This window comes from Klebsiella sp. CN_Kp113 (assembly GCF_040064585.1).
In the GTDB taxonomy this organism is placed as follows: Bacteria; Pseudomonadota; Gammaproteobacteria; order Enterobacterales; family Enterobacteriaceae; genus Klebsiella; species Klebsiella michiganensis.
This window is the reverse complement of record NZ_JBEAID010000017.1, coordinates 1-115,343: the sequence shown is the minus strand read 5'-3', so window position 1 is coordinate 115,343 and position 115,343 is coordinate 1. Positions and strand designations below refer to the sequence as shown.

Genomic DNA, 115,343 nt, shown 5'->3' with positions numbered 1-115,343 from the left:
TCGCCACCAGCATGCCGCTGAACACCGTGGTACCGATAATCCGCCGGCTCTGCGCCCCGGCGCCGGTGGCGAGCATCATCGGCACAATCCCGATGATAAAAGAGACCGCCGTCATCATTACCGCGCGGAAGCGGCGGGTCGCCCCTTCGCGGGCGGCATCGACGATCGACATCCCCTCTTCGCGCTTCGCCCGGGCAAACTCGACGATCAAAATCGCGTTTTTCGCCGCCAGCGCGATCAGCAGCACCAGGCCTATCTGCACGTACACATCGTTGGCGTAACCGGCCCACCATAGCCACAGCAGGGACCCACCGATAGCGAACAGCACCGACAGCATCACGCTCGCCGGCAGCGTCCAGCTCTCATACTGGGCGACGAGGAACAGCCACGCCATCGCTACCGCCGCCAGCACAATCCACACCGCCTGGTTACCGGTCTGCTGCTCCTGCCAGGAGATGCCGCTCCAGGCGTAATCATAACCGTGCGGCAGGTTCGCTTGTAAAATCTGCTCCATCACCGCCATTGCCGTCCGGCTGCTGACGCCTTCGGCCGCCGACCCGCTCACCGATACCGACGGGAACTGGTTATACTGCTGAATAAACGGCGCGCCCACCGTCGGCGTAATCGTCACCAGATTACTCAGGCGAACCCGCTCGCCGCTGTCGCTGCGCACGTACAGCTCGCTTATCTGCTCTGCCCGCTCGCGCCACTGCATCTCGTTTTGCATCACCACGTGGTAGACACGATTGTTGATGCTGAAATCGCCGGCGCGGGTGCCGCCAAACGCGGTTTGCAGGCTGCTGAAAATCCTCGCCACCGGTACGTTCAGCCGGGCCGCCTGGTCGCGGTCGACGGTGAGCGTCAGCTGCGGCACGTTGCTGCTCCAGGTGGTAAATACCCGGCTCAGCTGCGGGTACTGATTAGCCGTCCGCAGCACCTGATGCGTCACCTGCTCCAGCTCCGCCGGCGATTGTCCGGCCTGGGCCAGAATGCGTAAATTAAACCCGGAAGCGTTGCCCAGCCCCGGCAGCGTCGGCGGCGCAAAAGTCATGATCGTCGCCTCCGGTAGCCCCATCAGCTGGCCCTGCACCTTTTCCATCACCGCCTCCAGCGGCGGCCGCTGGTGCCAGTCCTTCAGCATCACCGAGATAAATCCGCCGTTTGAAGCGCTGGTACCGTTGAGAATATTAAAACCGGAGACCTGAATCACATCCTCAACCGCCGGATTCAACAACAGCAGCTCGCGCGCCTGGGCCATCACCGCTTCGGTACGCTCCAGCGAGGCGGCTTCAGGCAGTTGCACGCTGGCAAAGAAGTAGCCCTGATCTTCCTGCGGCAGAAAACCCTTTGGCATGGTGATAAAGCTAAACACCACCACCCCGGCCGCCGCCATCGTCGCCGCCAGCGCCAGCCAGGGGCGACGATTCATCCTCCCGACCAGACGCCCGTAACCATCGCGCACCGTATCCAGACCGCGGTTAAAACCGCGCCAGATGGCGGCTGGCTGCTGCGGCCGCGGACGCAGCAGCAGCGCGCACAGCGCGGGCGTCAGGGTCAGCGCCACCACGCTCGACAGCGTCACCGCCGTCGATAAGGTCACCGCAAACTGGCGATACAGCTCGCCGACGATCCCCGGCAGCATCGCTACCGGCACAAACACCGCCAGCAGCACCAGAGTTGTGGCGATCACCGGCCCGGCGATTTGCCGCAGCGCCTCGGCGGTCGCGGCGCCGCGATCCAGCCCCTCCGCCATTTTCGTTTCCACGCTCTCCACCACCACGATGGCGTCATCCACCACCATGGTCAGGGCGAGAATAATCGCGAACAGGCTCAGGGTATTGGCGCTGTAGCCCAGCGCATAAAGCACGGCAAAGGTGCCGATAAGCGACACCGGGATCGCCAGCGCGACAATCAGCGTCGCCCGCCAGCTCTGGAGGAACAGCGAAACCACCACCACCACCGCCATAAGGGTCAGCGCCAGAGACACGCCTATCTCTTTGATCGTCGCCGCCACAAAGCGGGTGGTATCAAACTTCACTTCCCAGGTGAGATCCGCCGGGAAACGCGCGTGCAGCCGGGTCAGCTCAGCGCGCACCGCGGTGGCGACCTGCAGGGCGTTGGCGGTGGGCGTCGGATAGATACCGAGATAGGCGGAATCTTTGCCGTTGAGCTGCGCGCCGGAGCTGTAGCTGCGCGCGCCCAGCTCAATGGTCGCCACATCAGACAGGCGTACCAGCTGGCCGCGTTCGCCGCTGCGAACCACAATTTGCCCGAAGCCGGCGGCGTCGCTGAGTCGCCCGATACCGTTGATGGTCAGCGTCTGCTGCTGGCCGTTAAATACCGGCGGCGTCCCCACCTGCCCCGCCGCGCCCTGTACGTTCTGCTCGCGCAGCGCCTGGGCAATATCGTCGGTTGTGATATTCAGCGCGTTCATGCGGTCGGGGCGCAGCCAGATGCGCATGCTGTAGTCGCGCGCGCCGAACATCTGCACTTCCCCGACGCCGGGTAGACGCGCCAGCGCCTCGCGCACCTGAGTGCTGGCGTAGTTGCTGACAAACAGCGGCGATAGCGTGCCGAGCGGCGAATAGAGACTCACGCCCATCAGCAGGTTCGTCGCCCGCTTACGCACCTGCACGCCGTTCTGCTGCACGTCGGCAGGCAGCTGCGCCACCGCCTGCGACACGCGGTTCTGCACGTCGATCGCGGCTAAATCGGCATCGGTCCCGGCGGCAAAAGTCAGGCTCAGGCTGTAGGTCCCCTCATCGGAACTGGTGGACTCCATATAGAGCATATGATCGACGCCGTTGAGCTGGGTCTCCAGCGGCGCGGCAATGGCTTCCGCCACGTCCGCCGCGCTGGCGCCCGGCCAGCTGGCGCTAACGTTGATGACCGGCGGCGTAATCTGCGGATACTGCTCGACCGGGATCAGCTTCAGCGAGACCGCGCCGACAAAGGTCATCAGCAGCGCAATCACCATCGCAAAGCGCGGGCGACGGATAAAAAATGTGAGCATCGCCTCTCCCTTATTCACTCAGCAGCTGAACGGCCGCGCCGTCACGCAGGCGCTGAGCGCCTTCCGTCACTACGCGCACCCCCGCTTTCAGACCATCGGCCACCACGAAGCTCTGGCCATGCTGACCGGCGGGCGCTAAACGGCGCATCGTCACGGTGTTATCCGCCGTCAGTACCCAGCAGTAAAAGCCCAGCGCATCCTGCTGTAGCGCAGAGGCCGGGATCATCGGGCTCTCCTTAAGCTGCTGCGGCCGGAAGAAAACCGTGACGTTGCCGCCCGGCAGCAGACGGTGCTGCGGGTTGGCAAACTCAGCGCGCAGCGCCACGCTGGCGGTGCGGCTATCAATACGGTTATCGACGGAGGTCAGGGCGCCGTCTTCACGCCGCCCATCGACATCCACCTGCGCCAGCCACGCCTGCTTCAGCGCGGCGATATCCGTGTGCTGTCCCGCTTTCGCGAAAAAGGCGGTTTCATCCAGCGAGAACGCCACGCGAATGGGATCAAGCTGGACCACATCGACCAGCACGCCGCTGGCGGGATTCACCAGCCCGCCGACGTGAAAAGGACTATGGCCGACGCGCCCGGTGACCGGCGAGGTAATGCGGGTATAGCCGAGCGTAATCTGCTGGGCGGCAATGCGCGCCCGGGCCTGCTCGACGGCGGCGGCGGAGACATCGCGCTGCATCTGAGCGGTGTCTACGTCGTTGCGGCTGATTGCGTGGTTATTTTTCAGCTGCTGGTAGCGGCTCAGCTGCTGCTGGGCCTGGCGTAGCGAAGCCTGCACGCTTTTCAGTTCAGCCTGGGCCAGCGCCAGTGCGGCTTTCGGCTGGGCGTCATCCAGCGTAAACAGCGGATCGCCCTGGTTGACGTACTGCCCATCCTGGAAGTGGCGCTGCACAATCTTTCCTTCGGTGCGGGCGCGAATATCGACGGAGTGAATGGCCTCGACGCGGCCGGAGATTTGCCGTTCACCGGCATGCGGCGCGTGTTCCACGGTGGCGACGCGCACCGGAACGGCCGGCGCGGCGGCGGCGGCGAGCGCGTAGCCTGCCAGGCCCCAGGCCAGCAGGGCGGAGCGGATAATCTTGTTCATGGGGAATTCCTTACGACGATGCGGCGTCCCTCCCCCCTCAGGAGAAGGGACGCCGGGCGGGTCAGACACGCTATGCGGCTTTGCGGAAACGACGGGTCAGGCGCTTCTCAACTTCCACCACCAGGAACATCGCGATACCGATGACCAGCGTGATGAACCAGTAGCGCAGCGGCAGCCCTTCGGTGCCAAACATCGTCTGCATCACCGGTACGTAGATGATGACCAGCTGCATCAGCAGCAGCACGCCGCTCACCAGCCAGATGCCTTTGTTGCGCAGCAGTCCCATGTTCAGCGAGAAGCTGTCGCTGCTGCGGCAGTTAATCATGTAGACCCACTGTGCGGTGACCAGCATCTGCAGCAGGACGGTGCGGATAAACTCCGGACTGTGGCCGCGCGGCGCCAGCCAGGCTTCAAGCATAAAGGCGGCGACGGCGATCATGGTGCCGACGAAAGCGACGCGCCAGACGGCGAAGGCGTCCATAACGTGCTGGCCGGTTTTACGCGGCGGCCGGTTCATGGCGTTGCGCTCGGCGGCTTCAAACGCGAGGCCGAAGGAGAGCGTCGCGGAGGTGGCCATGTTCATCCACAGAATCAGCACCGGCGTCAGCGGAATGATGTTCCCCGCCAGCAGGGCGATGATAATCAGCAGCCCCTGCGCCAGGTTGGTCGGCATGATGAACAGAATGGTCTTCTTCAGGTTGTCGTAGACCCGACGCCCCTCTTTGACCGAACTGGCGATGGTGGCAAAGTTGTCGTCGGTCAGGACCATGTCGGCGGCCTCTTTGGTCACCTCGGTGCCTTTAATCCCCATGGCGATCCCGACGTCGGCCTGGCGCAGCGCCGGGGCGTCGTTGACGCCGTCGCCGGTCATGCCAACCACTTCGCCGTTATCCTGCAGCGCTTTCACCAGGCGCAGCTTGTGCTCCGGGCTGGTACGGGCAAAGATATCGTACTCAACGGCGGCTTTCGCCAGCTCGGCGTCGTCCATGTGCTCCAGCTGATAGCCGGTCATCGCCTGGCTGCTGTTGGTGATCCCCAGCATCTGGCCAATGCTCATCGCCGTCTGCGGGTGGTCGCCGGTAATCATCTTCACGCGGATCCCCGCGTTCTGGCAGGCGTGGATAGCGTCAATCGCTTCCGGACGCGGCGGGTCCATCATTCCGGCAATGCCGAGGAAGACCAGTCCTTCGCGCAGATCGTCGTGGGTCAGCGTGGTGCTGCCGACGTTCGCCGGTTTGTAGGCGGCGGCGACCATACGCAGGCCCTGGCGGGCAAAGCGCGCCATCTCCTCTTCCCAGTACTGCGGCTCGAACGGCACCGCCCCCTGCTTGCTCAACTGATGGCGGCACAGGGCAAAAATCACGTCCGGCGCGCCGGTAATCAGCACCTGCTCGACGTCGCCCATTTTCTGGTGGGTCGCCATGTACTTGTACTGCGAGTCGAACGGGATTTTCGCGACCAGGCGGGCATCGACGGGCGCAAGCTGCGCTTTCGCCGCCAGTACCTTCAGCGCCCCTTCGGTCGGCCCGCCGGTAATGCCCCACAGGCCGCGCTCGTCCTGAATCATCTGGCTGTCGTTACACAGGTCGATGGTGCGCAGATAGGTTTCCAGCACGCTGCCCGGTTTAATCTGCACCGGCTCGTTGCTGCCTTCCAGACAGATGTTACCCTGAGGCTCGTAGCTGTCGCCTTCGACGCGGTAGCAGCAGTCGGCGGTGATGATCGCTTTGACGGTCATCTCGTTCATCGTCAGGGTACCGGTTTTATCCGAGCACACCACGGTCATGGCGCCCAGAGTTTCCACCGTCGGCAGCTTGCGGATAATCGCCCGCTGACGCGCCATCGCCTGTACGCCCAGAGAGAGAATAATCGAGATAATCGCCGGTAAGCCTTCCGGCACGGCGGCCACCGCCAGGCTAATCAGGGAGAGCAGCAGCTCGCCGAGAGGAATGTCGCGCAGCGCGAGGCTGAAGACGAACAGCGCGGCCATCATCGCCAGGATGATAACGAAAATCGCTTTACCGAGCTTATCCATCTGCACCAGCAGCGGCGTGCGGTGCTTCTCGATGCCCGCCATCATCTGGTTGATGTGGCCGAGTTCGGTCTCCTGACCGGTTGCGGTCACCACGCCAACGCCGCCGCCGGCGCTGATGGTGGTGCCGGAGAAGAGCATATTGGTACGGTCGCCCAGCGGCAGTTCGCCTTCCAGCGCGTCGGTGGTTTTATCCACCACCGTCGACTCGCCGGTCAGAATCGCCTCTTCGACCCGCAGATTATGGCTCTCAATCAGGCGCATATCGGCAGGTACGCGGTCACCCGCGCGCAGTATCACGATATCGCCCGGCACCAGGTCGCGGGTCGGGATGGTTTCATGCTTGCCGCTGCGCTGCACGCGCGCGTCGCTGGAGAGCATATTGCGGATGCCCTGCAGCGATTTTTCGGCGTTGCTCTCCTGGATATGGCCGATCAGGGCGTTGATCACCGTGACGCCAAGGATGACGAGCGTATCGACCCAGTGGCCCATGACCGCGGTGAGCGCGGCGGCGGCCAGCAGGACAAAAATCAGGACGTCGTTAAAATGGGCAAGGAAGCGCAGCCAGGCCGGCTTGCCTTTTTTCTCCGGCAAGGCGTTGGGGCCGAAGGTCTTCAAACGCTCGGCGGCCTCGGCGGCGCTGAGGCCGTCGACGTGGCTTTTTTTCTGCGCCAGCACCGCATCAACCGTCTGCTGATATGCGCGGCGTGGCGCGACATCCCCTGAGGGGGTGGTATTATTAGTTTTGATCGTTTTGGTCAAAATATATCTCCCTTAAAATTCCGTGAGGCGGAAAGCCTGGAATCATTCCGGGCCAATGAGAAAAATTTCAAACAGGCGGGAGATAATTTGAGCTTGCGCAATATTTACTCTCTCGCCAATACAAAATTTATGGTAAGTTAATTCTATAAAACAACTATTGCAGAATATTAATAAACCAAAACTAAACGAGGTCTACTATGTTTGGAATCTATCGCGGACGCCGTCTGGTGCTGTACATCCTGCTGGCCATTATTATCGCTACACTGGTGGGATATAGCACCTATACTTTTGTAAAAGCGCTGGCTTAATAATGACGTTAATTTACATTGCAATGTAATTAACTTAATCACAAATATTACTAAAATAATTAACATAAAAAGAAAGCGGATGTTTAAATATAATACTTAATGCGTATTTTAATAACGTACGAAACCATATTGCATTGATTCTCTTTTTACCGGACAATATGTTTTTAACTGATGATTAACAAATAATGAAACATCCGCTAGAAACGCTCATGAGCGCCGCCGGCATTCTCCTGCTGGCTTTACTCTCCTGCCTGCTGCTGCCGGCGCCCTCGCTGGGCCTGACGCTGGCGCAGAAGCTGGTGGCGACCTTCCATCTGATGGATCTCAACCAGCTTTATACCCTGATCTTTTGCCTGTGGTTTTTAGCGCTGGGCGCCATCGAGTATCTGCTGCTGCGCTGGGTCTGGCGTCGCTGGTTTTCCCTTGAGCGCTAAGCCGGTCAGGTCGCGCATGCCGTTGACCTGGCCTTCTCACCAGGCGGCGTCATCGGGGCCGGTAAATTATCGCTTCACGCGTTTTCGCAATAGCCGCAGCGCAGTTAAGGGTAAGAGCCGCTGGCCGAAGAAGCCTGCGGTTTTCACAGACCCCTGACTATGAGGTGCACGTGCTTCAGGCTTCCCTGAGTCACCAGGTCAGTGCCTACAAAGAGAGATTCAGGATGGGCTCTGCAAGCAGAGTCCACGTAGCCGGTCTCTGCTTTGATCGGAATATACCCGTCATACTTTCAAGTTTTTAGGGTATAAATAGCTAAAGCGCCTGCGCAAGCCGCTTTATTTGTACTCATACCCGCCACCTACTTTAACGAACCCCGAATGATCGGATCACAACTAATCGCTACATTACAGATGGTGTGTGAATCTTCCGAAACGATTAAATCATAACCTTTTAATACCATATTTCGGTAAGGTAACTCTACCGTAGTAAGCTTAGGATAGACTCTCTGCGAAATAATACTCTGGTTATCAAAACCGATCACCGAAACGTCCTGGGGAATAGAAAACCCCAGCCGTTGCAAAGAAAAGTATACTTCCAGCGCAATTTCGTCACGACCGCAAAAGATGACATTAACGCCACGCTGAATAGCGCCAAGAATATCATTATCTAATACTGTGAAATCATAATCATAGCTAACCGGAACAACAAAATAATCATCAGCAGAAAACGCAATGTGATTATCATTAAGCGCCTTTATATATCCCTGTTTGCGCTTAACCGCGGCGTGATAACTTTCATCAAAATTAATAAAAAGGCTGCGGGTAAACCATGGGCGATGAAAGACCAGATTAGCAATATTATACAATCCTTGCTCGTTATCAGCCTGCACGCTAGAATAATTACCGCGCGCACAATGACAGTTAACAAACACGGTCTTGACCTCATCAAATATTGACTGATACTCAATTTCACAAGGATCAAGCGAAAGGTAAATAAGACCTGATATTCGTTTCTCTCTAAGAAAATTAAGGTCCAGTTCGGTGGGAGAGGAATCTTCAACATGGATAAAAATTAACTGATAGTTGGTTTCCTTAGCTTTTTCACTGATCGAACCCAGCATTTCACTACCATAGCTACTTCTTCCCATATTTAATGAGATAACGCCAATAACCGGTAGCCGGGATTTTTTCATGTCCCTTGCCGCCGCATTGGGGACATAGTGCAGCTCTTTGGCCTTGGCCAAAATCTTCTCTCTGGTTTTGGCTTGAACTTTTTCAGGGTTATTAAGCGCTCTTGATACGGTGACGTGTGAAATACCCAATGCCAACGCTATATCTTTGATTGTGACCATTTCCATCTACCCTCTCAATCAATAACGTGTGTCGTTAAATAAATCAGACATGGGTCACAACTATTCTCAAAAATACCAACCCGCACCTTTCTCTCCGATATTTGTCCAATCATCAACGGGGTCCTTATCTGCTTGCCACCGCTCAGCAGCAATCGGTGAGCCTTGAAGAGTACCGCGATCCTAATATTACTATACTCTTTAAGATGTTCGTTTTCCACTACGGAGATATCGGAACAATTGTTATCGGGGTACCAGATACGGCAAAATCTAGTACCTGAATGCTTAAGCAAAAAATCATTAACAATCTACTATCCGATCTTTTTCACGAGATAGCTTATCAGTGGGTAATTTATTGCTAACGATCATCTCCCTGAAATATTCATTATCAATAAAATAGCGTTTAAATACAAAACTGGCTATCAAAAAGAAAATGGCAGGAATAAATGTTACCGCCATCGATAGCCCCAGCAATGTTTCCATAGATAATTTAGCTCCCGCTTCATATCCAATCCAGGTCAGGGTATAGCCCGTAATAGGGCCAGAAATACTCATTCCCAGCTTTTGGCTAAACGAGATAAAGCCAATCGATAAGCCTGAGGTATTCACCCCAGTTTTAATTTCACCATAAAAACCCACCTCAGCGATAGAGGCCCATAAAATAGGCGAGTTAATCTCCGAGACGGCGCAACACAGGAAATAGAAGAGGATTGCCAAATATAAATCACCGATACCGACGATAAAATACATGGCAACGGCCATTAACGCGGACAAATAAAGAGACCAGCGGAATACGGCCAGCTTATTATAGCGATCCGTTAACCATTTAGATATCAACGCACCAGCGATACCGCCGGCAGACCACATCCCCATGAAGATACCGATTTCCCATCCACCTGCGGCTTTTGCAAATTCAGTGCCATAAATGAAGGCAATGTTACCACGCGTGGCGAAAGCAATCAGTAGCAGGACCATAGTAATACAGAGAATCAACCATTGGTCATTTTTCATTAATGATAGAATTTGCTTCTTCGTTGAAACATTGTTGGGACTATTAATTTCAACCCGCTCTTTAACATAAAAAGCACAAAACATAAGAACAATGATGCTGGCAATCCCTAAGACCAAAAAGGCCAGGGCATAGGCATTTCCAGCCTCGGCAGCGCCTTTAGAAGTCACATAGTATGGTACAAAGGTGGTCACAATAATGGTGGCGGCTTTCGCCATCGGGAAACGAAACGTATTCGCCTTCAGGCGTTCAGCAGGGTCGTTGGTCATTACCCCGACAAGAGAAATATAGGGGATCGCAATCATGGTAAACATAATGCTATTTAAAATATATGCCCCTGTTGTCCACCCCAGCCTGGCACTGTAACTTTCACCAACCACGGTGAACAACATAAAGAGGGAAATACCAAAGGGAATTGAACAGATAGCGATCCAGTGACGATAGCGGCCCCAGCGAGTTTTCACCTTACCTGACAACCACCCCATCACAGGATCGGTAATGGCATCGATCAAACGCACGGCGAGGAGTACCCATCCCGCATCAATCGGCGTTAGCCCTACCACGCTGATCATAAAAGTATAAATAAGGAGAGAGGCGGAAATAATTGAAACACTTAAGGCCATATCTCCGGAGCCGTATGCCACGTGCTCACGCACGGACATCCGTTCTTGGCTTGTGGTATTCATTTTTCAATCCTCCAGGCTTTACCAGCTTGTATGTAAGGTTTCGATTCGTATGTTTTTTTCGCGAAGAGTATTCACTTTTAATTGCTTACAGTGTGATAGTTTATAACTGCGTTTCGTTGCGCAGATTTCACCATCATTGATAAACAGCTCGACAATTCCCGCATCAAAAATAATCTCGAGATTTTTTATCTCTGCTGCGCGAGCCCGGTATTGCGCTTCACTCACGACGGTTTCTTCTATGCTCACATAGCCATCGCGGTATGAAATCGCCAGCCATTCCCCCTTATCTCCGGCCAATATGAGGTCTTCGTTCGGCTGTAAACCCTGCTCTAAGCGGATCCTTAATGATTTTCCCTTGTTGATACGATGGTCCTCACCGGCTTTCAATTTGACGTCACAATATTCGTCAACGTATTTTTCAAGTTCGTTAACGGGGCGCATAGCGACTTTATTGTTGGCGTTAATGAAGATTTCTTTTGGAATAGACATTTCACCGTTATATGATGATTTAATTGGCTTTTTCATTGCCCAATTAAATAGCCATGCAATACCAACCTGGCGCTGGCCGTCCTTGAACGTTTGTAATGCATAATACTCCGTCGCGAAGTCCAGCACTTGCATCTCGCTTTCCGCAGTGAAAACGCCGTTGTCAAATGTGCCAATAATGGCGTACAGAAGATTGTGACGCTTTGTCTCTGGCTCCTGGTAACCGACAATACCGATAGTCAGTACCCATTTAGCGCCCAGCTGGAAAAAATCCGGACATTCAACGCAACGGCCTTTATTTTCAGCAAAATATCCCGGCGCCGTATACAGGACATTTTCAAACGCCCATTCCTCACTGTCCCGTGAGACAAATTGAAGCACGGACGGGTTCCCGTCATAAACGGAGCCGAGGATCATTCGATAGCACTGCGTTTCGCTATCAAACCAAACTTTAGGATCGCGAATATCACAGCCGACTAATTCTATTTTTTTCTCCAGAATAGTCTGGATATGCGTTGCTTTAATACCATAGCGATCAATTGCGGCCTTCTTCTGTACTTCAATATAATCCTTATAGAGATCGTAGGCCGGGAGACGTTCCGTATAGAAAATTTCCGCCTCGCCTTCGTTATTGATAAAGGTCGTACCGGAGAAAGCCCCACCGGTTGCCCCCAGAGAAGCCAGGGGATGTTCGGGATGGTTAAATACCGGCAAATGCGTCCAGGAAATCAAATCGTTACTGATGGCATGCCCCCAGTGCATCGGGCCCCACTCGGTACTGTTTGGATTGAACTGGTAGAACATATGATAAGTGTCATCTATCTTACACAAACCATTTGGATCATTCATCCATGCCTGAAAAGGTGAAAAATGCAGTTGAGGTCTGAATGTTTCTTGCGTATACCACTCTTTCAGCTTTGATTTTGGGTAGCATTGCAGACCGGTGCCATTATCAATAAGGTAAATAACGCCTTGATGATAGACGTTAGTTTTATCATAGTAATAAAAAAGGGATATCTCTGCCCTGTCTTCATCATAGCTTAAGGTTAACTCCCCCTTTTGATGGTGGGTATAATGATAATAATTAAAAAAACCAGCCCCTTCCTGGATTTTATATAGCAGTTGATTATCACTTTTAATAACTAATAGAGGTAGCGGTTCATTATTTTTCTTTTGGCGCAGCCAAAATTCAATCGTGATGCCTTCAGCAGAGGGTATTGAGAAACTTTTCATATTGATGACCTGTAGGTAAGCTCGGCCAGTTCAGCCACTGGCCGATACGAATTAATAAATTACTTCACCTTGCGTGCGATAAATTGCGCGTGCTTCTTATTGCCGGCTTCTTTTTCTCGGGTGGCTTTTAATTTGGCTTCGATTTCAATTTGTCGGGTTTTCATAAATTCTTCGAAGCGCCATTTAGCCGTGTCCTTCTGCATTTGCTGCTCTGCGGTCAATTCGCACGTTGATTTACCAATACCCCGACGTTCAATATCGCCAGGGGTCGTAGGAATACGTTCATCTAAAGGCTGGATAGTGACAGCGCCTGGCTTTTTTTGATACCAGTAAGCCGTAGAGGCCCAGTCATCACAAAGATGGTTGGCGTGACCATGCTCAATTGTTACGCGAATGCGTTTCTTGAAATGTACAGGATCGGTAATATGAAATTTATAGCTTGTCTGGAAGCCGGGAACGATGCTTTCGTGTAATGCTGTTCCATTATATAAACCCGCGTTATCCTGCATCCCCCAGGCGTGATTAAAGTAATCTTCCGTGCCGGTACCGTGTATACTCGGCGGCCATGTATCATCATCGACAAATATCATGTCGTCACCCTCCCCCCACCAGCTTCCCTGGAAATGAGCGACCGATAAATTACAGCCGACATAATGCCCCTCGCCTTCAACATTAAGCACTTCATAGTTCCCTTCAGCGCTCAAAGTTGAGATATTGACTTCCGGGCTATTGGTTTGCAGCTCGGGTCCCCAGCCATTGCATGGGTTAGCGCGCTTCCAGTTAGCATGAAAATACGCGATATCATCCTTGTGTTCTTCAGCATACATTTCATAATCGATGTAAAAATACTGCCCATAGGGAATATCATTCTGATTTTCAATTTCGATGACGGCGCGCGTGTTAAACGGCATTGGAAAGAAACAGTTCAGTGCCGCGCTGCCGCCAAACTTATAGCGTTCTTCAGGCTTGGTAGAAATATTAATCGGGAGGGTATTAATATTACCGGGCATGGAGTGACCAATACAGAAAAAGTCCCCCAGGGGCACAACCACACTCGGTTCTTCAGCATTGTCCCAGTACATTTTAATTAGCACTTTGCGGTAATAATGGGGATCGGCCACTTCCCAACACACGCCCAACGCATTGTGAATTTCATTGACTGGCGCAATCCATTGGCCCATTTTGGGATCAATAACACTCGCCCCCAGCACGCGGCGACAAAATTGCGTCATCCAGATATGGGTGATACAGCCAGCCCCTTGAATATCTGCTAGCGTTACGCTTTCCCCGGGACCAATTAGCCAATAATCCTGATTCTTACCGCTTTGATCCCAGCTTGAAAGACGCCCCGTTTTTGCATCCCGAACCGTTGCCAGACTTTGTAAAAAACCACCATATTGTTGAGCCATGATACCCTCCGATTGTCAGTTTAATTTAAATGTACACGTGTACATTTGCGTTGGTTTGAATGTTAGTGACTAAACTCAGGCATAAATGTGATTAAAATCTCGTTTGACCGACGTTAAGGCAGTAAATTAAAGAGATGTGATCGATAACACAAAATGTACACGTGTACAATCCATAAAAAAGGCATTGAGGTCAGAAAAAAAACCGTATAAATAGACAAATAAAACATATAGTTAACTAGAAAACCACAATGAAAATGCTTAGATTTTATTGGGAGATAAGGCTAATTGCGTCAGGCCCCTGAGGACCTGACTTTTGCGATGATGTGTTATTCAAAAGAATGTCTTCTTAAGGGCTAACTGTTATGCTGTTTGTGCCGGGATAATAACGTTTCCATTCATGTCCTTACCATCGGAACCCAGGAAGATGTAAGTGGCGCCAGCAGACGGTAGAAACTCCTCATACAATGCAGTTTGAAAAACTCTCGAATTGCGCGAGGAAGAATCAAGGACAATCTTAACACTGATATTATCGCTGTAGGCAAGGTGGTTAGAAGAGAGAAGCGTATTGTCACTATCATCAGTAACGAGTATCGCTACGGGATCGGCTCCCGCGGGCCTAATGTTCGAGACATCCGAAAAAGTTATACTAAACATATTTGAAGTGATGCTGTTATTATTACCACTAATGTGAACGATTCCCATCAGGTCATCATAGATAGTACCTCCGACATCTGCACTGGCCGTTTCTGTATCAACACGAATGAACATGTTTGAAGATACTAGGTTTTCATCACATGGACTCAGCATTACAATCGTTCCCGGCCAGCTCCCTTGAAACTTATTAGCCGAAATATTGGTGTGATGAGTATTCAGGAGTACTATTTGAGGGTTCCAGAAAAACGTGTTGCCGGTAATCTGATGACGGTCTCCATTTTCAATAGAAATTGAATAGCCGCCAGGAGAGTTGCCAAAGAAGTTATTGGTTATTTTCGCAACAATGGAGCTGGATGTCATTGTAATACAATTAGCACATTCACCGATAAAATTATTAGTGATTGAAATAGAGTCAGCATTTCTGACCACCATAGCCTCCTCAAGAAGGCTGAACCCCATGCCTTCAATCCGTAATGAATCGCTATCGCTCGCGATATCGATCCCTTTTGTACCGCTTGTATTGTAGGGATTCGTGGCAACCACCAGACCGATACAAAAATCACGCAGCTCAACGCCTGATATTCGCCCAGTGGTAGCAAAATCATCTCGTTCAATTTTGATTGCCGTCAGAGTTGAACTGGTATCCAGCTCAATAAAGCTGGCTCCAGGGGCTGTTTCAAGCCATCCACTGCTATCTGTATCCGGAGCATCCCGACTTGCCTGGCTCATCCATCCATGGCCCGCCCCTTGTATTACCAGGTAGTTAATGGTGATAACAAAAGTGGTTTGTAACCGATAACGCCCTGCTGGAATAAAAATAGTTGCGCCAGGACGCAAACCTTTATCATCCTGATTTGTCTGTTGCTGTAATATAATGTCATCCTGGATCTCAGACATTATTTTTCCAATATCTTCATAAGGCGAAGTATTGCTGGGGGAAGCAAAGGTAGTGACATCATAAGACTTAATATACGATGTCTGGGAATTATAATCAGTCATAATATTGCACACCTATAAATAGTTAAACATTATTTGCCAGTACGTTGAAAATGAAAATATCACGACTTTCACTCAGTGATGCAAATGAAATTTAATCATTAATATAAATGATTAATTAATATTAAAGAATGATAATTAACATTAGAAATAAAAGATAAGTGAGTTGTCATCAATAGACAACAATTTCTTCAATAAGATAACCAGCTTAAGTACGACATTGTTCCACGCCGTCCTGAAGAACCGGGCGATTATTCGTACCGTTAACCCCTCATATTTCAGACTGTAAGGGCGTTATCTGCGCTCTTTAAACGCGTCATATCGAAATGCCAGCAGCGGTTGCTGAATTCTGTCTCTCTCGGCCTGACGACGTGAGCCTGGTAAAAAAGCGTCCGCCGGTCTTCCCCCGGCGGACGCTTTTCAGTGCGCGCGGCTGTGATTTTCTTTACGGTAGGCACCCGGCGGCTGATTAAACGTGCGGGTGAAGATGCGGGTAAAGGTTTGCTGCGAGTCAAAACCGTATTTCAGGCAAATATCGTAGACCCGCTGATCGGTATCGCGCAGATCGCGGGCCGCCAGCAGCAGCTTACGCTCGCGGATATAGCGCCCAAGACTCTCCCCTTTATACTGTAAAAACAGTCGTTGCAAATGCCACTTCGAATAACCGGCGTGGCGCGCAATATCGTCAATACGTAGCGGCTGATGCAAATTATCATCAATCCACTCGACGATAGTATCAATGACCTGAGCGGAAATAGTCATATGTCCTCTCTCCTCCTGAACCACTCTCATCGTTAGCGCCACCAGGCGTTAAATGATTGCGTTTTATCAGCGACCCAAACCGGCTCACCCAACATTGGCGTCAGCAGTCGCCACGGTCGCCCTGTGCTGGCCTCCGCCAGCCTTTTATACGGATCGTCCCATGTGTGTTTTGCCAGCACGAAGCGCCCGGCGTGACCCGGCAGCACCGCGCGTGCATGAACATCGTCAGCGGCTTGCGCCGTCTCTTCCGGCATCATGTGGATGTACTTCCAGTCCTGGTCATACTGACCGTTTTCCATGATCGCCAAATCCACTTCGCCAAACTGTTCGCCGATGGCTTTAAAGTGCGGGCCGTAGCCGCTGTCGCCGCTGTAGTAAATTTTCTGCTGCGGGGTAACGAACATAAAGCTGGCCCACAGGGTCTGGTTGCGCTTGAGGCCGCGGCCGGAAAAGTGGCGCGCGGGCAGGACGTGTACCGTCAGTTCATCGCTCACCTGCAGCGACTGATTCCAGTCCGCCTCGCTGATGATCGCGCTCTCCATTCCCCAGTAGCGCAGGTGCGACCCCACGCCCAGCGGCGTCACCACGCGCTTGACCTTCGGCATCAGAGCTTTGATGGTGGCGTAATCGAGGTGGTCGTAATGATCGTGCGAGATAATCAGCAGGTCGATATCCGGCATGCCCTCAGCGTGCCACGGGTAATCCCCGGCAAAGGCCTTATTAATAAACGAAAACGGTGCGGCATAGTTGCTAAATACGGGATCGATCAGGATGCGTTTGCCCGCCAGCTGCAGGTACCAGGAGGAGTGACCGAGCCAGACCATCACGTCCTGCCCTGACGGCAGGCTGGCCAGATCGGTGTTCACCAGCGGCAGCGGCTGGGCCGGTCTGGCATTTTCACGTTTGGCGACCAGAAACTCCCACCACACGGCCAGCATATTTTTTTGCCCGGTAAAGCCAGGCGTCGGAAGCTGATTGTGAAACTGACCGTCGTGATAGTGCGGCGACTGCTCCACCAGGCTGAGCTGCGCGCCCTGCGGCGCCTGACCAAATCCGGCATTTAACACAAACGGCAAAGTTGTTGCTGACGCTAATAACATGATGGCGACCACGCTGAAAGTGACACGGTTCATATCCTGACCTGGCGAAATCCCCCTTCCTGGAGGTTTTTGTTATAAGGCTTGATTATGAGTGAGTAAGCACTCATTATTAGGAAGAAGCTGAAAGTCGTCAAGACGATTTTCAAATTTTGACAGACAGCGTTGCAGCGCCCATGCCGGGCGTGCTTAGATCGTGGTTTTATTATGAGTGAGGTAAAGTGTAGTGGCTCGTCCTAAGAGTGAAGATAAAAAGCAAGCGTTACTGGAGGCAGCAACCGCCGCCTTTGCCCAATCGGGAATCGCCGCCTCAACCTCCGCCATCGCCCGCAGCGCCGGGGTTGCCGAGGGTACGCTGTTTCGCTACTTTGCCACCAAGGACGATTTGCTCAACGAGCTTTATCTGACCATAAAAGCAGACCTGGTTCAGACAATGATAGCGGGTCTCAACCCGAACGAGACCCGGCCAAAAGAGAACACGCGCAATATCTGGAATAGCTATATCGGCTGGGGCGTGCGTAACCCCATGGAGCATAAAGCGATTCGCCGGATGGCGCTGAGTGAACGGATCACCGACGAAACCCGCAACCGCGTCCAGGAGATGTTTCCCGAGCTCAATGAACTGTGCCAGCGCTCAATCAAACCCGTTTTTCAATCCGACGAGTACCGTACCTTCGGCGATGCGTTGTTTCTTTCGCTGGCCGAAACCACCATTGAATACGCCAGCCACGAGCCGGAGCGCGCCGTCCGTTTTGTCGAGCTGGGCTTTGAAGCCATGTGGCAGGCCCTTGCCGAGGACAATAGCTGATGGATCACCGCTCGCTGCATGACAACGCGCATCGTATCGCGCTGGAGCTCCCCTTTACCGAGCACTGCTGGCCGTTTGGCCCGGAGTACGATGTGTTTAAAGTCGGCGGGAAGATTTTTATGCTCACCGCGACGGTACGCGGCCGCGCGCTGGTCAACCTGAAGTGCGATCCGCAAAAATCGCTGCTTCATCAGGCCATTTACCGCAGCATCGAGCCCGGCTATCACATGAACAAAAAGCACTGGATCACCGTGGTTCCCGGCGAGGACATCAGCGTCGAGTTACTAGCGGAGCTGATCGATGATTCGTGGAATCTGATCGTCGATAAACTCAGCAAAAAAGAGCAGCAGCGCCTACGTCCGGGGTGATTTTCAGCGCTGCGCGATAAGTGTTATCGCATTTTTGCCCCTTATCATTTGCCCGCCATCGCTGTACTCTTCCTTCACGAAACGCACCCGCAAGGGGTTGTAAACAGTGAGGAAGAGTATGGATATCGTATCGGTTGCCTTAAAGCGCTACTCCACCAAGGCATTTGACGCCACCAAAAAGCTAACTGCCGAGCAGGCGGAAAACCTGAAAACGCTGCTGCAGTACAGCCCGTCAAGCACCAACTCCCAGCCGTGGCACTTTATCGTTGCCAGCAGCGATGAAGGCAAAGCGCGCGTTGCCAAAGCGGCGAGCGGCACCTACGTGTTTAACGAACGTAAAATTCTCGATGCCTCCCACGTGGTGGTGTTCTGCGCCAAAACCGCAATGGACGACGCCTGGCTTGAGCGCGTGGTGAACCAGGAAGAGGCCGATGGCCGCTTCGCAAACGCCGACGCCAAAGCCGCGAACCATAAAGGCCGCACCTTCTTTGCCGATATGCACCGCAAAGAGCTGCACGACGACGATCAGTGGATGGCGAAGCAGGTTTATCTCAACGTCGGCAACTTCCTGCTGGGCGTGGCGGCAATGGGCCTGGACGCAGTGCCGATTGAAGGCGTCGATTTCGCGATTCTCGATGCCGAATTCGACCTGAAAGCCCAGGGCTACACCAGCCTGGTGGTGGTGCCGGTCGGCCATCATAGCGTCGAAGACTTCAACGCTACGCTGCCGAAATCACGCCTGCCGCAGTCGACGACCATTACCGAGATTTAATTCTCTGCTTTTCTTTTACGTCAGGATGATCCCCGGATTGCGGCTGTCGCCTTATCCGGGCTACAAAATTACACACTGTGGGAACCCGTAGCCCGGGTAAGGCGCGTCAAGCGCCGCCCCCGGGGATAGCCCGCAGTATTTTGCAGCCAGGATACCTCCACGTGCCAGATGCGCTCCGCATAGCGGCCAATGACCGCCAGGCGTTGAGCGTACGCTGAATAATGCGCTGCTCTTTTCGGGTCACGTTCATAAGCATTCCGTTAGTGTGTGTGCAGCCACGCCAGCGCCCGCTCGCCCGTTTCATCCATCGGCAAATAGACCAGCAGGCGCGAACCGTTGCGCGGGGCCGAGTACCAGTACATCTGCTGCAGGCTGAAGCGTCCGAGCTGCGGATGGTTAAAGTGTTTCACCTGATTCTCCACCCCGCGCACCTCATAGCGCTGATGCCAGAGCGCCTCGAACTCCGCCGACGCGGCGAAAAAGCGCGCCAGCTTATTCTCCCACAGCGGATCGCCGCGGTGCTCCGCCATCGCCGCGCGGAAATAGGAGACAAACGTCGCCAGCACGTCGCGATTCTCGATGCGGCTGCGCCAGGTTTCATTGGTCAGATACAGATAAATGCAGTTGCGATCCTCTTCCGGAATGGTGGCGAAATCGATGCCCATCAGGCGGCAGAAGCTGTCGTTCCAGGCCACAATATCAAAGCTCGGCTTCTGAATACTGGCGGGCTGCGGCATCAGGCTATCGAGCATCCGCCGGGTGCCCGGGCTGATGCCTTCGCATACCGTGACCTGCGCGGCTTCCGGCGGCGTCAGTCCGGCCAGGACAAACAGATGTCGGGTCTCCAGCGGGCTGCACTGCAGCGCGTTCGCCACCGACACCAGCACGGCCTCGGACGGATTCACTTCCCGCCCCTGCTCAAGCCAGGTGTACCAGGTGACTCCGACCTCCGCCAGCATCGCCACCTCTTCCCGCCGCAGGCCCGGCGTGCGCCGCCGGCCGACGCGAGGTAACCCCAGGCGCTGCGGATCGAGGCTCTCACGCCGGGCGCGCAGAAACGCCCCCAGCTGTTTACGGCCGTCATCGGGCGCGGCGATCGTCGATTCACGTTGCGGCATGGTCGTCATAAAACCTCCAGCATGGTAGTGCCAATACCAGTATAAGCAGGAACTGGTACCCGTTTAATTTATCGGTGATGCTACGGCCATCCGCTGAATGACGCAATGGAGAGATCCGATGAATTCGTCTGCTGTTTCACCCGGCCGCGCCGGTTTATTCCTTCTGTTGACCGGCCAGATGCTGCCGCTGATCGACACCTCGATCGCCAACGTCGCGCTGGACTCCATCACCCAGTCGCTGAACGCCAGCGCCACCCAGCTGGAGCTGATCGTCGCGCTGTACGGCGTCGCCTTTGCCGTTTGCCTGGCGATGGGCAGCAAGCTTGGCGATAACTATGGCCGCCGCCGTCTGTTTATGTGGGGCGTGGCGATTTTTGGCGTCGCCTCCCTGCTGTGCGGGATGGCGAACTCCATCTCCACGCTGCTGGCGGCGCGCGCGGTCCAGGGCGCCGGCGCGGCCCTGATCGTGCCGCAGATTCTCGCTACGCTGCATATCACCCTCAAAGGCACCGCCCACGCCCGGGCCATCAGCCTCTACGGCGGCATTGGCGGAATCGCCTTTATCGTCGGTCAGATGGGCGGCGGCTGGCTGGTCTCGGCGGATATCGCCGGTTTAGGCTGGCGAAATGCCTTCTTTATTAACGTGCCGATCTGCCTGCTGGTGCTGGCCTTTAGCCCGCGATACGTTCCGGAGACCCGGCGCGAAGCGCATTCGCGCATCGACTGGCAGGGCACCTTCAGCCTTGCGCTAATCCTCTGCTGCCTGCTGTTTCCGATGGCGCTGGGGCCGGAGCTGCACTGGCCGTGGACGCTGCAGCTGATGTTAGCTGCGGTGCTGCCGCTGCTGGTCTGGATGCGGGCCAGCGCGCTGAGCAAACAGCAGCGCGGCGAGCAGCCGCTATTGCCGCCTCGCCTGCTGAAGCTCACCAGCATTCGCTTTGGCATGGCCATCGCCCTGCTCTTTTTCAGCGCCTGGTCCGGGTTTATGTTCTGCATGGCGCTGACCATGCAGGCCGGTCTGGGGATGGCGCCGTGGCAGTCCGGCAACAGCTTTATCGCGCTCGGCGTGGCCTACTTCATCTCCGCGCTGTACGCGCCGAAGCTGATTGCCCGCTACAGCATGGGGCGCATTTTGCTGACCGGCCTGTCGGTGCAGATTGTCGGCCTGCTGCTGCTGAGCGCGACCTTTTATCGCCTTGGTATCCACACCACCACCCTGGCGCTGGTCCCCTCCACGGCGCTTATCGGCTACGGGCAGGCGCTGATCGTCAACAGCTTTTACCGTATCGGGATGCGCGATATCAGCGCCTGCGACGCCGGGGCCGGGAGCGCGATTCTCAGCACTCTGCAGCAGGCGACGCTGGGCCTGGGCCCGGCAATTCTCGGGTCGCTATTCTTAACCCTTGCCCAGCGCAGCGGCGGCGACTATCCGCGGGCACTGATCGATTTCCTGGCGGTGGAAGTGGTGATGATGCTGGTACTGGGCGCCATCGCGCTGTGGCTACGCCATCACCTTAACGTCCGTCCGGCGGTAGCGACCCCATAATTCACAACGGCGTAACCTGCGATTTGCATAATAGACATCCAGCGGTCATGATAACCGCTGGATGTAAAGGAGACGTTATGCAGGAATTCATATCGCAAATCGCCGCATTAGGCATCAAAATTACCCCCACCACCTCACTCATTATTATCTTCGGCATTATTTTTCTGACGGCGATTGTCGTTCATCTTATTCTGCACAAAGTGGTGCTGCGCACCTTCGAAAAGCGGGCGCAGGCCAGCAGCCACCTGTGGCTGCAAATTATTACCCAGAACAAACTGTTTCATCGTCTGGCCTTTACCCTGCAGGGGATTATCGTCAACGTGCAGGCGGTGTTGTGGCTGCAAAAAGGCAGCGAGGCCGCGGAAATACTCACCACCTGCGCGCAGCTGTGGGTGATGATCTACGCGATGCTGTCCTTCTTTTCGCTGCTGGATGTGGTGTTCAATTTATCGCAGAAATTCGCCACCGCTTCTCAGCTGCCGCTTAAAGGGATATTTCAGGGTATTAAGCTGGTCTGCGCGATTATTGTCGGCATTCTGGTTATCTCCTTACTGATTGGCCAGTCGCCGGCGATTCTGATTAGCGGACTCGGCGCGATGGCCGCGGTACTGATGCTGGTATTCAAAGATCCTATTCTTGGCCTGGTGGCGGGAATTCAGCTCTCCGCCAACGATATGCTCAAGCTCGGCGACTGGCTGGAGATGCCAAAATATGGCGCCGACGGCGCGGTGATTGACATCGGCCTGACCACGGTGAAGGTGCGCAACTGGGATAACACCATCACCACCATTCCAACCTGGTCGCTGGTTTCCGACTCGTTTAAAAACTGGAGCGGTATGTCGGCATCCGGCGGTCGCCGCATTAAGCGCAGCCTGAATATCGATACCACCAGCATTCATTTTCTTGATGAACAGGAGCAGCAGCGCTTAATTCAGGCCAGACTGCTGAAGCCGTATATGGATTCACGTCATCAGGAAATCAGCCTGTGGAACCAGCAGAACGCCGCCGATCAATCGATATTGAATCAGCGCAGGATGACCAATATCGGCACCTTCCGCGCCTATTTGCAGGAGTATTTGCGTAATCATCCGCGCATCCGCAAAGATATGACGCTGATGGTGCGCCAGCTGGCGCCGGACGCCAGCGGCCTGCCGATTGAGATTTACTGCTTCACCAACACCGTGGTGTGGGCGGAATATGAAAGCATTCAGGCGGATATATTCGATCACGTTTATGCCGTGGTTGACGAATTCGGCCTGCGGATCCATCAGTCCCCTACCGGTAACGACATTCGTTCGCTGGCGGGCGCGGTGTCTCAGTAATATCCTCAGGCACTGGCGCGGGAAATAACGCGCCAGTCCATCATCACCCGCTCGACCGCGGCGTCGGGATTGTCGATTCTTTTCATCAGCAGCGTGACCGCCGTACGGCCAATCTCGCGCGAAGGCTGTTCCACGGTGGTCAGCTGCGGCGATACCACTTCAGCCAGTTCGGTGCCATCAAAACCGACCACCGCAATATCTTCCGGCACCCGCATTCCGGCCTGAGCGATAGCCCGCAGCGCGCCCGCCGCCAGCGAATCAGAGACGGCAAACACCGCGTCCGGCTGCTCTTCCTGCGCCAGCAGCGTCTCCATCGCCTGTTTACCGGCCGCGGCGCTCAGATCGCTGGCGTAGATCACCTGTTGATACGCCAGTTCGCGAACGTGCAGAACGCTTTTATAGCCGCGCTCGCGCAGGCGCGAGTAGCGATAGCTGAGATCGTGGTTGATTAAAGCAATGCGTTTACGCCCGCCGTCAACCAGCCGGGAAACGGCGCCCTGCGCCGCGTCGACGTCGTTGATGCCGACGCAGGAGATGCTGCCGTTATCGGCATATTCCGCGCACTGAACCCAGGGCGCGTCGCCGATCATGGTGGTGAGTTCCGGCAGGCTGGAGAGCGCGTTCATGGTGATGATGCCGTCGACCATTTTGCCGGAGAGCAGCTGCAGCCCCGAGGTTGAACGGGCTAAATCCGAACCTGAATTACACAGCAGGATCCGGTAGCCGTTCTTTTCCGCCTCTTCTTCAATGCCCTTGACCACTTCGGCGCAAAAGGGGTTGGCGATATTAGAGACCATCACCAGAATCATATTGCTGCGGGCCGTTCGCAGCTGGCGGGCCAGCAGATTCGGCTGGTAGTTACTCTCTTTGATCGCCTGCAGCACACGTTCGCGATTCTTCGCTTTAACGGTATCGCTGTTATTCAATACCCGCGATACCGTCGCCACCGAGACGCCCGCCAGGCGAGCGATTTTCTGAATTGACATAGAGGCTGCACTTCCCGCATAGACGTTATATTTCGCAGGCTATCATAAATGAGCCCCGCCTGCGCCGTCAGCAGGTTTTGCGATAATCGACGGGATTGATTAGCACGCTAAGGTCGCTATCATGATAGCGCCGGCGTTGTTTCGCGAGAGATGAAACGTACGCCGGCCGTTGAACATCATCGGCATATAACTGGGGTATCTCTTGAACACAATAAAAAATATTCATATCGCGGCGGCAGTGATCGCCGACGGCCAAGGACGCTGTCTTTTAGTGCGCAAACGAGGGACTGAGTACTTTATGCAGCCCGGTGGAAAGCCTGAAATCGGGGAAGCCCCGGAAGCGGCGCTGATCCGCGAGCTCGAAGAGGAGCTCAACTTCATCGTCTCACCTGAAGAACTGGTCCCGTTAGGCCGCTTCACCGATACGGCGGCAAACGAGCCGGGCCATACGGTCTCGGCGGATATCTTTCAGATAGCCACCAACAGAGCGAGCTTTACACCGACGGCAGAAATAGAAGAAGTTATCTGGTATACGCCGGGCCAGGATCGGCATATTAAGCTTGCTCCTCTTACCGAGAATCACCTGCTTCCTCTGCTGAAAGGGGCGTAAGCGCCCGGGGCGCATCGAAAGTATTGGCTCATTTGTCTGCACATTCACGCTGCCATCGTCCCAGTGGCGCTACGGCGGCCTGCAGGCAGAGCCCGTTCAGGCTGCAGCGCCCCGTCTCTCCGAGAAGCATTTGTCCGCTTCTTCCGGTTAAGATTTAGCACATCCTTCTGATTCGCTCCTTTTCAAGCGCCGACGCGTTTTAGTTCTTAAAAACGCCCTGTTTTGTACGCCAGATCATATTTCGCCAGACAGTTCTTTCCCCCATAATCCAAAATATCGCAACTTTCCCTTACAAAAAACAGGTGATTACAGAATAAACACCACAAAATAAAACAAAACAAAAACACAAAATTAACAAACAGCGATGAGATAGCATTTTTTTTGACTTATTGTGCTGTTTTTTTTTAACCAATTCTCCCCCATTCAGCGAGAAAATTCCTGGTCACCATGGATAATTCTTAAAGGGCTATCGACATAAAATTCTGCCCCTTAAGATTTTTCTTATTCAGAATAGTAGGTTAGTATCAATCCAGTCAATTTCAGCCCTTAAGAATTTACACATTTTTCATCTATATAACTCTCCAGAAATTAAAGTTGTCACATTTATTAACTAGCCATAATATAGCCACATCATTGAACGATAGGGTAATACAATATAGGGAAATAAATCGACATATGGCTCCGCAGAAATATGAGAAGGTATACTGCATAAGCTGTCAGTATCAATGCGAAATCTATCCACGACCTACGATAAAATCGATTAACTGCATTGAAACCCGCTATTGCGTATGGCCCGATAAAAACATCTATTTAAAAAATGGTGTGCATTGTTTTTTAATTAACAAGCACTACAACTTCTCTAATTCCGGCTTTATATTTGTTGATTTTTCTCGCTACAACATCAGATTATTCACCAATGATAAATGGATTGAATATTTGATCAAAACAGGGTTGCGGATAGTGTTGATTGCCGACAGGTTAGCGCAGCCGCTGGCGCTGTTCTGGAAACACCGCTGTCAGCAGATAGTTTCGATTATCAACACCAGCGATACCCGAGACGAGATTGAAAAGAAAATACAGCTTTCGTTTCTCGGTCAAAGAGATGGTCGAGGTTACCGCCAAAAACTCAGCGACCAGGAAGTGCTGGTTCTCGATCTTTTACTCGCAGAAAAGTCGGTTAAGCAAATAGCCAACGAATTGCAGATGGCAGAAAAAAGGATCTACGCAATCAAGCTCAGCTTGCAGAATAAGATGGGAGGCAGAGGGAAGTTAAACATTATTCTATCTGGATAAAGTCATTATCAGTATTTGTAGCAATAACTCCATAAATGGAACTAACTTAATTATTCTCAGGAAATTTAAAATGAAAAAAATCGTATTAGCGGGTGTTGTGGCTGCGGCTCTTATCTCTTCCAACGCAATGGCTGACGTGACCACTTCCGCCACTGCAAGCTGGGATGCAAGCGCAACTAAAGACACCACCAGCGCGCTGGTTGTCACTCCGCTGAAATCCCTGAACTTCCAGTACGCTGAAGGGATTGAAGCGTTTAACGCCCAGAAAGGCGCTTTTGACATCACCATCCAGGGCCAGTCTGGCGCGACCGACTTCACGCTGACCTCTCAGATCGTCAGCAACACCCTGAGCCGTACCACTGATGCCTCTACTCTGGCGGTCGGTGTGAGCTGGAACGGCAACGCGCTGAACAAAACCACCCCGGTAACGATGATTGATACCGCCAACAACATCTCCGCGGGTCTGGATGCGCTGGCTGTCGCTACCGCCTTCGCAGGCGCCGATCGCGTCAGCACTCAGGGTTCCTTCGATTTCACTGTCGACTCCGCGACTTCTGACGGCAGCACCGCAGCTGAGTTCAAAGATTTAACCGACGGTTACTGGAGCGGCGACGTTCGCGTTCAGTTCAACGCGGTCTGGACTATCTAATCAGGTGTAGCCAACACCTGTCCGGTATGACAAGGAGGCTTCGGCCTCCTTATAAGGATGCGCCATGAAACTGAATCCATTATTACTCTCTCTCTTCTTATTCACCGTGACGCCCTCCTCCCATGCAATTAATGTCGGAGACGTCACCTCAATAATGGGGCCGGATGCCTCGACTCTGGCAAAAGAAATCATTAATACCACCGATACGGCGCGTTACGTTAGCGTCAGCGTGGAGCGTATTTCATCGCCTATGGCCGGCGGCACGGTTATCCCGATGGCGAGCAGATCGGAATTATTATCAACGCCAGCCAGCCTGATATTACCCGGAAATGCCAAAGAGAACTTTCGCTTTTTTTACAAAGGACCTCAGGACAACCAGGAACGTTATTACCGCATATCCTGGACCGATGAGCCGGTGACCGAGTTCGAAGCCAGTAAAAAGAAAAAACAGGGTGAGGCAACGACCTCTGCCATTATTGGTACCATTCTGGTGGTCGCGCCGCGTGAAGAAAGATTTGACTATCGTCGCGATAATGACACGGTGACCAATACCGGCAACGCTTCATTCCGCGTTATCTCCTACGGGCCCTGTCGTGATAAAGCGAAGGATGAGGGTCAAGGCTGCCGTGAACGCTATTATGTCATGCCTGGTGTCAGCGTAAAAATAAAGCATACCGATCTCACCAACAAAAAAACGCGAATTGGAATATGGCACGGTGAGCAATATATAAATGTAAACTGAGTAACATTATGGATAATCTTGGTTATGTCAAAGGGACGTTGTTCGCTGGGTTATTGCTTACGGTAAACCAGGGTTGGGCAGCTAATGCTACAGCGCCAGTTAAAGTCAGTAACTATGTTATTCCTTCGGTATTTGCTAACGCGTTATATCAGGGCATGTCGGTCCCTGTTTTTATTCGTTATGAAGGCGATAATAGTACCCAACGCAGCCAGCAAAAAATCGCTGATGCCATCCTTACCATCAAGGATAATGAGTTTCGCCTGAACCAGATCACCCTCAGCGATCTCCCTGAGCGAACTGAACTATCGCCGCAAATAAAATCGCTGATTAACGAGATGCAGGACAAAAGCATCGGCGACGGTCAGCGCGTTTATATCAACAAAGACGCCTCGCTATCACTCGATACGCGTTCATTTTATCTTGAATTAACGGTTAACCGGGAGGCCATGCAGGCCGCTATTTTGCCGCGTACCAACGTACTTGGAGAATCCACTGCGCAGGACCTCTCCAGCGTACTGAATTACTCCATGGGAAGCTATTACAACAAATATGAGAATACCGATAGCGCAAGTAGCTACCTGACGCTGGACAATACCTGGTCGCTGCGCGAGCACCATCTGAACTTCAACGGTTCTCTGTACGGTATTGGTACCAGCAACCAGCAGAGCAAACTGTATCGCTCGATGTACGAACGTGACTATCAGGGGCGCCGCCTGGCGATGGGGATGGTGGATACCTGGAATCTGCAATCGATCGCCAGCATGAGCGCCCTGAACTCCAGCCGCATTTACGGCATCAGCTATGGCAATAAAAGCAGTTCACAAACGCAAGATAACACGCTTGCTCTGGTGCCCGTAACGGTGTTCCTGCCGGCCGCCGGTGAAGTGCACGTTTACCGTGACGGTAAACTGCTCAGCATTCAAAACTTCTCCATGGGCAGCTACGAACTGGATACGTCGCGCCTGCCGTTTGGCATCTACAACGTTGATATACAGGTGGTCGTTAACGGGCGCGTGGTCAGCAGCCGGACGGCGAACATCAATAAAACGTTCGCCCGAAAATCGAGCGTCACCGGCGATCTCTCATGGCAAACCTTCGCGGGCAGCCTCGAATACAACAAGATGGACTATCGCCACAACTACAACATCAATTATGGCACACGGAATACGTGGATTGCCGGGGTCGCCGCTGCAACCAGCCAACCCTGGCTTTCCGGCGTGAATCTGAAAACCACGCTCTACGGTTTTGACAATAACGGCGTCAATGAAACGGAAGCGAACGTTATTTTCAACAACTCGTTCAGCTTTAACCAGCAGGGGCTGCTCGCTACCGACGGCAGCTGGCAGAGTACCTCCACCTTCAATATGAGTTTACCGGATGGGTACGGCAGCCTGTGGGGGTCGCGCCAGTATGGTTCTATCGGTAACGCGCTGCCCATGCAGCAGAACAACTACTTTACCGTAGGCGCTAACGCTAACCTGCGCAAAATAGCGCCGTTCCTCGGTACGCTGAGCGTCAGCCGAACCAATAATAAATATACCGGAAGCACCTATACCAACGTCGATTACGATCAATCGCTGTTAGCCAATCGCTATGCGACGATTTCTCTGCGCGCCGGTATTCAGAATTATCAGTACAACAACCACGAAAATCTGCGCGATAAGTACGTCAATATTGATATCTCTATCCCCTTCTCTACCTGGCTTAGCACCGGGGTGTCCAGCCAGAACGGAAACATGCTGGCGAACGCCACGCTGCGCAAAAGCTTCGACAACAGCGCCATTACCCAGGTGGGGGCATCGGTTTCGAAACAAATTAAACAGAATAAAAATGACGATAGCAGCTATCGCGCCGACGATTACGCAACCAATGGTTACGTCAGCTATGACACCAAATATAACGCCGGCACCGTCTCCGTCAGCCGCTCATCGCAGCACAGCTCAAACTACAGCCTGAGCTCGCAGGGCAGCGTGGCCTGGACGCAAAAAAATATCTATGCCGGAAAAGGTACCCAAACCGCAGGCCTGGTGGTCAACACCAATTTCAGCGGCAAGGGCCGGATGATGGCGCAGATCAACGGTCAAAGCTATCCCCTCACCGGCAAAAGCAACTTCATCAGCCTTCCGCCTTACGCGGAATATAAGGTGGAGCTGATGAACGACAAAAACTCAGAAGACAGCGTCGACATCGTGACCGACCGCCGCAGCAAAGTCGTGCTCTATCCGGGCAACGTCAGCGTGATTAATCCGGAAGTCAAACAGCTGGTCACCGTATTTGGCCGGGTGAAAGACCGTCGCGGCGGTTACTACGCCAACGCCGATATTCATAACCACATTGGTAAAACCCGAACCGACGAACTCGGTGAGTTCGCCATGGACGTCGATAAGCGTTATCCAGTGATTACCCTGGTGGATAAATTCGGCGGCATTTGCGAAGTGGATCTGGATCTGAATGAAGCGAAAGGCGCCGTATGGGTCGGGGAGATTCCTTGTGAGATCCAACAACAAACGGCATCAGTGACTGGAGATGTTAAGAATGTCTATTAAACCCCAGAGCATCATGCTGCTGGCCGGCTGGCTGCTGGCTGCGCCGGCTATGGCGCTCACCCCCAGTAACAGCGGAAGCGGCAGCAACTCCTATATGTTTATCGACAATGATGTTGATGACGAATATTTCATCACCACCAGCTCCCTCGACCCGCGCTTCACCGGAGCCAACGTCTGGACAAAATATCCGACTAACCAGCGTAGCCTGGGATATATAACCTACATCGGCTGGGCTTACGCCAACCGCTACTTCGACCTGTGGATCGAGAATTCGCCCATTAACCAGCCGTTTCTCAGGATCCGCTGCATGTCTACGGGCTCAAGCTGCCCGGCCTCTGGCTATATTTCTCCCGATGTCATCGATAAAGACGGCTACTATCACGCGATGTCCGGCAACACCGTAGCAAACGGTTATTACGGTGCCGGAGCGCTGAGCCAGTCGGCCTATGAGTATTTTCGCGATCGGCCGGTGGGGACCATCGATTCTTTGCAGCTTAATCTTTGCTACATGAATTCCAATACCGATTATGACTTTGCCTCCGGCGTTCGCTGTAAAGATCTCCCCAGCGGGGGAACATGGCGCTACTACACGTTCAACCTCGAAAAGGTCTCGCATCTGAAGTTAAACAGTACCGGTGCTATGGCTGAAGTGTGGATTGCCAGCGACGGTACGCCAAGCGTTAACCTCGGCTCTGAATTATGCCAGATGGGCGAGGCCGGAAGCGGTTCGTCGAGAGCTTCGGGAATCATCTGTAAAATGGTGTCTTACAATTTACAGGAGACCAAAGTACTCACCTCCAGCCTTGATATCCGGATGCTCATTGATACGGCAATGTTGGGATTCTCTCCTTCCGCATCGGAAGTAAGGTTCAGCGGTGATGGGGCAACCTGGTACAACTACAGTAGCACTACCGTCGACTATAACCAGGTTTTCACACCGTCAGGTAACTACGTCTACGTGTTCCTGTCCAACGCCTTTTTCCAAAAAGTCCTCAAGGCGGGAACGGATTTAACCAACAAGGATTCTCTGTTTACCTTCTATTTTGATAACGCCGTCACCACACAATCGGGTTATTATCAGTTCACGCCATCAACATTAATTAACCTCATCCCGCGGGAATACGGCATCAGCATTGTCGCCAGCGACGGACGTTCGCATCCACAAGCATCCGGCAAGATCGGTAGCGAAGAGCCCATCACCTTTGAGTATAAAGTCACCACCTCCGCATCGCGTCAGGCCGATAGCATCACCGCCCAGGTCATCGGCGACTCCATCAACATGTATGGTCTGCCGTACTGCCTGTTTACCTCAGCGGACGAGACGCTAAAAGTGCCCGTCCCGGCCTACCTCGAATGGACGTCCGCTACCGGTAAAGCGGTAAAAGTCCGCAACAGCTGCGGCGAAGATCCTGTCGATATGACCAATGCCGCCTGGGTTCAGACGGCCTGGAACGCCAACGTTAACGATGGTTTCTTTTTTACCACCACGCTGAAACTGCTGTTTCCGATGGATGACCCGCATTCACAGTTCACCACCAATGGCCATGACTGGATGGGTGTCGTCAACGCTACCGGAGATGTGAAAGTGACCGCCACCTGGATTGGCGTCGATCGGGGGGTATGATGAAAAAAATCCTTGTCATCGGATTATGCGGGCTGTGGGTGCCGCCCGCGTCTGCGGTGTACTTTGACTCTATTATCTATGATATGGATGCCAGTAAAGATTTTATCTCCCGGCCAATAGTCAATGATACAAAAAACAACAATTTGTATACCATATCGGCTTATAAAATCTCCCGACCGGGCAGCGGAGATGAAAGACCCGTTCCAGGCCAGGATAAAGATCTGGTCTGGTCGCCGCTGAAGTTCACGGTACAGGCGAATGGCCAGGAATATTTTAAACTCTATTATCGCGGGCCTAAAGATGCCGTTGAGAGATATTATCGGGTAATTTTTAAGGAAACCCCGGTTACGATTTTCCCCTGGCGTCAGGACCAGAAACAAATGGATGTCGTTCCCTCAGTGTCTATGAGCACCATACTCATCGTGCGCCCGCGTAAAACGCAGTTCAAGTATGAGATAAACGAAGAAACAGGCACTATTAAAAATACCGGTAACACCTTTTTTAGAGTTGTTATCCAGAAAGGATGCAATGGTGATGATGAAAGTTCGACGCAATTTTACATGCTGCCAGGGGAAAGCTGGAAAGATCCTAAGGCTCAATACGGTAATAAAAAATTTATTGTCGCACTGGGTAAATACCATCGCTTAGGAAGCAGCTGCTTTACCGATGCCTCTGACTAATCACTGCCGATCCAGAGCGGGTATGTTATGCCTGAAGCGCAGCTCGCGCAGGCGATTGAGTCCGCCGAACTTCTTGCATAAAGAGTATTGAAAGCGGTAGACGCTGCGGGTATCGCACGCCATGATGCGGGCGATATCCTGGCTGGAATGCCCGTCCGCCAGCAGGCGCAGCGTCTTCATTTCATGCTCCGTCAGCGACGGTGTGCGCCGGCAGCGAAGATTTCGCCCCAGCATGATGCGTTTTATTTTCTTGATTAAGCTGCTTAAGCTATCGTTGACTTCCACCACCGACCATAATAATCCGGAGCGCAGCATCCAAAAATTAGCCATGGGCAGCATGCTCTTATCCGCGAGTAAAATAACTTTCAGCCCGGTCTCCTGCAGTTTTTCAGCCCACTCCTCATGCAGAAAATACAAAATATTGTCGAGGGAGAAATCCACCACCACCATTCCTTCAGGCAAAAAACAGGTAATTTCACGAAAAACCAAATCATTCACCGCTCGCTTAAAAAAATAGTTTTTATCTGGCCATACAGAAAACTTCCTCTCTCCGCAAAGGGATCGCTCCATTTTATCTTCCGCTTCAATAGGGCAGTTTAAACCACACGCCATACATTTAATCTCATGGTTACCTGCCGGCATTACGCTTACCTCTTGAGTGGCTAAAAAATATTTTCAAAAAGATACATATGGAATATCAAACATACTATAAACAAAAATTCTTGCCGCTATTACATTTACTATAACCATAGAAAACAAAAGACTAATTTATACTTCCAGACCTTCGGAAAAATAGCGTTAACACCTTTTATTAAATATTTTAATAGAACCCTCATATAATTTAACTATATCATATATAGCAAAACATCGCTGCCCTGATTCCCTTACTCGAAGCGAGCATACAATTTTGTGACTTAATTTATCATCACGCGATGCATAATATTCGCCGGCAATCGTCATTCTCTGGCTCCGGTGGGCAGTAGCCCACTCGCCGCCGCCGGAAATGCTTCCGCCAGCCAGTCGATAAATACGCGCAGTCGATATTGCCGCTGATAAGGTCCGAGGGGCTGTCAGCAACCACCAGACTACGTTGATGGCGGGCTGGCGCAGAACTAAAAAATGCCGCCTGAAGACCCTTGGATTCATGGGTCTTCAGGTGCTACCGTATAGACATAATTAGCCGTTTTGTTCTGTAGCCGAATGATCGGTATACCTGTTCTAATAATTATGGATGATGATATCAATGAAACTAAAAATAGCGTTTATCGCGCTCGGCTGTTCGCTTGCCGCCCTTTCCGGCTGTACCTCCTCAAAATCGTCCCCGGAACGCCACGCTTACTATTTTGTCTCACATCGCAGCGATTTCGTCGGCGGTAACTTCGTTAGTAACCGTCAGGAAAACTACCGCTTAAATCTGCCGAACTTTACCGACATCTATGCCCGCGGCCAGCAGGACAGAAAGTCGGGGATGAGCGAAAGCGACGCTCGCCGTACCGCCGACGCAATCAGGCAGCAGGTGGCAGAGGGCACAAAAACCCAGCACGCATTTACCGGCAACGTCAGCGATAAATGGGACAACGAAATGGAAAATAAAGACGCCGTGCTGTTCGGTAATGAACTGGCCGGAACGTATCTCGACGGCTATTTTGGCGTGAAATAACCCAGCGGGTGCGCGAAATGCGCACCGCGCCTTCGGCTTATCTTTCCACCTTCACCCAGCGCTGCTGCTGATGGCTTTTCACTATCGCCGCAATGATGTACATCACGTCCGCCCCCTCGTAGAACGAGGCGAAACGCCGTGACGATGCCGGCGGCATCTCACCGGCGCGCACCGCCTGATAAAAGCTCAGCATCATATTTTTAAACGCATCGGGCCAGCCTTCATTATGCCCGCCGGGGAAGTGGGCGCTGGCGGCGGCCTCGCCGAGCATCAGGCTCGGATCGTCGCTCAGCAGCTGGTTTGGCCCCTGGCGATGGCCAATCCACAGCCGCTGTGGCATTTCCTGATCCCAGGCCAGCGAACAGCGGCTGCCGCCGATCTCCACCGTCAGGCCGTTTTTTCTCCCGGCGCTGACCTGCGAAACGATAAAGCTCCCTTTGCTGCCATCGTCGAAGCGAAACAGGACCGACCCCAAATCTTCGGTATCGACGGGCCGCGCTTCATACGCGATATCATCGCGATGCTGGCTGAACGTCGCGTCGCCGGCCACGGGCGCCTGGCGCGTCGGCCAGACGATGGAGAGGTCCGCCATCACCTCCACAATGCGTCGGCCGGTCATAAACTGCACCGTATCGCACCAGTGGGAACCAATGTCGGCCATCGCCCGCGAGGCCCCGCCCTGCGCCGAATCCACCCGCCAGTTATAGTCGGTCTCCAGCAGCATCCAGTCCTGCAAATAGCTGCCGTGCACCGCAAACAGCCTCCCGACATCGCCGTTGCGCATCATCGCCGCCGCCTGCTGCACCATGGCAAACTGGCGATAAACAAAGCTGACGCCATGAATCACCCCGGCGCTTTCCGCCAGCGCTACCAGCTCACGGGCCTCCTCCGCGGTCATGCAGAGCGGCTTTTCCGAAAAGACGTGCAGTCCGGCGGAGAGGATCTGTCGGTTAATCCGCGCATGCAGATGGTTCGGCGTACAGTTATGCACCACCTGTAGCCCGGGATGCGCCAGCAGCGCCTCAACGCTACCGTAGGCGTGCGCCACGTTGAGCTGGCGCGCCTTCTGCTGCGCCATCTCCAGCGAACCGTCGCACAGCGCCACCACCTCGATGTCGCCCACCCGGCGCAGCGCTTCCAGATGCGCCGGCCCGATAAATCCGGAGCCAATAATGCCGACCTGAATCATTATTCCCCCTCCTTGCCTGCGGCGAAATCGTCAAACGCCCGCCCGGAGACCGGGATGATATGGCGGCGGATAAACTCGCTGCCTTCGCGCGCGCCGACCTCCGCGTCCTTCAGGCAGCACTCCCACTCCAGCACCGCCCAGCCGTCAAAATCATACTCGGTGAGCTTGCTGAAAATCGTTTTGAAATCGATCTGCCCATCGCCCAGCGAACGAAAACGCCCCGCCCGCTGCTGCCAGTTCTGATAGCCGCCGTAGACCCCGCTGCGCCCGTCGCGGCGGAATTCGGCATCTTTGACGTGAAAGGCTTTGATTCGCGAATGATAGATATCGATATACGCCAGGTAGTCCATCTGCTGAAGATGAAGGTGGCTGGGGTCATAGAGCATATTGCAGCGCGGATGGTTATCGACCCGCTGCAGGAAACGCTCGAAGGTCACGCCGTCATGCAGATCTTCGCCGGGATGGATTTCGTAGCAGACATCCACGCCCTGTTCGTCAAAAACGTCCAGCAGCGGTCGCCAGCGCCGGGCCAGTTCATCAAAGGCCTCATCGAGAAGCGGCTGATTATGCGGCGGCCACGGATAAAAATAAGGCCACGCCAGCGCCCCGGAAAAGGTGGCATGCGCCTTCAGCCCCAGACGCGCCGAGGCCACCGCCGCCTGGCGTACTTTTTCTACCGCCCACTGCTGGCGCGCCTGCGGGTTACCGCGCAGCGCTGCGGGCGCAAACGCGTCAAAGGCCGTATCATAAGCCGGATGAACGGCCACCAGCTGCCCCTCAAGATGGGTGGACAGCTCGCCGATCGCCAGGCCCTGTTCCGCCAGGATGCCGCTCACCTCATCGCAGTAGGTCTGGCTCGCGGCGGCGCGTTCAACGTCGAAAATCGCCGGATGGTTACAGGGGATCTGCAGTGCCTGATAGCCCAAACCGGCGGCCCACTGCGCCAGGCCCTCCAGGGTATTAAACGGCGCCTGCGCGCCGATAAACTGCGCCAGGAAAATGCCCGGTCCTTTGATTGTTTTCATACCACCTCCTGAAAAATTAACGCTGCTCTTTCTCGTTGTACTGGAAAGAGAAAAGGAAAATCAGCGCGATAACCGCAGCGGCCACCGCCGGGATCCACCAGAAGGTCACCCACGCCTGCGGTACGCTCTGGCCTGCCACCAGATGGTTGTACAGCGCGCCGGAGATCTGCGACCCCAGCAGCATGCCGATACCGTAGGTGAACATCACGATCATGCTTTGCGCCTGGCCCTTCACTTTTTCACCGGCCACGCGGTCGGTATAGATAAAGCCGACAACAAAGAAAAAGTCATAGCACACGCCGTGCAGCAGGATGCCGAGATAGAGCAGGAAGCGCCCCTCTTCGCTGACCCCCAGCGCAAAGAAGGCGTAGCGCACAAACCACGCCGCCATGCCGATCAGCAGCATGTATTTCACCCCGAGGCGGCGGAACAGCAGCGGGATCACCAGCATAAAGAAAATTTCTGACATCTGACCGAACGACATCGCGGTGCTGACGTCCGCGATGCCGGCATCCGCCAGATAAGAGGCGGTATAGGCGTAGTAGGTCCCCAGCGGAATCGAAATCAGCGTCGCGCAGAGGGAGAAAATCAGGAAGTGGCGCGTTTTAAGCAGCGCGAAAGCGTCGGCGCACAGCAGATCGCGAAACTGGACCGGCGTCCCTTTCGCCGGCGCCGGCGTGTGCGGTAGCGTCAGGCTATAAACGGCCAACGCCGCCGAGCAGAGCGCCGCCAGGGTAAAAATGCCGGTGGTATCGGAGATACCGGTGACGCCGATGAAGATACCGGCGATAATCCAGCCGATGGTGCCGAAGACGCGCACCACCGGAAAGGTTTTATCGACGTTCGCCAGGCTGTGGAAAGCGATGTTGTTGGTCAGCGCCAGCGTCGGCATATAGCACAGGGTGTAGCCGAACAGCAGGCCAATCAGCAGCGCGCCGTTTTGCGCCACCAGCGCCTGCGGGACAAACCACAAAATAACCGCTCCGGCCAGATGCATCACCGCCATCACCTTCTGCGAAGCGAAAAAGCGATCGACCAGCATTCCCAGCACAAATGGCGAGAGAATAGAGGCAATCGGCCCGGCGGAGAAAGCATCGCCGATCAGCAGCGACATCTCATAGCGGGTCATCACCAGCCCCAGCGTCACCGACCAGCTACCCCAGATAAAGAACTGCATAAACATCATTAACGACAGCCGCGGCACCAGAAAACGGTGGGCTACGCGGGGACTTTCACGACCTTCGGTTGTTGTGACCATTTCGACCGCCCTCATAAAGTAATCGATTACAAATACGCTCAAATAAAAAGTAATCGATTACAAAAAGAAGATCGCGGGCAAAATACGCTAAGCGCGAAGAAGATCACAATAAAAACAGATAATGCCCCGCCGGACGACGGGGCGATCGTGCTACGCCGGACGGCGCAGGGTTTTAAAGGCCACAAACAGGAACAGGATCCACACCGGCAGCAGAATCGCCGACAGGCGCATCCCGTCAATGGTGCACATCAGCACCAGGATCAGCCCCAGAAAGGCGATACAGATATAGTTTCCGGCGGGCGACAGCAGCGCTTTAAACTTCGACTCGCGCCCCTTGCGCCGCTGGGCGGCGCGAAACTTGAGGTGCGCCAGGCAGATCATAATCCAGTTCAGCAGCAGCGTTGCTACCACCAGCGCCATCAGCAGGCCGAGGGCTTTCTGCGGCAGCAGATAGTTAAGCAGCACCACCAGCGAGGTGATAATCCCCGAGAGCAGCAGGGAGTTAACCGGCACGCCGCGCTTGCTGACGCGGGCGAGAAACTTCGGCGCATTGCCCTGCACCGACAGACCGAACAGCATCCGGCTATTTGAGTAAACGCCGCTGTTATAAACCGACAGCGACGCTACCAGAATCACGAAGTTCAGCGCGGAAGCCACCACGTTGCTGTCGAGATTATGAAAGATCATCACGAACGGGCTGCTGTCGGATTTGATTTCCACCCACGGATAGAGCGCCAGCAGAACCACCAGCGAACCGATATAAAACAGCAGAATACGGTATACCACCTGGTTAACCGCTTTCGGGATGCTCTTTTCCGGGTTCTGCGCTTCCGCGGCGGTAATGCCGATAAGCTCCAGTCCGCCGAAGGAGAACATGATCACCGCCAGCGACACGATCAGGCCGTGCCAGCCGGTGGCGAAGAAACCGCCGTGTTTCCACAGGTTATCGATGCCCGCTTTGCTGCCGCCGTGGCCGCCGAACAGCATCCACAGGCCAAAGCCGATCATGCCGATAATCGCCAGCACCTTAATCAGCGCGAACCAGAACTCCGCTTCACCGTACAGGCGCACGTTCACCAGGTTTACGGCGTTGATAATGATGAAGAACGCGGCGGCCCAGATCCACGTCGGCACATCCGGCAGCCAGTACTGCATATAGATCCCGGCGGCGGTCAGCTCCGCCATCCCGACCAGCACGAACATCACCCAGTAGTTCCAGCCGGAAAGAAAACCGGCGAACGGGCCCCAGTATTTATAAGCAAAGTGGGCAAAGGAGCCTGAAACCGGTTCTTCGACGACCATTTCGCCCAGCTGGCGCATGATCAGAAAGGCGACGATCCCGGCGACGGCATAGCCGAGCAGTACGGCCGGTCCCGCCATTTGAATCGCCGGCCCGATGCCGAGAAACAGGCCGGTACCGATGGCGCCGCCAAGGGCGATAAGTTGAATATGTCGGTTCTGTAAACCGCGATGAAGCGTCGGGCCGCTTTCCTCTACGGCATCCGACGACGTTGACGCGTCTTTCACGTCGATCCCCTGTGTATATATATGAAGGGGCACCTTTTAACACTTATACCCGTCATACTTCAAGCTGCATGTGCGTTGGCTTTTCTCGCTCACCCCAGTCACTTACTGGAGTAAGCTCCTGGGGATTCCCTGCGTCGCCGCCTTCCTGCAACTCGAATTATTTAGGGTATAAAATCGTCATACTTCAAGCCGCAGATGCCCTGGCTTTATACATTCATTGATTTATTACAACCGGCGAGCCGCCCTGCCCGCTCCTGCGGTTTTGCCTTAAAATTCGTAGCCGACCGAAACCTTGAACGTGCGCGGTTCGCCGCGGAACAGATAGGTTCCGCTGTCGTCCGCGCCGGACCAGTAGTTCTCATCCGTCACGTTATCGACGCCCGCGCGTACCGTCATCTGATTCTGGTTCTCGTTAAGCGCCAGACGATAGCGCACGCCGAGATCCAGGGTCGTGAAGCTATCAATCTTCTTGCTGTTCGCCTGGTCGGCATACTGCGAACCCGAGTGATTGAGGCGTGCGGTGGCGGTCAGGCCGTCGATAGGTTTGATGTCATACTCTGCGCCAAGCACCGCGTAGAAGCCCGGTACGCCGATGGCCGTTTTACCATCATTGACGCCATCCTTGGTTTTCGACAGTTCGGCTTTCAGCCAGGTCGCGCTGGCGTTAAGGCGCAGGCCGTACAGCGGTTCGCCGAAAACGTTAAATTCCACGCCGCGATTGCGCTGCTCGCCGTTAAGGCCATAGCGTTTCTGGCTATCCAGGAAGGCGGAAGGCATTTTAATTTCAAACAGCGCCAGCGAGCCGCCAATGCGGCCAAAATCCGCCTTCATCCCGACTTCGTTTTGTTTTGAGTGAATAATTCCGACGCTTTCCCCATAGTTAGCGGCGGAGGTTGGCGCATTGCTGCCCGGCTGCAGGGCTTCGGTATGGTTAGCGTATAAAGAGAGAACCTGCCACGGCTTATAGACCACGCCATAGGTCGGCATCCAGCGGCTGTCGTCATACGCATCGCTTTGCAGGCCGGTGACTTTATCGTAGTTGCGCACCACCACTTTTTGATGACGGGCGCCGACGGTGAACAGCAGCGTATCGTCCAGCACGCCGAGGGTGTCGCTCAGCAGCCAGCCCTGGGAACGGGTGCGGCCGCTGGTGAGCGGATCGTCATAGTCGCCGCCGAATGAAGCGTTCGCCGGGGGCGCAACCGGACGGGTATCGTAGATATTCACCAGCGGATTATCCGCCGCCTTCGACATCCGCCACGCGGTTTTGTCGTTCTGGGTTTTCGCCGAATAGCCGACGTTGACCTTGTGCGACACAAAACCGGTGGCGAATTCGCCGCGTATCCCGGCCATGCCGCTGGCGGTATCCATATAGCGGTTGGTGTCCAGGCGCCCCGCCGTGGCGTTGCCCGCCCGGTCAATCAGCTTCGAGGCGCTATAGAGACCGATTTCATGGGCATGCTGCGCCCCCAGAGCGGCGTAGGCGGTCCATTTATCGACAATGTCGTATTCCATTCTCAGCATACCGAACTCATTTTCGATATCGCTGTAAGCCCATTTTTGCGTGTAGTTGTGGGTGTTATCCGGCAGGCGCGGAATAAAATCGACGCCCGAAATGTTGATGCCCATCGGGCTACCGTGGAAGGTTTTTTTCTGATAGCCAAAGTCAAACGAGCTGCGCACCCGTTCGCCGCGATAATCGAGCCCTATGGAGGCCAGCGTGGTTCTGCGCTTATCACTCTCCACCGCCGCCTCGCCTTCGCGGTGCACCAGATTCACCCGCGCGCCGAACTGGTTGTCGTCGCCAAAGCGGCGGCCCAAATCCAGCGTGCCGCCGACCTGAGAATCCGAGGTATAGTCGACGCCCACGCGGGCGGTCGGGGTATCTTCCGCGCGCTTAGGCTCCAGGTTGATCATCCCGCCGACGCCGGAGCTGGCCGCACCGTTAAGCAGAGCGTTGGCGCCTTTAAAAATTTCGACCCGCTCAAGCATGGCGGTATCCACCACCTGACGCGGCACCACGCCCGCCAGCCCGCTCAGGGTCATATCATCGCCGTCAAATTTAAGGCCGCGAATGCGGTAGGTCTCGGCGTAGTTACCGTAGCCCTGCACCGGCTGAACCCCGGCATCGTTGCTGACCACATCGGCGATGGTTTTCGCCTGCTGATCCTCGATAAGCTTCGAGGTATAGCCGATGATGCTAAACGGAACGTCCATCGCGTTTTGTTCGCCGAGCATCCCTAGACGGCCGCCGTTGGCTATCTGACCATCGAGATAGGCGGGCACTATCAAATCGCCGCCGGCTTTAAAATCGCTGGCGGATGCGGCCTGAACGACCATCGTTTCTTCGCTTTTCTGGCGTTCGGCGACGTTTTCCGCCGCCGTTGCCGAATGGGAGATTGCGCCAATGGTTAACGCCAGCAGCGTTTTCCGCAGCGGGAAAGCCGGTGCGGCGCAGCCGCTTAAGTTGGCAGAGACGGCCAGCGCCGGGAGAGTGCGTTTCATAAGATCAGTCCTGAACAAAATCAACGATCCGATAGTGACTCCGCCGCCGAAATTCGCATTTCCGGTCTTGCGCCTGTGAGCCCCATCCAGTGCCTTCGCCGTTTCCCTGTGAGCCCGCGACGTACGCAGGTTATCTCCTGATAAAACCGCAAACAAGAAGAAGAATGAGAACTATACGCATTATCTTATCGTAATCAAGCCTGGCTTTTGCCGTCTGGAAAAACGTTTCATTTTTCGCTGAAAGGGATTCGCCGCAGAGGTTTGGGCGAAAGGTGAGGAAGCGCGCGCAGCAAAACGCGGAGAGACAAAAGGCCGGAACCCGACAGGCTCCGGCCTCAATCACTACGCGCTGGCGGTATCCAGACGCGCCAGCTGCCCGGCGCTCAGGCTCAGCGCGGCGGCGCGAGCAAAGCTCTCCACCTGAGCGAGGCTGGTGGCGCTGGCGATGGGCGCCGTCACGCCGTCGCGGCTCATCAGCCAGGCCAGCGCGACTTCGGCAGGTTTAGCGCCGCTTTGCTCCGCCACTTCAACCAGGGTATCGACAATACGCAGCCCGCGAGGATTGAGATATTTGCCGATACCGCCCCCGCGCTGGCTTTGCGCCAGGTCGGACTGCTGGCGGTATTTGCCGGTCAGGAAGCCGGACGCCAGGCTGTAGTAGGTCACCACGCCGATATCGCGGCTGATGCACAGGTCGCAGAGCGCGCCCTCAAAAGCCGAGCGATGATAAAGATTGTATTCCGGCTGCAGCACCTGCCAGGCCGGCAGGCCGCTTTTACGCGACACCTCCAGCGCGCCTGAAAGCTGCTGCGCATCGAGGTTCGAGGCGCCCATGGCGCGGATTTTCCCCGCCTGCTGTAGGGCGTGGAAGGCGTCGAGGGTTTCGGCGACCGGCGTTTCCGGGTCCGGCCAGTGGGCGAAATAGAGGTCAATATAATCGGTATTCAGGCGTCGCAGGGAGTCGTCCACCGCCTGCTGGATCCAGGCTTTTTTCAACCCTTTATGACCGGGAAGGCCTAAATCGGAACCCACTTTGGTGAAGAGCTTTACCTTATCGCGCATGCCTGGCCGCGCCTGTAGCCAGCGGCCGATAATGGTTTCAGACTCGCCGCCCTGGTTGCCATCCGCCCAGCGGGAGTAGACATCCGCCGTGTCGATAGCATCGAAGCCGTGGTCTATAAACGCATCAAGAATGGCAAAACTGGTTTTTTCATCGATGGTCCAGCCAAAAACGTTACCGCCAAACACCAGCGGGGCGATGGAAAATCCGGTTTTGCCCAAGGGACGTGTCATCATGCCGTTCACTCCTTATCGCTTATATTCAGTATCCTTCGGAACGCCGTGAGGGCCAGAAAAGGACAATTACGGGATAGTAAGAAAAGGAAGCTTGAAGCGGGCTATCCGTGCCCGCTGAATGCATAACAACATTATGTCCCGGAATAGACGTCAAAGCTAAAATATTTCCCGGCTAACTTTTTATAGGTGCCGTCGGCGAGAATAGTGGCAATCGCGCCGTTTATCTCCTGGCGCAGAGCATCGTCCTCTTTGCGCAGGCCAATCGCCGCGCCGGCGCCGAACAGCTTGTCGTCCTTCAGGTGGCCGCCAACGAAGGCAAAATCTTTACCCTGCGGCTGCTGCAGGAAGCTGTAGTCGGCCATCATCCCGGAAAGCACCGCGCCGTCAATACGCCCGGACTCCAGATCCTGAACCACGCGATCCGCCCCCTGATAGGCGACGATATTGATCCCCGCCGTGCGCCAGTGCTGGTTAACGTAAGTCTCCTGCGCCGAGCCCTGCTCTACGCCGATGGTTTTGCCCTTCAGCTGCTCGACGGTATTCCCGGCCAGGGTGTTTTTACGCGCCACGAGGAACACCGGGCCGTTGTACAGCTTGTCGCTAAAGCCGATCTGCTCTTTGCGCTTCTCGGTCATATACATGCCGGAGAGGATCGCGTCGAACTTACGCGCCTTCAGCGCCGGAATAATGCCGTCGAAGTTGCTTTCCACCCACACGCACTTCGCCTGCAGCTGGGCGCAAATCGCGTTGCCGAGGTCAATATCAAAACCCGCCAGCTTACCCTGCGGATCTTTCCATTCAAACGGCGCGAAAGTCGGATCGACGCCAAAGCGAATTTCCTTATTTTCTGCGGCCAGGGCTGAAGTTGAGGCCATCAGCGCGACCCACAGCAGAAGAGATTTTTTCATTATTTACGGACTCCAGAGATCAACGGCAGTGTGTTTCAACTAACCGGGCGAACAGCGTCGCGCCGGTAGAAATAATGTCATCATTAAAGTCATAGCCGGGGTTGTGCACCATACAGCTGCCCTTCCCGCCTTTCTCGCCATTGCCCAGCAGGAAGTAGCAGCCGGGGCGCTGCTGGAGCATAAAGGCGAAATCTTCGCTGGCGTTCATCGGCGAAATGGATTCCAGCACGCCCTCCTCGCCAAAGACGTCCAGCGCCAGCGCTTTGGCGAATTCGGTCTCTTCGACGCTGTTGGTCAGTACCGGATAGGAGTCAAAAACCGCTACCTCGCTGCTGGCGCCGTAGCTTTTGGCGGTAAAATCAGCGAGCTCCTTGATCCGCTTAATCAGCAGGTCGCGAATTTCCGGCTTCATCGCCCGCACGCTCAGCTCCATCACCACGTTCTCAGGGATGACGTTGGAGGCGATACCCGCCTGGAAGGTGCCGACGCTCACCACCGCGGTTTCGCCCGGCGGTACGTTACGCGCAACGATGCTTTGCAGATTCATCACCAGCGCCGCGCCGGTAACAATGGGATCGACGGTGCGCTCGGGATGCGCGCCGTGGCCGCCGTAGCCGGTAATGGTGATTTTTACCGTATCCGCCGAGGCCATAAAATTCCCGGCGTAAAAGCCGATTTTCCCCACCGGCAGGCCCGGCATATTGTGCAGGCCGAAGATGCGCTCGCAGGGAAAGCGCTCAAACAGGCCGTCTTTGATCATTAAATCCGCGCCGCCGATCGCTTCTTCCGCGGGCTGGAAAATCAGGTGTACCGTGCCGTTGAACTGGCAGGCCGGCGAGGCGATATATTTCGCCGCCGCCAGCAGAATGGTGGTGTGGCCGTCGTGGCCGCAGGCGTGCATTTTTCCGGCCACGGTGCTGGCCCAGGGGAGATCGGTCGCTTCGAAAATCGGCAGCGCGTCCATGTCGGCGCGCAGGCCGATAGTACGCGGCGAATCGCCCTTGCTTAACGTTCCTACCACCCCGGTTTTCGCCAGCCCGCGGGTCACCGTATAGCCCCACTCGGTCAGTTTTCCGGCCACCAGCTCGCTGGTATTAAACTCTTCCAGGCTTAATTCCGGATGGGCGTGCAAATAATGACGGATCGCAATCATTTCATCTTCGGTAGCTTTAATTTCAGGAATTACACAGTCGGTCATGCCGGTCTCCGGGATATAGAATCAAGTGCTAAGCTTTAATAACTTAACGTGCTAAGGGTTTATTGCAAGCAGGATTTCTTATTCCGCGCGGGGTTTTCATCTGATTTATTCATAGCGATTTAACGGCGAAGCGGACGAGTTTTACTATCACCTGAACCAGGAAACGTCTTACATTCTCTGCCTTTTATTAATCATGAAGCACAATACTCATTTATAAAGCCTAAATAAGCAGATAAAACATCAAAGAAGAGGCGCAAGGATGATATTTTCAACTTTGCGGTTTTTAAGCGGATTTGATGTGAGAACAGGGGCAGGTGGGCATCGCCCGATAGCGCCAGGCTGGCCGGACTACCGTCCCGCAGACGCGGAAATCGGTAGCGCGAACAGGTGCACAGCACCGCCTCCGGAGGAGGCGGTTGCGAGGTTAAAGCAGAAAAGGTTAGTGGCTCAGCGCGCCGTTAATCAGGATCGACGTAATAATCCCGGTCGCGGCGGCAATCAGCACATAGTTACCGTCAATATAGGACCAGTGCTGTCCGTGCGGCGGTGCCGGTAATCCGCGATCGTTCCAGTCGTTTATCCGGTAATCATTGCCGCGATAACGTTCCGGAGCCGGCTGACCTTTGCGAAAATCATGGCCGTTCCACGCGAAATGGTCCCGCTCATGGCGCTCCTGATGAGGATTGCCCTGCGGCCCCTTGTCACCGCGCGACGGGCCACGGTTATCGTCGTTACCCTGATGATTGTTGGCCTGCGGCCCCTTGCCCGGCCCCTGCTGACGGTTGCCGTCCGGGCCACCGCGGCCGGCGTCTTGCTGCCAGACCTGCTGCTGACCGCGGTTGTTGCCGCCAGGACCATCCGCCCAGGAGACGGAAGTCAAAGCACAAGATAGAATAATCGCCAGTGAAAGAATCTTTTTCATAATACACCTCCTGATATATTTCCTTTGTACCGGGAAAATGTGGAGGAATAGTGAGTAACAATATAACCAGGACAATTCCTGGCTTATACCTTTCATCTTTTAAGGCGCATGTCCTGGCTGGATGCATTCCCCCGTTCACCTGGCGACCGGTGCTCCCGGGGACTTATAAATTCGCCGCCGCAGTGCGGCTAAAAATCCAGGGAGAGAGCATGATAACGTTTTTAAAATATTATCCCGACGCTGAACAAAGCGCACCAAATAACAAAAAAGGCCGCTTTCGCGACCTTTTTGAGAAAATAGCCAGAGATTACTCAGTGACTTTGGTTTTTAGCTCTTCGGCACCCTGCTTGGTTTTATCCCAGCCTTCTTTGCTGACCTCTTTGGTCTTATTCCAGCCTTTTTCGGTGCCTTCTTTGGTCGCGTTCCAGCCCTTCTCAGTCCCTTCTTTGGTCTTATTCCAGGTTTTCTGCGCGCCTTCGCTGACTTCGCTGCCTACGCTGTCGCTTTTGCCTTCTGCCGCGTGTTTGGCTTTCAGCTGCTGCTCTTCACCCTGGTGCTGGGCCTCGTGCAGTTTTTCTTTCGCGGTGTTCGCCCCTTCATGGGCCGCCGCGACGGTATCGTCGGTTGCGTGTGTCGTTGTTGCAGCAAAAACAGGAGCTGCTACCAGAATCGCAGATAACGCAATCATTGCTTTTTTCATAATGTCCTCTCTCGCTAACGAACTTAATGTTATGAGTCGCATTTAGCATGGCACAAGATTTTACCGTCTGGCTTTAGGGATTGTTCTTAAAACTGATTTCGGACTTTTCTATCGACTTTTGGTCTGCCGCGTCCCGCTTCTGAATGCGCGAATAAATTCCAACAAATTTGTTACATTTTAAGTCATTTGCCGTTGATATACTTGCCGTTTATGTTTACACGAGAATAATTCTCAGAATCATTATATTTATAAATTAGCAAACGGAACGCATATTATGGCAAGAAAATCAGTAGGTTCATTCATCCTTACTGCCCTGATTTCCACTCCTCTCTGTAGCTTTGCCGCGCAATATCCGCTCACCGTCACCGATCTCGACGGCCGCGCGATTACGCTCCAGCATGAGCCACAGCGCATTATCCTGCAGGATGGTCGCGATATTATGGCCATGGCCCTGCTCGACCGCGACAACCCCTTCAGGCGCGTCGTGGCATGGAATAACCTGGCCAGAAAACAGGACATCAATACCTGGAAAATGCTGCAAGAGAAGTGGCCGCAATCCGCTCAGATCCTCGATATGGGCTTTAGCGATAAGGGCAACGTTGACCTTGAGAGCGTCATTTCCCGCCAGCCGGACCTGATGATCGCCCAGCTTCGCGCGAAGCCCGCGCTGGAGGAGAGCGGTGTCATCAGCAAGCTCAGCGCGCTGAATATTCCCGTGCTGTTCGTCGATTATGAAATCAACCCCGGCAAAGACACCGCCCCGAGTATCGATCTGCTGGGGAAAGTCCTTAACCGTGAAGAAAACGCCAAAGCCTATACCGACTATTACCGTCAGCAGCTGGACGCCATCCGCCAGAAAACCGCGAACATCACGCCGAAGGCTAACGTTTTTGTCGAGGCGCTGGCGGGTAATAGCGATGCCTGCTGCTTTACCCACGGCCACAACGGCTGGGGCGGTCTGGTCGAAGCCGTCGGCGCGAACAATATCGGCTCGCAGCTGCTGCCGGGCGCTTCCGGCTTTGTGTCGCTGGAAAAAGTGATTAGCATGAAGCCGGATGCCTATATTATGACCGGTTCAAAACGCGGGAATAGCCAGGTGCTGCCGCTCGGTTTACAGGCCGATCCCCAGGAGGTCAATCGTCAGGCGGAGCGGCTGCTGTCGCGCACCGGCGTGAGCAACATCCCGACGATTGAAGCAAAACGCGCTTACGGCATTTACCACCACTTCTACAACCATCCGTGGAATATCGTCGGGATGGCGTATCTGGCGAAGGATATCTATCCCCAGACCTTCAGCGACCTCAACCCTGACGATAGCTGGCACTACATTGTCCGTCATTTCACCACCCTTCCCGATCTGCCGTTTGTTTTTTCCTGGCAACAAGGTGAGTAATTAGCCATGAGTCTCTCTCCTGAATCCGATATCGTCGCGTTCGGCGTCGATAGCCGTGACGTAATGGCAAACTACCGTCACATTGTGCGCCGCCGCGCCATCATGCTGCTGCTGCTGACGCTGTTGATTGTCGCCTCGCTGCTGCTCGACTTCGTGATGGGACCATCCGGCCTGTCGCTGCAGGCGCTTTGGCAAACCCTTACCGACCCGGCCAGCGCCAGCGCCGGGACGCGGGCGATCGTCTGGGATATCCGCATGCCCTATGCGCTGATGGCGATCGTCGTCGGCCTGGCTCTCGGCCTCGCCGGGGCGGAAATGCAGACCATCCTTAACAATCCGCTGGCGAGCCAGTTTACGCTCGGCGTCTCCTCGGCGGCGGCATTCGGCGCGGCGCTGGCTATCGTGCTGGGGATAGGGATTCCCGGCATTCCCGGCCAGTGGTTTGTCTCGGCCAACGCTTTTATCTTCGCTCTGCTGGCGGCGCTGCTGCTGGACGGTATTACGCGCTGGACCCAGGTCGCCACCTCCGGCGTCATTCTGTTCGGGATCGCGCTGGTGTTTACCTTCAATGCGCTGGTATCGATGCTGCAGTTTGTCGCCAACGAAGATACCCTCCAGGGACTGGTGTTCTGGACGATGGGCAGCATTGACCGCGCCTCATGGCAAAAGGTGGGGATCCTGCTTGCGATACTGGCGGTCGTCATGCCGCTATCAATGCGCAGCGCGTGGAAGCTGACCGCGCTGCGCCTCGGCGAGGACCGGGCCGTCAGCTTCGGCATCAACGTGCGCCGCCTGCGCCTGACCACCCTGCTGCGCATCAGCGTTCTGTCGGCGATTTCGGTGGCGTTCGTTGGCCCAATCGGTTTTATCGGCCTGGTGGCGCCGCATATCGCCAGGCTGGTTTTCGGCGAAGATCACCGCTTTTACCTGCCGGCCAGCGCGTTAATCGGCGCCCTCGTCCTGTCGCTGGCTTCGGTTGCGGCAAAAAACCTGATTCCCGGCGCAGTGATTCCGGTGGGCATCGTCACCTCGCTGGTGGGGGTGCCTTTTTTCCTGAGCATCATTTTGCGCCATCGGGGGCACGTATGAGCCATGTTGTATCCGGACTGGCGCTGACCCATTTCAGCGCCGGTTATCCCAGACGTCAGGTGATCCGCGACCTGACGGTACCGCGGCTGCAGCGCGGTAAAATCACCGCGCTGCTCGGCCCCAACGGCAGCGGAAAATCCACCCTGATGCGGGCGATGGCCGGGCTGGGGCCGTCCGCGGGCGAGCTGTTGCTGGACGGTGAGAATCTGCTTGCCCTCCCCTTTGCCCGGCGTGCGGAAAAAGTGGTCTACCTGCCGCAGACGCTGCCCGCCGGCGTGCACTTGCGGGTGCTGGAGTCGATTATTGTCGCTCAACGCGCCGCCGGAGGAGCGCACAGCCCGGAAAATCAGGCGCAGGTGATGTCGCTGCTGCGCCAGCTAGGCATTGAACATCTGGCGCTGAGCTATCTCGACCGGCTATCCGGCGGGCAGAAGCAGCTCGTCGGCCTGGCGCAATCGCTTATCCGTCAGCCAGCCCTGCTGCTGCTGGATGAGCCCCTTAGCGCGCTGGATTTAAACTATCAGTTCCACGTGATGGATCTGGTGCGTGAGGAGACGCAGAGGCGCAACATCATCACGCTGGTGGTGGTTCACGACATCAATATCGCCCTGCGCCACGCGGATCACGTGCTGATGTTGAAAGAGGGACAACTGCTGGGGGACGGCGCGCCGGCCGAGGTGATTACCCCGCAGGCTCTGGCGGCGGTTTACGGCGTGCGCGGGCGCATCGAGCCCTGTTCTCAGGGGGTGATGCAGGTGATTATCGACGGTCTGGCGGCGGGGGCTTAAGCGGCTGCGGCGTTGAACATCAAGCCCTGAGATCCCCTCTCTCCAGGGCTTTGCCGGAGGCGGCGCGCTGCGCCTCTCCGGCCTACCGCGTTATGCCGCCATCTCGCCCGCCGCCACCGGAAGCCCCTCCCGCCTGGCCGAATCATCGCTCTTTTGCTAACCAGCTCACGTTTTTATGCCCTGATTGGCACTTTTCCGCCCGTGACGTTCCCCTCATTCTGTCGCTATGCTTTAATGTGCTAAACCGGTTTAATTAAGTTTAGCTATGGAGAATTTTCAACATGAATGCAAAAGTTTGGGTTCTGGGAGACGCGGTAGTGGACCTGCTGCCGGAGAGCGAAGGCCGCCTGCTGCGCTGCCCCGGCGGCGCCCCGGCTAACGTGGCGGTCGGTATCGCCCGCCTTGGCGGCGACAGCGGATTTATCGGCCGCGTCGGCGACGATCCGTTTGGCCGCTTTATGCGCCATACCCTGCAACAGGAGCAGGTCGACGTCAGCCATATGCGCCTCGACGGCCAGCACCGTACCTCCACAGTGGTGGTCGACCTGGACAATCAGGGGGAACGTACCTTTACCTTTATGGTGCGCCCCAGCGCGGACCTGTTTCTGGCGGAAGAAGACCTGCCGCAGTTTACCGCCAACCAGTGGCTGCACGTCTGCTCCATCGCGCTCAGCGCCGAGCCCAGCCGCAGCACCACCTTCTCGGCGATGGAAAGCATCAAACATGCCGGCGGCCGGGTCAGCTTTGACCCCAATATCCGCCCGGACCTCTGGCAGGATCAGGAGCTGCTGCACGCCTGCCTCGATCGCGCCCTGCGCATGGCCAACGTGGTGAAGCTGTCGGAAGAGGAGCTGGTATTCATCAGCGGCAGTGATGATTTAGCCTACGGAATCGCCAGCGTGACCGAACGCTATCAGCCTGAACTGCTGCTGGTGACCCAGGGCAAAGCCGGCGTACTTGCCGCCTTTCAGCAGCAGTTTACCCATTTCAGCGCCAAGCCCGTTGTCAGCGTGGACACCACCGGCGCGGGCGACGCATTTGTCGCCGGACTGCTCGCAAGCCTTGCTGCCAACGGGATGCCGACGGATATCGCTGCGCTGGAACCGACGCTCACGCTGGCGCAAACCTGCGGCGCCCTGGCGACAACGGCGAAAGGCGCCATGACCGCCCTGCCATACCAGCGCGATCTTAATCGCCAGTTTTGATCCTTCAGGCCGCCGCGCGCGGCCCAGTTTGTTGCATCCATCACATTTATTAAACCGGTTTAGCAAAATCCATTTCAAAATGTTAAGGGTCATGCTTAACATAGCGACTAAACCGGTTTAGCAAAAAACAACATTTTACATTTTCCTTTCGGGATGCAACCAGCATGTATAAAAAAAGCACACTCGCCGTCCTTATCGCTTTGCTAACCGGCGCCGCCTCAGCCCACGCGCAAACGGATCTCAGCACGATCGAAGCCCGTTTGATCGCCCTGGAAAAACGCCTGCAGGAGGCGGAAAACCGGGCGCAAACTGCGGAAAACCGCGCCGAGTCGGCGGAGAAACAGGTCCAGCAGCTCACCGCGCAGCAGCAGAAAAATCAGGACTCGACGCAGGAAGTGGTTCAACGTACCGCCAAACTCGAGAAGAAGGCCGATGAGAAAAGCGGCTTTGAGTTTCACGGCTACGCCCGCTCCGGCGTGATAATGAATGATTCCGCCGCCAGCACCAAATCCGGCGCCTACATGACGCCAGCGGGGGAAACCGGCGGGGCTATCGGTCGTCTGGGAAACCAGGCCGATACCTATGTTGAAATGAACCTTGAACACAAGCAGACCCTGGATAATGGCGCGACGACCCGTTTCAAAGTGATGGTCGCCGACGGACAAACCACTTATAACGACTGGACGGCAAGCAGCAGCGATTTGAACGTTCGTCAGGCCTTTGTCGAACTGGGCAACTTGCCCACCTTCACAGGGGCGTTTAAAGGCTCAACCCTGTGGGCCGGGAAACGCTTCGACCGCGACAACTTTGATATTCACTGGATTGACTCTGACGTTGTGTTCCTCGCCGGTACCGGCGGCGGTATTTACGACGTCAGGTGGAACGACAGCATCCGCAGCAACCTCTCGCTTTACGGGCGCAATTTCGGCGATATTGCTGACTCGAGCAACAGCGTGCAGAACTATATCCTCAGCATGAACAACTTCATCGGTCCGGTGCAGGTGATGGTCAGCGGGATGCGGGCAAAAGACAACGACGACCGTCAGGATACCAACGGTAACCCGGTCAAAGGCGATGCGGCAAATACCGGGGTACATACGCTGCTCGGCCTGCACAACGACAGTTTTTACGGTCTGCGTGAAGGCATCAGCAAAACCGCCCTGCTCTACGGTCACGGCCTGGGCGCGGAAGTTAAAGGTATCGGCTCTGACGGCGCGCTACGGCCGGGAGCCAACACCTGGCGCTTCGCCAGCTATGGCACCACCCCGCTCAGCGAAAACTGGTCTATCGCCCCGGCGATCCTGGCGCAAAGCAGTAAAGGCCGTTATGCCGATGGCGACAGCTATCAGTGGGCCACGCTCAACATGCGCCTGATCCAGGAGATCAACCAGAACTTCGCTCTCGCTTACGAAGGCAGCTACCAGTATATGGATCTCAAACCCGAAGGTTATAACGATCGTCATGCGGTAAACGGTAGCTTCTACAAGCTCACCTTCGCCCCGACATTTAAGGTCGGAAGCATCGGTGATTTCTTCAGCCGCCCTGAAATCCGCCTTTACACCTCGTGGATGGACTGGAGCAAAAAACTGAATAATTACGCCAGCGATGACGCGCTGGGCAGCAATGGTTTTACCTCGGGCGGCGAATGGTCGTTCGGTATGCAGATGGAAACCTGGTTCTGACGGTGAATGCCTGACGACAGGCCCCTCCGGGGCGACGACGCGCCTTTCATCGCCCCGGACACAATAACGACGCAGAGACTGCGCCCCCGTTAACGCGGGACGACAACACGAATTTTTTTACGCATTCAGAGGGTACTATGGATTTTGAACAGATTTCCCGCTCGCTGCTTCCGCTTCTGGGAGGCAAGGAAAATATCGCCAGCGCCGCGCACTGCGCCACGCGCCTGCGCCTGGTGCTGGTCGATGACGCGCTGGCCGACCAGCAGGCTATCGGTAAAATTGAAGGGGTTAAGGGCTGTTTCCGCAATGCCGGGCAGATGCAGATTATTTTCGGCACAGGGGTGGTGAATAAAGTCTACGCCGCCTTTATTCAGGCGGCAGGTATAAGCGAATCCAGCAAATCGGAGGCCGCCGACATCGCGGCGAAAAAGCTTAATCCTTTCCAGCGCATCGCGCGCCTGCTGTCGAACATCTTCGTACCGATTATCCCGGCTATCGTCGCCTCCGGCCTGCTGATGGGCCTGCTGGGGATGGTCAAAACCTACGGCTGGGTTGACCCGAGCAACGCCCTCTACATCATGCTGGATATGTGCAGTTCGGCGGCGTTTATCATTCTGCCGATCCTGATTGGCTTTACCGCGGCCCGCGAATTCGGCGGTAACCCCTATCTCGGCGCGACGCTCGGCGGCATTCTGACCCACCCGGCGCTGACTAACGCCTGGGGCGTGGCCGCCGGTTTCCATACCATGAACTTCTTCGGCCTCGAAATCGCCATGATCGGCTATCAGGGGACGGTGTTCCCGGTTCTGCTGGCGGTGTGGTTTATGAGCATCGTTGAGAAGCAGCTGCGCCGCGCGATCCCCGATGCCCTGGACCTGATCCTGACGCCGTTCCTGACGGTGATTATTTCCGGTTTTATCGCCCTGCTGATTATCGGCCCGGCCGGTCGCGCGCTCGGCGACGGCATTTCGTTTGTCCTCAGCACCCTGATTAGCCACGCCGGCTGGCTCGCCGGGCTGCTGTTTGGCGGTCTCTATTCGGTTATCGTCATTACCGGTATTCACCACAGCTTCCACGCCATCGAAGCCGGGCTGCTAGGCAACCCGTCCATCGGGGTCAACTTCCTGCTGCCGATCTGGTCCATGGCCAACGTCGCCCAGGGCGGCGCCTGCCTGGCGGTATGGTTTAAAACCAAAGACGTCAAAATCAAAGCCATTGCGCTGCCTTCGGCGTTTTCCGCTATGCTGGGCATCACCGAGGCGGCGATTTTTGGTATCAACTTACGCTTCATGAAGCCGTTTATCGCGGCGCTGATCGGCGGCGCGGCGGGCGGCGCGTGGGTCGTGTCAGTGCACGTCTATATGACCGCAGTCGGCCTGACGGCGATTCCCGGCATGGCCATCGTGCAGGCCAGCTCGCTGCTGAACTACATTATCGGCATGGTCATCGCCTTTGGCGTCGCTTTCGTCGTCTCTCTGCTGCTGAAATACAAAACGGACGCTGAATAATGTCACTACCATCACGTCTGCCTGCGATTTTGCAGGCCGTTATGCAGGGCCAGCCGCGCGCGCTGGCCGATAGCCATTATCCACGCTGGCACCATGCGCCGGTGACCGGGCTGATGAACGACCCCAACGGCTTTGTCGAGTTTGCCGGGCGCTATCATCTGTTCTACCAGTGGAACCCGCTCGCCTGCGATCATAAGTTCAAGTGCTGGGCGCACTGGAGTTCAGAGGATCTGCTGCGCTGGCGGCATGAGCCTATTGCGCTGATGCCGGATGAAGAGTACGACCGCAACGGCTGCTACTCCGGCAGCGCGGTGGATAACAACGGTACGCTCACCCTGTGCTATACCGGCAACGTGAAGTTTGACGACGGCGGCCGAACCGCGTGGCAGTGCCTGGCGACGGAAAACGCCGACGGTACCTTCCGCAAAATCGGTCCGGTCCTGCCGCTGCCGGAGGGCTATACCGGCCACGTGCGCGACCCGAAGGTCTGGCGGCATAAAGACCGCTGGTACATGGTACTGGGAGCGCAGGATCGGCAAAAGCGCGGTAAGGTGCTGCTGTTCAGCTCCCCGGACCTTCATCAGTGGCGCAGCGAGGGCGAAATCGCCGGCTACGGCATTAACGGCCTGAGCGACGCGGGCTATATGTGGGAGTGTCCGGATCTGTTTCCGCTCGGCGACCAGCATATTCTGATCTGCTGCCCACAGGGGATTGCTCGCGAAGAAGAGCGCTTCCTCAATACCTATCCGGCGGTATGGATGAGCGGCGATGTCGACTACGACCGCGCCGCGTTCAAACACGGCGAGCTGCACGAGCTGGACGCCGGGTTTGAGTTTTATGCCCCGCAAACCATGCACACCAGCGATGGCCGCCGCCTGCTGGTCGGCTGGATGGGCGTCCCGGACGGTGAAGAGATGCTTCAGCCGACGCTTGCCAGCGGCTGGATCCACCAGATGACCTGCCTGCGCGAGCTGGAATTTATCGACGGCCGGCTCTACCAGCGTCCGCTGCGCGAGCTGACCGCCCTGCGCGGGGAGGCGCACGGCTGGCAGGGGAACGCACTGCCGCTGGCGCCGATGGAAATCGCCCTGCAAACCGCCGGCGACGACGCGCTAAGCCTTGATTTCGGCGGCGCGTTAACCCTGGAGCGCGACGCCAGCGGTATCCGCCTGGCGCGACGCAGCCTCGCCAGCGACGAAATGCACTATCGCTACTGGCGCGGCGAGGTGCGCTCGCTGCGGATTTTCATCGATCGGTCGAGCGTGGAGATTTTCATCAACGACGGCGAGGGGGTGATGAGCAGCCGCTGCTTCCCGGATTATCCGGCGCAGCTGATTTTCTCCGGCAGCGCGCCGGATGCATTCTGCTACTGGCCGCTGCGAACATGCATGATAGAATAAGCGTTTTGCTTTCAGGCTCATGGCGTCGTAATGAAAACCAAACGCGTAACCATTAAAGATATCGCCGAACTGGCGGGCGTTTCCAAAGCGACCGCCAGCCTGGTGCTGAACGGTCGTGGCAAGGAGCTGCGCGTGGCGCAGGAAACGCGCGAACGCGTGCTGGCGATTGCCCGCGAGCAGCACTATCAGCCGAGCATTCACGCCCGCTCGCTGCGCGATAACCGCAGCCACACCATCGGCCTGGTGGTGCCGGAGATCACCAACTACGGCTTTGCGGTCTTTTCCCATGAGCTGGAGATGCTGTGCCGCGAAGCGGGCGTCCAGCTGCTGATCTCCTGTACCGACGAAAACCCCGGTCAGGAGAGCATGGTGGTCAATAACATGATTGCCCGCCAGGTCGACGGCCTGATCGTCGCCTCCTGTATGCATAGCGATGCCGACTACCTGAAGCTCAGCGAACAGCTACCGGTGGTGCTGTTTGATCGCTGTCCTACTGAAAGCGCGCTGCCGCTGGTGATGACCGATTCGATTACCCCGACGGCGGAGCTGATTTCCCGCATCGCGCCTCAGCATCACGATGAGTTCTGGTTTTTAGGCGGCCAGCCGCGTCTGTCGCCCTCCCGCGATCGCCTGGCCGGGTTTACGCAGGGTCTGACTCAGGCGGGCATTGCGCTGCGCCCGGAGTGGGTGATCAACGGCAACTATCACCCCAGCTCCGGCTATGAGATGTTCGCCGCCCTCTGCGCGCGCCTGGGCCGGCCGCCAAAGGCGCTGTTTACCGCCGCCTGTGGTCTGCTGGAAGGGGTGCTGCGCTATATGAGCCAGCACCATTTGCTGGATTCAGACATCCACCTGGCAAGTTTTGACGATCACTATCTCTATGATTCGCTGTCGCTGCGTATTGATACCGTCCAGCAGGACAACCGCCAGCTGGCCTGGCACTGCTACGATTTAATCAGCCAGCTGATTGACGGCAATACGCCTGAGCCGCTACAGCGCTACCTGCCGGCGACGCTGCAGTTTCGGCATCGGTGATACTACGGAGGTTTAAAAGGTTATCGAAACGCGTTAACGGACTATTTGTCTTGCCGCGTTGAAAATGCAGTGGCACCGGGCGCGTTAAAGCCACGACTTACGTAGTCTCAAAATCTCTTCTGGCGCGCCTTCAAATATGAAAGGATTAAAAAACATCCTTCCCCAGAAGAGTTTTCTGTCCACTTCACTTGCAAACCAGGGGCAGGTACAATTGCGCCTCTGACTAAAGGAAGCTCCGGCACATAAACCGCTATCGCCTCTTTCCGCTCCAGATAACTGCGGCCGTAGTTGAAAATAAACCGACCGTTGTCTCTGCTTAACACTCCGGCGACAACGGGTTCTGTTGCTCCAGGCAGCCAGATCCAGACATACACTTGCTCAAGGCTATTCTCAGAAGTCATCATTTATCACCTTCCTTGAGTGATGAACCGCACGCGGCATTAATGACAGCGTTTTCTCTGCATTAGCAATATGTAACGCCAGAGCAGAACGATCTGGCGTAAACAGCGGCACGCCCACTATTGTCGCCAGTTCAAATACCGCGCCAATCGCACATCCCATATCGCCTTCCTCAGCACGATAAACCAGCCCACGCGACACGCCAGCACGTTCTGCCAGCTCCTCGATAGTGAGTCTGGATTCTATGCGTGCGGTGCGGATCATCATTCCCAGCAACCGTGCTGCATCGCGACTGTAACGAGAGTAGGTTCGGGTTGACGGCTTTGCCATAATGCTTCTCTTGTCTTATTAATAGAACGTAGTTAGCGATTATAACCTGTTTATAGAACACTACAAATGAGCCAACTCAGTCATTCCAAAGAGCTCATGTCCCATAAAAAAAACAGAAATGGCTATTACGCCCCATTAAAAGAACACAATCACGCATCCAGTCCCGCGATCCGCACCAGATGAACGGTGAGCCACAGCAGCTCGTTGCCGCCGAGGGTGATATCGAGCTGGGCTTTGACGTAATCGCGGATTAGCAGCGCGCAGCGGTATGCGTCCGGATACGCCTTAATCACCTGCACCAGCAGAAAACTGTCCCGCGCGCCGTCCAGCTCCCCCTCCTGTAAACGCTGGAGGAAAAACTGCATATGGACCAGAAAGCGCGAGTAGTTTATCGAGTCGGTGTCTATCTGCTGCTTAAAGTGGTACTGCACGAGATTAAAAATATCCTTCAGCATTTTCACCGACTGCATGGTCTGCGCCACGTCGTCGCCCTCGCTCTGGCCGTTTACCAGATGAAAGGCGATATTCCCGGCTTCCTCCTCCGGTAGTTCGATCCCGTACTGCTGACGAATAATCGTCACCGCCTCGCTGGCGACGCGGAATTGCTGCGGATAAAAACGCCTGACTTCCGGCAGCAGGCGATTTTGAATGGCGATCCCTTTACGGCTGCGCTCGATGGCAAAGGTCAGGTGGTCGGCGAGGGTAAAGAAAATCTGCTCGCGAACCTTGCCGGCGAGCTGCAGATTGGCGCGGGAAATAATCATCGCCGCCATTTCGATGACCTCATCCGGAATGGCGGAGAGCGCCTCAAGATAGCCGCTGCGCGCGCCGAGCGTCTGGGTCACGAACAGCTTCTCTATCTTCTCCGGGGCGATCTCGTCCCCGGGTCTGCTATTGAAACCAATGCCTTTCCCCATGACGATAACCTCCCTGTTATCGTCATCCGTAGAGAGCACGAGGCTATTATTGAGCACCTTCTGAACAATCATCTCTGCGACTCGTCGTGGTTGCCGTTCTGCGCGATGACATCCTTATACCACCAGAAGCTGCGTTTGCGGATCCTTTGCAGGTGCTTCAGGTCATCCTCGCCGCGATCGACATAAATAAAACCGTAGCGCTTGGCGTATCCCTGGTGAGTGCTGACCACGTCAATCGCCGCCCACGGGCAGTAGCCCATCAGCTCGACGCCGTCGGCTATCGCCAGCCGCATTTGCTCGATATGCGCCTGTAAGAAGGCGATGCGATAGTCATCATTTACCGTCCCGTCATGCTCCAGCTTGTCCGGCGCGCCCATCCCGTTTTCGCTAATCAGAATCGGCAGACCGTAGCGCTCGCACACTTTACGCAGCGTCAGGCGCAGCCCCACCGGGTCAACAACCCAGCCGTAGGGGGTTTTGCCAACCCACGGATTTTCCGCCGGACGATAAACCCCCTCTTCGCCCAGCATAATTTGCTGATCGCCCGCGCGGGGCGCAACGTCGCCGCCGTCGCCCCGGCTGGCGGCAATGGTGGCGGTCGAGTAGTAGTTAATGGCGATAAAGTCCGGCCTCCCCTGCTGCAAAATCAGCGCATCTTCCGGCTGCACCTCCGGCGCAAGGCCGCGATCCTGCATATAGGCCCACGCCAGGGCGTTGTAGCGCCCATGCACCGCAACATCCAAAAAGCTCCAGCAGCGCAGCGTCTCCCAGTTATGCGCGGCGATGGCGTCCTCCGGCTTACAGCTTTCGGCGTACATCGACGTGGTGTTTATCGCCGGGCCGATGCGCAGCCCGGGGAACTCACGGTGGCACAGGGCGAAGATCTGCGCCTGGGCCAGCATCATATGATGATTCTGCTGGTACAGCGCCTTCTTATCCGGCAGTTCACGATCGGCGGGCACGCCAATCGCGCCGGGATGCAGAATCATGGTGTTCTGTTCGTTGATGGTCAGCCAGAGCGGAACTTTGGCGGCAAATTCGCTGAACAGCAGCCTGGCATAGCGCACGAATGCCTCCCCGGTTTTGCGGTTCAGCCAGCCGCCTTTTAGCTCCAGCGCCCACGGCAGATCGAAGTGGTAGAGCGTCACGATGGGGGTGATCCCGTGGCGCGTCAGGGCGTCGATCAGGCGGTGATAAAAGGCCAGCCCATCCGGATTCACCGGGCCATCGCCGTCAGGTATCACCCGCGACCAGGCCACCGAAAAACGGTAGGCCTTCAGCCCCATCTGCGCCATCAGCGCGACGTCCTCCTCCACCCGGTGATAGTGGTCGCTGGCGATGCGGAAGTCCGCCGTTCCCGGCGGATGGCTGAGCATGTCGACCACCGACGGCCCTTTACCGTCTTCATTCCACGCGCCCTCAACCTGATAGGCCGAGGTGGAGGCGCCCCACAGAAAACCGTCCGGGAACCGGGCCTGCTGTTGATAAATCATACCTGCGCCTCCTTAGCGGATTGCACCATCAGGGGTTCGCCGTAATCCACCTGCGCGGCGGCGGTGAGGCGCAGAGCGCGCTGCGCGTCGCCGTTGACCACAATCACCGGGGTAATCAGGTCGTATCCGGCCTGTTCGATGGCGGGAATATCAAAGCGGATCAGCGCCTGTCCCGCTTCCACCTTATCACCCACCTTCAGCGTAGAGCTAAAGTGCTGGCCGTTAAGATTGACGGTGTCGATACCGATATGGATCAGCAGCTCAAGACCGCTGTCGCTCTGCAGGCCAACGGCGTGGCAGGAGGGCAGAAACATCATTACCGTGCCGCTAAACGGCGCGCGCAGTACCCCTTCTTCGGGACGAATCGCCAGCCCCTCGCCCAGCAGGCCGCCGGAAAAGACGTCGTCGTTCACGTCGCTGAGCGCCACCACCTGGCCGCGCAGCGGGCTGAATACTTCCGTCTCCCCCTCGCTTGTCGGGCTGACCGCAGGCTGCGGCGTCTCGCTCACCGCGTCTTGTTCCTCAGGAACGTCTTTAAAAGCGATAAACCAGGTCAGGGTAAAGGTCACCACGATGGAAATCGCGCAGGTCACCAGCGCATGGACGATGTTCATCGGGTTTTCGCCGATAAACGCCGGCAGCGCAGCGAGGCCTGGCGAGACAAACGCGTAGCGCACCAGCCCGCTCACCCCGGCGTAGACCCCGGCGCAGCCGCCGCCGATCATCGCGGCAATCAGCACCCGGCGGAACTTGAGCAGCACCCCGTACAGCGCCGGTTCGGTGATCCCCAGCAGCGCGGTAAAGCCCGACGAAGAGGCCAGCTGGCGCAGGTTGCTATTTTTGGTTTTCAGCGCCACGCACAGCGTCGCCGCTCCCATCGCCACGTTGGATGCCAGCATCCCCGGGCCGTTAATCATCTCGTAACCGCTTTTACTCAGCTGACCGGTGGCGATCGGCGTCATCGCCCAGGCGGTGCCGGTAATGATCAGGAAGGGCTGCAGGGTGCCCATCAGCATCGGGATTAACCAGCTGGCGTGGCGGTCGATAGCGCCCGCCCCGGCGGCGACCAGATCGTTAAGCAAAATGCCCGCCGGGCCGACCACCACCAGCGCCAGCGGCGCGGTAATCAGCAGAATCAGCATCGGCTTAACGAAAAACTTGATAATCGATGGCGACACTTTTTCGGCGAAGCGCTCCACCCACGACATCAGCCACACGGTCAGAATAATCGGCAGCACCGAACCGGCGTAATCGGAAAGCAGGACGTTGATGCCGACAAAATCGACCGCTTTACCGGCCGCCAGCATCTGGCCGATGCCCGGATGCAGCAGCACGCCCGCGAGGGTCATCGCCAGAATCGGATTGCATTCAAACTTCAGCGACGCGCCGTAGGCCAGCAGCACCGGCAGGAAGAAGAAGGCGGCGTCGGCAATAATATTCAGCAGCTGATACGTCGAGCTGGTTTCGCTAATCACCCCCGTGAGCTTGAGAATGGCCAGCAGCGCTTTAATCATCCCCGCGCCGGTAATCGCCGGGATCACCGGGGTAAAGGTGGTCGAAATGACGCTGATAATCCGGGCGACGATGCTGGCCGGCTTCGCGTTTTTATCGCCGCCTGCCGGGCCTTTCTTCTCCGGCAGCGCCTTATTAAGCCGCCGGTAAACCTGCTGCACCTCGTTGCCGATCACAATCTGGAACTGGCCGCCCTTCTCCACCACGCTGATCACGCCGGGGAGGGAGCCAATCTGCGCATCGTTAACCTTTGCGCGGTCATTGAACTCCATGCGCAGCCGGGTCGCGCAATGGGTGAGCATGCGGATATTTTCCGCACCGCCCACCGCGTGGAGGATTTTGTCTGCTGTTTCGTTATAGTTCATAGTGTTCCCTGGTGTTGGGGCAAAAAAAAAGACCAAAACAGAGACGCTCCCCTTGGCGGGAGAGCATTTCTATTTTGGTCTTGCCTGCTTTCGCAGTAGCACGCCATCATAAAAATGGGTTATTTCGGCGGATTATCTAAGCGCCCCTGCGTAATGACAATGGCGACCGAACAAAAGTGTGAACTGGATTAAGTAAATTCTTAAGTAAATATCAACCGAGGGCCTGCTGGCGTAGCCAGCTCTGCAATAGCTTACCGTTGGGAGTCATCTCGCTATCCTGACGCACGCAGAGATAATAATCCCGGCCATCATCAATTGCCGCATCGAAGATTTTCACCAGCTCACCGCGCTTCAGATAGGGAGCGATCAGCGGCTCGCGCATGAGCGCGCAGCCCAGCCCTGCCTGTACGCCAGCCAGGGTCAACAGGCCATCCTCAAACAGCGGCCCGGTCGAGCGCGGCGGGCGCTTCACGCCCTGCTGCACAAACCACTGATTCCAGGTCGTGCGCTCCTCATCGTGCAGCAGCGGCATCTGCAACAGCTGTTCCGGGGTATCAATATGCCCGTGCAGGCGCAAAAAGGCCTGGCTGCATACCGGCACCATTTTGCCGGAAATCAGCTTTTCGCTTTGATAGCCCACCCAGTGACCGTTGCCAAAGCGGATCGACATATCGGAAGCGTCGCTAAGATAGTTGCGGTGGTTAGCATAAACCACGTTGATTTCGGTATGCGGGTTCGCGTGCACGAACGACGGCAGGCGGGGAATAAACCAGCCCATGCCAAACAGCGGGATCAGGCTGATCGTCACCTGCTGGGTTTGCACCTGCTCGACCAGATGCTCGGTGGCCTGACGCAGCACGTTAAACGCCGCGCGGATCGAGCGATAATACTCCCGCCCCTGCTGGCTGAGAGTCAGCCGCCGCCCCTGCCGTTCGGTAAGCGGGATCTGCAAATAGCCCTCCAGCACCTTAAGCTGATGACTGACCGCCGAAGGCGATATCGCCAGCTCCTGCGCCGCCAGGGTCACGCTGCCCAGGCGTGCGATCGCCTCGAAGGCGCGCACCGCCCGCAGCGGCGGATCGTTGGCCAACGTACTCTCCGACCAGCTAACCGGCGCTTCTGATTGTTCTGTTTTTTTCATATGTTGATTTTCTTAGCGCATTGCGCTATCCGGCGAGTTATTAAATTATATTTAAAATCATAAGGATAGTTAACCACACATTTATAATAAGAAAGAATATATGCGTATTTTACAATTTAATTCATTTGTTGGATGGTAGCTATTATTTGAGCATCTTGTCGGAACAATCAGTTGGACACACTCATACAACAAATCATCAACGGGGTCATGCTCGGCAGCATCTACGCCCTGATCGCGCTCGGCTATACCATGGTGTACGGCATCCTGCGCATTATTAACTTTGCCCACGGCGACATTCTGATGGTCGGCGCGTTGACCACCCTTTCCGGGATGCACGCCCTGAACGCGCATTTCCCTACTCTGCCACCGCTGGCGCAGCTCGGGCTGGCGCTGCTGCTGGCCATGACGGTCTGCGCCCTGCTGGCGATGGCGGTCGAACGCTTTGCCTACCGCCGCCTGCGCAACGCCCCGCGCCTGGCGCCGCTGATCTCCGGGATCGGCGTCTCGGTGCTGCTGCAAACCGTGGCGATGATCGTCTGGTCGCGCAATCCGCTGATGTTCCCGCAGATCCTGCCAATGGATGCGATCGCCGTGACCCACGGCAACGCAGCGCATCCACCGGCTCTCGTTACCGTCACCGGAATCGTCACCGTCGCGCTGGCCTTCGCGGTGATGCTTGGCCTGTGGCTGCTGGTGGAGTACACCCGTTTAGGTCGCGGTATGCGCGCGGTAGCGGAAAATCCGCGCATCGCCACGCTAATGGGCGTTAATCCTAACGCAATTATCGCCCTCACTTTCGCCATCGGCGGCATATTCGCCGCGCTGGCTGGCGTGATGATGGCCAGCAACTACGGCAATGCCAGCTTCTCCATGGGCTTTCTGCCCGGCATTAAAGCCTTTACCGCCGCGGTGCTCGGCGGCATCGGCAATATTCGTGGCGCGATGATCGGCGGCCTGCTGCTGGGCCTTATCGAATCCCTTGGCGCAGGCTATCTCGGCGACCTGACCCACGGCGTCTTCGGCAGCAACTACCAGGATATTTTCGCCTTTATGGTGCTGATCCTGGTGCTGGTCCTCCGCCCTGCCGGTTTGCTCGGCGAACGCGTCGCGCACCGGGCTTAGGAGAAAAATCATGACAACGGCACAACTCGATACGCCTGTCGTCTCCCGCCGCTTCTGGTCCGGGATGACCCTGTTGGTCTGCGCGCTGCTGGTAGCGCCGATGGTCGCCAGCCAGCTCGGCGGCAACTACTGGGTGCGGGTCATCGACTTCGCCCTGCTCTACGTTATGCTGGCGCTGGGGCTGAATATTGTGGTCGGCTACACCGGCCTGCTGGATATGGGCTTTATCGCCTTTTACGCCGTCGGCGCGTATCTGGCGGCGCTGCTGGCCTCACCGCATCTACTGGACGTCTTCCCGATTTTAAATAGTTGGTTTCCGGACGGCCTGCACACCTCCTGGCTGGTGATTATTCCGCTCGCCGCGCTGGTGGCGGCAGGCTGCGGTATCGTGCTGGGCGCGCCGACGCTGAAGCTACGCGGCGACTATCTGGCCATCGTCACCCTCGGGTTCGGCGAAATTATCCGCATCCTGATGCGCAACCTCGACCGTCCGGTCAACATCACCAACGGCGCAAAAGGCATTTCCGGGGTCGATTCGCTGAATCTGTTCGGCCTCAAGTTTAGCGGCGTTTATCACTGGTTTGGCTTTAAAGTCCCGGCGCTGTGGCTGTGGTACTACCTGCTGATGCTGGTGATTGTGGCGATTATTTTCGTCTGCCTGCGGCTGCAGCATTCGCGCATTGGCCGGGCCTGGCACGCCATCCGCGAGGATGAAGACGTCGCCCGCGCGATGGGCATCAACCTGCGGAACTACAAACTGCTGGCTTTCGCTATCGGCGCCTCATTCGGCGGCGTGGCGGGCGCGCTGTTCGGCGCATTTCAGGGCTTCGTTTCACCGGAATCTTTTACCCTGCAGGAGTCGATAGCGGTCCTGGCGATGGTGGTGCTGGGCGGGATGGGGCATATCCCCGGCGTGATCCTAGGCGCGGTGCTGCTGACCGCGCTGCCGGAGCTGCTGCGCAGCCAGGCGGCGCCGGTACAGCAGGCGCTGTTTGGCGAAGTGCTGATTGACCCGGAAGTGCTGCGCCAGCTGTTCTACGGCCTGGCGCTGGTGCTGGTCATGCTGCTGCGCCCTCAGGGCATCTGGCCCGCGCGACATCAAGGAGCGAAAGCATGAGCCTGTTAAGCGTACGCCATATGACGAAGCGTTTCGGCGGTCTGACGGCGGTCGACAACGTATCGCTGAGCATTAATCAGGGTGAAATCTACGGCCTGATCGGCCCCAACGGCGCGGGGAAAACCACCTGCTTTAACCTGATTACCGGGCTCTACCCGGCGGACAGCGGCGAGTTCGCTATCGGCGGCGAAGCCTATTCTCCGAACAATATTGAGAAAGTGACCGCCGCGGGCATCGCCCGCACCTTCCAGAACGTGCGGCTGTTTAACGACATGTCGGTACTGGAAAACGTCATGGTGGGCCGCCATGTCCGCACCCGCAACGGCCTGTGGGCCGCGATCTCCCGTCATAAACGCGCCCGCGCCGAGGAGACGCAAACCCGCGAGCTGGCCTGGCACCTGCTGGACTATACCGGCATCGCGCAGTTCGCCCACTATCGCGCCTGCGACCTCGCCTACGGCCACCAGCGGCGGCTGGAGATTGCCCGCGCGCTGGCCACCGAACCGCGCCTGCTGGCGCTGGATGAACCGGCGGCCGGGATGAACGCCGCCGAGAAGATGGCCCTTGGCGAACTGCTGCTGCGCATTCGCGACGACGGCAAAACGCTGCTGATGATCGAGCATGACGTCAAGCTGGTGATGGGGATCTGCGATCGCCTGATGGTGCTGGATTACGGCAAAACGTTAACCAGCGGCACGCCGGATACCGTACGCCGCGATCCGGCGGTGATCGCCGCCTGGCTGGGAGGCAATGTCCATGTCTGATTTATTAACCGTTAACCAGCTTAGCGTCCACTACGGCGGCATCCAGGCGGTGCGCGACGTCTCATTCAGCGTGAAAGAGGGCGAGCAGACCACGCTTATCGGCGCCAACGGCGCGGGCAAAAGCTCCACCGTCCGCGCCATTACCGGGCTGGAACCCTTTCGCGGCGAAATTCTGTTTAACGGCAAGCCGATCCGCAAACGTCGGGCCGAATCCCTGTTGCGCGAAGGTCTCGTGATGGTGCCGGAAGGACGCGGCATCTTTGCGCGCATGACGGTGCTGGAAAACCTGCAAATGGGCGCCTGGCTCCGACGCGACGCGGCGGCGGTAAAGCAGGAGATGGGCGCCATCTTCGCTAATTTCCCGCGCCTCGCCGAACGCCAGCATCAGCTGGCGGGGCTGCTCTCCGGCGGTGAACAGCAGCTGCTGGCGCTCAACCGCGCCCTGCTCAGCCAGCCGCGCCTGCTGATCCTCGACGAGCCGTCAATGGGCCTGGCGCCGCTGATGGTCGAGAACATTTTTCGCGTTATCGCCACCCTGCGCCAGCGCGGCGTCGCGCTGCTGCTGATCGAGCAGAACGCACGTCTGGCGCTGGAGGCGACCGACAGCGCCTGGGTAATGGATAGCGGCAGCATCGTCGAGCGCGGTCCGTCGCAGACGCTGCTGGCCGACGATCGTATTGCACAGATTTATTTGGGCGAAATGCCCGTTTAACACACCAACCAGCATCAGGGAAAAACAATGAAAACCGTAAAAATCAGCGCGCTCAGCGCCGCTATTCTGCTCAGTGGTTTTGCCTCATCCGCCGCGTGGTCCGCGGCCAGCGAAACCGTTATTATCGGCCTGGCTGGCCCGCTCACCGGCCCTTCCGCGCGTATCGGCAAGGATCTGGAAAACGGCGCGCAGCTGGCGATTGACGATATCAACAAGCAGCACCCGACCATCGGCGGCAAGGCGGTAACCTTCAAGCTGCAATCGGAAGACGATCAGTCCGACCCACGCACCGCCGTTGCCGTCGCCCAGCGTCTGGTGGATAGCGGCGTCGCGGGCGTCGTCGGCCACTGGAACACCGGCACCAGCATTCCCGCTGCGCGGGTTTATCACGATGCGGGCATCGCCCAGGTCGCGCCGGTCGCCACCGGGCACGCCTACACCAAACAGGGTTTCGACACCAGCTTCCGCGTGATGGGCCACGACGATGACGGCGGGCAGTTTGCCGGACAGTACGCGGTACAAACCCTGAAGGCCAAACGCATCGCGGTCATCGATGACCGTACCGCCTTCGGCCAGGGGCTGGCGGATGAGTTTATTAAGTCGCTGGAAGCGCAGGGAATCAACATCGTCGACCGCCAGTACGTCGATGACAAAACCGTCGACTTCAGCGCCGTGCTGACCGCGATCCGCAGCAAAAACGCCGACCTGATTTTCTTTGGCGGCGTCGATAGCCAGGCCGCCCCGCTGGCGCGCCGCATCAAACAGCTGGGTATGAACGCCACCCTGATGGGCGCAGGCGGCTTCGTTAGCCAGACCTTCCTCCAGCTGGCGCAAAAAGAGGGCGACGGCGTGGTGGCGCTGGAGCCGGGGCTGCCGGTCGAGCAGATGCCGGGCGGTAAAGCCTTCGAGCAGGCCTACCAGTCGCGCTATCACACCCATATCGAACTGCACGCGCCGTTCGCCTATGACGCTACCCGCGTGCTGGTCGCGGCGATGGAAAAAGCCGACTCCGTCGACCCTGCCGACTATCTGCCCGCCCTGCGCGCCATTAACTACGCCGGCGTGACCGGACAAATCGCCTTTGATAAAGAGGGCAACCTGAAATCGCCAACCTTTACCGTTTATAAAGTCGTCGACGGAAAATGGCAGCCGCAAACCGTACTCGGCGGCGCAACAACGAAGTAACGCAGTGAGGCAATGTGATGAGTGATAATAACGAGCTGGGCATTCTCGCCCGCCGCAAAATTGAAGCAGAAATAATCAAGCCGATTTACGCCATCCTGGTGCGCGAGATAGGGAAAGCTCGCGCCCAGGCGGTCATCGGCGAAGCGATTGAAAACGCCGCCATTGAGGCGGGAAAAGCGTTTGCCCGCCAGGAGCCGAACGGTGCGGATATCCAGAGCTTTGTCGCGCTGCAGTATCTGTGGGAGAAAGATAACGCCCTGGAAGTCACGGTGCTGGACGCCGACGACCAGCAGTATAACTACAACGTGAACCGCTGCCGCTACGCCGAGATGTACCACGAAATGGGCCTCGGCGAGATTGGCCACCTGCTCTCCTGCGCCCGCGACGATAAATTTATCGTCGGCTACGCCCCGGACGTGGAGCTGACCCGCACCACCACCATCATGCAGGGCGGTAAATGCTGCGACTTCCGCTATCGCGTGCAAAAGGACAAGTCATGATAACCGTCAACGGCGCACGTCTGTGGTCGACGCTCAACGAGATGGCGCTGCTCGGCGCCACGCCGGCGGGCGGCGTGACCCGGCTGGCGCTCAGCGAAGAGGATCGTCAGGCGCGCGACCTGCTGCGCCAGTGGGCTCAGGAGGCCGGCTTTCCCTGCGACGTCGACAGCATGGGCAATATGTTTATTCGCCGCGCCGGTAAAAATTCGCAGTTAGCCCCGGTGCTGACCGGTTCCCACGTCGACTCCCAGCCGCTCGGCGGCCGCTATGACGGCATTTACGGCGTCCTCGCCGGGCTGGAGGCGCTGAGCACGCTGAACGATCGCGGCATTGAGACCGAACGCGATATCGTGCTGGTGAACTGGACCAACGAAGAAGGCGCGCGCTTTGCCCCGGCGATGCTGGCGTCCGGCGTGTGGGCCGGGCAGTTTAGCGAAGCTTTCGCCCTCGCCCGCGAAGATCGCGACGGCATCAGCGTTGGCGCGGCGCTGGAGGCTATCGGCTATCGCGGGGAGCGTCCTGCCGCCGCCTTCCCGCTCCACGCCTGCTACGAAGTGCATATCGAACAAGGGCCGATTCTGGAAGAAGAAGGCGTTGATATCGGCCTCGTTCACGCGGCAATGGGCCAGCGCTGGTTCAACGTCACTCTGGAGGGCTTTTCCGCCCACGCAGGAACCACGCCGATGGGCAGCCGCCGCGACGCGCTGACCGCCTTCGCCGAGCTGGCGCTGGCGGTGGAGCAAATCGGTATCGCCCATAATCCAGACGGGCGTGCGACTATCGGCATGGCGCAGGTCATTCCGGGATCGCGCAACGTGGTGCCGGGAGGCGTGGCGTGCAGCGTCGAGTTTCGTCATCCGCAATCCCCGGCGCTGGAAGCGATGGAACTCGCCCTGCATCGCGCCGCTGAAGCGCTGGCGGCGCGCGGCGTGACGGCAAACGTCGAGCGTATTTTTGATTACGCGCCCATTGCCTTTGATACCGGATGTCTGGCGCGCAGCCAGCGGGCGGCGGACGAACTGGGCTATAGCGCGCGAACCATGGTTTCCGGCGCCGGGCACGATACCTGCTATATCAGCAAGGTCGCGCCCGCCAGCATGATTTTCATTCCCTGCGAGAAGGGAATTAGCCATAACGAAGCGGAGAACATTCTGCCGGAATGGGCGGAGAAAGGGGCGAACGTGCTGCTCAACAGTTTACGTCTTGCCGCGGATGAGCCCGCTTGCGGCGCGACGTAAAGCGCGATACAGCCCACGCCAGCCAAGGCCGTGGGCTATTGCCGATCAATGCTTTTTGCGGTTGCGGCGCATATCGATAGTCACCGCCGCGACGATAATGATGCCTTTGATAATATCCTGCACGTAGGCATCGACGCCGACAAAGGTAAACCCGCTTTTAATCAGGCCAAGGATCATCGCGCCGATTAAGGTCCCGGTGATGCGCCCCACCCCGCCCATCAGGCTGCTGCCGCCGATAACCGCCGCGGCGATAGCATCCAGTTCGTAGGACATGCCCATGCTCGACTGCCCGCTGCTGACGCGCGCCGCCAGCACCACGCCCGCCAGGCCGGAGAGCGCCCCGGCGATGGCATAGACGATCACCAGGTATTTATTCACGTTGATACCGGAGACCTTGGCCGACGTCATGTTACCGCCGATAGCGTAAACGTATTTACCGTAGCGGGTATGCTTCAGGGCGATATGGAAGACCGCGGCGACGACGAAGAAAATAATCACCGGCATCGCCCCCTGGCCGATGGCGGTAAAGCTGTCGGATAAGAAGCTGATTGGGTTGCCCTGGGTGTAGTACTGCGCCAGACCGCGCGCCGACACCATCATTCCAAGCGTCGCGATAAACGGCGGGATGCCGGTGCGGGTCACCAGAAAACCGTTGGTTAAGCCGCACAGAAGACCGACGCCGATGCCGGCGCCAATCGGGATAATCGCCGGCATATTGACCAGCGACGGGAACATCGGCGACAGGCTATCGGAGGTTTGCGCGAGGCTTGCCGCCACCACGGCGGCGAGAGCGATCACCGAGCCGGAGGAGAGGTCAATGCCGGTGGTAATAATGACCTGGGTGACCCCGACGGCGATAATACCGATAATCGCTACCTGCAAAACAATTAATATCAGGCGATTGGTGTTTAATAAAAAGGACTGGTCGCGGACGTACCAGCCGGCAATTTCAAACGTCAGGGCAATCACCAGCATGACGATAAATATCCCGGTATCTTTCGGCAGCCGGTGGCGTAATTGCCCAAAGAAAGAGGGTTTCTCAGTGATCGGGGTCGCCGTTATTTTCATATTGCTCATTCTCTGTGCCTCAATGGGATGCCAACGACAAAATGGTTTCCTGGTCGGCGTCCTCTTTATTGAGGATGCCGGTAATACGCCCTTCATGCATGACCATCACCCGATCGCTCATCCCGAGAATCTCCGGCAATTCTGAAGAGACCATAATCACCGCCACGCCGCGGTTGGCCAGCTCGCTGATCAGATGGTAAATTTCCGCTTTCGCCCCGACGTCGATTCCGCGCGTCGGCTCATCGAGAATCAGTATTTTCGGCTGGGCCAGCAGCCAGCGGGCAATCAGTACCTTCTGCTGATTACCGCCGCTGAGGTTATTAATAATCTGATCCATGGTGGGGGTTTTAATATTCAGGCGGCGGATCTGCTCCATGCAGTCTTCGGCCATTTTGAGGTGCTGAACAAAGCCGGTTTTACCGATATATTCCGGCATTTTGACGATGCTCATATTCTCCAGCACCGACAGCACGAGAAACAGTCCGGACTTTTTGCGGTCTTCCGTCAGCAGCGCCATCCCTTTTTCAATCGCCGTCGAAGGCGAGTCAATCGTGACCGGCACTCCCTCAATCAGCACTTCGCCGCTATCGGCTTTATCCATGCCGAACAGGCTCTCCATCACTTCGCTACGCCCGGCCCCCACCAGCCCCGCCACGCCGAGAATTTCGCCGCGGCGTACGCTAAAGTTGATATCGTGAAAGACCCCCTTGCGCGACAGATTGCGGACGGTCAGCACCTCTTCGCCAATGGCGTTATTGAACTTGGGAAAGAGCTGGGTGAGCTCCCGGCCGACCATCTGGGTGATCAGCGACTGGCGGGTAAACTCGGTGGTATGTTTACTGCCGACCCAGGTGCCATCGCGAAATACGCTGATCTCATCGGTAATCGCGAAAATCTCATCCATTTTATGGCTGATATAAATAATGGCTTTTCCCTGCTGGCGTAAATCGCGAATAATGGTAAACAGATGCGCCACTTCGCTTTCGGTTAACGCCGAGGTCGGCTCATCCATAATCACAATATCCGCGTTCCACGAAACCGCTTTGGCAATTTCCACCATCTGCTGGGAGGCGATACTTAACTCCCCCACCAGCCGGTCGGCGGATAGCCGGATATTGAGTTTATCCAGCAGATCCTGCGTCTGGCGGGCAAGCTGGCGATGATCGACAAAACCGTATTTCATCGGCTCGCGGCCGAGCCAGATATTTTCCGCCACCGTCATATGCGGCACCAGATTCAGCTCCTGGTGGATCATCGAGATCCCGGCGCGCAGCGCGTCCATCGTATCCTGAAACTGGACCGGCTCCCCTTTAACGCGAATCGCGCCCTTATCGGGACGGTAGATCCCGATCAGGCATTTCATCAGCGTGGATTTTCCGGCGCCGTTTTCGCCCATCAGCGCGTGCACCGTCCCCGGGCGCACGCGTAATGAGACGTTGTCGAGCGCCTTCACGCCGGGGAAGAATTTGCTGATCCCTTCGGCTTCAAGTGCAAAAGCGTTCATACTTCACCTCCGTACCCTGAGCGACTATTTCTGGTTGCGATTAACGAACTCAGCCATGTTGTCTTTGGTGATCAGCTGGTAAGGGACATCGATGATCTTTTCCACTTTCTCGCCGTTGGCCAGCTTAATGGCGGCATCCACCGCGCCTTCGCCCTGCCCTTTGGCATCCTGGAAAATCGTGGCGATCATCTTGCCGTTTTTGAGCATTTGCAGGGCATCCGGCGTCCCGTCCACCCCGGCTATCAGGATATGGTTCGGGTTTTTACCCAGCGCCTGCAGCGCGCCGATGGCCATTTCATCGTTGTTGGAGGCGATGGCCTGAATGTCTTCGCCGCTGGTCATCCAGTTGCTGACCACGTCAACGGCATCGTTGCGGGTAAATTTCGCGGTCTGCTTCTGCACGATTTTGATATCCGGATACTTCGCCACCACCTCTTCGACGCCTTTGGTGCGGTCACGGGTCGATTCATTCGCCAGGTCGCCGAGCAGAATGGCGACGTTCCCTTTGCCGTTCATCGCTTTGGCTAACGCTTCCATCTGTAAGCGCCCCGCCAGCACCGAGTCGGAGCCAACGTAGGCCATTTTGTCGGTCAGCTGCGCCTGCGGGCGGCGGTTAACAAAGATCAGCGGAATGCCCGCTTTAGTCGCCTGGTCCATAATCGGTTTGACCGCGTTGGTGTCGACCGGGTTGACGATAATCGCGTCGACGCCCTGGCCAATAAAGTTCTGCACCTGCTGTAGCTGCTGGGAGACGTCGCCTTTGGCATCTTCCACCTGCGCCTTAACGCCATCTTTTTGCATCTCTTTTTGCATTGCGGTGCGCAGAATCGTCAGGAAGTTGTCATCGAATAGCGCCATGGAAACACCGACCGAAATATCTTTCGCCATCACGACCGCTGGCAGCATGCAGGCTATCAAAGAGGCAACAACCGTTTTCTTAATATTCATCGTTGATCCTTTATTTTCAGGTACATCGGTTAGGTAAGGTAAAATGAAAAAATAGTTTCATTAATTGTGCGTTAAGCGCCTGCTTTTCCAGCTTTTTGAAAAAACAGCCCGCGCGCTGGTGCATTTTTTGTTGTTGATCGAAATCACAAAATTCAGTTGTTTTAAAATGGTTTTTTGAAACATTAGTCCATTTATAGCGGAAGAAAAATTCCAGACCATTTATTTCATTAACAACACATATGAAACTTTTATAAGTAAATAACTGAAATGAAAATTTTAAAACTGCGTGTTAACAGAACTTTGACACACATCTAACATTGACGCATAAATGCGCAAAAAATGAGAGGCAGGCGACGGTTTGCCGCGCGGCGCGCCGATAGCGGCAGCGGTTTAAAACGAGACAGGAGATAGGGTGTAAAAGGGGATGTCGACCCGCGGGCGGCGGACGCTCAGTCGACGTTTTCAGCGCTGTAAAGGATAAATTCGACCTTGCCGTCGCTGAAGAGATGCGGCTGATAGCCGGTTTCCAGATGGCGCAGGGCCAGCTCCACCGCCAGACGGGCATGCTGGCGCGGGTTTTGATCGATCGTCAGCGCCATTCCCCCCAGGGCCAGCTGTTCACGGGTGGTGCTGTAGCGTTCATGGGTCATCCAGCAGCACTCGCCGTAGCGGCGATGGCGAGCCAGCGCCTGCGCCACCTGCGTGTTGCCCAGCCCGGTATTGTAGATGCCCACCACGTCGCGGTTGCGGCGCAGGGCCTCTTCCAGCACGCGGTCGATTCGCTGTCGGTTGTCCTCCCCCGCCAAAACCTCGCCCAGCAGCAGATGCGGAAAGCGCTGGCTAATCACCTCGCGAAATCCCTGAATCCGTAAGCGATGAGCGCTGAAGTCCTGGCGCCCGCTGAGCATCAGCACTTCTCCAGGACGGTGCGCCATTAACCCCATCATCCTGCCCGCGGTGCGGCCGGCCTGCTGCTGATCGATCCCGACGTGACAAAGCCTCTGCGCGCCGGGGAGATCGGTGACCAGCGTAATCACCGGCACGTTCGCCTCGCGACACTGGCGCAAGGCGTCATAGACCCGCGGATGTTCGTTGCCAAAGACAATTATCGCATGGCGCTTTTTGCTGCTGCGGATAAGGCTTTTCGCCAGCTTTTCCGGCGCGGACTCCGCCACCAGCGTGCGGTGCAGCGTCAGTCGGCGATAGCCAAGGCTATCCGCCACGTCGGCGAAATCCTGCGTCAGACGGGAGAAAAAGCGCGAATCGTTATCGCTGAGAAACACTTCTATTTGCCACGGGAGACGGCGCTCTTCCGGCAGAATGCGCTTCAGCCCGGCCTCCCGCGCGGCCTCCAGCACCCTGCGCGTGGTTTCCGGCGACACGCCGCCGCGTTCGTTAAGCACCCGGTCAACGGTCGCGACGCCCACGCCAATCCGTTTAGCCAGCGCCTCCAGCGAAATGCTTTTCATCGTCTCCCCCATGATGGAAATCCATCAAAACGCGTGTGTCGGTCAGTGTAGCAAACGGATTACTTTGGCAACGCTAAATCCCTCTTTCTGGAGAAAAAAATGACCTGCATTCGTTTTGCATTGTTGGGCAGCGGTTTTATTGGCCAGGTTCACGCCGCCAGCCTCGCTCGGCATGAGCGGACCGTTCTGGCCATGGTGGCCGACGCCGATCCCGAGCGGGCGAAAGCGCTGGCTTCCCGCTACGGCGCGCGGGCGGTAACCGTCGCCGAGGCCATCAATAGCGACGCCATTGACGCGGTACTGATCGCCAGCTCGACGCCTTCACACGCGGCGCTGCTGGAAGCCGCCGCGCGCGCGGGAAAAGCGGCCTACTGCGAAAAACCGATCGATCTTTCGCTGGCCCGCGCCCGCCAGGTCGTCGAGAAAGTGCTGCCGCTCGGGGTACCGGTGACCGTTGGCTTTAACCGCCGTTTCGACGCCAGCCACCAGCAGCTGCGCCGGGAGATCGAGGCGGGCGCGATTGGCCAAATCGAACTGGTTCAGATGGTGTGTCGGGCATCGGTTATGCCGCCGCTGGAATATCTGCGCAGCTCCGGCGGCCAGATGCGCGACCAGGCGATTCACTTCTTTGACCTGCTGCGCTTTCTTACCGGTGATGAAGTGACGACCGTCGCCGCGCTGGGGGCTGCGCTGGCGCTGGCGGAAATTGCCGAATTCGACGATGTCGATACCTCTATTGTCATGCTGCGGATGCGCGGCGGCGCGCTGGCGCAGCTGGACAACACCCGGCGCACCGGCCACGGCTACGATGAGCGCATTAGCCTGCTTGGCCCGCAGGGGGTGATAGAGTCCGGCAGTCAGGCATCGCGCGGCGTCACGCTGTGGCAGGGAGCGCGCTGCATTCAGCCCGGCCTCTATCCGGACTGGTTCAGTCGCGTCGAGGGGTCGTACTACGCGCATCTGGATGCTTTTGTCCGCTCGCTAGGCGGAGAAGCGGTGCCGGACCTGCCGGGGCTGCTGGACGGGCTGCGGGCGCAGGCTATCGCCGAAGCCGCCGTGCTTTCCCTGCGGCAAGGGCAGTTTGTCAGCGTCGAACCGCTGGCGTAAAAAAGCCCCGTATGCGGTCGGCATACGGGGCAACGGCGCGCCGTTAACGCTCCTCGTTAAATATCACGCCAATCTGCCGCCGCACTTCGTCCATCACGCTCAGGTTTTCCAACACCCTGGCCAGCGGGCGGATCGGCGAGTCCGCAAGCCCTTGCCCCACGCACCAGGCAAAATGTTCGGCCTGATAAAACAGCTGGTCGTAGCGGTTGCGCGGCTCCTCCCAGCGCAGCACCTGCCCGCCCTGGCTGGCGGCGAGGGTAAAATTCCCCGGCGCGTAGAACTGCCCGTCGAGGGTAAGGGTCGCATCGCGCCCGGCCACCACCGCGCCGCCCGGCGTGTTGCTGAACAGGGTGGTATTGAGCAATCCCTGTAAGCCGTTTTCCCAGTTAAACAGCATCGAAATCTGCCCGTTGACGCCTCTTTGGGCGGGACGCCCGCGGGCGATAATGTCCTGCGGCACGCCGCCGACCATCACGCAGAATGAGGTCAGATAGCTGCCGAGATCCATCATCGGCCCGCCGGCGAGATCGGCATTAAAAATGCGATGATCCGGGGTAAAAAACTCGCCGTGATCGGCGAGCAGCGTGTGCAGATCGCCCAGCACGCCGTCCTCCAGCAGCTGGCGAATCACGTCATACTTCGGCGCGTAGTCGCACCACATCGCCTCCATCGCCAGCGTCCCCTGCTTCATGGCCTCCGCTTTCAGCGCCGCGCCTTCCCGCCGGTTCAGCGCAAACGGCTTTTCAATCAGCACATGTTTGCCCGCCTGCAGCACCCGCAGCCCGTCGGGAAAGTGGTGGTTATGCGGCGTGGCAACGTAAACCGCATCAATATCCGGTCGCGCCAGCATCTCATCCACCTGAGCGTAAGCCTGCGGGATCCCCCAGCGGGCGGCGAAATCGTCGGCTTTTTGCTGCGTGCGCGAGGAGACGGCAACCACCCGCTGGCGGCTGAGCTCTTTTAACGATTTCACAAAGCGCTCGGCAATCCAGCCGGGGCCAATAATGGCCCAGCGCAGCGAGGGGATCGCCGAGGCGGCGGGATGGCGCGGTTTTGGTAACTGTGACGGGAACATAGCGGCTCCTGATTTTATTTTGCCGGGGAGAGACACTATAAGCAGGCGCAGAGGAGGACGAATAACGAATTTATGATGGAATTCCATCATCGACACAGTGCTTGTCAAAAGCGCGGGAGTCGCGGATAGTCCGGGCAGCTCATCACTATCAAGGAGTCTGAGATGTTGAAAAGTTCGTGGCGTAAAACCGCCCTGATGGCCGCCGCCGCCGTTCCGCTGCTGCTGGCGAGCGGTTCATTATGGGCCAGTGCCGATGCTATCCAGCAAAAGCTGGCTGATTTAGAAAAACGTTCCGGCGGTCGGCTGGGCGTAGCGCTGATTAACACGGCAGATGATTCGCAAACCCTCTATCGCGGCGATGAACGTTTTGCCATGTGCAGCACCGGTAAAGTGATGGCCGCCGCCGCGGTGTTAAAACAGAGCGAAAGCAATCCAGAGGTGGTGAATAAAAGGCTGGAGATTAAAAAATCGGATTTAGTGGTCTGGAGCCCGATCACCGAAAAACATCTGCAAAGCGGAATGACCCTGGCGGAACTCAGCGCGGCGGCGCTGCAGTACAGCGACAATACCGCGATGAATAAGATGATTAGCTACCTTGGCGGACCGGAAAAGGTGACCGCATTCGCCCAGAGTATCGGGGATGTCACTTTTCGTCTCGATCGTACGGAGCCGGCGCTGAACAGCGCGATTCCCGGCGATAAGCGCGATACCACCACCCCGTTGGCGATGGCCGAAAGCCTGCGCAAGCTGACGCTGGGCAATGCGCTGGGCGAACAGCAGCGCGCCCAGTTAGTGACGTGGCTAAAAGGCAATACCACCGGCGGGCAAAGCATTCGCGCAGGCCTGCCCGCAAGCTGGGTGGTCGGGGATAAAACCGGCGGCGGAGATTACGGCACCACCAACGATATCGCGGTGATCTGGCCGGAAAATCATGCCCCGCTGGTGCTGGTGACCTATTTTACCCAGCCGCAGCAGGATGCGAAAAGCCGCAAAGAGGTGTTAGCCGCGGCGGCAAAAATCGTCACCGAAGGGCTTTAACCCGGGAACAGGCCCCTCTGCAACACTCTGCGCTTTGTTTCCCGGTGGCGCTGCGCTGACCGGGCTACGGGTCCACCGCCGTCTGCGGGCCGGTAGCCCGGACAAATGCGCAGCATCGCCTCCGGGAAATTCAGCCACTCTGCGCTTTGTTTCCCCAGTGGCGCTGCGCTGACCGGGCTACGGGTTCCCCGCCGTCTGCGGGCCGGTAGCCCGGACAGGCGCAGCCCGCCGCCTCCGGGACAGCCTGAATAGACAGCCGCCAAATATTAGTCGGTAATTTTAAACGTCAGCGCGTAAGCGCTGGTTTTCCTTTCATCGCGCGCTCCGCCCATCTGATAAACCCGCACCGTATATTTACCGCTGCTCATCAGACGTTGCTCAAAGGTATCACCGCTCAGAGAACCGTTAAAAATCGAATTATTATCAGGAGCGATAACATTGAAATAAGGATGCGGCCGCTGGCTGTTCATATTGATATGCATCATCTGGCCCGCTTTCGCCTCCAGCGTATAGTCGTTAACACCGTCACCGGTCACGGTGCTTTTTATTATCGTGCCGTTGCTGCCTTTATCAAAATGAACGGTATGGTTGTTGATATTATCACTTGCCATTGATAACACTGACGTAAATAAATAACTTGCACAGATCACGCCACCAACAATTAATTTTATTTTTTTCATTTAATTAACACCTTATGTTTTTTATGCGCGCTGTTATAGCACATAAGGTGTCCGGAGTAAGCTGATTCGCAATTATTACTCGTCGGAATTAAACACGTCGAAATAAAGGCCCCCCGGTTCAGGGAAACGAGGGGACCTGGTTTTAGCGGAATTTACTTCTGCGGACGCATTGCCGGGAACAGAATCACGTCGCGAATGGTATGGCTGTTGGTAAACAGCATCACCATGCGGTCGATACCGATGCCCAGGCCGGCCGTCGGCGGCAGGCCATATTCCAGCGCGGTGACGTAGTCTTCGTCGTAGAACATCGCTTCATCATCCCCCGCCGCTTTGGCGTTGACCTGATCCTGGAAACGCTGGGCCTGGTCTTCCGCGTCGTTCAGCTCGCTAAAGCCGTTGCCGATTTCACGCCCGCCGATAAAGAACTCAAAGCGATCGGTGATTTCCGGGTTCACGTCGTTACGGCGCGCCAGCGGCGAAACCTCCGCCGGATACTCGGTGATAAAGGTTGGCTGGATCAGATGGGCTTCCGCTACTTCGTCGAAAATCTCGGTGACGATACGCCCCAGCCCCCAGCTCTTCTCAACGTGAATACCGATGGATTCCGCCAGCGCTTTTGCCGCCTCGAAGTTATCCAGATCCGCCATCTCGGTTTCCGGACGGTATTTCTTGATCGCTTCGCGCATGGTCAGTTTTTCAAACGGCTTGCCGAAGTCGAACACCTGGTCGCCGTACGGGACTTCGGTTTTCCCCAGCACGGTCTGCGCCAGCGTGCGGAACAGAGATTCGGTCAGTTCGATCAGATCTTTGTAATCCGCATACGCCATATAGAGTTCCATCATGGTGAACTCAGGGTTGTGGCGCACGGAGATCCCTTCGTTACGGAAGTTGCGGTTGATTTCGAACACCCGTTCGAAGCCGCCGACCACCAGCCGTTTCAGATACAGCTCCGGCGCGATGCGCAGATACATATCCAGATCGAGCGCGTTGTGATGGGTGATAAACGGACGCGCGGAGGCGCCGCCGGGGATCACCTGCATCATCGGAGTCTCGACTTCCATAAAGCCGCGCGCGACCATGAACTGACGCATGGTGGCGAGGATCTGCGAACGCACCTTGAAGGTGTGGCGCGACTCTTCGTTGGAGATCAGATCCAGATAGCGCTGACGATAGCGCGCCTCCTGATCCTGCAGGCCGTGAAACTTGTCCGGCAGCGGGCGCAATGCCTTGGTCAGCAGGCGCAGCTCGGTGCAGTGAATGGAGAGTTCGCCGGTCTGGGTTTTAAACAGCTTACCGCGGGCGGCGATGATGTCGCCAAGATCCCATTTCTTAAACTGTTCGTTGTAGACGCCTTCCGCCAGATCGTCGCGCGCGACGTACAGCTGAATGCGGCCGCCGACGTCCTGTAAGGTGACGAAAGAGGCTTTCCCCATAATCCGGCGGGTCATCATGCGGCCAGCCACGGCGACCTCGACGTTCAGAGAGGTGAGCTCGTCGTTTTCCTTACCATCAAATTCCGCATGGAGCTGGTCAGAAGTGTGGTCACGGCGAAAATCATTCGGGAACGCCACGCCCTGCTCGCGCAGCGCGGCCAGTTTTTCACGACGGGTTTTCAGTTCATTATTAAGGTCAATTGCCTCATCGGCACCTTGTGCTTGTTGTTCAGACATGTTGGTTCCTCATAACCCTGCTTGCAAACTTGCTTCGATAATTGAACCAGGTCACTCTCCAGCGCGGCCTGTTCCGGCGTCGACGCCAAAGAACAATCTTAAGGAGCCTGGCTTCAATTCCGGCTGATTTCGCTCAGCCATCGCTTCAGTAACAGTTTTTTATCTTCGGCTTCCGCGCCTGCCAGAATATCCTCCTCCTGTTCAGTAAACGGTGCAAGGAGCGGCTTGTCGCTCCACTGTTGGGGTTACCGATCCACGGCTCGCGGCGTAAACGCCTTAGCCGGGCTACCAGGCAGCACGATTTTGTAGCCCCGGTAAGCCGGACCTGTCGCCAGACGGGGCTAGGCGCCGCCGCCGGGAAGTTCACCGGCGGCCGCGCGGCGTTTGCCGACGCTAAACGCGGCGGCAAAGGCGACGACGACAATCACCGCCACGCAGCCCAGCGTCCATTCGCCCATCTGGGCAAAGAAGTGCTGATATGCGGCAATCGCCGTATCGCTGATCTGCGACTCGGTGGTCTGCTGCGCCACCACTCCCGCCAGCCAGTTGGCTACCGCGCCGGTCGCCAGCATATAAATTCCGGTCAGTACCCCGGTGACGCCGGGCATATTGAGGCGGGTGATCTGCGCCATCGCTACCGGGTCGATAAACAGTTCGGCAAAGCCCATCAGCGCCAGGCCGGCCACCATCATGCCCATTGATGCCTGCCCTTCCGCCGCGCCGTGGCGCGCATTAAGCGCCAGCAGCATAAAGCCGCAGCCCATCAGCACCAGGCCAAAGGCGAACTTCAGCCACACGCGCAGCGCCGAGCGGGTCGCGCCTTCCGGCCGCATCAGCCACGCCAGCACGACGCCAGCCGCCATCACCGCCACGGCGTTAACCGACTGGAACAGCGCGGTCGGCACCTCAATATTCAGCAGATGACGGTTAACAAAGTGGTCGATGAACAGGCTGATCGAACTCCCGCCCTGCTGCGCCAGAACCCAGAACAGAGTCCCGGTCAGCATCAGCAGAACGATCTGCCACAGCGCGCGGCGATGCTCCGGCGATTTGACCATAATGCGCGCCACCATCTGGGCGGCGAACACGCACACGATCGCCAGCAGATAGCCGGACCAGTTATTCTCCAGCAGCAGCGTGAAAAACACCGGCGCAACGCAGAGCATCACCACCAGCCAGCCCCAGGTCGGCAGCACAAACTTTACCGCCCGCAGCGCCTGTTTATCGACGCCGCGCGCGTGGCGGAAGTAGCGGCTACCGCTGAGGAAAATCATCAGGCCGACAAACATGCCGATTCCCGCCAGCGCAAAGCCGATATGCCAGCCGTACCACTGCGCCGCCAGCCCACAGGCGATAGGCGCGGCGATGGAGCCGACGTTACCGGCGGCGTACAGCAGCGAAAAACCGCCGTCGCGGCGAGGGTCGTCAACGGCATAGAGCTCGCCCAGCAGGCAGCTGATGTTGGATTTGAACAAGCCGTAGCCGCAGATAATGATCGCCAGCGCGAGGTACAGGCTCCAGGTGGAATCGGATTCGACGCCCAGCACCACGTGGCCAAGCGTCATTAACAGCGCGCCGGCAATCACCGCCGCGCGGTTGCCGAGCAGGCGGTCGGCAAGCCAGCCGCCGAGAATAGGAGTGACGTACACGAGGGAAGCGTAAGCGCTGAACAGGCTGATAGCGTGGCTGTCATCAAAGCCGAGCTGATGGGTGAGATAGAGGATGAGTAAGGCACGCATGCCGTAAAAGCTGAAATATTCCCAGATTTGGATCGCAACGATGTAATAAATCGCGCGCGGCTGTGAGGGTGTTTTCATGTGTTCTCCTTGCAGCGTGAAAAAGGGAAGTGGCAAGCCACTTCCCTGTTGTGCATCGATTATTTGTTATTTTCTTCTTTCAGCACTTTAACGGTGTAACGACCATCCGCCTGACGATAGGCGCCGTGGATATCGGTTTCGAAGCCCGGATAGTGGGCGCCGATTTCGCACAGCATCTGCAGGAACTCCAGCACCGGACGGCTCTCTTCGGTGATCATTTCACCCGGCATGACCAGCGGCACTCCCGGAGGATACGGCAGGATCATATTGGCGTTGACGCGGCCCACCATCTCTTCGAGATACACCTCTTCGGTCTGACCGTGCAGCTCTTTCTGGAACGCGGCGTACGGCGTGATCATCATGGTCGGCAGCACTTCGAACGCGCGGAACATCAGATCCGGCAGGTTGTGGTGCTCAATCAGTTTATGAATGTTCTGCGCCAGTTCCTGAACGCGCATGTTTTCGTAGAATTCCGGATCTTCACGATACAGCGACGGCAGCATGTTTTTCACCCGCAGGTTCAGGTCGAACGCGCGTTTGAAATCAGTCAGCGCACGCAGCAGGCTCAGCGCTTTGGTTTTGTCGATACCGATACTGAACAGGAACAGCAGGTTGTACGGACCGGTTTTTTCGACCACGATACCGTGCTCGTCGAGATACTTCGCCACGATGCTCGCCGGAATACCGAACTCATCCATGGTGCCGTCTTTCTTCATCCCCGGAGTCAGCAGCGTGACTTTAATCGGGTCGAGATACATGTGCTCGTTATCGATGTTTTTGAAGCCGTGCCACGCGCTGTCGGAGCGCAGCGGCCAGCATTCAGCGCCATCGATATGTTCCGGCTGCCAGACGTCGAAGAACCAGCCGTCGGACTCGCCTTTCAGACGTTTGATCTCTTTACGGAACTTGATTGAACGTTCGATAGAGCCGTCAATCAGGCGCTTACCGGCGTTGCCTTTCATCATCGCCGCCGCGGTTTCCGTCGAGGCCACCACGCCGTAGTGCGGAGAAGTGGTGGTGTGCATCATGTAGGCTTCGTTAAAGGTCTCTTCGTTCACGTCGCCTTTAACGTGAATCATCGAGGCCTGAGAGAACGCCGCCAGCAGTTTGTGCGTGGACTGGGTTTCGTAAATCACTTTCCCTTCGACGCGGCCGCCGCTCATCCCGCATTTGCCTTCATAAATCGGCGAGAAGTTGGTGTAAGGCACCCACGCGGAGTCAAAGTGGATGGATTTCACATCCAGGGTTTTCTTGATGTAGTCCGTGTTGTACAGCAGACCGTCATAGGTGGAGTTGGTGATAACCGCGTGCACCGGCCAGGTCGCGTTCGGGGTTTCTTTCACGCGCTTCGCGATGGTCGCATGCTGGAATTCGCTCTGCGGGATACCGCCGAGGATACCGTAGGCGTTGCGGGTCGGGCGGAAGTAGATTGGCGTAATGTCGCTCATCATCATCAGATGGGTCAGCGATTTATGGCAGTTACGGTCAATCAGCACGGTGCTACCGGCCGGGGCGGAATACATGCCGACAATTTTGTTGGCGGTAGAGGTCCCGTTGGTCACCATGTAGCTGCGTTCCGCGTTGAAGACGCGGGCGATGTACTCTTCCGCTTCTTTGTGCGGGCCGCTGTGGTCCAGCAGAGAACCGAGTTCAGAAACCGAAATCGAGATATCAGATTTCATGGTATTGGAACCAAAGAAATCGTAGAAGATGCTGCCGACCGGGCTTTTCTGGAACGCGGTACCGCCCATATGGCCTGGGGTACAGAAGGTGTATTTGCCTTCACGCACGTATTTAAACAGCGCTTTGGTCAGCGGCGGCAGAATGGTGTCGATATACTCGTCGGTATTCTGTTTGATTTTGTTGGCAATATCTTCCGCTGCGCCCAGCGCATATTCGAAGAAGCGAACCTGCATCCGCAGATCGTTGAGGCTCACGTCCAGCGTTGAGTAAGTGTTCGCAAAGGCGTACAGCGGCATGTATTCGTTCATTTTGCTGATGTCTTCGCACAGTTCGAGATTGTATTTATCCCAGTCGAAGATCACGCCGCACAGACGCGCATTGTTTTCGATAAGTTTTAATAAGTCTTCACGGTCGTTCGGGTAGACAATACGGAAGTCCAGGCGTTCGAGGGCGCGATGCAGTTCACGGATGGGTTCTTCTTTGAAGTAGACACCCATGTGATTCATGATTGCGATAACGTTCATAGTCAAATCTCCAGATAAAGAAAGCCCCTCCCGCCACGTCGTGACAGGTGATGGAAGGAGCCTCAGGAATAGGGTTGCAGATTAATGCGCGCTGGCGGTGCTGCTATCAGCGGAGTTGTCGTTGTTCTGGCGCTGGTGCATTTTGCGACCGTAGAACATCAGGATAATCAGGCTGACGATAAAGGTACCGGCCAGTTCGAAGGAGCTTGCCCCCATCAGGGCGATGAAGCAGAACGCGCAGCCGAGTACGGAGCAAATCAGGCTGACGAAGTTGCGTACATTGATGCCTTCGAAGCGAATCAGGTCAACGCAGGAGTAGAAGTAAGGCAGCATGGTCAGCAGTACCGCGATACCGGTCAGCTCACCGAACAGGTCAGACGCTTTGCCGCCGGTAGAGTTCATCAGGGTAATCAGCACCATCAGCGCGGTCATTTTCACCGCGGCCAGCAGCAGGCCTTTTTTCGGAATACCGTTGCTGTCGAGTTCGCCATACACTTTCGGGAAGTTACCGTCATTAGCGGCACGTACGCCGGCCTGACCCACCAGCATCATCCACGAGCCCAGCGAAGTCAGGCACGCAAAGGCGGTGAAGGCGGAAACCATCGGCGCAGCCCAGCCGCCGAGAATGGTGGAGGCGCTCACTGCAAACGGCGCTCCGGATGCGGCCATCTGAGAGGCAGGATACATACCCGCAATCACCTGGGTCGCGGCGATGTAGACGATACCGGCCATCGCGGTGCCCAGCATGGTGGCCAGCGGCACGGTGCGTTTCGGGTTTTTCACCATCCCGGTACTCACGGCGGCAGATTCTACCCCGACAAAGGCCCACAGGCAGAGCAGGATACTTTTGATTACCGCGTGGCTGTCAGTGGTGCTGGAGGTGTTCCAGTTTGCCTGATAGGTTGCGGCATCAAACCAGTGCCAGCCGACCACCGCGGTCATGACCACAGGAATAAGTACCAGTACCAGGCCAATTGTTGTCAGGCGGCTAACCCAGGTCCCGCCGAGCATATTCACGAAGGTGAATATCCATACGATGGCGATACAGGCAATACCTGCCGGCACCGGGTTATTTAAAATTGGGAAGAATGTTGATAAATAAGAGACGGCGGTAATACCGATTGCCAGGTTACCGATCCAGTTGGCGTGATAATAAAGCACGCCGGTCTGGAAACCGAACGCTGGGGATATTTCACCGGCGTAGGCAATTGGGCCACCCTGCTGCGGATTCTTGGTCGCCAGCCGGGCATAAACATAAGCCAGAGACATCGCGCCAATAATAGAAATCACCCAACCCCAGATGGCAATACCACCGATGCTAGCGAGGTTTGCAGGTAATAATGCAATACCGCTCCCCATCATATTACCGGCGACTACGCCGGTACAGGCAAATAGCCCGATCTTCTTGGCAGAACTCATGTTTGCTTTTCTCCTAAGTTTATTTGGGAGGTACAGATCATGATGATGAACCTTTTATTGACCCGACCAACTGCCAACAAGATTACGGATTAGTACGAGATAAGTCCTAAAGATAAAGTGAAATAACTGCAAACATCAGACAAATGATATTTTGACCTTTTTCGCGCAACATATCAGGATGACATGTTGATATCAGGAAAAGGTAAATTAAGATATTTTTCAGTGGGTTATAAGGTCAACTTCGTGTTGAAAAAGTGTTGCGTGCGGGACCAGCTTGGTTATAAAACATAACAACCTTGTGGCTCATGAGAAACATAATTTTAACCTCACCACGGCCAAAACCATGACCTTGATGAGGGTTTACTTATTCTGAAGCGAGGAAGTTATCGAGATACGGAACCACGCGGGTCACGGAGGTCTGGAATACGGCGTTTTCAATCCAGTAAAATGTATTCTCACCCGGGCGTAAATTAAACGCCGTCAGGTAGGCATCGGCAGCTTCCCGGTTCTGCCCTTTCATTTCGTAGACTTTGCCCAGCAGCACATAATTCATCCACGACATTTCCAGATCAATCCCGGCATTAATCGCGTCATAGGCTTCATCCACTTTTCCTTTGCCCAGCATATCCACCGTTTTAATCTGATAAAATATTGCCATATCTTTAATCCCCGGCATATTACCCACCCGGGTTATTTCGCTGTAAAGATCGGCGAGCTGTTTCTCATCCAGCGGCTGCTGAGAATGGCGCAATACGTCAACCAGCGCCTTTTCCGCCCACGCATAGGTAAAGTCCGGCGACTGCTTATTCACGTCGGCAAGCAGGCTACTGGCTTTGCCCAGCGAATCAACGTCTCCGTTCATTAATAGCTGATGCGCCTGATAGAAATGGGTAAGCGCGATACTTTGCGACGGCTGATACTGCTTTAACATCTCCTGCATCCGCGCCGGCCACGGCTGCTTCAGCGCCTCAGAGAGGCTGCTCAGCAGGTCGTTCTGAATCGAAAGCTGGTTGTCGCTGGTGACAAAGTAACGCTTATCCATCATGGTCGAGCCGTCGGCGTTATCCACCACCTTCACCGACATGAAGCACTGCTGTGCGCGATAGTGCCGCTGGTTGACAAACTCAATGGTCAGGGTTTTACCGGAACTGCTCGGCTCATTGATGTTGTAGTTGGTTTTGTCGTGCACCATAAAGGTGGAGAAGGTGTTCAGCGAGGTGGTAATCAGGCTCCCCAGACCGATGGCATAGGAGTGCTGCGATGACCAGTTGTTGCAGGTGTTGCCGCTGAGCAGGTGAATATCGACATCACGCGGGTTAAGCAGCAGCCGGGTTTTCGTGACCGGCGGGCGCGACTGCAGGGTTGACAGGGCCACCAGCGCCACGCAGCTCGCGAGGGCCAGCAGGAACAGACCCCAGACGATAAACGTGCTCAGCCGCTTGCGTTTTTCCGGCTTCGCCACCGGTGTGCTGTCTGGCGCAGCCGCATCGGGCTGCGGGGAGGTCAACGGCGCGTCAAACCCGACCGTCGTCGTTTCTGCGGGGATAACCGGCGTCGGCTCCTCCCCCTCTTCGGTACACCAGATCACCGGCACCGTCAGCTTATAGCCGCGTTTGGGTACGGTAGCGATATATTCAAGGCTGCCATCGTCGCCATCTTTCAGCGACTTACGTAGCTCGGAAACGCTTTGCGTGACGACGTGACTGGTGACAACGTTGCGGGTCCAGACATTATCGATGAGCTCATCCCGACTGAGTACTTCGCCGGGATGACGGGCAAAGAAAACCAGAAGATCGATTAAGCGCGGTTCGAGAGTTAGCTGACGCCCCTTGCGGCTAATTTGGTTAACAGAGGGAGTAACCAGCCATTCTCCAACGCGAACAACAGGTTGTTGCATAAAAAAGAGCCCCAGGACGAAAAGGGAAAGGCGCGATGATACCACATTTACCCTACCTATTAATGATAGGGGTCATGACCATGAACGCAATATATTCCTCTTCGTTTTTGATGACTGGCAAACTTTCATTTGCTAAAGGCGTCTTTTGCCTGAGGGCGATGCTCCCTGGGGCGACAAAAGCGCGCCATTTTTAGCCCTATTTTCCCCGAATGTGTGACCTGAGCAAAGCTTAGGCGCGACAATCGTCGCCCATCCGTGGGGATATGCTATTTTTAGCTCGCCCGACAGAGATCGGACCGCCGAACAGATGGCCGAAAACAGTGCCTCACCCGCAGCGTAAGGAATGTCGACGATGAACTACAAATTAGATAAGCAAATTGTGCACAATGACGTGTTAAGAAATAGCTTCATTGACCTGGCGATTAAAACCTTCGATCTCTCCTTTAAAGAGTGGTACCGCAAAGGGTACTGGACCGACGCCTATATTCCCTACGCCCTGGTGAGCAACAATAAAGTGATTGCTAACGCCTCCGCCAATATTATCGATCTGATCTGGCAGGGCGAACCCCGCCGCTATATTCAAATCGGCACCGTGATGACCGATATCGATCATCGTGATAAGGGCCTGGCCGGGCAGCTCGTCAGGGAGATTCTGACGGACTGGCAGGATAAGGCCGACGCCTTTTTCCTGTTTGCTAACCCGACAACCGTTGATTTTTATCCGAAATTTGGCTTCGAGCGCACCGCCGAACATCAATATATTATGCCGGTAGTACCGGCAGCGGGCGACTTCCGCAAGCTCGATATGGACCAGCCGGAAGAGGTTGCGCGATTACAGCGGTACTATCAAAAATCGAATCCGTTTTCACAGCTGCGGGTACAGGATAACTTCGGTTTATTGATGTTCTACTGCTCCGCCTTTATGAAGCACTTCGTCTATTATTCCGACAAAAACCAGGCCATCGCGATTGCGATGCAAAACGGTCCGGCGCTGATCTGTTTTGATATTTTCTGCGACAGCGGACGCTCCCTGTCGGCCATTATTAACGAGCTCGCCGATGAAAATACGTACCAGGCTATCCTCGGCTTTACCCCCAAAGAGAATCGGACCGGCGAGTATGAGAAAATCGAAGGCGAAGATATTCTGTTTATCTACGGACAAAAAGAAAATATCTTCAAAGAGAATAAGCTGATGTTCCCGCTTTTATCCCACGCCTGAGGCTGCGCTTAACGCGTCTACGGCCCGCGACCGGGCCTTATTGCGCCAATAACCACTGTTCAAACGCCTGTAGCGCCGATTCGTTGACGCCGTTTTCCAGCGGCCTCACCAGGCAAAAGCGCTTGCTCAGGCTGCGGGCCTGCGGCCAGGGCGCAGCCAGCGTCCCGTTTTCGAGCGCTTTTTCAACGTACACGTGCGGTACCAGCGCAACGCCCTGCCCGGCCAGCGCGGCGGCTATCGCCATCTCATGCAGATCGTAGCGCACGCCCCGCGCCGGATTATCCAGCGCGATCCCGCACTCTTCAGCATAGCGCTGCCAGGCGTCAGGATTCTGCCGTCGATGAATACGCGGCAGCGCGTTCAGCTGGCTGGCGAGATCTTCTCCCGTAAGTAGCCCGGCGTGGCATACCGGCACCAGTCTCTCTTCAAACAGAAACCGCAAGCGCATTCCTGCCCATGCGGGATGCTCGAAATGAACCGCCGCGTCAAAACCGCTGCCGGTGAGGATAAACGGGTCGGTTCTGACCGCGATATTCAGCGTGATATCCGGATTCCGGCGCTGAAAATCCCCCAGTCGGGGAATGAGCCAGCGGCTGGCAAAGGTCGGCGGCGCGGCGATTTCCAGGCTTCGGCTGCCGTCCGCAGCCCCCATCAGATACTGCGTATCTCGCTCAAGACGCTCCAGCGTCTCGCGGACATGGTGCGCATAGCGCGCGCCGTTGGGGTTCAGCCGCACCCGACTCCCCGTCCGCTCAAACAGCTTGCAGTTTAACAGCGATTCCAGGCGGGCGATTTGCCGGCTGATCGCGCCTTCGGTAAGCGACAGCTCTTCCGCCGCGCGGGCAAAGTTACCGTGCCTGGCGGCAGCCTCAAAGGCCTGCAGCGAGGTACTGCTGGGGAGTTTTTTTCGCACGAACGCCGCCTCTGCTGAAGGTTTATCAATGACGAAATGTCATTGAGTGGTGAAATAATATCGTTTTATAGCGCTTAGTGCCCAACGTAGCATGATCAAACGTCAATAACATCATTCCATCATGCAGAGGGCAGCCCATGTTATATATCGTTGAGTGCAGCTACGCCGACCCGCAAAGCGAAGCCGGCTGGAACAGGTTTTACAGCGAGGACAAGCTGCCTGCGCTGGTGTCCGTCAGCGGATTCCGCGCCTCGCAGCGCTTCAGGGCGCTCTCCTCCGGCTGCCCGGTCTATCTTGCTATTCATACCATCGAGCATGGCGATACGCTCGCCAGTGAAGCGTATCGCCAGAAAGGCGGCGGCAGCTTTTCCCACTGGCAGGCGCATATTCGCGACTGGCGGCGAAACCTGTATCGCTACGGCGGCGTCTTTCCTGCCGTCGCTGAGGGGGATGTATTGCTACTGAGCCCCGAGCCGCTGGACGTCGTTGAGTCGGAACTGGGATATCCGCCGACAAACCTTTCGGCCGCCGGGCTGGATAACAACCCGCCGCAGCGCGTGGCGTACGTTCTGCCGCGCCGGGAGGCCATGCTGCTGGCGGGACGGGAAAACGTCTCGATGTATGAGCCCATGGCCGGTCAGTTGCAAAGCCCGACTGAAATACAGCCCCCATCACGCTAAGAGGTTGATATGCACAAACCCGCTTTTCTCTCCCGCCAGATTGGCGATTTTCAGGTGACGCCCCTCAGCGACGGCAGCATGGCCGCTGGCCTGGCGCTGCTGTCGGGTATTAATATCGACGATGCCGCAGACATTCAGCGCAGCGCGGGCGTCATTGACCCCGGCAATATCGACATTAGTGGCTATCTTATTCGCGGTCGGGGAAGAACGATTCTGGTCGACGCGGGTACGGGAGGCGGCGTGCTGGAAACCAGTCTGCGAGCGGCGGGGAGTGCGCCAGACGACGTGGATACTGTCCTGCTGACCCACGCTCACCCGGATCATATCGGCGGCCTGCTGGATGCCAACGGCGCGCCGCGCTATCGCCACGCCCGTCTTTATCTGCACCCTCTGGAAGCCGAATACTGGCAGGACGACGCCATGCTAAACCGGGCCAATGCGCGGGGGCAGCGCAACTTCACGCTCGCCCGCCGCACCCTGGACGCCTATTCCCGCAGCCTCGGTTTTCTGGATGAGCGCGAGGCCGTCGCGGGTATCCGCCCGCTATGGCTACCCGGGCACACGCCAGGCCATAGCGGGTTTCGCATCGACGCCGCGGCGCAAAGCCTGCTGATCTGGGGCGACATCGTCCATTTTCCGCATATTCAGACCGCCCGACCCGCCGCCGCCGTTGCTTTTGATTGCGATCCCGCGCAGGCCAGAGCGACGCGGGAAGCGATCCTCGCCCAGGCCGTCAGCGAAAACCTGCTGATTGCCGGTATGCACCTTGGCGGGTCGGGATTTGCGCATATCGTACCGACCTCGCACGGCTATCGTATTCAATATTCCGCGCCGTAAAGAGAAAGCGGGCCGGAGGTTAACGCCCTGGCCGCCTTTTCTTATCCAACAACGCTTTATTTTTCACCTGCTGAAAGATTGAACTGACTCGCGTTTATTTTTTTCCATAAATATAAAATATCATTTTATTTTAAATGAATATGCATTTTGTTTTTTACAAGCGATATGACATTAAGGGAAATTTATGTGCAATACCTTTGGACCTTCACGCAGTATGCTGGCGCTGGCTATCGCGCTGGCTGGCCTCGCGGGCGGCTGTAATGACAGCGGCGCCCCACGCGACAATCAGCAGGATGCGCCCGCCTCCGCGCCGCAGAATGTCTTCGTTCCCGCGCTTTCTGCCGATGAAAATAGCCTGGTGCTGGTTTGGGAAAAGCCGGAATCAGAGACGCAGCAGGTGGTGGACTACGCGATTTACCGTCAGGGCGAGCGGCTGGGTCTGGCGCGCGAAAATCAAAACCATTTTTCACCGGCCAAACCCTATATTGATAACTTCTATCAGCGGGTCGCCAGCGACGGCTGGCAGCAGCCAATCGACTTGCGTACCTTTACGGTCACCCACCTGGAGCCGGATACGGAATACGCATTTACGGTACGTGCGGTCTACGCCAATGGCAAAGAGTCGCCGGATAGCGCGGTGATTAAAGCGCGGACCAGCAAAACGCCGCACATCATCGAAGCCAGAACCTTTGGCGCGAAGGGTGACGGCACCACGCTGAATACCCAGGCGCTGCAGCAGGCGATCGATAGCTGCACCGTCGCGCACTATCCTCAGGGCTGTAAGGTGCTGATTTCCGACGGCGAATTCAAAACCGGCGCGCTGTTTCTGCACAGCGATATGACCCTGGAGATTGCCGCTGGCGCCACCCTGCTGGGTTCGGACGATCCGGCCCAGTATCCGCTGGAAAAAGGCTATTACCTCTATCCCTACAGCGATCATCCGCAGCCCCGCCGCCCGCCGTCATTAATTAACGTGCTGGAAGCGGACGATAAGGGCGAGTCTCCGGCCGGAACGTTTCGCAATATTCGCATCGTCGGTCAAGGCACGATTGACGGCAACGGCTGGACCCGGGGCGTCAAAAGCGGCGGCGAGGCCACCATCATCGACGAAATGGGGAACGCGCTGCCGCAATACCGGGCCAGCAGTGCGGCAAAAGTCAGCGCGGACGGCATTCTGGCAAAGCATCAGACCGAAGCTGCTATTGCGGAAGGCATCGAAAGCAATAGCGCCTATAAAAATCGCCGCTCCAGCCTGATGACCCTGCGCGGTGTGCAGAACCTCTATCTTGCCGGGCTGACAATCCGCAACCCCGCGTTCCACGGGGTAATGGCGCTGGAGTCAAAAAATATCACCCTGAATGGCCTGGTCCACCAGACCTTTGACGGCAATAACGCCGACGGCGTCGAGTTCGGCAATAGCCAGAATGCGCTGGTCTTCAATAACTTCTTCGATACCGGAGATGATTGCGTCAATTTCGCCGCCGGGTTTGGTAAAGGCGCGGAAACTTTTCATCAACAGCCGCAAAGCGGGGCGTGGATCTTTAATAACTATTTCCGCAAAGGCCACGGCGCCGTGGTGACCGGTAGCCATACCGGCGCGTGGATCGAAAAAGTTCGCGCCGAGGATAACGTCATGTATATGACCGATGTCGGCCTGCGCATGAAAAGCCGCCCTTACTACGGCGGCGGCGTAAGGGATGTGCTGTTTCGCCATAATGCGATGAAAGATATCGCCAAAGAGCCGTTCGTTTTTACTATCAAATACAGCGCCGACGTGAATGATACGACCCCTGCCGACGAGCCCGCTCAGTTCCGCGACGTTCAGGTGCAGGACGTCACCGTCGATGGTGCTTCGGCTAAGCACAGCATCCTGATTGACGGCATGACGGTAGCCGAAATGGCGGAGTCGTTTGGTATTACCTATTCTCGCGATGCCTATCACCAGAATCTGCGTTTTTCCAACGTCAGCTTCCGTAACACCAAAGCGACCAGTATCTCCTTCCTGCACGACAGTCAGTTTGATGAGGTGACGTTCGCCAATACGCCGCAGGCCTGGGCTTTTTTCGCCGTCAATGACGTGACGCTCGCTGACAGCCTGCATCAGCAGAGCATCACCCGCGGAGAAAAGGACAAACTTATCCTTGAGGGGGCAATGAAGTAATGGCGTTCCCGGCGGCGTAAGGCGCCGGGTTTTATCAGCGCTTCTGGCCTCGACAGATATCTGTCGCTCAGTGGTCCAAAGTAAAGACGCAGGTCATAACCGGCGTATTCAGCGTTCCCCGGACGATATAATTCCATTACATCCCAAATGTGCTCGCCAGCTTAGTGTTCAAGAGCGAGCGCGCAGACATGATCAACATGAGACAGATCGTGGTATAAGTCAGGTAAGGTCATTTTCTGGCGAATAACCATTTTCAAATTAACCTCAATCTTTCCCTTTTTAAGATCTCTAATCGTAATATTCTCAATAATATTTTTTTGCTGATGAATACGGCTTATCAGCTTTTCAAGGGCCCCTCGTTCATCAAGAACCACCCGTACTTTCACTTTTCCGGGGAACTGATTTTTAGTTTGCAGGAATATAATGAACGGGCTTAATTTTATCGCCAATAAGAACAAACCCGTGGCGAAAAAAGCATGAAAATAAAAACCGGCGCCGCAGGTAATTCCAACCCCGGCAGATGCCCAGACAATGGCCGCCGTCGTCAGGCCTGAAATAGCATCGTCGTGTCGATGCAGAATCACTCCCGCCCCCAGAAAACCGACGCCGCTGATAATCTGGGCCGCCAGGCGCATCGGATCGCTACGAATGTTCATCGAAATTTCAGCATAGTATTCCGCCGACTGTATTGAAACGATGGTTAACACACAGCTGGCGACAGACAAAATGACGCAGGTTTTGAATCCGACAGGTTTCCCTTTCGATTCTCTTTCCAGACCAATGATGCCTCCCAGAATAAACGCAATGCTGATTTTGACGATGGTCAATAACGGAAACCATCCGTGATCGACGATCGTGGCGGCCAGATTATTCATATTATTACCTTAATGAAAGATCCGTTATCAATCAGGAATTCGCTTTCTTCAATGCGAGATCCGTTTTGCGTTTTGACAGATCGTCGCGGAAGAAAATCAGGAAGAAGACGCTCACTACCGCGGCCACACCGGCTGAAACTAACCAGAATGTTTCCCATTGCGGTAATGCTTCCGGCCCTTGCTCTGTCACGGTATTGTTAAAAATCTGCCCGCAAACGGTAGAAGCAAACAGCAGCCCGACGCCGTTGGAGACGATAAACCTCAAGCTTTGCGCCTGCGCTTTGATCTCTGGCGCGGCTTTGCGGTCGACATAAATATCGCCGACGGTAAAGAAAAAGTCCCAGCAGAATCCCTGTAACATCAGGCCAATCAGCACAAACATCATGTTGGCATCCAGCGAGGCATGAGCAAACAATAGCGTGCGGATGATCCAGCAAACGGCCCCCAGCATCAGCGTGATTTTAAAGCCGGCTTTTAGTAAGAAGAACGACAGCAGGAACATGAAAATCACTTCGCAGGCAATCCCGATCTGCATCATTGATGCGGCATTATCGAACCCCAGCGCTTTCAAAAAGACCGGAATATAGGCGGAATATGCGGTTTTGGGGATCATTAAGACAAAGATACTCAGCATCAGCACGCTGAAGCTACGATCTTTGAAGAGTGCCAGAGCATCGAGACATAACAGATCGCGCAGCGCAAAAGCGTTTCCTTTTGCTTTTGGCGGCGTATTCGGCAATGTGAAGCAATATAAGCCCAGGACGACGCCGGAAGCTGCCGCAATATACCAGGTAACCGTGTTGCCGGAATATCCCATTTCACCAATGATAAAGCCGATTGCCATAAAGCCGAAGGTGCCAAAAACGCGGATGAATGGGAAATATTTAACCCCATTGATATGGCTAAAACTGATACTGTTAGCCAGCGCAGTTGTCGGATAAAACAGCAGACCAACGAGGAAAATCATGGTCAGCGTCATGCCGGTATTTTGTGCTTCAATAAATTGCGGAACAAACAGCAGAACGCCAGCATTGATTAAGTGCAGGATCGCCATGACCTTTTGTGATGCAAAGAAGCGATCGGCCACCATACCAATAAATAACGGTGAAATAATTGTCGCTAATCCGAGCAAGGCATAGGATGAGCCGATTATGGTCGCCATTCCATAGGTACTTAATACCAGCCCCATGGTCATATTCCAGGCACCCTGCATAAAGTACTGTATGAACATCATAATTAACAGGCGTGGTGTTTTATTAAGGTCCATATTGCATATCCTTTATTGGTTAATGCTCAGGTTAAGCCCGTCCCAGGCAACAAGAATGTTCTCTTTATCGCATGCTGCTACTAGCTCATCGTGCAGAAGACCGCCGCTGTGTGAAATATGCGAGACGACAAGCTGACTTGTTTTCTTCAGGCAGCCCAGTTCCGCCAGTCTGTCTCTGGCAGCGAACACCGTTTCCAGACTCATATGGTTATTGGTACGATTTTCTCCATTAAAGCCGTAGGTACACTCCAGAACGGCCAGATCGATTTTTTTTCCTTCCAGCCACTGCCAGGTGAGCTCAGGAAACCAGCCAGAGTCATGACCGTAAAATATTGACTGGCCCTCTTTTTCGATAAACCAGGTATAACAAAGCTCCCATTTAGCATGGTTAGCCAGCAGCGGAGTTATCCGATAACCACGGGTTTCTACGGTGACGAAGGGCACCAGGCAATGAAAGGCAAAGCGCTCTGCGCTATAGCCCGGCAAAACCTCTGCCGCACCGTTAATCGCACGATCGTTCCCAAAGATATTCAGCGGATGGGTAATCTCAAATCCGTAACCCTCCATTCGGCTGAAAAGATCGCCGACGTTGAAATGATCGGGATGAGTATGGGTAAACAGAAGCGACCTGATTTCAGTTGCGTCCATGCCGTCGCGCAGCAGCTGCTGGCTAAATTCCGGTGCGACGTCAATCAACAGTTCATCATCAATAATCGCGGAAGAGTGTGTACGAATGTCTTTTCCCTTACGTATACGGGCTTGCTGACAGTGCTCGCAGCGGCAAAACGGGTTAGGTATTCCTTCAGACGCTGCCGTTCCCAGAAAATGGATCTTCATGATTTCCTCTTATCACTAACAGGTTGCTGTTTTTATCATCAGAAATGCAATCAAAAGTAATTGGAACGTGTCAATTATGGTTCTGCCGTTTAACAGGAACAATGATCTTTTATCCCAGAAGTGATCACCTTCAAAAACTTATTTTATTTATGTTAAATTTCAACAAATTGTAATCTTTACTACATGGTTACTCGTCTCAAGCCGGAAAAGATTAATATTTTTAATGTCTATAAATCACACAAATTTATTTTGTAACGTTCAAATAACACCGGCAACGATAGTTTTCAGAGGTAGGCCGTGCTAGCATCAACGCATGAGGGTAAGGATTAAAATATGCCGACAATCAAAGACATAGCAAAGCTAGCCGGTGTGTCACACGGCACTGTCTCGAACGTACTTAATGGCAGAGGTAATGTCAGCGTTGAGAAGATTGAAGCGGTTCAACGAGCGGCTAAGGAAGTGGGCTATCAGTTAAATGCGCAGGCGCAATCGTTAAGAGCCAGTAAAAGCCAGGGGGTGGCGCTACTGCTGCCAGACATTAATGCGGAGCAGTATTACCAGCTTTACCGGGGCTTACATCAGGTCTGTCAGCCATCATTAAGCGAACCGCTGGATCTTTACCTGACCAACGATCTGCCCAGCCTGGAACTGGAGATTCTGCAAATGCTGGCGGCAAAATCTTACCAGACCATTGTTACCGTCAGCTGCCTGAGCAATAGCCAACCTTATTATGAAATGCTTAAGCTGCCCGCGGAACAGATCCTTTTTGCGTACCGGCAACCTGCCGGAGCTGACAACTATTTCAGCCTCGATTACGTCACTGCGGGTGAACACCTTGCGAGAAGAGCGCTCGCGCAGCGGCCGGGCCATATCGGTATCTTCTGCGAACCACTTGAATATGCTCATAGCGCATGTTTTATGCAGGCGATACAGGAGACCTGCCGGACAGTAAGTCCGCAGACTAAGCTCACCGTTTTATCCTCGCAGGCGGGCGAGTCTAACACCGTAGCGTTTGATTTTTTCCGCGGCGTTCCCCCCGATATTTTCATCACTCAGGATAGTGATAAAACGCGAGCCGTGACGCAGGCAGCCTGGTTTGGTAGCGTGCAGTCCTGTCCGCAGATACTGCAGTTGAGTGATAATCTTCCGGCAGCCTTCGACGGCGTCACAAACTACCAGATGGACTATGGTCGCCTGGGTACCGCCATCGCTTCCCATATTCGCCAGCCTAAAAAACAGGTAACGCATCGAATTCTGACAAATAGCGGATTTTCATTAGATGGCCAATCCGTCCAGCCGCCTGAGACTGAGGCGACGTTGAATATGTTAATTTTACCCAGCCCCTCAACCGATGCGCTGAAAAAGCTGTTACCTCACTTTTATCGTCAGACCGGTATCAAGGTAAATCTTGCGGTTTATCCTTATGATGAAGTGTTTGAAATTCTTTCCCATCTTCATCTGCATCCCTATTACGATCTCCTGCGCATCGATATGGCCTGTTTTCCCTGGTTTGCAGAAAAAGCGTTATTGCCGCTGGAGTCGATTTCCCCTGCGCTGCCGCAGCTGCTGACTCATTTTTCTGACCAGATTCAACAGCACTTCAGCATGGTGAATGGCACCGCGTGGGCCATCCCCTTTGATGCCAGTATGCAGCTCCTGTTTTACCGACGCGATCTCTTTGAAGATGCGACGATAAAACGGATGTTCTACGAAACGACGGGCAAAGAGTTAACGCTACCCGAAAACTTTGCGCAATTTGATGAGTTAGCGACTTTCTTCAGTCGCCAGCATCAGCCGGATAACAGGCTGCGCCCGATGGGCACGGCGGTGACCTTAGGCAGCTCAGGGCTTATCGCCACGGAATATCTGCTGCGTTACTACGCGCTCGGCGGACGTCTGGTTCGCGAAGGCGAACCAGTTCAACTGGAGACTTCGCTTGCCGCTACGGCGCTTGAACAATACCTGCAACAGCTCTCCGTCGCCGTGAATCTCTCAGGAGAATGGTGGAGTGACGCCGTTAAGCAGTTTGAGCGCGGCAACCTCGCCATGTTGATCATGTATCTCAATTTGTTCAACGACGTCGCGCATAGCCCTATCGCTCCCACTATCGGCTATGCTTCAGTCCCGGGACAGCTTCCACAGTTGGGAGGGGGATCCATTGGGATGTCCCGCTACAGCAAAAAGAAAAAGCAGGTTGAACAGTTCTTCAACTGGCTTTATTCCGATGAAATTGCGCGTCATCTGGTTCTGCTCGGAGGAAACTGCGCCTGGTCAGGGGTTTGTCACGATCAGAACGTCCTGAACCTCTATCCATGGTTTAATTTATTGAATGAAAAGGGCATGGTCGGGATAAGAGAGTCGCAGGGTACGCAGGGTAAGCCCTTCAACCTGCGCCAGGCAGAAATTATTATCGGCCAGGGCGTGACGAACGCGATAAATGGGATTATGGATGTCTCTCAGGCCGTGGAATACATTAACAGGCGAATAAAAAATGAAACCGGCGCCTGAGGCCAGGAAAACGAGCGTGCCTCTGCCCTTTTTCCAGAGAGTCTGCGTGTTGCTGGACTCTCTGAAACCAGGTTCCAGCGCAAACTATCGTTGAGTTTCCAGCGGAGATAAATATTTATATTTGTTGAGATTGACGCCAGCGTTTAATCATCTCTTGAGTGACTTCTTTCTTATAACAAACTGGCGCATAGCCTCCTGCTTTACTCCAGGCACTGCGCCTGCCGCAGGCACTGCCGTTTCTCGCCCGATTAAACGGACAAGCGCAAACGCCGGGGTAAGAAGCGATAGAAGCCTCAATAATTTGCTGCTTAACTTGATCATCAGTTAATTGCGGTGTTTTAGCAGCAGCAGCGCCGACGATAAAAGTGCACAGCAACACTAACACGGCGGTAACGGGTCGTTTAACGGCCATAATGATTGCTCTTGTGAGAGAGGACAACTCAAATTACGCGGCAGCAAGAAACAGCATATTGATCTTTCTCAATAGTGCCGAATATCTCTGAAAATATTTTTTGGTAACGTCACAAGAAATCGTTATACAGTCGATCTGCCTGCAGCTTGCACGCAGATCCTGTACTAAAAAGTGCCTCAAAGCCATGTGGGCTCGAATCTTATTCCGCGCCTATTCATGGCCTTTAGCTTGAATATATTCGCTAATCGTCATTTTCGAATCGCGAATCCGATCGGAAATTTTACGGAAGCTATCTTTCCATTCTGCAGGTAATTTTTTTATCTGAGCTATCTTACAAGCTACGCTATAAGGAGTGCGCCCAAGCTTTTCAGCCAGCCAGAAGAGATGCTCTCCTATCTCCTCCTCCGGAATAGGCTCTAATACTTCCCGTAGCATGGACTCATCATTATCATTCCAGGGTATGCCAGCGTTTGGAAACCGTGGATCGATAACCTTTTCTTTCTTTTCTCCACTCTTTTTTACCGACGAAGATTTTTGTGAAGACAGTATAGCAACACGTGCTTTCATCGCCCCGATGGCGGCAACAGCCCGGACCAAATCAAGGCGTTCCGTGCGTGTTAACAAATTTTCATCGCAAATTAAATCATTCAGCAAATCAATTGTTTCATTGAGATTATCTTCAGTTATATTCATATACTGTCCTTAGCGGCATGTTCCATGATTGAATGCTATAGCATCCTCATAGTTTCATATATTTCATCCGACCCGGCATATTATGTGATTCAATGGCGAATATACTAACTCAAATATTTTAGACTGTATCTGCCTATATTACTACGCATCCCTCAATCAACGAAAGACCTACTGCTGTAACCAACCGATGCAATTCGCCACCATTAATGAGTTGGTATTATCTCTCATTTGGCTCTGCCGTTCCTTTTATTGGTGGATTGAGGGCGCCCCTATTCGCCTGAATGAAATAAGCCCGTAAAAGTCTTCTGCGCCGCCCTGATTCGTTTACACCTGCGTAGGCTTCGATAAAGCCAGTCATAGAAAAAGACTCATTCCAGGGAGTAAAAGGTAAGGGAAGAGGATTTGGCAGAGGATTCTTAACAAAAAAATGGTACGCCCTACAGGGTTCGAACCTGTGACCTACGGCTTAGAAGGCCGTTGCTCTATCCAGCTGAGCTAAGGGCGCATTGAGAAGCGAGCTTCATGATGTGCAATCGCCGGAATTATACGGTCCACGCCTGATGAGTCAATGTATTTTGCCGCGAAACTGCGCTTGCCTGTGCAGGCTGGCGGCTTATGCCGCAAAAGCAGTATAAAGTTTATCCAACCTTATGTTTCTGCACGTTAACTTTTCTTCGGCTCCCGGCTCCTTTTTGCGCCATTCGCAGCGCGGTCAGGCCCGTTTTTCAGCCGCCGTAACGCCAAAGAAAGATAAAATCTTAAACGAAGACTGACAGCGGGGCTGGCTTCTGACAAAATATCGCCATCCCCCTTTCGTAAAGATACAGATGGAATCCTCTCTCTGATGGCAGCAAAAATTATTGACGGTAAAACGATTGCGCAGCAGGTACGCTCTGAGGTTGCGGAAAAAGTGAAGGCGCGCGTTGCGGCCGGATTTCGTGCTCCAGGGTTAGCCGTCGTGCTGGTCGGCAGCAACCCGGCATCGCAGATTTATGTCGGCAGCAAGCGCAAAGCGTGTGAAGAGGTAGGCTTCGTCTCCCGCTCGTACGATCTCCCGGAAACCACCAGCGAAGCGGAGCTGCTGGAACTCATCGACACCCTGAATGCGGATAGCGCCATCGACGGCATCCTGGTTCAGCTGCCGCTGCCCGCCGGCATTGATAATGTCAAAGTGCTGGAGCGCATTTCGCCGGACAAAGACGTTGACGGTTTCCACCCGTATAACGTGGGCCGTCTGTGCCAGCGCGCGCCGCGTCTGCGTCCGTGCACGCCGCGTGGGATCGTCACGCTGCTTGAGCGTTACAACATTGATACCTACGGCCTGAACGCGGTGGTCATTGGCGCCTCCAATATTGTCGGACGCCCGATGAGCATGGAGCTGCTGCTGGCAGGCTGCACCACCACCGTCACCCACCGTTTTACCAAAAACCTGCGTCATCACGTCGAAAATGCCGACCTGCTGATCGTGGCTGTCGGTAAACCGGGCTTTATTCCGGGCGAATGGATTAAAGAAGGCGCGATCGTGATCGATGTCGGGATTAACCGCCTGGAAAGCGGCAAAGTGGTTGGCGATGTGGTCTATGAAGATGCCGCCGCGCGCGCGTCGTACATCACGCCGGTTCCCGGCGGCGTCGGCCCGATGACCGTAGCCACCCTCATTCAGAACACGCTGCAGGCGTGCGAAGAGTATCACGACATTCAGGAGGCCTGAGATGGCGAATTTTTCTTTAGGCAAACACCCGCACGTTGAACTGTGCGACCTGCTGAAGCTGGAAGGCTGGAGCGAAAGCGGCGCGCAGGCGAAAATCGCTATTGCCGACGGCCTGGTCAACGTTGACGGCGTGGTGGAAACCCGCAAGCGCTGCAAAATCGTCGCCGGTCAAACGGTGAGCTTTGAAGGTCAGAGCGTTACCGTTACCGAGTAAAACGTTCAGGCGCCGCAACCGGCGCCTGTCCCCCCACCCCGACAGATGATCTCTCGTTTTTCTGCACTTCAGTCAGCGCCGCCATCTTCCGATATCACGTCCTGTGTAGCACAGCCGCTCCCCTGGCTGCCTCCGGCAACCTGCACTTCCGCCTGATACCTCTTCTTCCCAACGAACGCTGCAGCCGCTGGCCGGGAACGTACGAAGGCGAAATCAGGACCGCGCTTCGTTTCTTAGCCTGAGTCGGGGCAAAAAAATGCCGGGGATGGCCCCGGCTAAAAAGAGAGAATGAGACTACTTACGGCGCCAGGTGGTGCCCTGCGGGCCATCTTCCAGCACGATGCCCATCTCGTTGAGACGGTCACGCGCGGCATCCGCCGCCGCCCAGTCTTTCGCTTTACGCGCGTCCAGACGCTGCTGGATCAACGACTCAATTTCCGCCACTTCCCCGTCGTCCGCCTGCGCGCCGCTCTGCAGGAAAGCATCCGGCTCCTGTTCCAGCAGCCCCAGCACAGAAGAGAGCTTGCGCATATGCGCCGCCATCGCGTTGGCCGCGGCGGCATCTTCGGTTTTCAGGCGGTTAACCTCACGCGCCATATCGAACAGCACGGAATAGGCTTCCGGAGTATTAAAATCGTCGTCCATCGCTTCGATAAAGCGCGCCTCAAACGCCTCGCCGCCGGCCGGCTCTGCGGTTTTGTCGGTTCCGCGCAGCGCGGTATACAGACGCTCCAGCGCGGAACGCGCCTGCTTTAAGTTCTCTTCGCTGTAGTTCAGCTGGCTGCGATAGTGGCCGGACATCAGGAAGTAGCGAATGGTTTCCGCGTCGTAGAACTTCAGCACGTCGCGCACGGTAAAGAAGTTGCCCAGCGATTTTGACATCTTCTCGCGGTCAACCATCACCATTCCGGAGTGCATCCAGTAATTGACGTACTCGCCGTCGTGGGCGCAGGTGGACTGGGCGATTTCGTTTTCATGGTGCGGGAACATCAGATCCGAACCGCCGCCGTGAATATCAAAATGGTTGCCCAGCTGTTTGCAGTTCATCGCTGAACACTCAATGTGCCAGCCTGGACGGCCCGCGCCCCACGGCGACGGCCAGCTTGGCTCGCCCTCTTTCGACATCTTCCACAGCACAAAGTCCATCGGGTTATGCTTGACGTCAACGACATCAACCCGCGCGCCGGCCTGCAGCTGATCGAGATCCTGACGCGACAGCTGACCGTAGTTCGGATCGGTCGGCACATCGAACATGACGTCGCCGTTGTCGGCGACATACGCGTGGCCTTTGGCGATCAGCTGCTCGGTAATCTCAATGATTTCCGCGATATGGTGGGTGGCCCGCGGCTCCATATCCGGGCGCAGGATATTCAGCGCGTCGAAGTCTTTGTGCATCTCGGCAATCATGCGATCCACCAGCGCAACAAAGCTTTCGCCGTTTTCATTAGCACGCTTAATGATTTTGTCGTCGATATCGGTGATATTGCGCACGTACTTTAGCTTATAGCCCAGGAAACGCAGGTAGCGCGCGACCACATCGAATGAGACGAAGGTACGGCCATGGCCGATGTGACAGAGGTCATAAACGGTAATACCACACACGTACATGCCAACTTCCCCGGCATGGATAGGTTTAAATTCTTCTTTTTGGCGCGTCAGTGTATTAAAAATTTTTAACATCGAAGATTCCGTGTAGACGTGTGTGGATATAAGTCGCGTATTCTAACCTTAATTCAACCCCGAAGCAGCACACATTGCAAGGTGATCCAACCCCGCGGTTATGCTATAACAGCCCCCTATATCTCACCCGACTCCGGGTGCAGGCACCACAATCATCGGAACAGGATGCAAAAATGGTTACTTTCCACACCAATCATGGCGATATCGTAATCAAGACGTTTGACGACAAAGCGCCGGAAACAGTTAAAAACTTCCTGGACTACTGTCGTGAAGGTTTCTACGACAACACTATTTTCCACCGTGTAATCAACGGCTTTATGATTCAGGGCGGCGGTTTTGAGCCGGGCATGAATCAGAAAACCACCAAATCTCCTATTCAGAACGAAGCGAACAACGGTCTGAAAAACACCCGCGGTACGCTGGCGATGGCCCGTACTCAGGCGCCCCACTCCGCCACCGCGCAGTTCTTCATCAACGTCGCCGATAACGACTTCCTGAACTTCTCCGGCGAAAGCCTGCAGGGTTGGGGCTACTGCGTATTCGCAGAAGTCGTTGAAGGGATGGACGTGGTCGACAAAATCAAAGCGGTCGCCACCGGCCGCAGCGGCATGCACCAGGATGTGCCGAAAGAAGATGTTGTGATCAAAAGCGTCACCGTTAGCGAATAATTCGTGGCGACACTTTTTATTGCGGATTTGCATCTGCAAACGGAAGAACCGGCGATTACCGCCGGTTTTCTGCGCTTTTTACAGGGGGAAGCCCGCAGGGCGGACGCCCTGTATATCCTCGGCGATCTCTTTGAAGCCTGGGTCGGCGATGACGATCCTAACCCGCTGCATCGGCAAATCGCCGCAGCGCTCAAAGCGCTGGCCGATTCCGGCGTCCCCTGCTACTTCCTTCACGGCAACCGCGACTTTCTCGTCGGCAAGCGCTTTGCCCACGAAAGCGCGATGACCCTGCTGCCGGAAGAGAAGCTTCTCGACCTCTACGGGCGCAAGGTGCTGATTATGCACGGCGACACCCTCTGCACCGACGATGCAGGCTATCTGGCGTTTCGCGCGAAAGTTCACAATCCCTGGATCCAGCGCCTGTTTCTGGCCCTGCCGCTGTTTATCCGCCGCCGTATCGCCGCCAGAATGCGCGCCGACAGCAAAGCGGCCAACAGCAGCAAGTCGATGGAAATTATGGATGTGAATCCCCAGGCGGTCGTTGACGTCATGGAGAAACATCGCGTTCAGTGGCTGATTCACGGGCATACGCACCGCCCCGCCGTCCACCCGCTAGAAGCCAACGGCCAGACCGCGTACCGCGTGGTGCTCGGCGCCTGGCATAGCCAGGGCTCTATGGTCAAAGTGACGCCAGAAGACGTTGAGCTGATTCATTTTCCTTTCTAGCCCCCGGCAAGGGCTGATTCTTTATTTTCCGCGATTTATCCGGGCCGCACGATGAGCGCGTTGTGCAAATCTACCTGCTGGTGATGGGCATTCTTATGATGACCCGGTGACGGGGGCTGGTTTTACTTTTTGCCCGCTCATAACCGGCGCGTTTCATCGAATACCGACAACACAAAGGCGGCTGGCCATGCGCACGCAACCGTTTTCCTTGCCGGGAGTTCATGCTATTCTCTGTGGCCTCTAAAGCAGTGTGAAACACACCCACAGGAGTTTTAAGACGCATGTCTTCCCGCAATAATTCGGCGCGTATCGCCATCGTGATGGGGTCCAAAAGCGACTGGGCTACCATGCAGTTTACCGCAGAAATCCTTGATGCCCTGAACGTTCCGTACCATGTCGAAGTGGTCTCCGCCCACCGCACGCCCGATAAACTGTTCAGCTTCGCCGAAGGCGCGGAAGAAAACGGTTTTCAGGTGATTATTGCCGGTGCCGGCGGCGCGGCGCACCTGCCGGGCATGATTGCGGCGAAAACGCTGGTGCCGGTGTTAGGCGTGCCGGTTCAGAGCGCGGCACTGAGCGGCGTAGACAGCCTCTACTCCATCGTCCAGATGCCGCGCGGCATCCCGGTGGGTACGCTGGCCATCGGCAAAGCCGGGGCCGCCAACGCCGCCCTGCTGGCGGCGCAGATCCTCGCCCAGCACGATGCGGAACTGCACCAGCGCCTCAGCGCCTGGCGTCAGGCGCAAACCGATGAAGTGCTGGATAACCCGGATCCGCGGGGTGCGGCATGAAGCAGGTTTGCGTTCTCGGCAACGGTCAGCTAGGCCGGATGCTGCGCCAGGCCGGCGAGCCGCTGGGTATTGCGGTCTGGCCGGTCGGTCTGGAAGCCGACCCGGAAGCGGTGCCGGTACAGCAAAGCGTGATTACCGCAGAGATTGAACGCTGGCCGGAAACGGCGCTGACCCGCGAGCTGGCGCGTCATTCCGCCTTCGTTAACCGCGACGTTTTCCCGATAATCGCCGACCGCCTGACGCAAAAGCAGCTGTTCGATAAGCTAGCGCTCGCCACCGCGCCGTGGCAGCTTCTGGCGGATAAAAGCGAATGGCCTGCGGTATTCGCCCGCCTCGGGGAGCTGGCTATCGTTAAGCGCCGCGTCGGCGGCTACGATGGCCGCGGCCAGTGGCGTTTGCGGGAAAATGAAACCGCGCAGCTGCCGGAGGATAACTACGGCGAGTGTATCGTTGAGAAGGGCATTAACTTCTCCGGCGAGGTGTCGCTGGTCGGCGCTCGCGCCCGGGACGGCAGCACGGTCTTCTATCCTCTGACCCGCAACCTGCATCAGGACGGTATTTTACGCGCCAGCGTCGCTTTTCCGCAGGCCAATGCCCGCCAGCAGGCGCAGGCGGAGCAGATGCTGTCGGCGATCATGCATGAGCTGGGCTACGTTGGCGTGATGGCGATGGAGTGTTTCGTCACCGCTGATGGCCTGCTGATTAACGAACTGGCGCCGCGCGTGCACAACAGCGGCCACTGGACGCAAAACGGCGCCTCCATTAGCCAGTTCGAGCTGCATCTGCGGGCGATTACCGATCTGCCGCTGCCGCCGCCGGTGGTGAACAGCCCGTCGGTGATGATCAACCTGATCGGTACCGATCTGAACTATGACTGGCTGAAGCTGCCGCTGGTGCATCTGCACTGGTACGACAAAGAGGTACGTCCGGGTCGTAAAGTCGGCCACCTGAACCTGACCGACAGCGATACCGACCGCCTGAGCGCGACGCTGGAAGCGCTGAAGCCGCTGCTGCCGCCGGAATATGCCAGCGGTATCTTCTGGGCGCAGGCGCAGCTGGCGTAATCCTCTCTCCTTTATCCCGGCTTGCGGCGCGCTGCGCCTTAGCCGGGCTACCCAACTTGCCAGCCCCACGGATGCTTAAATCCAGCCATTCCTGACGCTATTCAGCGATACACCGTGAAAAATCAATTCAGCAGGGCGCTCACCGCGTACAATAGAGGAATTATCGCGTCGAGCGACGCGTCTGAATGACTTAACGGTTTAAATGATGGAATTAGTCCCACAGAATATTCGGCAGATTCTCGCCAGCGATACGCCGCTGATTGACGTACGCGCCCCGGTTGAATTCAGGCAAAGCGCCATGCCCGCGGCGATCAACCTGCCGCTGATGAACGATGACGAGCGTGCCGCCGTCGGCACCTGCTATAAGCGTCAGGGGCCGGACGCCGCCCTCGCGCTGGGCCATCAGCTGGTCAACGGCGAGATTCGCGCCCGCCGCCTCGCCGCCTGGAAAGAGGCCTGCGCGCGCTATCCCGAGGGCTACCTGTGCTGCGCTCGCGGCGGCCAGCGTTCGCATATCGTCCAGCAGTGGCTGAAGGAAGCGGGCGTGGATTACCCGCTGATCGTCGGCGGCTATAAGGCGCTGCGCCAGGCGGCGATACAGCTTACCGAAGAGCTGGTGCAGCGCCCTATCGTGCTGATCGGCGGCTGTACCGGTAACGGTAAAACCCAGTTGGTCGGCGCTCAACCGGACGGTATCGATCTCGAAGGGCTCGCCCATCATCGCGGCTCTTCATTTGGCCGAACCCTACAGGAGCAGCATCAGCAGGCAACCTTTGAAAATCACCTGGCCGTGGCAATGCTCAAAAAGTCAGGGCAGCAGACGCGCTGGGTGCTGGAGGATGAGGGGCATATGATTGGCGCCAATCACCTGCCGGAGTGCATGCGTCTTCGCATGGCGCAGTCGCCGCTGGCGGTGGTGGAAGATCCGTTCGCTGTCCGTCTTGAACGGCTGCGGGAAGAGTATTTTGCGCGCATGCATCATGATTTCCTGGCGGCCTACGGCGAAGAGCAAGGCTGGCAGGCGTATAGCGAATATCTGCATCATGGTCTGTTCGCAATCCGCCGCCGCCTCGGGTTACAGCGTTTTGCCCAGCTCACCGCCCGGCTTGATGAAGCCCTGCTTGAGCAGCAGCGAACCGCCAGCACCGAAGCCCACTTCAGCTGGCTGGTTCCCCTGCTGAACGAGTATTACGATCCGATGTACCGCTACCAGCTCGGCAAAAAAGCGGAGAAGATTATTTTTCGCGGCAGCTGGCAGGACGTCGCCGCCTGGCTGGCGGAGTAATCACATCCTCTCTTGTCCCGGCTTGCGGCGTAAATGCCTTAGCCGGGCTACGGGTCCGCAGACTGCGGTGAACCTGTAGCCCCGCTAAGCGCAGCGTCACCGGGGAAGTGTCAGCGCTTAGAAGTCGTAGCGCAGACGCACCAGGTTCATATCGCCCAGGTTGTCGGTGCTCGACGTGAAGACGTGTTCATAGTCAACGCGGAAACCATAATCCAGCTGGAAGCTCACGCCGACGCCGTTATCAATCCGCTGATAGTTGCGGCCGTTCACGTACTGCAGGCGGTCGCCCATAAAGTACGGCTGAATGGATTTCACCGCATACTGACCAATCGGGAATTTATAACCGGCAAAGTACTCAATACCCCAGGCATCGCCCGCGAAGTAGTTATGAACATCGGTTTTTTTGGTGGTCAGGAAGTTCTGATACCAGCCGCCGCCGAAGGAGAAGGTCCAGTTATCCGGCGTCCAGCTTAGCGCGGTACCGACGATATTCTGATCGTATAATTTGCTGTCTGAACTGGAGGGGTTACGCATATCGGCGCGGGTATAGTTCCACGCTGCGCCCCAGGTCAAATCCTTCATGATGTGGTAATCGGCGCCGATGGAGCCGCCGCCTTTACGCTTGTAGCGCAGGCCGTTTCCCGGCAGATATTCGCTGTCCTCAAACAGATAAGAGGCGTAAAGATCGACATCGCCAACGGTTTTCTTATATTTCAGCATATTGCGTGAGCGATAGGAGCCATCGTAGTCGCCGTTGATGCCGTTACCCGGCGCCTGGCCTATCATGTCGTAATCCCAGATATCGGTTTTTACCCCAACCACGTCGTAATAAACGCTGTTCTGCTGACCGTAGGTTAACGTCCCCCAGGTATCGCTTTTCAGGCCGGTATAGAGCATACGGCGGCTGGTGTTATTCGCGCCTTCGGCGTAGTGGTTATCCCAGTCGAAAAGCGCCGGAATATTGACGCCCAGCTCGTAGTAGCTGATCCAGCTAATATCATCGAACAGATAGTAGTCGGCGGCGAAGCGGAAACGGGTACCGCCATCGAAACCGTTACGTTTATAAGAGCCTTTGTCTCCGTCGCCGGACATCATGTTGAACTGGGGACGGATGCTCCCGCCGACGGTGAAATTAAGCCGGCTTAACGGATCGCCCGCCTGCGGATCTTGTTTTAAAAGCGTAATTTCCGCCTGGGATGCAAAAGAGGTTAACGCCAGGGCTGCGCCGATCGTTATCGCCAGCGCTTTTATTTTATGTGCCATACTTTTTCCTTGATTAATAAGCAACCTTATATTTGCCAGTTGAATATTAACTGCGATCGAGTATGGCGTGTTGTTGAGTTTTTAATGTTTCGTGCGGTTAAAAATCAGTGACTTACCATTTTGTGCCGTTAAAAAAACTGTGGTTATCTTTTCATCGCCATGTCATTAAAATGGTCTATTACCGCGCAAACATCATCCATGGAGGAAGTATGTCGAAAAAACTACTGCAGCTGCACTTTGCCTTTAACGGTCCCTTCGGCAGCGAGATGTCCCGTCAGCTCGTGGAGCTGGCCGAGTCCATCAATCAGGAGCCGGGTTTTATCTGGAAGGTCTGGACGGAAAGCGAAAAAAATCAGGAGGCGGGCGGGATCTATCTTTTTGCGAATGAAGAAACCGCGCTCGCTTATCTCAACAAGCACACCGCGCGTCTGAAATCTCTCGGCGTAAACGAGGTTATCTGCAAAATTTTCGATGTTAATGAGCCGCTCACCGCGCTAAACCACGGTCATCTGCAATAGCAACGCGCATCCGTACCGGGTAACCCCCCGGGTTGCGGCTGACGCCTTACCCGGGCTACTTTCCCGCATACAGTGAACCCCCCGGGTGGCGGATAACGCCTTACCCGGGCTACATAGCTAACCCTATCCCTGACTAAACTGGCGGAACAGCGCCTTACCTTTCAGCAGACGCAGCCCCAGCCAGCCGCCGCACAGCGACAGCAGTATCGCCCCGCACAGCGGCAGCATCACCCACAGCCGCCAGTCCGGAGACCACGGGAAGTCAAAGATTTTGCTTTGCAGCAGCGCCAGCGCCACCTCAGCGCCAATCGCCGCCACGACGCCGGACACCACGCCCAGCAGCGCGAACTCCGCCCACAGCGTGGTGCGCAGCAGAGACTTCCCGGCCCCCAGCGTGCGCCAGACCACCAGCTCCTGATAACGCTGACGCATCCCGACCTGTACCTGCGCCAGCAGCAGCAAAACGCCGCAGGCGGTGACCAGAATCACCATTACCTCAAGCGCGCGGCTTACCTGGGTCAGCACCTGGCCAATCTGCTGCAAAATCGCGCCGATATCCAGCAGGCTGACGGTGGGGAATTCGCGGTTGAGCTGCGTGAGCATCCCGTTGCCGTTATCCCAGCGGAAGCTGGTCAGCCAGCTTTGCGGCTGGCCGTCGAGCGCCCCCTGCGGGAAGATAAAGAAGAAGTTCGGCCGCAGGCTCTCCCAGTCGACTTTACGCACGCTGGACACCTTCGCGCTAAAGTCCTGAGTATCCCCGGTAAAGATCACGCTATCGCCGAGCTTGACGCCCAGACGCTGCGCCAGCCCCTCTTCAATCGACACCTCGCCCGACTTCGGCGGCCAGCTACCGGCAACCAGCGGATTATGATCCGGACGCTCGCGGCTCCAGGTGAGGTTAAGCTCCCGGTTCAGGGCTTCATCTTTATTGCCCTCCGTCACCTGACCGTTAATTTGCGTCAGGCGGGCGCGCACGATGGGGTAGAACTCGGTGGCGCGGGTCTGATGTTCGGCGAGGAAGGTTTTCACCGGCACCACCTGCTCCGGCGCAATGTTAATCAGGAAATAGTTAGGACTTTCCGGCGGCAGCTGCTGCTGCCAGCGGTCAAGCAGATCGCCGCGCAGCACCAGCAGCAGCGCCAGCAGCATAAACGACAGCGAAAAGGCCGCCAGCTGGCTCAGGGTCGACCACGGCTGGCGCAGCAGACGGTTCACCGCCAGGCGCAGCGGCAGCGCTTTTAACGTCAAACGCTTCAGTAGCCACAGAACGCCCCATCCCGCCAGGCCGCACAGCAGCGCCAGCACCACGGCGCCCGCCAGCACCGCCCATAGCAGGGGGCTGCCGCCCATCAGCAGCGCCAGCAGGGCTACCACCACCGCGCACACCACTGGAATATAGATCGTCAGCGGCCAGACGTTGGCGACGACATCCTGGCGCAGCACCCGCAGCGGCAGCGTCGCCAGCAGCAGTCTATAAGGACGCAGCCCGACCAGCAGGGAAATCACCACCATCGCGCCGATCGCCCACAGCCACGGCCAGCCGCTCGCCGCCGGCAGCGCCGCCGGGAGCACCGGCTTAAGCATCAGCAGCAGAATATGCTCCAGCCCGACGCCCATCGCCCCGCCGGCAACCACCGCCAGCGCCAGCAGCATCAGCCACTGGCCGACAATCAGCTTGCGCAGCTGCGCCCGCCCGGCGCCGAGGGTTTTAAGGATCGCCACCAGATCGTAACGACTGCGGCAGTAATGACTCATCGCCACCGCCACCGCGGCGACCGCCAGCAGCAGCGTTAACAGCGCCGACAGCAGCAAAAACTGCTGCGAACGTTGCAGCGATTTACCCAGCGCGCTGTCATCCTGCTCCAGGCCGATCCAGCGATGTTCAGGCCCCAGCTTCGGCAGCAGCCACTTTTCGTAGTCCGCCAGCTGCTGCGGGGTTCCGGCATACTTATAGCGCCAGGAGACGCGGCTCCCGGGCTGCACCGCGCCGGTTTTCGCCACGTCTGCGGTATTCATCATCAGCCGCGGCGCCATCTGGAAGGGGTTAAATCCGGCATCCGGCTCCTGTATCACCTCGCCGGCAATGCGCAGCGTGGCGTCGCCCACGTCGATGGTGTCGTCGGTTTTCAGATTCAGCAGCGCCATTAATCGCGGCGCCAGCAGCACGGTGCCGGCGTGCGGCTTCAGCCCCGGCGGCTGGGTCTGCAGCTGACCATATAGCGGATAGGTGTCGTCAACCGCTTTGACGTCCGCCAGCTGCGGCGTATCGCCGGAAAACGTCATAGTGGCGAAGCTCAGCTGTTCGCCGACGGTTAAACCAAGGCGACGCGCTTCGTCAATCCATGCGCCTGGGACTTCGCGCGAGCTGCGCAGCGTGCGGTCGCCGGCCATAAATTCCCGGCTCTGCTGGCTGAGTCCTTTCTCCATGCGGTCGCTTATCGAGCCCAGCGCCAGCACGCAGGCCACCGCCAGGCTCAGCGCCAGCCAGACGATCAGCAGCGACGGCGAGCGCCATTCGCGCCAGAACCAGCGGGCGATCATGCTTCCTCCTGCAGCTGGCCATCCACCAGCCTCAGCCGTCGGTCGCAGCGCGCCGCCAGCAGCGGGTCGTGGGTGACGAGGATCAGCGTGGTGCCGTGCTCGCGGTTCAGCGAGAACAGCAGGTCGGCGATTTTATCCCCGGTGTGACGGTCGAGGTTGCCGGTGGGTTCATCGGCGAACAGCAGCTCCGGGCGGCCGTTAAACGCGCGCGCCAGCGCGACCCGCTGCTGCTCGCCGCCGGAGAGCTGTACCGGCAGGTGATGCAGGCGTTTGCCCAGCCCCAGCTGCTCCAGCAGCGCCCGGGCGCTGCCGCGGCTCTGGCTATCGCTTTCGCCGCGCAGCAGCGCCGGAAGCTCGACGTTTTCCAGCGCATTGAGGGTGGGTATCAGCATAAAGGATTGAAACACAAAGCCGACGTGCTTTGCGCGCAGCTTCGCCCGCGCCTCTTCGTCCATCTGATGCAGCGGTTGTCCGAGCAGCGAGACCTCCCCGCTGCTGCCATCGTCCAGCCCGGCGAGGATCGCCAGCAGCGTTGATTTACCGGACCCCGACTCGCCAATCAGGGCGATGGTCTGCCCCTGTTTGACAACCAGCTCAACTCCGGTAAGGATGGAAAGCTGATGCTCACCCTGACCGACGGATTTCTTAAGATGATGAACTTCAAGTATGTTTTCCGCTGGCATTTGCCTTTCCTGTTTCTGGTCCTGTTTACCTGCCGCGCGATGGCGGCCGACACGCTGTTGGTTCTCGGCGACAGTCTGAGCGCCGGTTATCGCATGGCGGGCAATACCGCCTGGCCTGCGCTGCTTAACGATAAGTGGCAGACCAAAACGCCGGTGGTTAACGCCAGCATCAGCGGCGATACCTCGCAGCAGGGGCTGGCAAGGCTGCCGGCTCTGCTTAAGCAGCATCAGCCGCGCTGGGTGCTGGTAGAGCTGGGCGGTAACGACGGGCTGCGCGGTTTCCCGCCGCAGCAGACGGAGCAGGCGCTGCGTACCATTATTGAGCATATCAAAGCGGCGAACGCCCAGCCGCTGCTGATGCAAATTCGCCTGCCCGCCAACTATGGCCGCCGTTATAATGAAGCCTTTAGCGCAATTTATCCGGCACTGGCCAAAGAGTTTGATATTCCTCTGCTGCCCTTTTTTATGGAAGAGGTTTATCTGAAACCGCAGTGGATGCAGGACGATGGAATTCACCCTAATCGCGACGCCCAGCCGTTTATCGCCGACTGGATGGCGACGCGTTTGGCTCCCTTAGTTAATCATGACTCCTGATAACAGCGAGTCATTTGCAGGTAAAGTTATGCAAAAATCGGTTTTAGTTACAGGATGTTCCAGCGGAATTGGTCTTGAAAGCGCCCTTGATTTAAAGCGCCAGGGCTTTAACGTGCTGGCCGCCTGCCGCAAAGCGGAAGATGTCGCACGGATGCAGGAGCTGGGGCTGACCGGTGTGTTGCTGGATCTTGACGATCCGCAGAGCGTTGAACGCGCCGCCGCCGAGGTGATTGCCCTGACCGACAACCGCCTGTACGGCCTGTTTAACAACGCGGGCTACGGCGTCTACGGCCCGCTGCCGACCATCAGCCGCCAGCAGATGGAGCAGCAGTTTTCCGCCAACTTTTTCGGCGTCCATCAGCTAACGATGCTGCTGCTTCCGGCAATGGAGCCGCACGGCGAAGGGCGTATTGTGATGACCTCGTCGGTGATGGGAATTATCTCCAGCCCCGGCCGCGGCGCCTATGCCGCCAGCAAATTCGCGCTGGAAGCCTGGTCAGACGCGCTGCGCATGGAGCTGCGCCACAGCGGAATTAAGGTCATCCTGATTGAGCCGGGCCCGATCCACACCCGCTTCACCAACAACGTCAACCAGACCCAGACCGATAAGCCGGTGGAAAACCCCGGCATCGCCGCCCGCTTTACTCTCGGGCCGGAAGCGGTGGTGGAAAAAGTGCGCCATGCTTTTGTCAGCGATAAACCGAAGCTGCGCTACCGGGTCACTCTGGTGGCGCATGCGGTCGCCCTGCTGAAACGCCTGCTGCCGACCCGCGCGATGGACAAAATTATCCAGGGCTAAGTTGAAGCGCCTGCCGTCGCCCCCATATATCTATACAAATATCGATTAAAGAGACTTGCTCATGTCCGCACAGAATATTGTCAATATTACCGAAGCTAACCTACACCAGACGCTACAGCAGTCCGCGACAACGCCGGTGCTGTTCTATTTCTGGTCCGCGCGCAGCCAACATTGCGAGCAGTTGACGCCGGTACTGGAGAGCCTCGCCGCCCAGTACAACGGCCTGTTTACCCTCGCTAAAGTTGACTGCGATGCCGAACAAATGCTGGCTTCGCAGTTTGGCCTGCGCGCAATCCCTACGGTTTACCTGTTCCAGAACGGTCAGCCGGTCGACGGCTTCGAAGGCCCGCAGCCGGAAGAAGCGGTGCGCGCGCTGCTGGATAAGTTCCTGCCGCGCGAAGAGGAGCTCAAAGCGCAGCAGGCGCTGGCGCTGATGGAGGAAGAGAACTACGCCGAAGCGCTGCCGCTGCTGAAAGACGCCTGGCAACTGTCGAACCAGGAGAGCCAGATTGGCCTGCTGCTGGCGGAAACGCTGATTGCCCTCCACCGTTCCGATGAAGCGGAAACGGTGCTGAAAACCGTGCCGCTGCAGGATCAGGATACCCGCTATCAGGGACTGGTGGCGCAGATCGAACTGCTGAAAAAAGCCGCCGACACGCCGGAAATTCAGCAGCTGCAGCAGCAGGTAGAGCAGAACCCGGAAGACGCGGCGCTGGCCTCCCAGTTGGCATTACAGCTGCATCAGGTTGGGCGTAACGAAGAGGCGCTGGCGCTGCTGTTCAGCCATCTGCAAAAAGATTTAGGCGCCGGAAACGGCGAGGTTCGCAAGCTGCTGCAGGAGATCCTCTCCGCCCTCGGCACCGGTGACGCGCTGGCCGCGAAGTACCGCCGCCAGCTCTACTCTCTGCTTTATTAACCGTAAAAAACCCGGCTCGCGCTGCGCTTAGCCGGGCTACAGGTTCCCCGCCGTCTGCGGGACGGTAGATACTGTGAACGCCTGCAACCATTTTTAGTTGCCGATACTTTCTCCGGCTC

General features: G+C 56.1%; 97 protein-coding genes and 1 tRNA gene (1 of these 98 running past the window's edge). 47 read left to right on the top strand and 51 right to left on the bottom strand.

Annotation, left to right across the window (positions count from 1 at the left end):
• The 3 genes from ABLV30_RS08960 to ABLV30_RS08950 form a co-directional block, all read right to left on the bottom strand.
• On the bottom strand, window positions 1-3,013 hold the 5' portion of the coding sequence (locus tag ABLV30_RS08960) for an efflux RND transporter permease subunit (RefSeq protein ID WP_049069478.1). The gene continues 80 nt to the left of window position 1, outside the view; 3,013 of the gene's 3,093 nt are visible here — the first part of the coding sequence; its start codon is at window positions 3,011-3,013; its stop codon lies off the left edge, out of view.
• A 10-nt stretch (window positions 3,014-3,023) separates the two neighbouring features.
• Entirely contained in the window at window positions 3,024-4,106 is a 1,083-nt protein-coding gene (locus ABLV30_RS08955) for an efflux RND transporter periplasmic adaptor subunit (protein ID WP_348865593.1), read from the bottom strand.
• A 70-nt stretch (window positions 4,107-4,176) separates the two neighbouring features.
• Entirely contained in the window at window positions 4,177-6,900 is a 2,724-nt protein-coding gene (locus ABLV30_RS08950; protein ID WP_182158111.1) for a cation-transporting P-type ATPase, read from the bottom strand.
• Window positions 6,901-7,393: 493 nt separating this feature from the next.
• Here ABLV30_RS08950 and ABLV30_RS08945 point away from each other — a divergent pair, with 493 nt between their 5' ends.
• Window positions 7,394-7,642, top strand: coding sequence for a DUF1158 domain-containing protein (locus ABLV30_RS08945; protein WP_025107071.1), 249 nt, complete (start codon window positions 7,394-7,396; stop codon window positions 7,640-7,642).
• Window positions 7,643-8,001: 359 nt separating this feature from the next.
• Here the strand turns inward: ABLV30_RS08945 and ABLV30_RS08940 are convergent, their stop codons facing one another.
• The 7 genes from ABLV30_RS08940 to ABLV30_RS08910 form a co-directional block, all read right to left on the bottom strand.
• Complete coding sequence (locus tag ABLV30_RS08940) at window positions 8,002-9,000, bottom strand: LacI family DNA-binding transcriptional regulator (RefSeq protein WP_064374609.1); 999 nt, start codon at window positions 8,998-9,000, stop codon at window positions 8,002-8,004.
• Between the two features lie 291 nt (window positions 9,001-9,291).
• Window positions 9,292-10,686, bottom strand: coding sequence for a glycoside-pentoside-hexuronide (GPH):cation symporter (locus ABLV30_RS08935; protein WP_064374608.1), 1,395 nt, complete (start codon window positions 10,684-10,686; stop codon window positions 9,292-9,294).
• An 18-nt stretch (window positions 10,687-10,704) separates the two neighbouring features.
• A complete protein-coding gene (locus tag ABLV30_RS08930) occupies window positions 10,705-12,405 on the bottom strand; it encodes a glycoside hydrolase family 32 protein (protein ID WP_049079263.1) in 1,701 nt (566 codons plus the stop codon).
• A 59-nt stretch (window positions 12,406-12,464) separates the two neighbouring features.
• Entirely contained in the window at window positions 12,465-13,814 is a 1,350-nt protein-coding gene (locus ABLV30_RS08925; protein ID WP_265801626.1) for a glycoside hydrolase family 172 protein, read from the bottom strand.
• Window positions 13,815-14,174: 360 nt separating this feature from the next.
• A complete protein-coding gene (locus ABLV30_RS08920; protein WP_049082069.1) occupies window positions 14,175-15,467 on the bottom strand; it encodes a NosD domain-containing protein in 1,293 nt (430 codons plus the stop codon).
• 417 nt (window positions 15,468-15,884) lie between these two features.
• The gene (locus tag ABLV30_RS08915) at window positions 15,885-16,226 is read right to left on the bottom strand and encodes a RamA family antibiotic efflux transcriptional regulator (protein ID WP_004848570.1); all 342 of its coding nucleotides are present in this window, start codon (window positions 16,224-16,226) and stop codon (window positions 15,885-15,887) included.
• Window positions 16,227-16,258: 32 nt separating this feature from the next.
• A complete protein-coding gene (locus ABLV30_RS08910; RefSeq protein WP_182158109.1) occupies window positions 16,259-17,359 on the bottom strand; it encodes an MBL fold metallo-hydrolase in 1,101 nt (366 codons plus the stop codon).
• 190 nt (window positions 17,360-17,549) lie between these two features.
• Here ABLV30_RS08910 and ABLV30_RS08905 point away from each other — a divergent pair, with 190 nt between their 5' ends.
• From ABLV30_RS08905 to nfsB, 3 genes are all read left to right on the top strand, one after another.
• Window positions 17,550-18,131, top strand: coding sequence for a TetR/AcrR family transcriptional regulator (locus tag ABLV30_RS08905; RefSeq protein WP_004848568.1), 582 nt, complete (start codon window positions 17,550-17,552; stop codon window positions 18,129-18,131).
• Window positions 18,131-18,499 (top strand): MmcQ/YjbR family DNA-binding protein, encoded by a 369-nt coding sequence (locus tag ABLV30_RS08900; RefSeq protein ID WP_032694574.1) that lies wholly within the window; start codon window positions 18,131-18,133, stop codon window positions 18,497-18,499. The genes ABLV30_RS08905 and ABLV30_RS08900 overlap by 1 nt, the downstream gene beginning before the upstream one ends.
• Window positions 18,500-18,617: 118 nt before the next feature.
• Window positions 18,618-19,271 (top strand): oxygen-insensitive NAD(P)H nitroreductase, encoded by a 654-nt coding sequence (gene nfsB / locus ABLV30_RS08895; RefSeq protein WP_102803097.1) that lies wholly within the window; start codon window positions 18,618-18,620, stop codon window positions 19,269-19,271.
• Between the two features lie 260 nt (window positions 19,272-19,531).
• Here nfsB and ABLV30_RS08890 read toward each other — a convergent pair whose 3' ends face one another.
• Window positions 19,532-20,398, bottom strand: coding sequence for a helix-turn-helix transcriptional regulator (locus ABLV30_RS08890; protein WP_109241138.1), 867 nt, complete (start codon window positions 20,396-20,398; stop codon window positions 19,532-19,534).
• A 109-nt stretch (window positions 20,399-20,507) separates the two neighbouring features.
• Here ABLV30_RS08890 and ABLV30_RS08885 point away from each other — a divergent pair, with 109 nt between their 5' ends.
• Complete coding sequence (locus tag ABLV30_RS08885; RefSeq protein WP_014228284.1) at window positions 20,508-21,935, top strand: MFS transporter; 1,428 nt, start codon at window positions 20,508-20,510, stop codon at window positions 21,933-21,935.
• 77 nt (window positions 21,936-22,012) lie between these two features.
• On the top strand, window positions 22,013-23,257 hold the full coding sequence (locus ABLV30_RS08880; RefSeq protein WP_009654157.1) for a mechanosensitive ion channel family protein: 1,245 nt from the start codon (window positions 22,013-22,015) through the stop codon (window positions 23,255-23,257).
• A 5-nt stretch (window positions 23,258-23,262) separates the two neighbouring features.
• Here ABLV30_RS08880 and ABLV30_RS08875 read toward each other — a convergent pair whose 3' ends face one another.
• Window positions 23,263-24,243: a LacI family DNA-binding transcriptional regulator gene (locus tag ABLV30_RS08875; RefSeq protein WP_014228283.1), complete on the bottom strand. Its 981-nt coding sequence runs from the start codon at window positions 24,241-24,243 to the stop codon at window positions 23,263-23,265.
• Window positions 24,244-24,454: 211 nt separating this feature from the next.
• Between ABLV30_RS08875 and ABLV30_RS08870 the strand changes: the two genes are divergently transcribed.
• From ABLV30_RS08870 to ABLV30_RS08840, 7 genes are all read left to right on the top strand, one after another.
• Window positions 24,455-24,853 (top strand): NUDIX domain-containing protein, encoded by a 399-nt coding sequence (locus tag ABLV30_RS08870; RefSeq protein WP_025107080.1) that lies wholly within the window; start codon window positions 24,455-24,457, stop codon window positions 24,851-24,853.
• A gap of 675 nt (window positions 24,854-25,528) precedes the next feature.
• On the top strand, window positions 25,529-26,146 hold the full coding sequence (locus tag ABLV30_RS08865; RefSeq protein WP_025107081.1) for a LuxR C-terminal-related transcriptional regulator: 618 nt from the start codon (window positions 25,529-25,531) through the stop codon (window positions 26,144-26,146).
• 70 nt (window positions 26,147-26,216) lie between these two features.
• Window positions 26,217-26,795, top strand: a complete 579-nt coding sequence (locus ABLV30_RS08860; protein ID WP_004111140.1) for a common pilus major fimbrillin subunit EcpA — start codon at window positions 26,217-26,219, stop codon at window positions 26,793-26,795.
• A 64-nt stretch (window positions 26,796-26,859) separates the two neighbouring features.
• A complete protein-coding gene (locus ABLV30_RS08855) occupies window positions 26,860-27,537 on the top strand; it encodes a hypothetical protein (RefSeq protein ID WP_025107082.1) in 678 nt (225 codons plus the stop codon).
• A gap of 8 nt (window positions 27,538-27,545) precedes the next feature.
• On the top strand, window positions 27,546-30,083 hold the full coding sequence (locus ABLV30_RS08850) for a TcfC E-set like domain-containing protein (protein WP_182158107.1): 2,538 nt from the start codon (window positions 27,546-27,548) through the stop codon (window positions 30,081-30,083).
• Window positions 30,073-31,707, top strand: a complete 1,635-nt coding sequence (locus tag ABLV30_RS08845; protein ID WP_348865592.1) for a fimbrial protein — start codon at window positions 30,073-30,075, stop codon at window positions 31,705-31,707. Before ABLV30_RS08850 ends, ABLV30_RS08845 begins: the two co-directional genes overlap by 11 nt.
• The gene (locus tag ABLV30_RS08840; protein WP_154971339.1) at window positions 31,704-32,387 is read left to right on the top strand and encodes a fimbria/pilus periplasmic chaperone; all 684 of its coding nucleotides are present in this window, start codon (window positions 31,704-31,706) and stop codon (window positions 32,385-32,387) included. Before ABLV30_RS08845 ends, ABLV30_RS08840 begins: the two co-directional genes overlap by 4 nt.
• Here ABLV30_RS08840 and ABLV30_RS08835 read toward each other — a convergent pair whose 3' ends face one another.
• A complete protein-coding gene (locus tag ABLV30_RS08835) occupies window positions 32,388-33,029 on the bottom strand; it encodes a LuxR C-terminal-related transcriptional regulator (protein WP_025107086.1) in 642 nt (213 codons plus the stop codon).
• A 601-nt stretch (window positions 33,030-33,630) separates the two neighbouring features.
• Here ABLV30_RS08835 and ABLV30_RS08830 point away from each other — a divergent pair.
• On the top strand, window positions 33,631-34,047 hold the full coding sequence (locus tag ABLV30_RS08830; protein WP_014228272.1) for an Exc2 family lipoprotein: 417 nt from the start codon (window positions 33,631-33,633) through the stop codon (window positions 34,045-34,047).
• Window positions 34,048-34,084: 37 nt separating this feature from the next.
• Here the strand turns inward: ABLV30_RS08830 and ABLV30_RS08825 are convergent, their stop codons facing one another.
• From ABLV30_RS08825 to ABLV30_RS08780, 10 genes are all read right to left on the bottom strand, one after another.
• Window positions 34,085-35,236, bottom strand: a complete 1,152-nt coding sequence (locus ABLV30_RS08825; RefSeq protein ID WP_154971335.1) for a Gfo/Idh/MocA family oxidoreductase — start codon at window positions 35,234-35,236, stop codon at window positions 34,085-34,087.
• On the bottom strand, window positions 35,236-36,261 hold the full coding sequence (locus ABLV30_RS08820) for a sugar phosphate isomerase/epimerase (protein ID WP_143439493.1): 1,026 nt from the start codon (window positions 36,259-36,261) through the stop codon (window positions 35,236-35,238). Before ABLV30_RS08820 ends, ABLV30_RS08825 begins: the two co-directional genes overlap by 1 nt.
• Before the next feature lie 16 nt (window positions 36,262-36,277).
• Entirely contained in the window at window positions 36,278-37,519 is a 1,242-nt protein-coding gene (locus ABLV30_RS08815; protein WP_014228269.1) for an MFS transporter, read from the bottom strand.
• Between the two features lie 150 nt (window positions 37,520-37,669).
• Window positions 37,670-39,046, bottom strand: coding sequence for a phenylalanine transporter (gene pheP / locus ABLV30_RS08810; RefSeq protein ID WP_032748549.1), 1,377 nt, complete (start codon window positions 39,044-39,046; stop codon window positions 37,670-37,672).
• 267 nt (window positions 39,047-39,313) lie between these two features.
• Window positions 39,314-41,551 carry a TonB-dependent siderophore receptor gene (locus ABLV30_RS08805; RefSeq protein ID WP_177945188.1) on the bottom strand — a complete coding sequence of 746 codons (2,238 nt, stop codon included), beginning with the start codon at window positions 41,549-41,551 and terminating at the stop codon, window positions 39,314-39,316.
• A 342-nt stretch (window positions 41,552-41,893) separates the two neighbouring features.
• A complete protein-coding gene (locus ABLV30_RS08800; RefSeq protein ID WP_014228266.1) occupies window positions 41,894-42,847 on the bottom strand; it encodes an aldo/keto reductase in 954 nt (317 codons plus the stop codon).
• Between the two features lie 131 nt (window positions 42,848-42,978).
• Window positions 42,979-43,755, bottom strand: a complete 777-nt coding sequence (locus tag ABLV30_RS08795) for an ABC transporter substrate-binding protein (RefSeq protein ID WP_004848539.1) — start codon at window positions 43,753-43,755, stop codon at window positions 42,979-42,981.
• Window positions 43,756-43,774: 19 nt separating this feature from the next.
• Complete coding sequence (locus ABLV30_RS08790; protein WP_004848538.1) at window positions 43,775-44,953, bottom strand: M20 aminoacylase family protein; 1,179 nt, start codon at window positions 44,951-44,953, stop codon at window positions 43,775-43,777.
• 439 nt (window positions 44,954-45,392) lie between these two features.
• Window positions 45,393-45,875, bottom strand: coding sequence for an RcnB family protein (locus tag ABLV30_RS08785; RefSeq protein ID WP_025107092.1), 483 nt, complete (start codon window positions 45,873-45,875; stop codon window positions 45,393-45,395).
• 307 nt (window positions 45,876-46,182) lie between these two features.
• The gene (locus tag ABLV30_RS08780) at window positions 46,183-46,575 is read right to left on the bottom strand and encodes a hypothetical protein (RefSeq protein WP_004130158.1); all 393 of its coding nucleotides are present in this window, start codon (window positions 46,573-46,575) and stop codon (window positions 46,183-46,185) included.
• 274 nt (window positions 46,576-46,849) lie between these two features.
• On the opposite strand from ABLV30_RS08780, the gene ABLV30_RS08775 reads away from it, so the two are divergent.
• The 8 genes from ABLV30_RS08775 (at window position 46,850) to ABLV30_RS08740 (ending at window position 56,675) form a co-directional block, all read left to right on the top strand.
• Window positions 46,850-47,968 (top strand): ABC transporter substrate-binding protein, encoded by a 1,119-nt coding sequence (locus ABLV30_RS08775; RefSeq protein ID WP_009654147.1) that lies wholly within the window; start codon window positions 46,850-46,852, stop codon window positions 47,966-47,968.
• 6 nt (window positions 47,969-47,974) lie between these two features.
• A complete protein-coding gene (locus ABLV30_RS08770; protein ID WP_265801642.1) occupies window positions 47,975-49,057 on the top strand; it encodes an iron ABC transporter permease in 1,083 nt (360 codons plus the stop codon).
• A complete protein-coding gene (locus ABLV30_RS08765) occupies window positions 49,054-49,845 on the top strand; it encodes an ABC transporter ATP-binding protein (protein WP_064358047.1) in 792 nt (263 codons plus the stop codon). The genes ABLV30_RS08770 and ABLV30_RS08765 overlap by 4 nt, the downstream gene beginning before the upstream one ends.
• Window positions 49,846-50,126: 281 nt before the next feature.
• Window positions 50,127-51,050 (top strand): aminoimidazole riboside kinase, encoded by a 924-nt coding sequence (locus ABLV30_RS08760; protein WP_182158105.1) that lies wholly within the window; start codon window positions 50,127-50,129, stop codon window positions 51,048-51,050.
• A gap of 164 nt (window positions 51,051-51,214) precedes the next feature.
• Window positions 51,215-52,732 carry a carbohydrate porin gene (locus ABLV30_RS08755; RefSeq protein WP_348865591.1) on the top strand — a complete coding sequence of 506 codons (1,518 nt, stop codon included), beginning with the start codon at window positions 51,215-51,217 and terminating at the stop codon, window positions 52,730-52,732.
• Between the two features lie 137 nt (window positions 52,733-52,869).
• The gene (locus ABLV30_RS08750) at window positions 52,870-54,240 is read left to right on the top strand and encodes a sucrose-specific PTS transporter subunit IIBC (protein ID WP_014837718.1); all 1,371 of its coding nucleotides are present in this window, start codon (window positions 52,870-52,872) and stop codon (window positions 54,238-54,240) included.
• The gene (locus ABLV30_RS08745; RefSeq protein WP_048261531.1) at window positions 54,240-55,640 is read left to right on the top strand and encodes a sucrose-6-phosphate hydrolase; all 1,401 of its coding nucleotides are present in this window, start codon (window positions 54,240-54,242) and stop codon (window positions 55,638-55,640) included. Before ABLV30_RS08750 ends, ABLV30_RS08745 begins: the two co-directional genes overlap by 1 nt.
• Window positions 55,641-55,670: 30 nt before the next feature.
• Entirely contained in the window at window positions 55,671-56,675 is a 1,005-nt protein-coding gene (locus ABLV30_RS08740; RefSeq protein ID WP_032694592.1) for a LacI family DNA-binding transcriptional regulator, read from the top strand.
• Between the two features lie 107 nt (window positions 56,676-56,782).
• Here ABLV30_RS08740 and ABLV30_RS08735 read toward each other — a convergent pair whose 3' ends face one another.
• The 6 genes from ABLV30_RS08735 to ABLV30_RS08710 form a co-directional block, all read right to left on the bottom strand.
• Window positions 56,783-57,079 carry a hypothetical protein gene (locus ABLV30_RS08735; protein WP_032748533.1) on the bottom strand — a complete coding sequence of 99 codons (297 nt, stop codon included), beginning with the start codon at window positions 57,077-57,079 and terminating at the stop codon, window positions 56,783-56,785.
• Window positions 57,066-57,404: a helix-turn-helix transcriptional regulator gene (locus tag ABLV30_RS08730; protein WP_032694593.1), complete on the bottom strand. Its 339-nt coding sequence runs from the start codon at window positions 57,402-57,404 to the stop codon at window positions 57,066-57,068. The genes ABLV30_RS08735 and ABLV30_RS08730 overlap by 14 nt, the downstream gene beginning before the upstream one ends.
• A gap of 149 nt (window positions 57,405-57,553) precedes the next feature.
• Complete coding sequence (locus ABLV30_RS08725; protein ID WP_064405459.1) at window positions 57,554-58,393, bottom strand: PRD domain-containing protein; 840 nt, start codon at window positions 58,391-58,393, stop codon at window positions 57,554-57,556.
• Window positions 58,390-59,814 carry a glycoside hydrolase family 1 protein gene (locus ABLV30_RS08720; protein WP_064405455.1) on the bottom strand — a complete coding sequence of 475 codons (1,425 nt, stop codon included), beginning with the start codon at window positions 59,812-59,814 and terminating at the stop codon, window positions 58,390-58,392. Before ABLV30_RS08720 ends, ABLV30_RS08725 begins: the two co-directional genes overlap by 4 nt.
• On the bottom strand, window positions 59,811-61,691 hold the full coding sequence (locus ABLV30_RS08715) for a beta-glucoside-specific PTS transporter subunit IIABC (RefSeq protein ID WP_348865590.1): 1,881 nt from the start codon (window positions 61,689-61,691) through the stop codon (window positions 59,811-59,813). The genes ABLV30_RS08720 and ABLV30_RS08715 overlap by 4 nt, the downstream gene beginning before the upstream one ends.
• Window positions 61,692-61,902: 211 nt before the next feature.
• Window positions 61,903-62,832, bottom strand: coding sequence for a LysR substrate-binding domain-containing protein (locus tag ABLV30_RS08710; protein WP_025107100.1), 930 nt, complete (start codon window positions 62,830-62,832; stop codon window positions 61,903-61,905).
• Window positions 62,833-63,003: 171 nt separating this feature from the next.
• Between ABLV30_RS08710 and ABLV30_RS08705 the strand changes: the two genes are divergently transcribed.
• Genes ABLV30_RS08705 through ABLV30_RS08675 form a run of 7 tightly spaced genes read left to right on the top strand, consistent with a single transcriptional unit; the run spans window position 63,004 to window position 69,470 of the window.
• Window positions 63,004-63,954 carry a branched-chain amino acid ABC transporter permease gene (locus tag ABLV30_RS08705; protein WP_064405453.1) on the top strand — a complete coding sequence of 317 codons (951 nt, stop codon included), beginning with the start codon at window positions 63,004-63,006 and terminating at the stop codon, window positions 63,952-63,954.
• Between the two features lie 10 nt (window positions 63,955-63,964).
• A complete protein-coding gene (locus ABLV30_RS08700; RefSeq protein ID WP_046876915.1) occupies window positions 63,965-65,071 on the top strand; it encodes an ABC transporter ATP-binding protein in 1,107 nt (368 codons plus the stop codon).
• Entirely contained in the window at window positions 65,068-65,835 is a 768-nt protein-coding gene (locus ABLV30_RS08695) for an ABC transporter ATP-binding protein (RefSeq protein WP_025107103.1), read from the top strand. Before ABLV30_RS08700 ends, ABLV30_RS08695 begins: the two co-directional genes overlap by 4 nt.
• The gene (locus ABLV30_RS08690) at window positions 65,828-66,547 is read left to right on the top strand and encodes an ABC transporter ATP-binding protein (RefSeq protein WP_046876916.1); all 720 of its coding nucleotides are present in this window, start codon (window positions 65,828-65,830) and stop codon (window positions 66,545-66,547) included. Before ABLV30_RS08695 ends, ABLV30_RS08690 begins: the two co-directional genes overlap by 8 nt.
• Window positions 66,548-66,574: 27 nt before the next feature.
• A complete protein-coding gene (locus tag ABLV30_RS08685; protein ID WP_023320490.1) occupies window positions 66,575-67,732 on the top strand; it encodes a branched-chain amino acid ABC transporter substrate-binding protein in 1,158 nt (385 codons plus the stop codon).
• Window positions 67,733-67,749: 17 nt separating this feature from the next.
• Window positions 67,750-68,232, top strand: coding sequence for an L-2-amino-thiazoline-4-carboxylic acid hydrolase (locus ABLV30_RS08680; protein WP_025107105.1), 483 nt, complete (start codon window positions 67,750-67,752; stop codon window positions 68,230-68,232).
• Window positions 68,229-69,470, top strand: coding sequence for a Zn-dependent hydrolase (locus ABLV30_RS08675; RefSeq protein WP_049082174.1), 1,242 nt, complete (start codon window positions 68,229-68,231; stop codon window positions 69,468-69,470). The genes ABLV30_RS08680 and ABLV30_RS08675 overlap by 4 nt, the downstream gene beginning before the upstream one ends.
• A 45-nt stretch (window positions 69,471-69,515) precedes the next feature.
• On the opposite strand, the gene ABLV30_RS08670 is transcribed toward ABLV30_RS08675, so the two are convergent.
• The 4 genes from ABLV30_RS08670 to ABLV30_RS08655 all read right to left on the bottom strand — a co-directional run bounded on the left by ABLV30_RS08670 (window position 69,516) and on the right by ABLV30_RS08655 (window position 74,459).
• Entirely contained in the window at window positions 69,516-70,538 is a 1,023-nt protein-coding gene (locus ABLV30_RS08670) for an ABC transporter permease (RefSeq protein ID WP_170873311.1), read from the bottom strand.
• A 19-nt stretch (window positions 70,539-70,557) separates the two neighbouring features.
• On the bottom strand, window positions 70,558-72,042 hold the full coding sequence (locus ABLV30_RS08665; RefSeq protein ID WP_004848509.1) for a sugar ABC transporter ATP-binding protein: 1,485 nt from the start codon (window positions 72,040-72,042) through the stop codon (window positions 70,558-70,560).
• Between the two features lie 24 nt (window positions 72,043-72,066).
• Complete coding sequence (locus tag ABLV30_RS08660) at window positions 72,067-72,990, bottom strand: sugar ABC transporter substrate-binding protein (protein ID WP_004848507.1); 924 nt, start codon at window positions 72,988-72,990, stop codon at window positions 72,067-72,069.
• A 449-nt stretch (window positions 72,991-73,439) separates the two neighbouring features.
• Entirely contained in the window at window positions 73,440-74,459 is a 1,020-nt protein-coding gene (locus ABLV30_RS08655; protein ID WP_046876920.1) for a LacI family DNA-binding transcriptional regulator, read from the bottom strand.
• A 99-nt stretch (window positions 74,460-74,558) separates the two neighbouring features.
• Between ABLV30_RS08655 and ABLV30_RS08650 the strand changes: the two genes are divergently transcribed.
• Entirely contained in the window at window positions 74,559-75,566 is a 1,008-nt protein-coding gene (locus ABLV30_RS08650; protein WP_182158103.1) for a Gfo/Idh/MocA family oxidoreductase, read from the top strand.
• A 43-nt stretch (window positions 75,567-75,609) separates the two neighbouring features.
• Here ABLV30_RS08650 and ABLV30_RS08645 read toward each other — a convergent pair whose 3' ends face one another.
• A complete protein-coding gene (locus tag ABLV30_RS08645) occupies window positions 75,610-76,641 on the bottom strand; it encodes a Gfo/Idh/MocA family oxidoreductase (protein WP_064405447.1) in 1,032 nt (343 codons plus the stop codon).
• Window positions 76,642-76,803: 162 nt separating this feature from the next.
• Between ABLV30_RS08645 and ABLV30_RS08640 the strand changes: the two genes are divergently transcribed.
• Entirely contained in the window at window positions 76,804-77,679 is an 876-nt protein-coding gene (locus tag ABLV30_RS08640; RefSeq protein WP_025107110.1) for an extended-spectrum class A beta-lactamase OXY-1-2, read from the top strand.
• A gap of 266 nt (window positions 77,680-77,945) precedes the next feature.
• Here ABLV30_RS08640 and ABLV30_RS08635 read toward each other — a convergent pair whose 3' ends face one another.
• From ABLV30_RS08635 to cadC, 6 genes are all read right to left on the bottom strand, one after another.
• Window positions 77,946-78,359, bottom strand: a complete 414-nt coding sequence (locus tag ABLV30_RS08635; protein WP_014228246.1) for a hypothetical protein — start codon at window positions 78,357-78,359, stop codon at window positions 77,946-77,948.
• A 152-nt stretch (window positions 78,360-78,511) separates the two neighbouring features.
• Entirely contained in the window at window positions 78,512-80,029 is a 1,518-nt protein-coding gene (lysS, locus tag ABLV30_RS08630; RefSeq protein WP_004848495.1) for a lysine--tRNA ligase, read from the bottom strand.
• A gap of 341 nt (window positions 80,030-80,370) precedes the next feature.
• Window positions 80,371-81,846 carry a dipeptide permease DtpD gene (gene dtpD / locus ABLV30_RS08625; protein WP_046876922.1) on the bottom strand — a complete coding sequence of 492 codons (1,476 nt, stop codon included), beginning with the start codon at window positions 81,844-81,846 and terminating at the stop codon, window positions 80,371-80,373.
• A gap of 59 nt (window positions 81,847-81,905) precedes the next feature.
• On the bottom strand, window positions 81,906-84,053 hold the full coding sequence (gene cadA, locus ABLV30_RS08620) for a lysine decarboxylase CadA (protein ID WP_004848492.1): 2,148 nt from the start codon (window positions 84,051-84,053) through the stop codon (window positions 81,906-81,908).
• An 81-nt stretch (window positions 84,054-84,134) separates the two neighbouring features.
• Window positions 84,135-85,472, bottom strand: coding sequence for a cadaverine/lysine antiporter (gene cadB / locus ABLV30_RS08615; protein ID WP_004848490.1), 1,338 nt, complete (start codon window positions 85,470-85,472; stop codon window positions 84,135-84,137).
• 364 nt (window positions 85,473-85,836) lie between these two features.
• On the bottom strand, window positions 85,837-87,369 hold the full coding sequence (cadC, locus tag ABLV30_RS08610) for a lysine decarboxylation/transport transcriptional activator CadC (protein WP_049103112.1): 1,533 nt from the start codon (window positions 87,367-87,369) through the stop codon (window positions 85,837-85,839).
• 352 nt (window positions 87,370-87,721) lie between these two features.
• On the opposite strand from cadC, the gene ABLV30_RS08605 reads away from it, so the two are divergent.
• Window positions 87,722-88,588, top strand: coding sequence for a GNAT family N-acetyltransferase (locus ABLV30_RS08605; protein WP_025107114.1), 867 nt, complete (start codon window positions 87,722-87,724; stop codon window positions 88,586-88,588).
• A 37-nt stretch (window positions 88,589-88,625) separates the two neighbouring features.
• Here ABLV30_RS08605 and ABLV30_RS08600 read toward each other — a convergent pair whose 3' ends face one another.
• Window positions 88,626-89,501, bottom strand: a complete 876-nt coding sequence (locus ABLV30_RS08600; protein ID WP_025107115.1) for a LysR substrate-binding domain-containing protein — start codon at window positions 89,499-89,501, stop codon at window positions 88,626-88,628.
• Window positions 89,502-89,638: 137 nt separating this feature from the next.
• Here ABLV30_RS08600 and ABLV30_RS08595 point away from each other — a divergent pair, with 137 nt between their 5' ends.
• The 3 genes from ABLV30_RS08595 to ABLV30_RS08585 all read left to right on the top strand — a co-directional run bounded on the left by ABLV30_RS08595 (window position 89,639) and on the right by ABLV30_RS08585 (window position 93,179).
• Window positions 89,639-90,181 carry a hypothetical protein gene (locus ABLV30_RS08595; RefSeq protein ID WP_064378354.1) on the top strand — a complete coding sequence of 181 codons (543 nt, stop codon included), beginning with the start codon at window positions 89,639-89,641 and terminating at the stop codon, window positions 90,179-90,181.
• A gap of 9 nt (window positions 90,182-90,190) precedes the next feature.
• Window positions 90,191-91,018, top strand: a complete 828-nt coding sequence (locus ABLV30_RS08590; RefSeq protein ID WP_102803082.1) for an MBL fold metallo-hydrolase — start codon at window positions 90,191-90,193, stop codon at window positions 91,016-91,018.
• 184 nt (window positions 91,019-91,202) lie between these two features.
• A complete protein-coding gene (locus tag ABLV30_RS08585; protein ID WP_182158100.1) occupies window positions 91,203-93,179 on the top strand; it encodes a glycoside hydrolase family 28 protein in 1,977 nt (658 codons plus the stop codon).
• 161 nt (window positions 93,180-93,340) lie between these two features.
• On the opposite strand, the gene ABLV30_RS08580 is transcribed toward ABLV30_RS08585, so the two are convergent.
• Genes ABLV30_RS08580 through ABLV30_RS08570 form a run of 3 tightly spaced genes read right to left on the bottom strand, consistent with a single transcriptional unit; the run spans window position 93,341 to window position 96,158 of the window.
• Entirely contained in the window at window positions 93,341-94,054 is a 714-nt protein-coding gene (locus ABLV30_RS08580) for an MgtC/SapB family protein (protein ID WP_025107119.1), read from the bottom strand.
• 31 nt (window positions 94,055-94,085) lie between these two features.
• Window positions 94,086-95,321, bottom strand: coding sequence for an MFS transporter (locus tag ABLV30_RS08575; RefSeq protein ID WP_025107120.1), 1,236 nt, complete (start codon window positions 95,319-95,321; stop codon window positions 94,086-94,088).
• A gap of 12 nt (window positions 95,322-95,333) precedes the next feature.
• Entirely contained in the window at window positions 95,334-96,158 is an 825-nt protein-coding gene (locus tag ABLV30_RS08570; RefSeq protein ID WP_032748501.1) for an MBL fold metallo-hydrolase, read from the bottom strand.
• Window positions 96,159-96,491: 333 nt separating this feature from the next.
• Between ABLV30_RS08570 and ABLV30_RS08565 the strand changes: the two genes are divergently transcribed.
• Window positions 96,492-98,666, top strand: a complete 2,175-nt coding sequence (locus tag ABLV30_RS08565; RefSeq protein WP_025107122.1) for an extracellular solute-binding protein — start codon at window positions 96,492-96,494, stop codon at window positions 98,664-98,666.
• 115 nt (window positions 98,667-98,781) lie between these two features.
• Here the strand turns inward: ABLV30_RS08565 and ABLV30_RS08560 are convergent, their stop codons facing one another.
• The 3 genes from ABLV30_RS08560 to ABLV30_RS08550 form a co-directional block, all read right to left on the bottom strand.
• Window positions 98,782-99,078, bottom strand: a complete 297-nt coding sequence (locus ABLV30_RS08560; RefSeq protein WP_071846135.1) for a hypothetical protein — start codon at window positions 99,076-99,078, stop codon at window positions 98,782-98,784.
• A gap of 210 nt (window positions 99,079-99,288) precedes the next feature.
• Window positions 99,289-99,771, bottom strand: a complete 483-nt coding sequence (locus ABLV30_RS08555) for a hypothetical protein (RefSeq protein ID WP_025107123.1) — start codon at window positions 99,769-99,771, stop codon at window positions 99,289-99,291.
• Between the two features lie 428 nt (window positions 99,772-100,199).
• Window positions 100,200-100,276, bottom strand: a tRNA-Arg gene (locus tag ABLV30_RS08550).
• 339 nt (window positions 100,277-100,615) lie between these two features.
• Here ABLV30_RS08550 and folD point away from each other — a divergent pair.
• Entirely contained in the window at window positions 100,616-101,482 is an 867-nt protein-coding gene (gene folD / locus ABLV30_RS08545) for a bifunctional methylenetetrahydrofolate dehydrogenase/methenyltetrahydrofolate cyclohydrolase FolD (RefSeq protein WP_004099791.1), read from the top strand.
• Between the two features lies 1 nt (window position 101,483).
• A complete protein-coding gene (gene ybcJ / locus ABLV30_RS08540) occupies window positions 101,484-101,696 on the top strand; it encodes a ribosome-associated protein YbcJ (RefSeq protein ID WP_025107125.1) in 213 nt (70 codons plus the stop codon).
• Window positions 101,697-101,990: 294 nt separating this feature from the next.
• Here the strand turns inward: ybcJ and cysS are convergent, their stop codons facing one another.
• On the bottom strand, window positions 101,991-103,376 hold the full coding sequence (gene cysS / locus ABLV30_RS08535; RefSeq protein WP_004848430.1) for a cysteine--tRNA ligase: 1,386 nt from the start codon (window positions 103,374-103,376) through the stop codon (window positions 101,991-101,993).
• 173 nt (window positions 103,377-103,549) lie between these two features.
• On the opposite strand from cysS, the gene ppiB reads away from it, so the two are divergent.
• The 5 genes from ppiB (at window position 103,550) to mnmH (ending at window position 107,910) form a co-directional block, all read left to right on the top strand.
• Window positions 103,550-104,044, top strand: a complete 495-nt coding sequence (ppiB, locus tag ABLV30_RS08530) for a peptidylprolyl isomerase B (protein ID WP_004099775.1) — start codon at window positions 103,550-103,552, stop codon at window positions 104,042-104,044.
• Between the two features lie 3 nt (window positions 104,045-104,047).
• Complete coding sequence (gene lpxH, locus ABLV30_RS08525) at window positions 104,048-104,770, top strand: UDP-2,3-diacylglucosamine diphosphatase (RefSeq protein ID WP_265801653.1); 723 nt, start codon at window positions 104,048-104,050, stop codon at window positions 104,768-104,770.
• A 281-nt stretch (window positions 104,771-105,051) separates the two neighbouring features.
• Window positions 105,052-105,561 carry a 5-(carboxyamino)imidazole ribonucleotide mutase gene (gene purE / locus ABLV30_RS08520; protein WP_004848424.1) on the top strand — a complete coding sequence of 170 codons (510 nt, stop codon included), beginning with the start codon at window positions 105,052-105,054 and terminating at the stop codon, window positions 105,559-105,561.
• Window positions 105,558-106,625, top strand: a complete 1,068-nt coding sequence (gene purK / locus ABLV30_RS08515) for a 5-(carboxyamino)imidazole ribonucleotide synthase (protein ID WP_148849199.1) — start codon at window positions 105,558-105,560, stop codon at window positions 106,623-106,625. The genes purE and purK overlap by 4 nt, the downstream gene beginning before the upstream one ends.
• Before the next feature lie 205 nt (window positions 106,626-106,830).
• A complete protein-coding gene (mnmH, locus tag ABLV30_RS08510; RefSeq protein WP_032719617.1) occupies window positions 106,831-107,910 on the top strand; it encodes a tRNA 2-selenouridine(34) synthase MnmH in 1,080 nt (359 codons plus the stop codon).
• Between the two features lie 117 nt (window positions 107,911-108,027).
• Here mnmH and ABLV30_RS08505 read toward each other — a convergent pair whose 3' ends face one another.
• Window positions 108,028-109,173 (bottom strand): porin, encoded by a 1,146-nt coding sequence (locus ABLV30_RS08505; RefSeq protein WP_265801656.1) that lies wholly within the window; start codon window positions 109,171-109,173, stop codon window positions 108,028-108,030.
• 209 nt (window positions 109,174-109,382) lie between these two features.
• On the opposite strand from ABLV30_RS08505, the gene ABLV30_RS08500 reads away from it, so the two are divergent.
• Window positions 109,383-109,691 (top strand): monooxygenase, encoded by a 309-nt coding sequence (locus ABLV30_RS08500; protein WP_014228233.1) that lies wholly within the window; start codon window positions 109,383-109,385, stop codon window positions 109,689-109,691.
• Window positions 109,692-109,814: 123 nt separating this feature from the next.
• Here ABLV30_RS08500 and ybbP read toward each other — a convergent pair whose 3' ends face one another.
• Window positions 109,815-112,232 carry a putative ABC transporter permease subunit YbbP gene (gene ybbP, locus ABLV30_RS08495; RefSeq protein ID WP_348865589.1) on the bottom strand — a complete coding sequence of 806 codons (2,418 nt, stop codon included), beginning with the start codon at window positions 112,230-112,232 and terminating at the stop codon, window positions 109,815-109,817.
• A complete protein-coding gene (ybbA, locus tag ABLV30_RS08490; protein WP_048261560.1) occupies window positions 112,229-112,915 on the bottom strand; it encodes a putative ABC transporter ATP-binding protein YbbA in 687 nt (228 codons plus the stop codon). The genes ybbP and ybbA overlap by 4 nt, the downstream gene beginning before the upstream one ends.
• On the opposite strand from ybbA, the gene tesA reads away from it, so the two are divergent.
• The 3 genes from tesA (at window position 112,886) to ABLV30_RS08475 (ending at window position 115,224) form a co-directional block, all read left to right on the top strand.
• Window positions 112,886-113,509: a multifunctional acyl-CoA thioesterase I/protease I/lysophospholipase L1 gene (gene tesA / locus ABLV30_RS08485; protein WP_049079717.1), complete on the top strand. Its 624-nt coding sequence runs from the start codon at window positions 112,886-112,888 to the stop codon at window positions 113,507-113,509. The two genes, ybbA and tesA, sit on opposite strands and share 30 nt — an antisense overlap.
• Window positions 113,499-114,308, top strand: a complete 810-nt coding sequence (locus ABLV30_RS08480) for an SDR family oxidoreductase (RefSeq protein ID WP_162557615.1) — start codon at window positions 113,499-113,501, stop codon at window positions 114,306-114,308. Before tesA ends, ABLV30_RS08480 begins: the two co-directional genes overlap by 11 nt.
• A 61-nt stretch (window positions 114,309-114,369) precedes the next feature.
• A complete protein-coding gene (locus ABLV30_RS08475) occupies window positions 114,370-115,224 on the top strand; it encodes a co-chaperone YbbN (RefSeq protein WP_014228228.1) in 855 nt (284 codons plus the stop codon).
• Window positions 115,225-115,343: the final 119 nt, after the last annotated feature.

Excerpts from the sequence above, each read along its gene's own strand:
- ABLV30_RS08770 (WP_265801642.1), top strand. The coding sequence starts at position 47,975 with ATGAGTCTCTCTCCTGAATCCGATATCGTCGCGTTCGGCGTCGATAGC.
- ABLV30_RS08500 (WP_014228233.1), top strand. The coding sequence starts at position 109,383 with ATGTCGAAAAAACTACTGCAGCTGCACTTTGCCTTTAACGGTCCCTTC.
- ABLV30_RS08780 (WP_004130158.1), bottom strand. The coding sequence starts at position 46,575 with ATGAAAAAAGCAATGATTGCGTTATCTGCGATTCTGGTAGCAGCTCCT.
- ABLV30_RS08580 (WP_025107119.1), bottom strand. The coding sequence starts at position 94,054 with ATGAATAATCTGGCCGCCACGATCGTCGATCACGGATGGTTTCCGTTA.
- ABLV30_RS08710 (WP_025107100.1), bottom strand. The coding sequence starts at position 62,832 with ATGAAAAAAACAGAACAATCAGAAGCGCCGGTTAGCTGGTCGGAGAGT.
- lysS (WP_004848495.1), bottom strand. The coding sequence starts at position 80,029 with ATGTCTGAACAACAAGCACAAGGTGCCGATGAGGCAATTGACCTTAAT.
- cysS (WP_004848430.1), bottom strand. The coding sequence starts at position 103,376 with ATGTTAAAAATTTTTAATACACTGACGCGCCAAAAAGAAGAATTTAAA.
- ABLV30_RS08740 (WP_032694592.1), top strand. The coding sequence starts at position 55,671 with ATGAAAACCAAACGCGTAACCATTAAAGATATCGCCGAACTGGCGGGC.
- ABLV30_RS08605 (WP_025107114.1), top strand. The coding sequence starts at position 87,722 with ATGAACTACAAATTAGATAAGCAAATTGTGCACAATGACGTGTTAAGA.
- ABLV30_RS08475 (WP_014228228.1), top strand. The coding sequence starts at position 114,370 with ATGTCCGCACAGAATATTGTCAATATTACCGAAGCTAACCTACACCAG.
- ABLV30_RS08755 (WP_348865591.1), top strand. The coding sequence starts at position 51,215 with ATGTATAAAAAAAGCACACTCGCCGTCCTTATCGCTTTGCTAACCGGC.
- ABLV30_RS08725 (WP_064405459.1), bottom strand. The coding sequence starts at position 58,393 with ATGATTGTTCAGAAGGTGCTCAATAATAGCCTCGTGCTCTCTACGGAT.
- ABLV30_RS08930 (WP_049079263.1), bottom strand. The coding sequence starts at position 12,405 with ATGAAAAGTTTCTCAATACCCTCTGCTGAAGGCATCACGATTGAATTT.
- ABLV30_RS08790 (WP_004848538.1), bottom strand. The coding sequence starts at position 44,953 with ATGACCGACTGTGTAATTCCTGAAATTAAAGCTACCGAAGATGAAATG.
- ABLV30_RS08655 (WP_046876920.1), bottom strand. The coding sequence starts at position 74,459 with ATGAAAAGCATTTCGCTGGAGGCGCTGGCTAAACGGATTGGCGTGGGC.
- ABLV30_RS08885 (WP_014228284.1), top strand. The coding sequence starts at position 20,508 with ATGAATTCGTCTGCTGTTTCACCCGGCCGCGCCGGTTTATTCCTTCTG.
- purE (WP_004848424.1), top strand. The coding sequence starts at position 105,052 with ATGTCTTCCCGCAATAATTCGGCGCGTATCGCCATCGTGATGGGGTCC.
- ABLV30_RS08825 (WP_154971335.1), bottom strand. The coding sequence starts at position 35,236 with ATGATTCAGGTCGGCATTATTGGCTCCGGATTTATCGGGCCGGCGCAT.
- folD (WP_004099791.1), top strand. The coding sequence starts at position 100,616 with ATGGCAGCAAAAATTATTGACGGTAAAACGATTGCGCAGCAGGTACGC.
- cadB (WP_004848490.1), bottom strand. The coding sequence starts at position 85,472 with ATGAGTTCTGCCAAGAAGATCGGGCTATTTGCCTGTACCGGCGTAGTC.
- ABLV30_RS08750 (WP_014837718.1), top strand. The coding sequence starts at position 52,870 with ATGGATTTTGAACAGATTTCCCGCTCGCTGCTTCCGCTTCTGGGAGGC.
- ABLV30_RS08715 (WP_348865590.1), bottom strand. The coding sequence starts at position 61,691 with ATGAACTATAACGAAACAGCAGACAAAATCCTCCACGCGGTGGGCGGT.
- ABLV30_RS08855 (WP_025107082.1), top strand. The coding sequence starts at position 26,860 with ATGAAACTGAATCCATTATTACTCTCTCTCTTCTTATTCACCGTGACG.
- cadA (WP_004848492.1), bottom strand. The coding sequence starts at position 84,053 with ATGAACGTTATCGCAATCATGAATCACATGGGTGTCTACTTCAAAGAA.
- ABLV30_RS08585 (WP_182158100.1), top strand. The coding sequence starts at position 91,203 with ATGTGCAATACCTTTGGACCTTCACGCAGTATGCTGGCGCTGGCTATC.
- ABLV30_RS08835 (WP_025107086.1), bottom strand. The coding sequence starts at position 33,029 with ATGCCGGCAGGTAACCATGAGATTAAATGTATGGCGTGTGGTTTAAAC.
- ABLV30_RS08565 (WP_025107122.1), top strand. The coding sequence starts at position 96,492 with ATGCCGACAATCAAAGACATAGCAAAGCTAGCCGGTGTGTCACACGGC.
- ABLV30_RS08955 (WP_348865593.1), bottom strand. The coding sequence starts at position 4,106 with ATGAACAAGATTATCCGCTCCGCCCTGCTGGCCTGGGGCCTGGCAGGC.
- ABLV30_RS08760 (WP_182158105.1), top strand. The coding sequence starts at position 50,127 with ATGAATGCAAAAGTTTGGGTTCTGGGAGACGCGGTAGTGGACCTGCTG.
- ABLV30_RS08555 (WP_025107123.1), bottom strand. The coding sequence starts at position 99,771 with ATGAATATAACTGAAGATAATCTCAATGAAACAATTGATTTGCTGAAT.
- ABLV30_RS08560 (WP_071846135.1), bottom strand. The coding sequence starts at position 99,078 with ATGGCCGTTAAACGACCCGTTACCGCCGTGTTAGTGTTGCTGTGCACT.
- ABLV30_RS08480 (WP_162557615.1), top strand. The coding sequence starts at position 113,499 with ATGACTCCTGATAACAGCGAGTCATTTGCAGGTAAAGTTATGCAAAAA.
- ybbA (WP_048261560.1), bottom strand. The coding sequence starts at position 112,915 with ATGCCAGCGGAAAACATACTTGAAGTTCATCATCTTAAGAAATCCGTC.
- ABLV30_RS08640 (WP_025107110.1), top strand. The coding sequence starts at position 76,804 with ATGTTGAAAAGTTCGTGGCGTAAAACCGCCCTGATGGCCGCCGCCGCC.
- ybcJ (WP_025107125.1), top strand. The coding sequence starts at position 101,484 with ATGGCGAATTTTTCTTTAGGCAAACACCCGCACGTTGAACTGTGCGAC.
- purK (WP_148849199.1), top strand. The coding sequence starts at position 105,558 with ATGAAGCAGGTTTGCGTTCTCGGCAACGGTCAGCTAGGCCGGATGCTG.
- ABLV30_RS08925 (WP_265801626.1), bottom strand. The coding sequence starts at position 13,814 with ATGGCTCAACAATATGGTGGTTTTTTACAAAGTCTGGCAACGGTTCGG.
- ABLV30_RS08865 (WP_025107081.1), top strand. The coding sequence starts at position 25,529 with ATGGCTCCGCAGAAATATGAGAAGGTATACTGCATAAGCTGTCAGTAT.
- ABLV30_RS08635 (WP_014228246.1), bottom strand. The coding sequence starts at position 78,359 with ATGAAAAAAATAAAATTAATTGTTGGTGGCGTGATCTGTGCAAGTTAT.
- ABLV30_RS08570 (WP_032748501.1), bottom strand. The coding sequence starts at position 96,158 with ATGAAGATCCATTTTCTGGGAACGGCAGCGTCTGAAGGAATACCTAAC.
- ABLV30_RS08685 (WP_023320490.1), top strand. The coding sequence starts at position 66,575 with ATGAAAACCGTAAAAATCAGCGCGCTCAGCGCCGCTATTCTGCTCAGT.
- ABLV30_RS08650 (WP_182158103.1), top strand. The coding sequence starts at position 74,559 with ATGACCTGCATTCGTTTTGCATTGTTGGGCAGCGGTTTTATTGGCCAG.
- ABLV30_RS08920 (WP_049082069.1), bottom strand. The coding sequence starts at position 15,467 with ATGACTGATTATAATTCCCAGACATCGTATATTAAGTCTTATGATGTC.
- ABLV30_RS08860 (WP_004111140.1), top strand. The coding sequence starts at position 26,217 with ATGAAAAAAATCGTATTAGCGGGTGTTGTGGCTGCGGCTCTTATCTCT.
- tesA (WP_049079717.1), top strand. The coding sequence starts at position 112,886 with ATGAACTTCAAGTATGTTTTCCGCTGGCATTTGCCTTTCCTGTTTCTG.
- ABLV30_RS08660 (WP_004848507.1), bottom strand. The coding sequence starts at position 72,990 with ATGAATATTAAGAAAACGGTTGTTGCCTCTTTGATAGCCTGCATGCTG.
- ABLV30_RS08665 (WP_004848509.1), bottom strand. The coding sequence starts at position 72,042 with ATGAACGCTTTTGCACTTGAAGCCGAAGGGATCAGCAAATTCTTCCCC.
- ABLV30_RS08505 (WP_265801656.1), bottom strand. The coding sequence starts at position 109,173 with ATGGCACATAAAATAAAAGCGCTGGCGATAACGATCGGCGCAGCCCTG.
- ABLV30_RS08880 (WP_009654157.1), top strand. The coding sequence starts at position 22,013 with ATGCAGGAATTCATATCGCAAATCGCCGCATTAGGCATCAAAATTACC.
- ybbP (WP_348865589.1), bottom strand. The coding sequence starts at position 112,232 with ATGATCGCCCGCTGGTTCTGGCGCGAATGGCGCTCGCCGTCGCTGCTG.
- ABLV30_RS08785 (WP_025107092.1), bottom strand. The coding sequence starts at position 45,875 with ATGAAAAAGATTCTTTCACTGGCGATTATTCTATCTTGTGCTTTGACT.
- ABLV30_RS08765 (WP_064358047.1), top strand. The coding sequence starts at position 49,054 with ATGAGCCATGTTGTATCCGGACTGGCGCTGACCCATTTCAGCGCCGGT.
- ABLV30_RS08735 (WP_032748533.1), bottom strand. The coding sequence starts at position 57,079 with ATGATGACTTCTGAGAATAGCCTTGAGCAAGTGTATGTCTGGATCTGG.
- ABLV30_RS08690 (WP_046876916.1), top strand. The coding sequence starts at position 65,828 with ATGTCTGATTTATTAACCGTTAACCAGCTTAGCGTCCACTACGGCGGC.
- ppiB (WP_004099775.1), top strand. The coding sequence starts at position 103,550 with ATGGTTACTTTCCACACCAATCATGGCGATATCGTAATCAAGACGTTT.
- ABLV30_RS08700 (WP_046876915.1), top strand. The coding sequence starts at position 63,965 with ATGACAACGGCACAACTCGATACGCCTGTCGTCTCCCGCCGCTTCTGG.
- ABLV30_RS08910 (WP_182158109.1), bottom strand. The coding sequence starts at position 17,359 with ATGAACCGTGTCACTTTCAGCGTGGTCGCCATCATGTTATTAGCGTCA.
- ABLV30_RS08720 (WP_064405455.1), bottom strand. The coding sequence starts at position 59,814 with ATGATTTATCAACAGCAGGCCCGGTTCCCGGACGGTTTTCTGTGGGGC.
- ABLV30_RS08645 (WP_064405447.1), bottom strand. The coding sequence starts at position 76,641 with ATGTTCCCGTCACAGTTACCAAAACCGCGCCATCCCGCCGCCTCGGCG.
- ABLV30_RS08945 (WP_025107071.1), top strand. The coding sequence starts at position 7,394 with ATGAAACATCCGCTAGAAACGCTCATGAGCGCCGCCGGCATTCTCCTG.
- ABLV30_RS08815 (WP_014228269.1), bottom strand. The coding sequence starts at position 37,519 with ATGGTCACAACAACCGAAGGTCGTGAAAGTCCCCGCGTAGCCCACCGT.
- ABLV30_RS08875 (WP_014228283.1), bottom strand. The coding sequence starts at position 24,243 with ATGTCAATTCAGAAAATCGCTCGCCTGGCGGGCGTCTCGGTGGCGACG.
- ABLV30_RS08915 (WP_004848570.1), bottom strand. The coding sequence starts at position 16,226 with ATGACTATTTCCGCTCAGGTCATTGATACTATCGTCGAGTGGATTGAT.
- ABLV30_RS08795 (WP_004848539.1), bottom strand. The coding sequence starts at position 43,755 with ATGAAAAAATCTCTTCTGCTGTGGGTCGCGCTGATGGCCTCAACTTCA.
- cadC (WP_049103112.1), bottom strand. The coding sequence starts at position 87,369 with ATGCAACAACCTGTTGTTCGCGTTGGAGAATGGCTGGTTACTCCCTCT.
- ABLV30_RS08820 (WP_143439493.1), bottom strand. The coding sequence starts at position 36,261 with ATGAAAACAATCAAAGGACCGGGCATTTTCCTGGCGCAGTTTATCGGC.
- ABLV30_RS08850 (WP_182158107.1), top strand. The coding sequence starts at position 27,546 with ATGGATAATCTTGGTTATGTCAAAGGGACGTTGTTCGCTGGGTTATTG.
- ABLV30_RS08890 (WP_109241138.1), bottom strand. The coding sequence starts at position 20,398 with ATGACGACCATGCCGCAACGTGAATCGACGATCGCCGCGCCCGATGAC.
- ABLV30_RS08900 (WP_032694574.1), top strand. The coding sequence starts at position 18,131 with ATGGATCACCGCTCGCTGCATGACAACGCGCATCGTATCGCGCTGGAG.
- nfsB (WP_102803097.1), top strand. The coding sequence starts at position 18,618 with ATGGATATCGTATCGGTTGCCTTAAAGCGCTACTCCACCAAGGCATTT.
- ABLV30_RS08940 (WP_064374609.1), bottom strand. The coding sequence starts at position 9,000 with ATGGAAATGGTCACAATCAAAGATATAGCGTTGGCATTGGGTATTTCA.
- ABLV30_RS08670 (WP_170873311.1), bottom strand. The coding sequence starts at position 70,538 with ATGAAAATAACGGCGACCCCGATCACTGAGAAACCCTCTTTCTTTGGG.
- ABLV30_RS08595 (WP_064378354.1), top strand. The coding sequence starts at position 89,639 with ATGTTATATATCGTTGAGTGCAGCTACGCCGACCCGCAAAGCGAAGCC.
- ABLV30_RS08800 (WP_014228266.1), bottom strand. The coding sequence starts at position 42,847 with ATGATGACACGTCCCTTGGGCAAAACCGGATTTTCCATCGCCCCGCTG.
- ABLV30_RS08775 (WP_009654147.1), top strand. The coding sequence starts at position 46,850 with ATGGCAAGAAAATCAGTAGGTTCATTCATCCTTACTGCCCTGATTTCC.
- ABLV30_RS08745 (WP_048261531.1), top strand. The coding sequence starts at position 54,240 with ATGTCACTACCATCACGTCTGCCTGCGATTTTGCAGGCCGTTATGCAG.
- ABLV30_RS08575 (WP_025107120.1), bottom strand. The coding sequence starts at position 95,321 with ATGGACCTTAATAAAACACCACGCCTGTTAATTATGATGTTCATACAG.
- mnmH (WP_032719617.1), top strand. The coding sequence starts at position 106,831 with ATGGAATTAGTCCCACAGAATATTCGGCAGATTCTCGCCAGCGATACG.
- ABLV30_RS08680 (WP_025107105.1), top strand. The coding sequence starts at position 67,750 with ATGAGTGATAATAACGAGCTGGGCATTCTCGCCCGCCGCAAAATTGAA.
- ABLV30_RS08845 (WP_348865592.1), top strand. The coding sequence starts at position 30,073 with ATGTCTATTAAACCCCAGAGCATCATGCTGCTGGCCGGCTGGCTGCTG.
- ABLV30_RS08730 (WP_032694593.1), bottom strand. The coding sequence starts at position 57,404 with ATGGCAAAGCCGTCAACCCGAACCTACTCTCGTTACAGTCGCGATGCA.
- ABLV30_RS08830 (WP_014228272.1), top strand. The coding sequence starts at position 33,631 with ATGAAACTAAAAATAGCGTTTATCGCGCTCGGCTGTTCGCTTGCCGCC.
- ABLV30_RS08805 (WP_177945188.1), bottom strand. The coding sequence starts at position 41,551 with ATGAAACGCACTCTCCCGGCGCTGGCCGTCTCTGCCAACTTAAGCGGC.
- ABLV30_RS08590 (WP_102803082.1), top strand. The coding sequence starts at position 90,191 with ATGCACAAACCCGCTTTTCTCTCCCGCCAGATTGGCGATTTTCAGGTG.
- dtpD (WP_046876922.1), bottom strand. The coding sequence starts at position 81,846 with ATGAAAACACCCTCACAGCCGCGCGCGATTTATTACATCGTTGCGATC.
- ABLV30_RS08840 (WP_154971339.1), top strand. The coding sequence starts at position 31,704 with ATGATGAAAAAAATCCTTGTCATCGGATTATGCGGGCTGTGGGTGCCG.
- ABLV30_RS08935 (WP_064374608.1), bottom strand. The coding sequence starts at position 10,686 with ATGAATACCACAAGCCAAGAACGGATGTCCGTGCGTGAGCACGTGGCA.
- ABLV30_RS08695 (WP_025107103.1), top strand. The coding sequence starts at position 65,068 with ATGAGCCTGTTAAGCGTACGCCATATGACGAAGCGTTTCGGCGGTCTG.
- ABLV30_RS08675 (WP_049082174.1), top strand. The coding sequence starts at position 68,229 with ATGATAACCGTCAACGGCGCACGTCTGTGGTCGACGCTCAACGAGATG.